A 115,343-nucleotide genomic window follows, 5' to 3' on the forward strand; every position below is an offset into this window, starting at 1 on the left:
TTGCTTACAGAACTCCATGATATTAACACCAGCAGCTCCCAGAGCAGGTCCAACCGGTGGCGATGGGTTCGCAGCACCTCCCTTAACTTGTAGTTTAACTACTTTACTAATCTCTTTAGCCATTGTTTAATAAAAAATTGCATCGGTCTGTGGAAGCAGACGTTTGCGGTTTATAATAGTGTAACAAATTATACTTTTTCAACTTGCATAAAAGCCAGTTCCAATGGTGTTTTTCTTCCGAAAATCTTAACCATTACTTCCAGCTTACGCTTATCCTCATTAATTTTTTCAATAGTTCCGTTAAAACCGTTGAAAGGACCATCTACCACCTTGATTGTTTCACCAATGGTATATGGTATGTTTTGATTGTCAGTATTCACAGCCAACTCGTCAACTTTTCCAAGCATTCTGTTAACTTCTGACATTCTCAATGGAACAGGATCACCACCTTTTACTTCACCTAAAAATCCTATTACACCAGTAATTGATTTGATAATGTGTGGTATCTCACCAATCAGATTAGCCTCTATCATTACATAACCGGGAAAATAAACTTTATCCTTAGCTATTTTTTTCCCATCTCTTACCTGAACCACTTTTTCAGTAGGCACAAGGACCTGGGAAATGTAATCAGCCATTCCTAATCTATTGATTTCAGTTTCGATGTAAGCTTTGACTTTGTTTTCCTGTCCGCTTACAGCTCTAACCACATACCATTTCTTTACATTATTATCAGCCATTTCAGAGAAATTATGATTTAATCAAATTAAAAATCCCTGCGATTGCTTTGGCACACATTTCGTCAACGCCCCATGTTGCTAAAGCGAAAACAATTGAAAATACAGCCACTACAATAGTTAAACGCTGAACTTCAGACCACTCTGGCCAAGTAACATTTGATTTTAATTCTTCAAATGCCTCTGATATATAATTAACAACTTTTGTCATTGTATTTTATTTTTGCACGGGCGGAGGGATTCGAACCCCCATCAACGGTTTTGGAGACCGCTATTCTACCCTTGAACTACGCCCGTTGATTATTATTAAAAAACAGCAGAGCACCAAATGGTTCTCTGCTGAATTTCTATTTTATTTAAATTATTCTACGATTTCAGTAACCTGACCCGCACCAACTGTTCTACCACCTTCACGGATAGCGAAACGCAAACCTACGTTCATTGCAATTGGGCTTAATAAAGCTACGTCAATAGTTAAGTTATCACCTGGCATTACCATCTCTACACCTGCTGGTAAAGAAATAACTCCTGTTACGTCAGTTGTACGTACGTAGAACTGTGGACGGTAGTTATTGTGGAATGGAGTGTGACGACCACCTTCTTCTTTTTTCAAGATATAAACCTCAGCTTTAAATTTAGCGTGTGGTTTTACTGAACCTGGCTTAATGATAACCATACCTCTTTTGATATCAGCTTTGTCGATACCTCTTAAAAGTAGACCTACGTTATCTCCAGCTTCACCTCTGTCAAGGATTTTACGGAACATCTCAACTCCAGTGATTGTAGAAGTTAATTTGTCAGCTCCCATACCGATGATTTCAACAGGATCTCCAGTGTTAGCAACTCCAGTTTCGATACGACCTGTAGCAACAGTTCCACGACCTGTAATTGTAAATACGTCCTCAACTGGCATCAAGAATGGTTTAGCAACGTCACGTACTGGCTCTTCGATCCAGTTGTCAACAGCTTCCATCAATTCGATGATTTTTGGTACCCAGTTTGGATCATTGTTCAATCCACCTAAAGCAGAACCTTGAACAACAGGACCATTATCTCCATCATAATCGTAGAAAGATAACAAGTCTCTGATTTCCATTTCAACCAGCTCTAAAAGCTCAGCATCATCAACCATATCCACTTTGTTCATGAATACAACGATTCTTGGAATACCTACCTGACGTCCTAAAAGGATGTGCTCACGTGTTTGTGGCATTGGTCCGTCAGTAGCAGCTACTACTAAGATAGCACCGTCCATTTGAGCAGCACCAGTAACCATGTTCTTAACGTAATCCGCGTGACCTGGACAGTCAACGTGTGCGTAGTGACGGTTAGCAGTTTCGTACTCAACGTGAGAAGTGTTGATAGTAATACCTCTTTCTTTTTCTTCCGGAGCATTATCAATTTGGTCAAATGATTTTGCTTGACAATATCCAGCATCAGACAATACTTTAGTGATTGCTGCAGTTAATGTAGTTTTTCCGTGGTCAACGTGCCCAATCGTTCCGATGTTTAAGTGGGGCTTGTTACGGTTAAAATTTTCTTTTGCCATTTTAATTAATTTTAAACTTAGTTATATATATTTATTAGTGTTCAATTTTCAATTTAATTTGAGCCAACTACGGGAATTGAACCCGTGACCTCTTCCTTACCAAGGAAGCACTCTACCCCTGAGCTAAGTCGGCAAGGAATCATAAACGTTTGCCTTTTAACCTTCGGGTTATGAGCCCGACGACAGGATTACCTCGCTTCACTCGGTGATCCGTAAAGGTGAACCTTTACTAAAGTTTTGCTTTTCACGCACTTTCAAAAGCGAGCTTTTGACGTGCGCTTAATCAAAACTTTTGTGGGGAGAGCAGGATTCGAACCTGCGAAGTTCTCACAGCAGATTTACAGTCTGCCCTCGTTGGCCGCTTGAGTATCTCCCCTAACCATATTTCAATAAAAAAAAGAGCCGGCGGAGGGACTCGAACCCACGACCTGCTGATTACAAATCAGCTGCTCTAGCCAACTGAGCTACGCTGGCAACTTCAATAAAAAAAGTCCGCTATTTCTAACGGACTGCAAATGTATATCTTTTTGTTCTTTATTCAAAACATTTTTAAAAAAAAATTATTTTAGATATGTGTTCTGATTTTTTCCTTCCTTTTAATCAATAATCTTTCTAATGATTCTGCCGAAACCTCTATTGCTTCCTCAAAAGTTTTGCATTGTTTTTTAACCATAAAATCATCTCCCGGAACATGGATTTTAACCTCTACAATTTTATTTTCTTTCTCGCTAGTCTTTTCAACCTTCAAAAAAACGTCAGAAGAGACTACTTTATCATAAAATTTTTCAAGTTTAGCTAATCTTTCATTAATGAAATCGACCAATTTTCTGTCAACAGTAAAGTTAACTGCATGAACATTTACCTTCATAATTAGTATTTTATTGATTAAACATTTGAATTACTTTTTATTCCTGGGATGGGCATTATTATACACTTTTTGGAGCTCTGCCAAACTGTTATGCGTATAAACCTGTGTTGATGCCAAACTGGAATGTCCTAATAATTCCTTCACCGAATTTATGTCTGCCCCATTGTTTAAAAGGTGTGTAGCAAAAGTATGCCTTAATATATGAGGACTTTTTTTTACCTTCTCAGAGACATTACTAAAGTAATAATTTATTAGCCGATAAACAAACGAATCGTTTAATTTAACTCCATTTAACAGTAGAAAAAAATATTCGCTATCCTTAACTTCTTGCAGCTGTGACCTTTCAGACAAATATTTTTTGATCTCATCTCCAATTATAGGTAAAATCGGAATAATTCTTTCCTTGTTCCTCTTTCCCAGCACTTTAATGGTTTGATTCGACAAATCAATGTTTTGGACTTTCAAATTAATCAGCTCGGTCCTTCTGATTCCCGTGGTATAAAACAGGTCCACAATCAGTTTGTCCCGTAATCCTTCATAGCCTTCCTTGTAGGCAATTTGGTTCAAAACCATATCGAGTTCCTTTTCTGAAAAAGGGATTTGGATTTTTTTGGGCGATTTCAATGCCTTGTGCTTTAAAAGTGGGCTCGAGTCGATTTGCTTTGTCTTGAGCAAAAATTTGTAAAATGATTTTAAGGAAGAGATTTTCCGGTTGATGGACGAGTTTGAAATTCCATCATCTGAAAGCGAAACAATCCACGAACGTATCTGATTGTAATTGACCGCAACCAAATCATTGTCGTCATATTCGTTTGATAAAAAAGCTTCAAAAAAGCCAATGTCATTCAGGTAAGCCGTAACGGTATGCTGGGAATAGTTTTTTTCCAGCAGCAAATAATCATGAAACTTGTCTTTAGAATTTCCCATAAAAAAACCGTTAGCATCAAAGTTATGAAACTTTAATTACTAACGGTTAGTATATTTTTAGAAAATTAACTACTAACTTTCTAATCCGTCTCTCAAGTTCTGTATGTAAGCAGCTTTTTGGATTTGTGCTCTTCTTACCACTGAAGGTTTGATGAAAGCCTGACGCGAACGCAACTGACGAACAGTTCCTGTTTTATCAAATTTTCTTTTATAGCGCTTTAATGCTCTATCGATATTTTCTCCGTCTTTAATTGGTATAATTAACATAATCTAGACACCTCCTCTCATTTAGTGGGCGCAAAGATATACTTTATTTTGAATTTTGACCCGAAAAAAATAAATATTTTTATTTTTTGAATTGGCGAAGCAATTATAAATTTTAAATTATTTTGGGCGTTGCCTTCGGCCGCGCTTTCCGCAGTACGCGGTACTTGCTGCAATCGCTAACGCATGCCCTGCTTTAATCAAAGAAAAACTGTGTGACCGTAGTACCACTGGTATCCAGTGTTAGTGTTTTCGATTGATAAAAATTATTTGGCAGTACCTGAAATGTTGCCAGGCTGGCGTTTTCCTGCAAAATATTTTTTGATATGCTAAGATTATCCATAAAGTAAGACGATGGACCCGCCCAATAACATTCTGCGGCAATAATCTTCCTTGTCTTTCCGCCAATGCTTTTATCCCATAAATATAAAGAACTGTCAATGATGTTAGAGTACTCATAATCCACGACTGTCCCGTTTGAAAACGCAATCCTGCTTATATTGTTATTGTTATATTGAAAGGTATTGGCGTTCTCCGCAACACCATCAAAATTGGCGTCTATGCCTGCCGAAACAACATCATCATTATTATTAAACTGAAGCACTATTCGTGAATAAGCCATTGCAGCCGGATTATCGTAAGCAGCATTTATCTTTTCAAAAAATACCGTGTTATTTAAATTATGCACAAATCGATAGTACAATTCTTCAGGTCCTCCCATTAGTGTGGTTTTAGCTCCAATCAGATTTTGATCCGCATCATAATATAAGTATACCATCCTGTCATAAGATGGATAGTGCTGCACGTAACGGTTTACCGTTCCGTCTGTATTATAAAAAAATATTTGTTGCGTAGTCGGTTCCTGGACTACACCACCTATAGTCTCCTGATGGGTTTCTGAATAAAGTTTGCCATTCAGTAAATTTCCAATAGTGACATTGTTATAGCCAGGACTAGTGGTTTTTTCAATTCGGTAACCTGTTATCGTTACATCTGTAATGTCGTCTACAGAATCTGTGGTGCAGGATGCACACAATCCAATAATAAATAAAACTGCTAATTTCTTCATATCGTAAGGTTTAGTTTATTCTATAACGTAAAAAACCTATACTTATTATGAAGAGGAATTTATTTAACAACTCCCAAATGAATCGCTATTTTTATCAATCCTGCAATATTCTTTACCTGAAGCTTAAAAAAGATGTTTTTGCGATGGGCTTCCACGGTATGTTTACTTATTATTAACTTCTCTGCCATTTCCTCGGTTGTGTATTCTTTGGCAATCAGCCTGATGATTTCCTTCTCTCTTTCACTCAGTATCGATTTTTTAAAATCAATCGAGTTTTCGTTATTCAGCTCTCCTACAAAATGCTTTTTATCATTCAGCACAATTTCCTTAATGACCTTTATCAATTTCTCCTTACCTGTTTCCTTCAGCAAAAAGCCATCAATGTTTTTAAACGGAAGGATATTTTCAAACATGCTTACGACCAGTATCTTTATTTCCGGGAATTCCTTTTTCAGGATTTTGACAAATTCAACTCCGTTCATTTCAGGCATTGAAATATCGGTTATCACAATATCGGGAATATCTTCCTTAATTTTTTTAAGGGCCTTTTTAGCACTGCTCTCCACAAAAACGATTTCAAAACCTTCATCAGCTGACAAAACTGAAATCATTCCGTCTAAAAACATTTGGTGGTCGTCAACAATTACAATCTTAATCATTTTTATAATTTTAAGTCTAGGATATCTATAATAACGCTGGTGCCACCTTTAGGCATCGATTCAATTGCCATCGTTCCATTAATGGCTGCCAACCTTTCCTGAATGTTTTTTAATCCGATTCCATTTTTATCAGTGACTTCAAAACCGCATCCGTCATCTTCAAGGATTATGTTTAGGTTATCCTCCATTTTGGTAAAACTCAACAAAACATTTTTTGCGTTGGCATGTTTGGAAACGTTGGCCAATAATTCCTGGATTATCCTATAGATATGGTGTTTTAAGATTGATGATAGTTTGTCCAACGCGCCATCAGGAAAAATGATGAGCTCTGTGGCAAATTCTTCCCTGTTTTCATATTCCTTTGTCAATTCAAACAATAGGGTTTCCAGGCTTTTGTCTGATATTTTAGTCAAACTCAAATCATGGGAAATATTCCTCAATTCAACAAAAACATTCCCTAAGTGGTTGATGATTTCATTTATGGGTTCGCTTTGTAATGAAGAATTGATTTGGTGCAGCTGGAGTTTAATCCCGGCCAAATCGCCTCCAACCCCATCGTGGATTTCCTTTGCAAACCTGTTGCGTTCCTGGTCCTGTCCTTCGACAATTCCGGTGATGCGTTCCAATTCCTGTTGTTGCTGCAATTCGGTTTTCTCTTTAAGGAATAATTCGTTTTCCTTTTCCTGTATCACTTTTTGCAGCTTAATCCGGTTTCGGTAAAAAAGCACTAAGGCCAAAAGCGGAATGACAAGTGCCAACCCAACGTAAATTACAATCCTTTTTTTGGTCTTTTCAATTATTTTTTCCCTTGAAAGCAAATCTATTTTTAAATTCTTTTTTTCGACTTCATATTTAGTCTGGATTTCATCGAATGCCTTTGTTTTCTTTACGCTAAAAACACTATCCTGCAATGCGTGGTATTTTTCGAGGAACACGACCGCTTTTTCAAAATTCCCTGATTTTTTGTAAACTTTGGAAATCGAATGGAACAAATTGATTTTTTGCTCGGTGGCGATGGCGCCCTTTGAAAGCTTTAAAGCTTCGAGGTACATGGTTACAGAATTGGAATAGTTTTTTGTTTTGGAATAATAGGCTCCCATATTAAAATAATAATAGAATAAATGGTCCTGACTATTAGTCCTGGTTTCAATTTCCTTGAGTTTATTCAAACAGGCAAATGCTTTTGCATAATTACTTTCTAAATCAGTCGACAAATATACTTCGCTGGTATTTACTAAAATTGAGGCCTTTTGGTAGTCGTCATTTAATTTGTCGGCAATGCCATAAGCAAGGTTGTAATATTTGACGGCATCATCCTTATTGGTTGCCCTATTAATGATTCCGAGGCTCATATAACTATACAGCAATACTTCGTCAAAATCATTCGCTTTGGCAATTTCCACATTATCGGTATAACACTTTAAAGCCTTAAGGGTATCTTTCTGCAGTTCGTACAACGTCCCCAAATTGTTTAAAGCGTTGCATTTGTTTTTTGCCAAATGATTTTTATCGGCAATATCCAATGATTTTAGTAAAAGCCTCAGGGAATAGGTATAATTCCCATTATCCATTTCGATTAACCCGAGCAGATTATAATTAAGCGCTAACGCTTTTTTGTTGTTTGTTTTAATGGCAAGGTTTAAGGATTTGGAAAACCACTGTTTTGCTTTAGCAGGATTCCCTTCATTATAAAAGTACCGACCCATATAAAACAAACAATTGGAAAGCTGCGGGCTGTTGCCTTTTTGAGCGATGCCTAAAGCTTTCCTTATATAATGGTACGACGAATCCGGAATGGTAAATTGGGTTCTTGTAAAATCTTCGATTAAGCCTTCAATGGCCTTTTCGTTGTTTTGGCTATAGGCCAATTGAAAGAAAAACAAAGTCGCTAAAAATACCTTTTTCATGTTTTGAAATTTACAAAAAATAACGTTTTTATGGTATTTTTATTATCGAACATAAAACTAATTTTGATTAACATTTAATTCTTAAAATCATGAAAAAAGGTCTCTTCGTTTTATTAATTATTTTGCTGGCAAAAAGCAATCTGTCTGCTCAGCATATTCCTCTTGCAGGGGATTTTGAACAATATCTTTATGTCTCTGATGAAGAGATAATTTTTACAATTGAAGTTCCATCAGCTACCATTTCGGGTGAAATACAAAGCGCAGTCTGTACGACTGTAACTCCATCTTCAACCAACGTCATCATTATATCAGATCCTGAAAACAACAAATTAGGAGGAAGTAAAGGAACAGTCATTAGGCCAAGACCCGGATTTGGAACTGGCGGAAAAGCCCTAAATACAAATCCCAAAACTGATATCCTCTTAAACCAGTCCTACAACGATATCCAAATAACTTCTAATAGTGAACGAATTATTGGTTTCTCACTTTATGATTTATCCGGAAGATTGGTAATCAAAGAAAAAACAATCCCCACAAACAATTATACCATACCGGCAACCGAACTCAAAAGGGCTATTTACATCGTAAAAATCGATCTCGAAAATCAACAATCAAAAACAATAAAATTTATTAAAAATTAAACAACGAAATATCAATTAAAAACTCTAAAATTATGAAAAAATTATTAGCAGCAGGTTTATTACTTGCAGGACTTTTTGGAGCTAACGCTCAAAATGTGGCTTCAACTACAACGTTGACAAGTGGTGGAAACTTAGCCGGATCATTAGGTGGCAACTCCTGTACATACTATGGTGCGAATGCAGGAAGGTTCTTTACAGGAACAACAGCAGCAACTGGCAGCAACACCTTCATTGGGCAAAATTCCGGAAACTCCATTACTTCAGGAAACTCTAACACTTACACAGGTTACAAAAGTGGTTATGGAAGTTCAAGTTCTACTCCAGCTCCGGGAACACCAGGATATACAGTAACCGGAAACAGCAATAGTTTTTATGGTGCTTCAAGCGGAATAGTTAACAATGGTGGTAATGAAAATGCCTTTTTTGGTGCATCAGCCGGATATAAAAACAACACCGGAAGCAACAATACTTACTTAGGATTTAGTTCTGGTTCCAATAATGCAGGTTCAGGAAATGTTTTTGTAGGTTCGAATGTAGGTCCAACCGCAAACCAACTTGGCAGTTCATTGAGCAACAACCTGTTTATAGACAACTCAACCAATAGCAATCCTTTGATTTGGGGGGATTTTGCTGCCGACCAATTGAAACTAAATGGTAAAGTAGCCATTGGTGGTAATAACACAACTCCTTTTGGTACGTTTCCAACATCTGTTGGTGGTGTAAGTATTCCTAATTATACTTTGTTTGTAAAAGGCGGACTTCTTACTGAGGAAATGAGAGTTGCTCTGGCAACTACATGGGCAGATTATGTTTTTGCGAAAGACTATAACTTAAAGCCATTATCAGAAGTTGAGGAGTTTATCAATGAAAATGGTCACTTGCCTAACGTTCCTTCTGCAGCACAGGTAAAAGACGAAGGTATTAACGTGGGTGAAATGGCAAGAATCCAACAAGAAAAAATTGAAGAATTAACGCTTTACATCATCGCTCAAAACAAAAGGATTGAGGCTTTAGAAGCTAAAATGGGCAATAAGTAATTTCATCGTTTAACATCTAAAACATGAAATTATGAAAAAAATACTAATCCTTTTTTGCTGCCTGTTCCTAACATACAGCTATGGGCAAAAAACCTATAAGTATTATATGTACTTATACAATTCGTCAAGCGCACCAACTTTTTCCAAACAAGGCAATTATTTGGTTTACAACGGAACGAATCCTGGCCTGCAGACTTTTTTTGGCAAATATAAAATCACGCGCTTTGACAAAGCTTTTCCGGCTGCACTTCCAACATGGGAAAGCTTCGCAAGGGTATTAATGGTAGAAACCGAAAGCAGTACCTTAGCAAATGATTTGATCACAACTTATCCATCGGTTTACAGGAAATACGATGATTTAACAAATGATGTGGCTGAGTTGATGACGTACCCTAACGATTATGGCTCGACAAATCCCAATGGGAATACAGGTGCCGATATCAACAGGGATGATTTGGATTATATGAATGCACAAAAAGCCTGGAACATCACAACCGGCAACGGAATGACCATTGGTATTTCGGACGCCCGTATCATGACAACTGATACAGATTATGCAGGAAAGGTAAGCTTCGTAAATCCCGGATCTTATCAAAACCTGCCTTATAATGTAAACGATATAACGACCTGGCACGGAACAGGTGTTGCCGGAATTGCTGCCGCTCAGGGAAACAACAATTATGGCTCAACGGGAGTTTGTTATGACTGCAAAATCAAAGGGACTGCTTATGGAGATTATAACAATCTGATAGCTTTGGCTCAAACTGGCGTAAGGGTTATCAATATGAGTTGGGCCTACATGTATTCCAGTTATGCGGCAGGGTATCACGAGGCGGACCAAATGGTTGTCGATTCGCTTAGAACTCATTATAAGGTTGTTCTTGTAGCCTCGGCCGGAAACAGGTCGTCCTATCAGACAACAACGGATTATCTGCCGGATGGAGGAACTCAGAGTGGTCCCTCATGGACAGGAACACAATTTGGATTTCCGGCAAGTTATGACGGAGTAATCTCTGTATCTTCTGTTGCGCATAAGTATCCCTTTACGCTGCCGTTACAGCCAACGCCTCCAACATATTGCTGTACATCGCCAACAGGAATTGAATGTTATGGTGGATTTCAAGGCCAGTTTGCCGGAACCATTAATGGTAATGATCCCTACAACCCTTTTGTCGTCTTGTACAACGGATGGCCTCAATGGCATGAAAATCCCAATTACATCACAAGTCCAAATGGTTTAACCCGCTCACACACCTCTAACCCTAATGTGGACATTTTAGCTCCTACCGGAAGTACCTTCAGATTCGATATTTATTCTGAACAAGCCGGGCATCCAATTGTATATACAGGTGGCGGAACATCGGGATCGGCTCCAAGAGTCTCAGGTACTGCTGCCCTGATGGTGAGTGTGAATGGTTGCATAACACCCGACGAGGTGGACTGCATTCTGAAATTGACGTCTAAAGATGTAGAATCGATAACGGCGTTGAATTCAATTTTCCAGGGACAGATTGGTGCTGGTGCTTTAGACACAGGAGATGCTGTAGAATTTGTCGACGAGATGAAAAAGGTTAACGGGAATGCGGTGATTGACAATCATATCTTTAACCGATTCAATTTCAAATTGGATAAAATCAACAACAATTTAAAAATTGAGAATGTTACATTTAGGGATAACTGTGTGGCCGACTTTACCGCAAAAAATCAAATACAGGTCAAAGGAAATTCGGCAACGGTTTTCAAGCCAAATGCAACCGGATTGGTTACTTTAAAAATCAACCCTAACCTTTCAATTGATTGTGCACCTATTGTATATCCAAAGAATGCTTCAGCTGCAAGTACTGAGAGCAGAAATGATTCGTCTATCGTTTTGTATCCAAACCCAAACAACGGGATTTTTGAAATCGCAATCAAGGATTTTCCAGCATTCCAAAATACAACAGTTGGTATCAATGTGATTGATATAAATGGCCGATTAGTATATCAAAATGAAATCAATACAGCTTCAGATGCTACAACCATACCTGTTAGCTTAGCCAACATTTCAAATGGTGTGTACTTTGTAAAAGTATCAAGTAAAGATTATGTAGAGACTTTAAAATTTATTAAAGACTAAATTGTGGTTAGTTTTTAAACGAAAAGTGGGTTGAAAAATTTCAACCCGCTTTTTTTATTTATACTTTTTAATGAATTAGTGAATCTTTTATTTCAAAGCCTTTGCTCCTCTTTATCATTTTTTACTGCAGGCTGATAGTTTTGTTTATCAATGATCATTTTAGATAAAATCTCCCGAAGGATTTCCGAAGTTCCTCCACCTATTGGCCCTAGACGACTGTCTCTTAACAAACGTGCCAAAGGATATTCCTCCATATAACCATATCCGCCAAGCATTTGAAGGCAGCTATAAATAGTTTCATCTGCCACTTTTGTAGATTTTAATTTAGCCATTGTGGCTTCCTTAACTACGTACTCTCCTTTATCCAATCGGGCTACAGCAGCATAATTAAATATTTTGCAGTGTTCCACTTCAGTGGCATGGTCAACCATAGTATGCCTTAATGCCTGAAACTTATTGATTGTAGTTCCAAATGCTTCGCGCTGCGCCATATAATCAATGGTGTAGTCAATTGCATATTCGGCTCTTGCATGTCCATTTATCGCCATAATCAATCGCTCCAATGCAAAATGCTGCATGATATAAGGAAAGCCTTTTCCTTCTTTTCCCATTAAGTTTTCTGCTGGAATTTCAACATTATCAAAAGCTATCTCAGCGGTATCGGAGGCTCTCCAACCCAATTTATCCAGCTTTGTAGCTGTAATTCCATTCAGGTTGGTGTCCACAAGGAACATGCTTATTCCTTTATTGCCTAAATCAGGGTTCGTTTTAGCAGCCACAACATAATAATCGGCATAAACTCCGTTTGTGATGAATGTTTTGGATCCGTTGATAACATATTTGTCTCCTTTTTTTGTTGCTGTTGTACGCATACCTGCAACATCGCTTCCACCAAAAGGTTCGGAAATACACAACGCTCCAATCTTATCTCCCGAAATGCTTGGAGCCAGATACTCCTGCTTGATTCGTTCGTCTCCTTCTGCATTTAAATGGGTCATCGCCAAATAGGCATGCGCCCACATTGCTGCAGCAAATCCGGAAGATTTTATTTTCTGAAGTTCTTCGAGTAATACAACGGTGTAAAATAAATCCAGGTTCAATCCGCCATAAGCTTCAGGGTAGGCCAATCCGAAAAAGCCCATATCTCCAAACTTCTTCCAGATAAAGCGCTCGATTGTACCGGTTTTTTCCCATTTTTCAATATGTGGCACGACTTCAATACGGAGAAAATCCTTTAGACTTTCCCTAAATAATTCGTGCTCTTCTGTAAAGTACATTGAATTCATATAACTACGCTATTTTATCTGGTTTTTTAGAATTCCAAATATAAGGCAATTATCTTTATTTTATCATCGGGAAATCCTTTAATTTTTGACAAATCCTCAAGCTTTAGGTCTCCATTCATCGTTCGGTAAACGACAATATCCTTTGCCAATTGGTATCTGAAAAAAGGAAACTGCGATAACTCCTTGACAGAAGCATTATTAATATTGATTTTTTTAGCACTTGCAATGGATTTAACCACAAAAGCTGCGTTTATTTTTTCGATAACTTCTGGTGACAAACCCCAGATATCATTCATCTGTTCCATAGAAACGAACGCTCCCAATTTTTGTTTTTGTTCCAAAATCCTGTCAGAGATTTTATCGCCAATTCCGTAAACTTTCATCAAATCCTCTTTCGTTGCCTGATTGATATCGAGGACAATTATTTTCTCCGATTTTGGAAAATCCTTTTTGGCAAATGACGGAGCGTTATATTTTTTGTTTCTTACCCAATCCGGGAATTTGAAATAAGGCGAAATAACATTCAATAAAGAATCGGAAACTTTGGTTACAGCCTGGAACTCTTCGGCGGAATTCACAAACCTGTTTTGTTTTCTGTACGCTAACAGCCGGTCAATCTCAGCAACAGACATTCCCAATTTATAGCCTTTAAAATCAGAAATGAAATTTGGATTAAAGGGATAAATGGTTGGTTTGAGATTTTTGTTTTCCAGCTTTAAGCTGTCAATGACATTTTGATTGGCAAGCCATTTAGTTTTTTCGTTGCCGAAATTCGTAGTACTATTAAAATCCCAGAAATAATATATTCCCTGAGCCAGAAGGATAATCAGGAAAAACAGTATGATGCCAATACGCTGGCTTTTGGAATAACCCAAAACCGAATTTAAAATTGAATCGTTTTTTACCATATTATAAATCAAAAACTGACGTTCTTTTGCCTCGGATCAAATCTTTGAGTTTAATCCAAAAAGCTAACGTCAAATAGACACTAAACCATAAACCAGCCGTCACAAAAGTGATGTAAATGAAAAACAGGCGCACATTGGAAGCCCTCATCCCTAGCTTGTCTGCCAAACGGGATGAAACATGAAAGCCATGCTTTTCGAAGAAGTATTTTAACTGGATTATCAGTGACATTTTTTGATTTAAAACGTTAAAATTACTCTTTTAAAAGCTGAATTCCAAGAGCGCATTGCAAACATTTATTCTTATCGCAATATTCATTTTTGAGCTGCAGCAGCGACTGTGTTTCAAAAGCATTTTTGGCTTTAATCCCAAAATCTGAAAATTTGCCAACAATGGTATTTTTCTCGGCAGTAACCTGTTTAAGCAAAGCCAATAGGAATTCCGAAATTTCCTTTCCCTGGCTTTTGGCATAAGCAAACTGTATCGGAATTATGGTATTGATGATCAGCAAATCGATGAACGATTTTGAAAGCTGTTTTTTCTTTTTGGGGCTTTCTTTATCGAATTGATAATGTGTCTGCCAATAATCCGCAGTGGAAACCTCAAACAATTGATACAATTCTTCCAGAGATCTTGCAGCAATCAGTTTCGAAAATAAGTTGGGCTCCTTCTGATAAACCATTGCCAATTGCGCCAATCTAATTGTGGGGAAATTATCGGGGCGGTGTTTGAAAAACTGAACGGGCTCAACAATTATCCGCTTCAGCTGGTATTTCTGGATGATATAATCGAATCGCTTTTTTAAATCTTTTGTATAATTATCCTGGATATCCATCGGAAATAAATCGGCTCTTCCCAAAAGCAGGCTTTCTAAATTAGCTGCCTCGAGGCTTTCCTTTCTTATGATTGAAAACGGAACCGATTTGGCTATTTTCAAAAAGGTTTCCCCATTGGTATTCAATCCGAAATTTTTGGCCAGCATGCAGAACAAAACTGCTTCCCAATCATTTTCTGTTACAGACAAAAGCTCTTGTACCGAAATGGATTTCCGCTCCAAGCGTTCCAAAAACAATCGCTCCAGCCAATTTTCCAAAACAAAAGAATCAATAGCCACAATTTGGTTTTCGCAGTAAATCCAATTTTTTGATGTAATCAGGGAATGGTAATTCTCCAAAATTTCATTTGGAATATACTGCCGAATTTCCAAAACAGGAATTTCTGAATTGTCTTTCCTAAAAACCGGCATATCGTATTTCCAAACCACATGCAGGATTACGTTCTCATAATTTGAATCATCCTCATGATGATGCAGGTACCAATCGGAAGACCTCACATGGATTTCAACATTCCCAGCCCATTTTTGACTGCCGATTATTATTTGGGCATTAAAAAAATCAGGACCACACTGTTGCAGGTAACTTCCACATTTTTGGATTGTGATTGATTCTCCAGCCACAGTTGCTAGGTTTGAAAAGTCAAACTTCTTATATTGCCATATATAATGAAGGAAATCTTCTTTCACAATCCTAATTTTTCATCTAAAGTAAGAATTTTACTTTAATAACCATTGTTTTTGTAATGAAAAAATTACTTTTCTTAGTTTTTATCGCGATTTATGGAAGCTCGTTTTCCCAAAATTACAGGATAACTTATCTCAAAAGCTCGAACGGGACTTTGATTGAAGGGCAGGATCCTATTGTCGTATATGCTTCGGGTGAAAACACTATGCTAACGAGTCAGGACAACGACAACTACAAATGGGATCATTTTCCAATGGAATATACGATAATAGCACGAAAAAGCAATTCAATCAATCAGTATGCAATATTAGCCACTGACAGGGCTATCCAAACGCGCGACAGCCTTTCGCTTGCGAAACAGAGTTTTGAACTGCTTCCCGAAACAAAAAAGATATTGGGTCATACATGCAAAAAAGCAAAAACGATTGTCAATTCAAATACAATCGAATTGTGGTATACCGATGGTTTAAAAATAAAAGGAGCGCCAACTACCTTAGGACAGAATTTGGGATTGGTTTTACAAGTGGTTCGTAATGGGAATTTTGAAATTACTGCAACTAAAATAGAAAAAAACAAATCCGCCTCTATCGAACCCATCACAATGAAGGAAGTCGACAATTTGACGTATAAAGATCTTCTTTGGAAAAGCCGCTTTACAACAATCAGCATTTTCAAAGATCAAATCATCAACTTTTCCGATTCATCGAAGTCGAATGACAGCATACTGAGATTTGCCAACGGAACCATTGCCGTAAGGAAAATTAAGATTCCGGAAATAAAGGTTGGAAGCCAGGTTTTTGCAGACATAACCGAACAATCCAACGGTGATGCTTACGACAGGACCGGTTCGTTTTTTATCATTCCGATAGATAAGGCCACTTCTTTTATGGATGGTTTGAAAAATGGGAAAAGTGCCCTTCCTGTTTATACCAATGGAAATGGCAAGGAATACCAAGGTGTAACAACAACTGAAAATTACAATCCTGTGGTGGAATTGATGCGTTTCTATACGCCTTTTGGAGTGAAGCAGTACAACACGCTTCAGTTAAAGGACAAAACCTGGGCTGAAAATGTGTTCTATCGTCAGGATATATCCGATTTAAGGGCAAGGCTGAGCAATCAGGAAGTTTGGGTTGGAATTTTCATCGGCAATTATGACAAAGGCGGACACAAGGTTACGGCAAATATTACCATTCACAATGAGGATGAAAACAAAGTTGCTCCGTTGCAGATAGTGCCGCTCTTCTGTACCAATAACATAATGGAAATGGCTGGGCAGGAATATGGAACGATGTTCAATAATGACAAAGGACTTGAAGTAAATTTTAAATTAGACAAAGCCTTGAAAAACTGTAGGCTGCGTTATATCACAACCGGTCATGGTGGCTGGGAAAATGGGGATGAATTTGTACCGAAGAAAAACAGTATTTACCTTGACGGAAAGGAAGCATTTGCTTTTACGCCATGGCGTCAGGATTGCGGTTCATATCGTTTGTCAAATCCTGCGTCAGGGAATTTCCCTAACGGTTTGTCTTCTTCTGATTACAGCCGTGCCAATTGGTGCCCGGGAACAGTCACCAATCCAATTTATATTGATTTAGGGAACCTTGAAGCCGGAAGCCATTCCATTCAAATAAAAATTCCGCAAGGACTGCCCGAAGGAAGCAGCTTCAGTTCGTGGAATGTTTCGGGTGTTTTGATTGGAGAATAAAAGAGAAAAGAAGAAAGAGCCAAGAAAAAAGACTTTAAAATCTTGCTTCTTGGCTATTGCTTCTTGCTTCTAATTAAGTTTACTTAATCGAGCTTATAATATCATGTTTCGTAATGATATGGTGTTTTCCGTCGCCTAAATCAACCAATACTGCTTGATTTTCCTTGTTGATTAACTTGGAGATTTCCTCAATTGGTGTATTCGCTTTTACAATCGGATACGGTTTTCCCATGATTTCACGGATTGGCTTTTCAGCGATGTTCTTGTCTTCTACATAGCTTCTGAACAAATCGGTTTCGTCCAAACTTCCAACAAAACCAGTAGTATCAATTACGGGAATTTGTGAGATATTGTATTTTTTCAAACGCTCAATCGCATGCGAAACCAATTCCTCTGTACGAACGACTACCAATGGTTTGTCTTTATGGTCTTTGATCACATCTTCGGCTTTGGTGATATCCTCATCCAAAAACCCTCTTTCGCGCATCCAGTCGTCGTTGAACATTTTTCCCACATAACGGCTTCCCGAATCATGGAACAAAACCACTACCACATCATCCTTTGTAAAATGTTCTTTTAGCTGATGCAATCCTTTGATGCATGAACCTGCAGAATTCCCAACAAAGATTCCTTCTTCCAAAGCGATTTTTCGGGTATACACCGCAGCATCCTTATCGGTTACTTTGGTAAATCCGTCGATGATTGAAAAGTCAACGTTTTTTGGCAAAATGTCTTCTCCGATTCCTTCTGTGATATAGGAATAGATTTCGTTTTCGTCAAAGATTCCGGTTTCGTGGTATTTTTTAAACACAGAACCATAGGTATCGATTCCCCAAACTTTGATGTTGGGATTTTTCTCTTTCAAATATTTTCCGATTCCGGAAATGGTTCCTCCTGTTCCAACTCCAACAACGAAATGAGTCACTTTCCCGTCAGTCTGTTCCCAGATTTCTGGTCCGGTTTGCTCATAATTCGCTTTTGCGTTTGAGGGATTATCGTATTGGTTTACGTACCAGGAATTTGGAATTTCAGTGCTCAGCCTTTTGGATACCGAATAGTATGAACGTGGATCTGTTGGCTCAACATCTGTTGGGCATACCACAACCTTAGCACCAACGGCGCGAAGGATATCCATTTTTTCCTTGGATTGTTTGTCGGTGATTACAAAAATACATTTGTAGCCTTTTACGATTGCGGCAAGCGCCAATCCCATACCGGTGTTTCCTGAAGTTCCTTCAATGATGGTTCCGCCTGGTTTTAACCTTCCGTCGGCTTCGGCATCTTCAACCATTTTAAGTGCCATACGGTCTTTTGTGGAATTCCCCGGATTGAAGGTTTCTACCTTGGCCAAAACCAAAGCGTCGATTCCTTCTACGACTTTGTTAAGTTTTACTAATGGCGTGTTGCCAATAGTCCCTAATATATTTTCTGCGTATTTCATTTTTTTAGAGAATAGAAAAAAGAAGAAAGAATAAAGACTTCTTTTATTTGTGACAAATGTAATGTCTATTTATATGGTTTCCAAAAATTAAAATGGTTTACTCAATAACCCTGATTGGAGCGATACCGAAGTATAGCGAAAAGCAGGAATTACGACTGCTGGCAATGCCCAAACCTTTCGTTCCTAATCTACAACAGATTGCTTCGTTCCTCGCAATGACATTATTGGAAGAAATTCCATACCAATCCGAATCGGATTATGAAATCGCGGTACGGATAATTAGGCGCGGTGTAGAAATCGTTGCCGGTTATCTTGGAGTTGAAATGTTCGAGTTTGAAGAAGATCCTGGTTTGACGGATTCGGGCGTTGACAAAGAAATCGAGCATTGGGAAATCGCCAACCTTATTTTCGTTTTGTACAAATGCCTCAACCGTTACCGGATTGTAATCGTTGATGTAATATTTGGTAAAATAATTAAAGGTAAATCCGGTTTGGAGGTACAATGCTTTTTTGAAGAAATAATCGGTAAAATAGAGCGAATTCCTTGTTGTAATTTGAGGAATATTGAGCACGTCCTCTTCCTGGTCAACCTTTTGGTACAATAGGGTGTTGTCTAATGCCAGTTTCCACCATTTGAATTCTCGGCTCACTTTTACGGACAAATAATTTATCGTTTTATCGTATTGTTTTGGGGAAATAAGCTGTTGGCGTTCTTCTGAAGGATCGGCGCTAAAATACAGATGGTCCTTTATGGAGCTTACCTGCACCGAAGCGTCAAACCATTGCGTTTTGGCTGTTGCCTCAAGATTATTGATTTTCTCGTTTTTGAAATCATTGTGCCAGTTGTAAGCTACATAACTGCTTTGATACAGGTTGTAAATATGGTCCGGGATTTTATTCAGCAATTGGTATTGGAAAACAAATTCGTTTTTGTCATTCAGCTTATATTTCAGTTTGGAATCAAAGTTAGACATCGGTTGGTTTGAAATGGAGTTGGCATAGCTAAAGGTTCCGTTCCATTTATTTTTCCTGTAATCGTATTGCCCGCCAAGAGTATAGATTTCGTCATTAATCCTGTTTGGGATTACGCCCGAATCCAGAATCAGCACTTTGTCATAGTAATAATTATATCGGAAAGCCTCGCCAAAAAACTGGAATTTTCCCAACAGGGAATTTTCATAAATTGCTCCGGCCTTATTGTACCATCGTGTATAACGCGTTTGGTCGTTGATGTCGCCCGGAACATAAGACTCGCCAAAACGTGCTACCTGAATCTCATTTTCATCAATGGTTACGGTAGAAAGCAGCGTTTTTTGATAGTAATTAAAAAACTTATGCTCGTAATTGAATTGGTGCGTCAGGTAGAGATTGTTGTCTCCCTTCTTGCCATTAATCCTGAAATTATGGTCAAAGAAAATCCTTTTGCCTTTCATAAAACTGGTAGCATCGGTCAAATACACTTCCAATCGGGCACGATTTGAAAAGGCTCCGTCTTCGCTTTCGAAATCATCAACGTTTGTGATTCCGCCATTTTCACCATTCAGGAAATCCTGTCCGGTAAAATGGAAGTTTAGGTAATATCTTTTGTTTAAGGTATTGTAGCTTGATGTAAATCTGAAATTTCCGGTACTTGAAAGCTGGTTGATGTATTTACCCAGAGAACGCAAACCCTTGAACGCTACTGACATATTGAAACGTTCGGAAGTATTTACCGTGATAAAGGCATCAACGGATTGTCCTTGCTCCATGGTTGTCTTGAAATACAGCTCGGTCACCGGTGTTGCAACTGAATAATATTTAATATCGTTAACACCCAGATAATTGAATTGTTTGCCTGAGAAACCTATTTCGGGAAAAGAGGTGAAATTTTTTAATCCGAAATCAAGAACCGCATATGTCTGTCCCTCATTTGCAAACGGCAAAAGCCCAAAAATATCTTTTCGCAAATAGTTGTATTCGTATTCCTTTTTTATTGTGAGCGACGTATCTACATAAGTGGTATCCTTTTGCAAAGTGATAATCCTGTATTGGTCAAAAGCCGCTTTCGGAGTCTTTTTGGGAACATCCTTTGCAGCATCAGTTGATTTCCCCATCTGGGAAAAACCAAACGAAAAGCACAATAAAAAGAGTACGGTTAAAAAGTATTTCATCTTAAAACATTTCGAAGCAAAAATACATAAAACTATTTGTAATAAAATCATAAAAAAACCACCATAAAGGTGGTTTTAATTATTATCGGATAAAAGTTTATTCTTTTATAAATTTCTTGGTAACCGAACTATTGTCTGTCTTAAAGGTTATAAAATAAACTCCGGACGCAAGGCTCGAAACATCAATTGAATTATTGGACAAATTTGCCAATTTATAAATCTGTTTTCCTGAAACGTCATTGATGGTAACTGCCGAAACATTCACGCCATTGCGGACACTGAAGTTCAGGGCATTGTTTGCCGGGTTTGGATAAATGCTCACCGTGTTTGCTGTAAATTCTTCATTGCTTAATGGTGCAGCCTCAATAACAAAGTTATCTATGAATGCTCCATCGTAATTGTCTGTAGCATCTGATTGGAATACAAACCTGAACAACATATTGGTTTGTGGGCTTGGAGAAGCCGAACCAAATGCAGCTAAATTGTAACTATACAATCTTTTTGCTCCATTAGGGAAACCGCTTCCGTTGATGCTTCCTGCATCACCAGTCCATTCTCCGCCAACGCATGTTGGGCATCCTGTATCCGCTGTATACCAGTTCGGATCAGACATTGAACCTAATCGACTCCATGTGCTTCCACCATTTGTTGAATACTGCATGTATAAAATATCACCACTATACTGTAAATCAAATGCCATGTGGAATTTCAAAAGTGGATTAGCTGTTTGCGATAAATCGTAACATCTTGAAGTCAGATATGCTTTTGTATCACTTGTGTAAGGATTTGTTAATCCGGTAGCGTATACATTTGAATTATCAGCAACTGCACTAGTTAGATTAGGTTTGTTGATAATTCCTCTCTGCCATAATGATGTTGCAGCAAATGGTTCATCTGAAGCAAGTAAATTATCGGCGGCAGATTCAAAAGTATTTACCTGGCCAATAACTCCGCTTTGGTTAACATAGATGTAACTTGACCTTGCATTGTTTGATACCACTCCGTCTCCGGTAGTAGTAGTTGTAACATTTAAAGTGTGTACTCCTGGTGTAAGGCTTCCTGTATTGATTGTCAATTGCTGAGTTCCAACTGAACAAGTAGAAAGGTTTCCTGTCCACGTTGCAGTTGAATTACTTCCGCCATCGATATTATAAGTAATGGTAACAGATGTAAGCGCGTTTGAGCCTAAGTTTCTAAAAGTAACTGTTTGAATTACATTTGGCGTACCACAATTTGCAGAATTGTTCCCTACAAGGCTTTCCTGGCTAACGTCATTCGCAGCATTTACAAAACTGGTTCCCACATTCACAGCAAACCAGGCATTGGTCACTGCTGCAACTTCAGGTGCACTTGTACAATATAAAGTTTTCACAAGCTCAATTGACATAACCCTTGCATCGAAGAATGTTGAATTTGGCGTTAAATAATCTCTTTCAAGATAATAAGCAATTTGTGATGATTTCTGCATTCCAACACCAACAACATTGTAAGTATCCCTGTCTGCAATTGGAGCATTGTTTGTCCCAGAACCTCCAGCCGTTAAAAGGTAGAACCATTTGTTCAGGACGCCACTATTGGTATGAACACCACAGTAATCATTAGTATTTGCATTTGGTGTACAAAATCCGTCATCACCTGTAACTACATAATTGGTTCCCTGAAAAGTGTCCGGATCACCTAATGATAATGGATTGCTCATCGATCTTAATCCTCCATTCGTAGAATCTTCTCCAATTTTCCAAACATTTGCAACAGGTGTTCCTGTGATAGCTCCGGTTCTTCCGAAGTGTTCGATACAGGCACCCCAAATATCTGAAAAGCCTTCATTCATAGCTCCTGACTGATTACGGTAAGCTAATGCTGCAGTATATGTATTAACAGCATGTCCAATTTCATGCCCGCAGATATCAATTGTGGTGTAAGGTTTTCCTGCAGTTCCGTCACCGTAAGTCATGAAAGATCCGTTCCAGAAAGCATTGTCAAAATTTGCATTTGTTTGTTTGTAATGCACATAACTTCTGATGTCTCCATTATTATCGTCATAACTATTCCTATTGAAAACTGTTTTCCAAAAATCAAAAGTCATTTCAGCTCCCCAATGTGCATCCAACGCAGCATTATCCCAAAACGTGTTGGCATGTTCAGCCGCAGTCCAATTGTTATCGTTGTCTTTGAAATGTACATTTTGGTAAGTGGCAACTATTCTCTCGCAATTGTAGGTAATAATTCCGTTGCCTCTGGTTTGGTCATCCAATACAAACATATTCAGCGGTGTGTCAAATCGGGTTTGGATGCTTCTTTGCCCACTATATTTGGTAAAGGCATTTCCAGTTACCAAAGCTTCAAAGTTTTCAACCTGTTGTTTATCATTAGTTTTAACTGTGGAATTGGTAAGATGTTTAATCACAGGATTTTTATATAAAACCTGTCCATTGTTTGCATCTATATAAATCTCCTGTCTTGAAACCGGTTCGATAGCATAAATGTCATATTTATAGGCCAATTTTACTTCGCCCGTATTAACAATAGGAAACAACAATAATTCTCCCTGAGGTTTTTGATAGCCTACAACTTCTGCCTGCTTTGGATCATCCCATAAGTATTTTGTGGCATTGACATTATTGATTGCTTTGTTTAAGCCTTGTTCCTGAGTCAAAGAAGGCACAAGGTTTGAAGATGGTGCTTTATAGACTTCTGCATTAATCAGAGTCACTTTCCCATTCTTACTGTGCGTGATTAAAGTTCCGAATTCAACTTTCAAGCCCTTGTAAAATTGTTGATGCCTTTGATGAACCATCCCAGTCTCATCAGAAGTACTTCTGGCAGCAACAAAAGAATTATCAGAATCCAATCCCTGTTGTTTCAAAAAATACTTAATGGCATTTTCTTTTGAGATAGCTTCATCAAAACGAACTACCTTTTGAAAAGGTGCGTTTTCTTTTATCCGATTTTGTGCATTTACACAAAAAGCTAAAAAAAGTGAAGCCAATAAAACAATGTTGTTTTTTTTCATGAATTTTTTTTTAAAATGGTTGTTGTAATAGTCCCTTTGAAAAAATGGCGGCAGGCAATCTATATCAATGGCTTTGAGCAAATTAAATCTGTTCCAAAAGGATAGCAAAGTTAAGTAAAAAAATATAAAATAAAATCATAAAAAAACATCCCATTTAATAAAAAATGGGATGTTTAGATTTATAAATAAAGCCTATCTTATTGGTCGTAACCAGGATTTTGCTCCATCTGTGGATTAGCGTTCATTTCTCTAATTGGAATTGGCGCTGTAAATCTAGTGTCAGTAGTTGGAATTGAACAAACATTTACCTGCTCGCAGTCTCTTGAATATCTGTCGATTCCAGCATTAGCAAGAGTACCTAACCTTTTCAAGTCGATATATCTGTGTCCTTCTAAGTACAACTCCAATCTTCTTTCCAAAAGAACATCAGCCCAAGCAGCAGTAGCATTAGCATAAACCGGCAATGCTGGTGGTGAATTTCTGAAAGTTCTTGCAATTCTAACAGCCTGAACAGCATTTGCAGCTCCTGTTAAATCACCTGCAGCAATTAAAGCCTCTGCACGGATGAAGTACATTTCAGACATTCTGAAGATTTTGTAGTCACTTTGCAACTCTCTGTTAGTTCCAACTTTACCAGGATATTTGTCTATACATAATACGTCTGTAAACTTGTAGTTACCATCTGTATCAAAATAAGGAGCAGTTGATCCTGTATAACCTGGCTGGTCAATTTTACTGGTTGGGTCAATGTAAACGTATCTTCTGATATCGTTAGATTGGTGGGCAGCATTAGTATTTTGCTCTAACAGATTAAATACGTTTCTGTCCATTTCATGGTATGGTCCTCCAGAAAATTGTGTTCTGTTAAAATAGAATAATCCTGCAACAGCACTTTTGCTGGTACCCATCTCAAAGGATAAGATAATCTCACCTTGGTAACCCGCACCTGTTGGGTCAGTAAACATTCTTTTGTAAGGATTGTTTGAAAAGGTAGTTTGGCTGTAGAATGCATTATTCCATGCAGTAGAACCTACAGTACCCGCTGGTAAACCAGTATTTGACACTGCCAAAGCAGGACCCGCAGCAATTACCTGATCAGCATATTGTAATGCTAATGCGTAATTTTTTCTGTAAAGGTACATTCTTGCTCTGAACGCATTAACTGCATTTTTGCTAAAGAAAGTCCAAGGGTGTGTATTAGGAGCTGTTGCAGTAGTGTAGTCAACAAGGTTAGCATAAGCATCGTTCAAATCTGATTCGATTAATGCAAAAACTTCTCCGTTGGTACTTCTAGGTAATTTCTCTGTAATTGAAGGAACATGATCTACCTTACAAACACCTAAAGCACTGTCGTTAGACAGGTCAGTTGAAAAATACGTAAGCAACTGGAAGTGACCATATGCTCTTAAGGCTTTTGCATGAGCCACAATTGAATTGTATTCAGCCTCTTCAGCAGGAGTTGGAGTAATCCTTGACGCACCTTCGATTAAACGGTTTGCTCTATTGATTAATGAGTATTCCGTAAGCCACATTTCCTCAACAAAAGCATCATTTGAAAGTAAAATGAACCCATACAAATCACGTTCCTGGCCAGCATTTTGACTACCTAGCGTAATTTCATCCGTCATATTGGCTGTCAAACCTACCTCTGCATGCGTATCGGCATAGTCATACGTACCAAGCAAGTAGAGCTTCATATCGTCCAGCGTCTTAAAAGTAGCAGCATCATTTAGCTCACCATCCTGAACTATATGATATGCATCTTCACATGAGTTGAATGTCAAACCGACAATTGCAACTAGTAATAAACTTAATTTTTTCATATCTATTTAATTTTTTTTAAAATTGAATATCAACACCAAATGTAATAGCTTTTGGCGCTGGGTAACCACCTTGGTTACTTGCTCCACTAGACTCAGGATCGAAACCTCTCCATTTAGTCCATGTTACATAGTTCTCCATGGCAGTATAGAATCTTAAACTACTGATTGAAGATTTGTCCAAGAATTTAGCTGGGACATTATAACCAAAAGTTAAAGTTTTCAACCTAACATAAGACGCATCTCTCAACCATCTGTCAGAGAATGTATCTCCCATAGTTAAGTTACCTTGATCTGCGAATAATGAAGGGAAGTTTGATGTTGGGTTATTTGTAGCATCCCAAGCATTTAAGAAATCTCTAGGCACTGCGAAAACTCCGATAGCAGTAGGATCTGACATATTAGTCAAGTCGAAATCAAATCGGTATGTTTTCAATGCATAAGTAAACTGAGTGTTTACGAAAAATCCTTTGTAAGAAGCATTGAATCCAAATCCTCCCTGATAAACTGGGTAAGGAGATTTACCAGACTTTCTTCTGTCAGCATCTGAAATCGTTTCAGTAACATTTCCATTGATATCAAGGAATAATAGGTTACCATCAGCTGGCTGAAGATCTCCATTTGCATCAACGAATCCGCTATTGTTAACTCCGATATAAGGTGCAACAAAATACTGGTCAATTAATTGTCCTGCAGATCTGATTGTATTCCCATTTGGCTCATCTTCACCAGAACCTGTTGTCATATAAACAGCTCTATTGTACGCTCCATTAGCATTTAATTCCAATTTGAAATCTCCTTTTTTGAATACATCGTATTTCAAGATTGCCTCAATACCTGTATTTCTAAGAGACCCACTATTTCCATCAATACTCCATAAAGAAGTTATAGCCGAAACATTGATTTCATCAAACAAATCATCAGTTTGTTTTCTGTAGACGTCAATAGATCCTGAGAATCTTTTTGAAATACTAAAGTCAATACCAAAGTCCAATTGAGTTGTAGTCTCCCATTTCACATCACCATTGGCAATAACACCAACTCCTAAAGCTGGAAGGTTAGAATAACCTCCACCTACTACTTGTCCGTTAGTATCCCTAACAAGGTTGTACCCTAGGTAATAAGGATTTTGACCTGCGGCAGCTGGACCAGGAATGTTTTGGTTACCATTGGTTCCATAAGAAGCTCTTACTTTCAACTCATCGAAAATGGTATTATCCAAAAATTTGAAGTTGTCTAAATTTACCCTACCTGCAACAGACCAGAAAGTTCCCCATTGGTTATCATCAACGAATTTATAAGAAGCATCTCTTCTTATCGTAGCATCTACACCAAATTTATTGTCATAGTCATAAGCAAAAGTTGAGAAATATGCGAACATACCTGCAGTGATTTTATCTAAACCACCAGCTAAGTGAGAAACTGTTGGAACATAGAAGTTAGGAGTAGCAGGGTTGAAAGGAATATATCCTGTACCTGCACCAAAAGCCCATGTTCTTGGATCTAAACCATTTTGAGTACGTCCAAAAAACTGTCTGTGTAATTTCAAATAGTCAGTAAAGAAGTTTACATCAATAGTATGTTTTTCTTTGAACGTATGGTTATAGTTCAACTTATTCGTAAGCGAAAAAGAAAAATCCCTGTTACTACTCATAATTTCAGTACCACCGAAATCTGCTCCTACCGGAGTAGCAATGATTGCTAAGTAAGACCATGGTGCTCTTGCAAAATTTCTAAATTCCTGAGCATAGTCAATACCAGCTGTTGTGGTAAACGTAAGGTCTTTTGTCAGTTTATAAGAACCTGAAGCATTTACAAGCAATTTAGTTTCTTCGAATTGACTTGGAATGTTACCAGGATTTAAGTAGTCCATTAACATGTAAGGAACGATTTGGAAACTTGGCGCTCCAAAATCATCAGATAATTGTTGACCGTTAACATAAACATTAGGATCAATATAAGGTAAAGACGTTAACAATCCCTGAAGTGGATTTTGCAATACGTTAGCATTGATATCCGTTCTTGTTTCCTGGTCTAACTGATGTCTTTTTGAGAAAGATCCAAAGATGTTTGTACTATAACTGAATTTCTCATTCGCAGACTTTCCGGTAAAGTTAGACCTAATACTGAATCTTTTGAAATCAGTAGTTGGTACAATACCTTCCTGCTCAAAATAACCTAACGATGTAAAGTTTGTCATTTTACCTGAACCTCCTGAAATACTAATATCATGGTTTGAACTTGTTCCTTTTCTAAAGAAATAATCTCTCCAATTAGTATTAATATTAAAGGCAGCAATCTCAGAATCAGTAAATGGAAGACCCGTTGCAGGATTAAGTGATCCTAAACCTGAACCAACAGCTCTTTCCAAAAACAAAGTTTCCTTAGAGTTTGCAATATCATACTTGTTTTGTTGCAATTCCTGAAGACCATAGCTTCCTGAATACTTAACCGTTAATTTAGAATCGTATTTTCCAGTTTTGGTTTTAACAACGATAATACCACCAGCACCTCTGGTACCATAGATAGAAGTTGCTGCAGCATCTTTCAACACCGTTACCGATTCAATGTCATTAGGATTGATAGCTCTGAAAACCCCTTGAGACGAAGGCACACCATCAATAACAACTAAAGGTTCAGTTGATCCATTGATACTGTTAACCCCTCTAATTAAAGATTCGATTTTAGCTGTACCAGGAGATCCAGAAGAAGTACTGATTTGTAAACCTGGAACCTGCCCTTGTAATGACTGAACGAAAGAAACGTTTGGTCTGTTCTCAATTGTTTTCGCAAGTATTGTCGTCTGAGCAACACTAGACTTGGCTTTAGCAGTAGAACGGTAACCGTCAATTACTACTTCTTCAAGTTTAACGCTCTGCTCTTTTAGCGACACGTTGTAGCTGCTAGCGGCTCCAACTGAAACTGTAGAATCATTGTAACCTGTAAAGGAAATTACAAGTACTTCACCTGCTTTTGCTTTAATGGAGTATTTACCATCAAAATCTGTTTGTGCACTTCTGGTTGTTCCTTTAACAACAACATTTGCACCTGGTAGTGGTCCAGACTTATCTGAAACTACACCCGTCACAGTTTTCTCTTGTGCAAACGAAAACTGTAATGATAACGCCAATAATAGCGTAAAAATCCATTTGAACTTCGATCTCATATTAATTTTATTTGAGTTAGTTATTCTGCAAACTTCTTAATAAATTATTAATTAACCAAATATTAACAATAAATAATAGTTCGATAACTGTGTTAAATGTTTTTAATCTTGCGCAATTACAACTTTGATGGTTTTATATGAAAATGGTTGCGTCAATAGTGTATTTTTGTGCAATATTTTTTTTAATGTTACACTTCAGGTTTTCAGATTTCGATATAGAATGCGGGACAGATGAAGCTGGACGAGGATGCCTCGCTGGTCCGGTTACAGCTGCCGCTATAATACTTCCGGAAGGTTTTGAATTGGGTTTGCTCAACGATTCAAAACAGCTTTCTGAAAAAATAAGGGAACAATTAAAACCTTTGATTGAAGAAAAAGCCATTTGTTTTTCGGTAACACATCTTGAACCCAAAATCATTGACGAAATAAACATACTCAATGCTTCGATAAAAGCAATGCAGGAATGCATTACCAAGTTAAATCCTATACCTAATTATATAATCGTTGACGGAAATCGTTTCAAACCCATAAACGATATTCCCTATTCTACCATAATAAAAGGCGACAGTAAATTTATGAGCATTGCTGCCGCTTCCATTTTGGCAAAGACTTACAGGGATGAATATATGAATACCATTCATGAAGAGTTTCCAATGTATAACTGGAAACAGAATAAAGGTTATCCAACTACGGAACACCGCGAAGCTATTAGAAAATATGGGACGACCAAATACCATCGTATGAGTTTTCGACTATTGCCCGACCAATTGGAGTTTGAATTTTAGATTGTGCTGTGCTGCTTAATTCGGGAAGTAAGCATTTTGGCTTCGAATAAAGCCACAAAGTGTTTAATGATTTTTGCCTTTACTTCCTCCTCATCAATATCCTTTCCTAATTCCACATGCATCGAAGTAACCGCTTTTCCTTTTATCCCACACGGAATTATATTGTCGAAATAACCTAAATTGGCATTTACGTTTAAGGCAAATCCGTGCATGGTTACCCAACGGCTCGCACGAACTCCCATAGCACAGATTTTTCGGGCAAAGGGTGTTCCAACGTCAAGCCAGACTCCGGTTTCTCCTTCGCTTCTTGTACCTATTATATTATACTCGGCTAAAGTCAGAATGATTACTTCTTCGAGGAAACGCAGATATTTATGAATATCTGTAAAGAAATTTTCCAAATCCAATATAGGATATCCTACGATTTGCCCTGGTCCGTGATACGTAATATCTCCACCTCTATTGATTTTATAAAAAGTCGCACCTTTAGCTTCAAGCTGTTTTTCTGAAAGTAGTAAATTGGACATATCACCACTTTTCCCAAGCGTATAAACATGTGGATGTTCTACAAAAAGAAAAAAGTTTGGCGTTACCAATTCAGGATTGGCCCGCTTTTCCAGTTTGATATCTACAATCTCCTTGAAAAGCTCTTCCTGATAATCCCAGGCTTCCTTATAATCTTTGTTTCCTAAATCTTGAAGTTGGATTTCTTTATTCATTTTGAAAAAGTAAAGCACAAAGTTACAAAGTTTATAAGTTAAACCGACGTTAATCTTTTAGCCCTGATGGAAGCGATGCCATGCAAAGCTGACAGCAGGAATAAGGACAACTGATAAAGCCCAAGCCTTTCGCTCCTAAAAGGCTTTGAAACTTTAACACTTATATATATCTTTGCACGCTTAAATACAATACTATGCAACTTTCGGAACAAGAAATCATCAGAAGAGAAAAACTGAACGCCTTGCGCGGACTCGGAATCAACCCTTATCCAGCGGATTTATATCCTGTGAAGAACACTTCTAAGGATATTAAGGAAAATTTCGAAGAAGGTAAGAAGGTTGTGGTTGCCGGTCGTTTGATGAGTGTGAGGGACCAGGGAAAAGCTTGCTTTGCCGAATTGCAGGATAGCGAAGGAAGGATTCAATTGTATTTGAACCGCGATGTCATTTGCCCTGAAGAAGACAAAACCTTATACAATCAGGTGTTTAAAAAACTGACCGATTTAGGTGATTTCATCGGAATTGAAGGCGAATTATTCACCACACAGGTTGGCGCAAAATGTATCAGGGTTTCGAATTTTACTTTTTTGAGTAAAACGCTTCGCCCGTTGCCTTTGCCAAAAACCGATGAAGATGGAAATGTACACGATGCTTTTAATGACGCCGAATTGCGTTACCGAATGCGTTATGTGGATTTAGTAGTAAATCCGCATGTGAAAGAAGTGTTCATGAAAAGGACAAAATTGTTCACAGCCATGAGAACCTTCTTCAACAATGCCGGTTATATGGAAGTGGAAACTCCGGTTTTACAATCCATTCCTGGTGGAGCAGCAGCGCGTCCTTTTATTACGCATCACAACAGTTTGGATATCCCTCTATACATGAGGATTGCAAACGAATTATATTTGAAAAGATTAATCGTTGGTGGTTTTGACGGTGTGTATGAATTCTCCAAAAACTTCCGAAACGAAGGAATGGACCGTACGCACAATCCGGAATTTACAGCGATGGAAATTTATGTAGCCTACAAAGACTACAACTGGATGATGGAAATGACCGAAAACCTTTTGGAATATTGCGCCAAAGAAGTAAACGGAACAACCGAAGCCACTTTTGGCGAACACAAAGTAGATTTCAAAGCTCCTTATGCCAGGGTAACTATGACCGATGCCATTAAACAATTTACAGGTTTTGATATTTCAGGCAAAAATGAGGCTGAACTTTTTGAAGCCGCAAGAGGAATGGGCATCGAAGTGGATGAAACGATGGGCAAAGGAAAATTGATTGACGAAATTTTCGGAGCTAAATGTGAAGGCAACTTTATACAACCAACATTCATTACCGATTATCCAAAGGAAATGTCTCCTTTGTGTAAATCACACAGAGATAACCCTGAACTTACAGAACGTTTTGAATTAATGGTTTGCGGAAAGGAAATTGCAAATGCCTATTCAGAGCTGAACGATCCAATTGACCAGAGAGAACGTTTTGAACACCAAATGGGATTGGCAGAAAAAGGTGATGATGAAGCAAACGGAATCATTGATGAAGATTTCTTAAGAGCTTTGGAATACGGAATGCCGCCTACATCGGGATTGGGAATAGGAATGGATAGATTGATTATGTTTTTGACCAATAATCCTTCGATTCAGGAAGTATTGTTCTTCCCACAGATGCGTCCGGAGAAAAAACAAGTGGAACTGACCGAAGACGAAAAGTTAATCGTCGGCTTATTAAAAGCTGAAAACAATCAACCTTTATCACAGCTCAAAGACAAATCGGCTTTAAGCGGTAAAAAATGGGATGCTGCGATGAAAGGTTTGTCCAAACACGGATTAGCCAAAGTCGCTGTAGATGGCGATAGCAAAACTGTCATTTTAAATTAATATATTTAGGAACTCGAAAAGGGTTCCTTTTTTATAATATTTTGTTAAAGATTAAACCTTTCAGAAAGCACCTTGTCCTATGGCAATAAATTTTAAAACGTATAAAATGAAAAAATTATTTGTAGCTGCATTATTAGTTGTTGGAATAACAGCATTTGCACAAGAAAAAGAAGGCAGAAGACCTGGAAAAGACCGATTGACAACAGAACAAAAAGTTGACCTTCAGGTAAAAAAAATGACCAAGGATTTAGAGTTGAATGAAAAACAGGCAAGCGAAATAAGAGTCCTGGCTACTAAACAGGTGGAAAAAAGAGAACAAAGAAGAGCAGAGCTGAAAGCAGACAAAGAAAAAGACAGAGCGGAAAGAATTGCGGCCATGCAAAAAGAGGAAGCTGCTGTTGGTGCAGAAATGAAAAAAATCCTGACTGCTGAACAATTTGCCAAATGGGAAAAAATCCGTGATGAAAGAAAGGAAAAAATGAAAGAGAAAATGCACGACCGAATGGAAAAAAAGGAAACAAAATAATTTTTCCTGAAAAGTTAACACAAATAAATTTTGAGTTTACATCAAAATAATTTAGTTTTGGAGTTATTATTCTAACTACTAATTATAAAAAAATGAAAAAAATAATTGCTGCTTTAACATTATTATTAGCATTTTCAATAAATGCCAATGCTCAGGACAATAAAAGTTTAAATGGCTTGAACCCTACTGAAAAAGGGGCTAAACAAGCAGCTGAATTAAGCGAGTTCCTTGGTTTAGACAAAACAATGCAGGCAAACTTTGCGTCGCTTTTTGAATATAAGTTTCAAGTAATTGACGATAAAAATGCTCAGCCTGAGAGAAAAACAGAAATGTTAAGAGCTATAGAAGCAAAAATTAGAGGTACATTAGATGGAACCCAAATCGAAAAATTAGAGAAAAACCAAGATTTATTTAAGCGATTGATCAACTAGGTTTTCCGATACAAATAAAAAGTCCCAATTTCTTGGGACTTTTTTTATTTATAAACTTTTTGAAACCTTATCAATTGCGTTGATGGTAAAATCCAAATCCTCATAGGTCAATGCATCGGCGATAAACCACGTTTCGTAAGCCGATGGTGCAATATAAACCCCTTCAGCCAATAACCCATGGAAGAATTTTTTAAAGCTTTCATTATCGCCATTTTTGGCGGTTTGAAAATCATAAACCGGATTGGCATCAAAATGAACCGAAATCATCGATCCTACCCTATTTATCGTAAAGACAATATTATTATCGGTCAATACTTTTTGGATTCCTTTATGTAGATAAGCTGTTTTTTCATCCAATCGCTTAAATATATCGGCATCGTTATTCAACGCTTGAAGCATTGCATATCCTGCTGCCATTGCCAATGGATTTCCGGACAAAGTTCCAGCCTGATAAACCGGACCAAGTGGCGAAAGGTAATTCATGATTTCGTTACGCGCAGCAAAAGCCCCAACAGGCAAACCCCCACCGATAACTTTTCCGAAGCAGACAATATCGGCCTTTATATTATACAATTGCTGAGCTCCACCTTTTGCAAGGCGAAATCCTGTCATTACCTCGTCAAAAATAAGCAATGTATTATTCTCGTCACAAACCTGCCTCAACGCTTGTAAAAAACCTTCTTTTGGAGGAACACAACCCATATTCCCAGCAACAGGTTCAATGATGATGGCAGCAATTTCATCCTTATTGGCATCAAATAATGCCTTCACATTTTCAATATCATTATAAGCAGCCAAAAGCGTATCCTTGGCTGTTCCTTGTGTAACTCCTGGTGAATTTGGCGTACCAAATGTACTGGCGCCACTTCCGGCCTGGATTAGAAAAGAGTCTGAATGACCGTGATAACAGCCTGCAAATTTTATGATTTTGTCTCTTTTGGTATAACCTCTTGCCAAACGAATGGCACTCATACAGGCTTCGGTTCCTGAATTCACAAAACGGATCTTATCAATATTCGGAACCATCGAAACTGCCAGTTCTGCGATTTTCGTTTCTAATTCGGTTGGCATTCCAAATGAAGTCCCTTTTTGCGCCTTTTCAATTATTGCATCAACAACAGGCTGAAATGCATGCCCCAGGATCATTGGTCCCCAGGAATTGATATAATCGATTAATCGGTTATCATCTTCATCGTAAAGATAAGCGCCCTTGGCACTTTTGGCAAAAATTGGAGTCCCACCAACGCCTTTGAAAGCACGAACCGGAGAGTTTACACCACCGGGAATTACTTTTTCGGCCTCAGCAAACAACTGACTGCTTCTTTGGTAAATCATGTAAATCTATTTTGGATTATTTGACAATGATGCTTTGACCAAGCGAAATTGTATTGTCTGTTAAGTTATTTTTCTTCTTCAGATCATCAACCGAAATATTGAATTTTTTGGAAATGGAATAAAGTGAATCGCCCTTAACTACAGTGTACTTCTGAACATCGTCATTGTATGTAATGGGTTTGCTTACAATAGTTGTGGTAGGCACATATTCCTTGCCCAAAACTTCTGCATCGTATTTGTTCAACTGGTATTTTTCAATTAGTCCGATAAGCTTGTCCGGGTATTTTGTATCGGTAGCATAGCCCGCAGCTTTCAATCCGTAAGCCCAACTCCTGTAATCATCTTTCTGGAACTCAAAAAGCTCCGCATATCTTGGCCTGCTTGTTAAGAAATACGAATGGTCCTTAAAAGACTGGCTTGGGTCATCATATTTCCTGAAACATTCATTTTCTTCATCATCAGTATATCGAATGCTTGGACCGGTCCATTCTTTGTGGCATTTGATTCCAAAATGATTATTCGCCTGAACACTTAGCGGTCCTGTTCCTGCACCAGACTCCAATAAAGCCTGGCCTAAAGTTATACTGGCAGGAATTCCTGTCCTAACCATATTATCCTTGGCAACTTCCTTGTATTTTGCGATATAAGCCAAGACCATTGGCGTCGTCACTTTTACCCTTGTCGTTGCTTCCAAAACTTCGGTAGCATTCGAATAAGAAGAAGTAGGAGCAGCGCCTACGGCTGGCGAATCGATTTTGGTAACCGCTATCGGATTGCTTTTTGTTGCAGGCCTGTAAATTGGTTTACGAACACGCTGAACAACTGGCGCTTCTGTCTTTCTTGGATCAGGTTTTGTGGTTCTTACCGTAGCATGATTTGCACTGCATGAAGCCACAAAAACCATAAGTAGTACTAAAAAAGATTTCTTAATCATTGACATTGATTTCTAATTGTTTTTTTTGTTTTAATACTTTATTCATTCCGGCTATTCCTTGTAATCCGCCTGTGTGGATCATTAGAATCTTTGAATTTTCAGGAAAATAATTTTTATTGATTAAATCCATAACGCCAAACGCCATTTTCCCGGTATAAATTGGGTCTAAAGGAATTTGATGCTGTTGGTAAAACCCATTAATGAACTGTATCAATCCTTCAGAAACTTTACCGTAACCATCGAAATGATACGCTGTAATTAATTCCCAATTTGACTTGTTGGCAAATCTACAAATATCTTCCCTTAAAAAGTCACCCTTTAACACCGGAAAACCCAAAACTTGTTGACCACTTTTTGAACAATTTATGACACCTGAAATAGTGCCTCCGGTTCCTACTGCGCAACAGATGTAATCAAATTTTTGATCATCAGTTGTTAGGATTTCCTCGCAGCCTTTCACTGCTAAATCATTTGTTCCTCCTTCCGGAATCAGGTAAAAATCGCCAAACTTTTGCTTTAGTTCTTTTAGGAATTCAGGATTGCTTTTGTCGCGATACATTTCGCGGCTCCAAAATTCAAAAACCATTCCGTAATCCTGTGCTTTCTGCAAAGTTGGATTGTCTGCAATTTTATCCTTCAGCTCATCGCCCCTTATAATCCCTATAGTCTTAAATCCAAATTTCTTTCCGGCTGCAGCCACTGCCAAAATATGATTGGAAAAAGCACCTCCAAAAGTCAGTACTATTTCTTTGTTTTCTTTTTTGGCCTGCGCCAGATTGTATTTCAGTTTTCTATACTTGTTCCCTGAAATGGCAGGATGCAGCAAATCTTCACGTTTTATATATAACGTAATATTGGGGTGGTTTATTATAATTTGTTGATTAAAACTTTCTGAAAAATCCATTTTTCAAAATTAGTTTATTAGAAAATAGCATCCATAAAAAAAGCGATTATAAAATCGCTTTTGAAGTTTTCCTTATTTGGAAGAAACTATGATTTTCTGGCCGAAGCTTTGTCCGTCACTGGTCTGAATCTTGACTAAATAAACTGCATCTGCATAAGAAGCTGTCGAATATTCATAGCTACCCTTTACAGCTAATTTTGTTTTGTTGAACAGCAGTTTGCCCGTAATATCGAATAATGTTACGGCTTTGATTTCCATCATATTCGGATTGGAAATAATCAATTGATGGCTGGTATTATTCTGTACAACCGTTATGTTTTCCTTTATTGGATTTGAAATGGATAGTGCAGCATCACGGAATGTAACTTCAAAGCGATTGGTATAATTTCCTGCAGGAAGTGTCGTTTCAAAATAGCCATTTTTTATATCGTGGTAAATACCCGTCAATCCATCATACAAATACACATTTTCAGCGTCATTGAAATTTATGATATCTCCAACAGCAACCTTAAAAGTAGCCTGTTCTCCAGCCTTAAATGTGAATGGAATCCTCTTGTTGATATCAAAAGGCAGTGTCGTTATAACAAAATTCTTAGTATTGTTTGGTATCGCAAAATAGGCATCATTCGTAAGATTGGCTTCGTAAGACCCTACGTCCATCGCGTTATCAAATCCGTCAGTTGTATTCGGATTAAAAGCCATGGTTACTTCCTTGGTGAATTGATTATTGAAAGTAGTATGGATTTTAATTTGTGGTGTTGGCGCATTTGAAAACTGAGTATAATCAACTCCTGCAACGTTTGGTATTTCGTCCCAATTTTGTATTCCTATAGTATTGGAAGTTGTGGTGTTTTTTTCAAATTGTGAATTCGAAGCAACGCCTTCCTTAACAAACACCCTGTAAAGATTTTTCATCTGGGCATTTCCATTCACCTTTCCTTCAATCATAAATCCCTGTCCAATAGGCGCAAACATTCTTTTGTATGTTGAACCTGTGCTGCTACCCGTCGTATTTGGCGAGCCGTCAATATTATATGTGTTCCAGCTTCCGGCATTATAGGTTCCCGGGCTGAATGCATTCGTATTATTTGGGGCATAGTATCCATAACCTCCAAGATATTGTAACAAGAGATGTGATGTTGCCGGTTTTTGATGTTCCCAATAATAAGCATTTCCATTAATTACATCTACAGGACCACCTGCACTTACTGCTCCAGTGGTGTAATTCACAGTATAACCACTGTTTTCCAATAAAAACAAATTCAGGTTGATGGCAGAGGAATACGGATTTCCGGTTAAAGTGCTGTTTGGATATTGGCCTGCCAGTCCAGCTACAGAAATATCAATAGTTCCTTCGTTTGGCTTTCCTCTAAAATCATATCTTTGATAATCATTCAATCCTCCTGCTCCGGTTGGATTATTGACAGTTGTTTCACCTATTGCTGTTGTGTCATCTCCCGAAACGCCTTTCATAGTATAACCCAATCCACTGGCAACAGTTCCTGATTGTCCGACGTAAGTCCAATTGGAATAATTATTGGCTGCCGTATATTTATAAATCCATCGATTTGAAATTGACAACGCAGAACTTGTAGAACTACCATCATAACTAGAAGTAAATGTTGGGGTTTGCATTGCAATGTTGCTGATTGGTCTTTTTACAACCTGGTCGAGCACAAAGGAATTATTTCCAGCTCCTGCTGAGGGCACGCCTACTGGAGCACACCAGTAATTATAGCCATAGTTGTTGGCAGTTCCTTCCTGAAAAACGGATAAAAAACCAACTCCACGGTTTAAGCCTCCAACGCTGCTGCTTCCCTGCAGTAACTGGCCTTCATTCCTTAAAAAAATATTACTGTTAATAGTATTCAATTCAACGTAATCCTTAACATAAATCATAGAGCCTTTGTTGAACACATAGGCATCTTTCACATACAATTGTGCAAAAAGTGAGTTTAAGGAAAACACGGTGCAGAAAATAAATAAAGTTGTTTTCATAAAATGCCGTTTAGAAATTCAAAAGTACATTATTTTTTTATATATGGCTCATTTTCAATACAAGAAAGCAATTTATTCGCTTCAACAAATACTAAATTTTTGAAAAAGTAAGACTATTTTTTCTTTAAAAGTTAATAATTCATAAAATAATGTTTCTCAACGTCAAGAAAGTGCATTTTGCCGATTATATGAGTATTACAACTATAATATTATGATTTTTTTTAAACATAAACTAGTTTTATTATTAAATAGCGCCGAAAAATTCAAATTTCTGACAAAAGAAAAGAATTTAATCGGCATTTTTTGACCCCAAAAAGAGGAGATATGAAAAAGAATTACATCGCAAAAAAACCTATACAGCTTATCGCCAATCCAGAAAAAACTGAAGTATTCTCAAGACTGATTTTTCTACTCTTGACGCTATTAAGCTTTAATGCTTTTGGACAGGGAACTACGTGCGCCACTGCAACTCCGGTTACAATCAACGGAACATGCATTACTGCTCAAACCATGACTGATTCCACTGCAGATTTACCTGCTTTGTCATCATGTGCAACCGGTACTTTTAGGGTTGAAGGATGGTATACATTCACAGTAACAGGCGGACCAATGCTGGTTACCATTTCTGCTGAAGGGAATGCCAAAAATATATTTTTACAATTAATATCGGAGACCAGTACTTGTACAGGCTTAACGCAAATCGCATGTGCCAATGCAACTACTACCAATGGCACACAAGTTGAAACAATTAGCGCCATCTCATTAAACAATGGGACTTATTACATCAAAGTTGTGAATGTTGGTTCTGGTGGAACCATGTTGATGAATTACCTGTGTGTGACTTCCTCGGTTGCAAATGACAACTGTTCCGGAGCTATTGGATTAACCGTAAATCCAAGTTCAACCTGTACCACGAGTACAAATGGAACTACTGTCGGAGCAACCCAATCCCAGGCAGGCTGTTCAGGTACTGCCGATGACGATGTTTGGTATAGTTTTGTTGCTACAGCCACTTCCCATGTAATAACGGTTACGCCGGGCACACTTAACAATGCTGTTTTTGAAGTTTTTCCAGGCAACACCTGTGGGGCTTTAGGAACTGGAGTCTGTGTTAATAATACAAACGGAGCTAACGTTGAAACTGCAAGCATAACAGGCTTTACCGCGGGACTTACCTATTATGTTAGGGTTTATAGCCAAGGTAATTCCACTAATGTTGGAACCTTCAGTATTTGTGTAACCTCACCACCAGCGAATAACCAATGTGCCAATGCCACTTCCTTACCATGTGGGACAACAAATTTAGCCGGATCTACAATTGGAACTTCAAGCTATACGCATGGATCGGGATGTACGATGAGTAATTATGGGGTTTGGTATACCTTTGTTGGCGACGGGAATCAAAATGTAATTTCTGCCACCACAACTGCTTTTGATATTGAAATGTCGATATCAAGAGGTTCATGTGGATCATTAATCAATGTTGCCTGCGTAGATTCAGCGCTTTCGAGTGGAACTGAAACCTATACATTCAACACTACCTTAGGAACAACTTATTATGTTTATATAGCGCACTGGGATTCAACGAGCACAACAATAGGAAACTTTACAATTTCAAGGGCTTGTGTAGCTCCGCTTACCAATGACGAATGTAGCGGTGCCATTGCGTTAACTGTTGGTTCAACTTGTAATTATACCACTTATACCAATTCCGGAGCAACAGGAAGTAGCGGAATGACCGCACCAGGTTGTGCCAACTTTTTAGGTTCCGATGTTTGGTTTTCTGTAGTAGTCCCTGCTACAGGTGAAATCGATGTAGATTTGCAGACAGGCGTTATGACAGATAGTGGTATTGCGCTATATTCAGGAACTTGTGGTGCATTGACATTATTGGATTGTGATGACGACAGCAGTGCTAATGGATTAATGTCTTTTCTTCAAAGAACCGGTTTAACTCCTGGGCAAACCATTTATATTAGGGTTTGGGAATATGGTAATGATAATAACGGAACCTTTGGAATTTGTGTGTCAACTCCTAGTTGTCCTTCGCCAGCCGATTTATTTGCAAACATATTGTCTAACACTAGTGTAACTGTCAACTGGACCGCTTCATCGCCTCCTGCTTCAGGTGGATATCAATATTATATAAATACGACAGGAGTTGCTCCAACTAATGCAACACCACCTACAGGGTCAACAGCTGCCGGGGTAATAGGTGTTACATTGACCGGATTAACACCAGGATTAAAATACTATTTTTGGGTACGTTCCTACTGTGGTGGCTCGGACACAAGTACATGGTTTGGACCAACAAACTATACGCCTTGTAATGTTGGAACAGGTTTAGGAACAACGTCACTAACCTGTCCTTCTATAGATGCTGGAGGATTAGGGTTAAGTGGTTCAAATCCTGCTCCCTTAAATTGTTCAGCATTAACCTGCGTTGATTTGGAAGCAACTTACCTTCAGCTTAACCAGCCAACAAGTTATAGTGTGGCTTCAATCCCTTATACTGAAAAGCCTTATCAATATACCTGTCTACAAAACCCTGTAAGTGTTAATGTAGATGATATTTGGTCACCTATGATTAACCTTCCTTTCAATTTCTGTTTTTATGGAAACAATTACAATAAATGTTTAATCGGGTCAAACGGAGTTATAACATTTGATACTACTACTTATTCACCTGGAGGATACAATGCCTGGTCATTTAGTAATAGTTTGCCAAATGCTTCGCTTTTCAGGAATACCATTTTTGGTGTTTACCATGATATTGATCCAAGCAAGGGAGGACAGGTTGGATATGAGTTAATTACACTCAACACAGGATGTAGGGCACTTGTAGCATCATGGAATGACATCCCCATGTATTCTTCATCCTGTAATTCCATTTTATATACCGGAATGATTGTCCTTTACGAAAACACCAATGTTATAGACGTTTTTATTAAAGAAAAAAATGTATGTTCAACATGGAATGGTGGAAATGCTATCGTCGGACTGCAAAACGCTGCTGGAAATGCTGCGGTGGTTGCCCCAAACAGAAATGGCTTGGATGCAGACTGGACCGTAACAAACGAAGGCTGGAGATTTACACCAACAGGTTCGTCATTAACAACCATAAAATGGTTTGAAGGAAACGGAACTACCGGTACGCAATTAGGAACTGCAGCTACACTAAATGTATGCCCAACCGTAACAACAACATACACAGCCGAAGTAACTTATGCCTTGTGTAGTGGAACTAATTTAAAGTACACCGATAATGTTGTCGTTACCGTAAACGGAAACAAAATATGGAACGGTTCACAAAATTCGGACTGGAATACAGCAAATAACTGGACACCAAGTGGGGTTCCCACAAACACGAACTGTGTTGTAGTTCCTATAACCGCAAATAATCCTGTAATCTCTGCCGCTCCAGATGGTGTTGGATACAATCTTGCAGTTTATAATGGCGCACAACTTACTGTTAACTCAAACAATAACTTAACAATTACAGATAAAGTAACTGTACAACCAACCGGAGTATTCACATTAAACAATAGTGCCAGTCTCATTCAGATAAACAATATTTTAAATTCAGGCAGTATCACTTACAAAAGAACTTCTCCAAGCGTAAGGACTTTAGATTACGTCTATTGGTCTTCTCCTGTATCTGGGTTTAATGTTAATAATATCGTTTCTCCGTACTCATTTGGAGCAGTATATCTATGGAATACAACTGTGGCAAATGCGAACGGAGGACAAGGCAACTGGCAAAGTGCCGCCGGTAATACAATGATTGCCGGTAAAGGTTATATCGCAAGGGCTCCGGGTACCTCTCCATTCAACAATTCAACAACAAATCCGTTAAATGGAACCTTTACAGGAGTTCCGAATAATGGAAACATAACAATTGCACTTGAAAGAGGTAGTGATCAAAATACTGCTCCACATACCGGAACAAACGGAACACAGTTAACCAATCTGAGTGACAACTGGAACTTATTGGGAAATCCTTATCCGTCAGCTATCCGTGGAAGTCAGTTTTTATTTGACAACAACACGAAAGTGGAAGGAAACATCAGGTTATGGACACATGGAACATTGCCTTCGGTGATTACTCCAAGTCCATTTTATGGATCTTATTTATCGAATTATACTCCGGGTGATTATCTAACCTATAATTTTACAGGTACGTCATGCTGTCCTACTGCTGGTTCCGATTTATTCATTGGCGCCGGACAAGGATTCTTTGTACAAATGGTTGATGGTCCGCCTGTAGCTGCTGCAGCGAATATTACAGTTGCCTTTAATAACAATTTAAGAAGTGCAACCTACAGCAACAGTACTTTTTACAAAACACAAAATATGACAACATCTTCAACAACAGATGTAAATAATATTGAGCGAAACAGGATTTGGCTTGACCTGATTAATTCAAACAGTCAAACAGACAGGATATTATTCGGATACATTGAAAATGCAACTATGGGACGAGATAGTTTTTACGATTGCATAACTCAAAACACAGGAGCATCGATGATTTATTCGATGGTTGACGACACTAAATTTGCGATTCAGGGAAGGGCGCTGCCTTTTGATGTAAATGATGAAGTGCCTATCGGATTTAACGCTCCGACGCAAGGAAATTATACGATTGGGATTGCTGCTGTTGACGGATTATTTGACTCTCAGAATATTTACCTAAAAGATAATTTGCTAAACATTACACACAACCTTAAAGCAGATCCGTATATTTTTACAACTCAATCGGGTGAAATTAATGACCGATTTAAAGTTGTATATATTGACAATGCTTTGGGAATTGACACACATCCATTCAATCAAAATGATATAAAAGTCATGGTCACTAATGAAGTGGCTGTCAGTTCAAGCAATTTGATAATGGAATCGATTGAGGTCTATAACGTATTGGGGCAAAAATTAGAAACATTTAATAATATAAGTTCTAATTATGTTATCCTTTCAAACCTCCGAAAAAACAACACAACCTTATTCCTAAAAATAAAATTACAGACGGGCGAAACCGTGACTAAGAAAATTATTTATTAGCGAATTGTAACTCTAAGAATACAAAAAATCCTTTGCTATTAAACGTAAAGGTTTTTTTGTGCTTTTATTTTAATTAATTGCCTAAAAATTAGGAAATTAAACAATAATGTCTTTATATTTATAGTCCTAAAAAATTCAATTTTATAACATGAAAAAACTTACTTTATTAGCCTTGCTTGTATGCTTTTATAGTCATTCACAAGTAGGGGTTGGAACAACTGCTCCAGATTCAACACTTGATATTGTTGCAGCAAATCCAACAGGAACGGCCACAACCGTAGACGGAATTTTGATTCCAAGGGTAGACAGACAAAGGGCTCAAAGTATGACAGGTATTATTACTTCTACGATGATTTATGTGAATAGCGTAGCAACTGGTACTGCTTCCGGGACAACAGTTAATATTACCTCGACAGGTTTTTATTTTTACGATGGTGCTGTTTGGCAAAAAATAACAGCAGGAGCCAATACAAACTGGACTCTTGCAGGTAATGGTTCAACGGTTCCGGGAACTAATTTTATTGGTACCACAGATGCTGTTGATTTTAGAATCAAAACTGGTGGGAATGACAAATGGAATATTTCAGATGCTAATAATGGTCAGCTACAACCCTATTCATTAGGTACTGCAGCACTGCCAATCTATTCTTTTCAAGGCGATCAAAATACCGGAATTTTCAGCCCGTCTGGAGGGGATATTCTAGGAGTCGCCACAAACGGTACAGAAAAATTAAGGGTTGAGGCCGATGGTGATGTCGGAATTGGCGTAACACCAGACGTGTCCGCTAAGCTTGATTTATCTGCTACAAACCGAGGGTTTTTAGCTCCAAGAGTAGCATTAACCGCTACTAATGCAGCAGGACCAATTACAGCTCCAGCTACCGGACTTTTTGTATACAACACGGCTACTGCCGGAACAGCACCTAATAATGTCGTTCCAGGTTATTACTATAACAGTGGTACAACTGCTGCTCCTGTTTGGAAAAGATTTTCTGCAGGAAATGGAGATGGATGGCAAACAACCGGAAATGCAGGAACTGGTGCTACGAATTATGTTGGAACATCAGATGCTGTTGATTTTAGGATAGCTACTACAGGTACCGAAAGGATGAGAGTATTATCTGGAGGACAGGTTGTAGTTAATAATACAGCTGCAGCTGCCGGAGACCGATTCAGCGTTTATAACACCGCTTCAGGAGAATATGCAGTAAATGGATATACGACTGGTACTGGTGCCGGCGTTTATGGTGCCAATACGGGCGGCTCAGGCTATGGTGTATGGGGAGCAAATAACAGCACCGGGATAGCTGTGAGAGGAATCAATACAAGTACAGGTACTGGTGTTTATGGAAGTACTGCTGGTGCTATATCAGCTGGTGTATTTGGTGTTGCCAATGTTGCCAGTGGTGCCGGAGTATACGGAACCTCAAATGGAAACCTTGGAACGGGTGTAGACAGTTATGCTTCAGGCACAAATGGAACAGGTGTTTCGGGATATGCAGACAATACTGGTGGTGATGGGGTTATTGGCGAAGCTACACAAGCAGCACGATACGGAGTATGGGGAATCAACAACAATAATACTGGTTTTGGTGTAAGAGGTACAACAACAGGTACTGGCGCAACAGGTGTATATGGTAGTTCCGCAGGAACCTATGGGGTTTATGGGACTTCAACCGGCGCAGCAGGATTTGGTGTTTACGGAATACATAACCAGCCAGGAAGGCCAGGTGTATATGGAATCAATGACAATGGAACCGGATTTGGTACTTACGGAACTTCATCGGGAGGAAATGGTACTGGTGTTGGAGGAAATGCTACAGGAACAAGCGGCATAGGAGTAGTTGGAACCGCAACAGGAACAAGCGGTATCGGAGTGTATGGAAGCGAAACACAGCCTGCAAGATATGGTGTATATGGTGTCAATAATAATCTAACGGGAATTGGAACAGTAGGTATAACCTCAGGTAATACAGGAACAGGTGTAAATGGAACAAGTACAGGTTCAGATTCTACTGGTACTGTGGGTATATCTAACGGTACAAATGCTGATGGAGTTTACGGACAGGCATCAGGTGCTACAGGATATGGTGTTTGGGGAGTTAATAATAATGCGACAGGTAACGGAGTTGTAGGTACAACCTCGGGCACAACAGCAATAGGTGTTGGCGGAAGTACAACAGGCTCAGATGCTACTGCAGTGATGGGAATTTCCTCAGGAACCAATGCCGATGGTGTATACGGCCAGGCAAGCGGAGCAACAGGCTACGGAGTTTGGGGTGTAAATAACAGCATAACAGGATATGGGACTGTAGGTAATTCAAGTGGGACCAATGGACGTGGAGTATACGGAATTGCCACCGGAACAAACGGAATCGGTGTTGCCGGAGACGCTACAACAGCGACAAATGCTGCAGTTTCAGGACGTAATCTAGATGCAGCCGGTACCGGGATAATAGGGTCAGGAAACAATCAAGGTGGTGTTTATTTAATTGGCGGAAGCGGTGGGGCATTTAACGGAAGTCCGTATGGTTCTGCCTCATGGGCGACAAATACCGCAAACGGAATTGGTGTTGTCGGTGCAGGTAACAATCAAGCCGTAACAACCATAGGAACTACGGGTGCAGGTGGAGCTTTTACAGGAAACCAATGGGCATTAACCGGAGTTGCAACCATCACAGGCGCCGGAAATGACGGCACAGATAGAGGTGTTCTTATCGGGAATTATGTTTCAAGCGGTTCAACCATTGACAATGTTTATGTTGGAGCCCAAATTGGCGGTGTTAACTATAAAATATTAGGAACCGGTGGTGGCTCTGTTTCCACAACCATGAAAACTTCTCAGGGTGAAAGAATCCTTTTTGCTCCAGAAGCTACCGAAAACTGGTTCTTTGACATGGGTGAAGTTGAGTTGACAAACGGAAAAGCTACTGTTAACCTCGACCCTGTTTTTGTTGAAACCTTATCCGATTTTAAACCATTTAAGGTTTTTGTACAAGGAGGGGAAAATACTTTAGGTTCGATCCGCATTACCCGGAATCAAGCCGACAAATCATTCATTGTTGAAGATTTAGGCGGAGCCAGTAATGGTGTTGTCCAATATTCTGTATACGGAATCTGGAAAGGGAAAGAAAACCTGAGAATGCCCGAATTAAAACCGGAACAACGTCCAAAACAAATGGCTGTTGCATCCAAAACATTCAATAACGATGCGGTTGCCAAGTCTTCAGCCGCTAAGAAAAACAGAACACTATCGGCTAAAACAAAAGAGGTACCAACCATTGAAAACAAATCGGCAGACACCGAAAAAAGAGCAACAGTTGAAGATAAAAAACTGCCAGTGCCTAACGCTGGAGAAACATCTAAACCAAGATCAAAAAGACCCGAATCAAAAGAGCCCGAAATTAAAATCGCAGCTAACGAAACAAAATAATTATCTCAAATAATTTAAAAACCTCCAAAAAGACCTTTGCTTTAAATAGTTTAGGTCTTTTTCATTTGCATATGCTTCACGCTCAAAAGAAATATTCCTGTAGGCAAAATTCCTGTCTTTGTGGATTATTAATTTAACCAAAAATTCTATTCCATACCAAATAAAAAAAGGCAGAATCAACAACTCCAGCTGCTGGCGTATATGGATTTTCTCATGGTTAATCATGACTTCGTCCAGCTTTAAATCACGCCCCGAAAGCAGGATAAACGGAAACAAAGTGATTCCCCGAAAACCTTTTGGAATTAAATATCTCGAAACGATTACAAACATTTATTATAAAGCTTTAAATTTGTGCCTATGAACGAGCAAAATAATGAAAATAAATTAATCGAGGGCGAAGATTTCTATTACACACCCGAAGGTTATAAATGTTTCACCGAAAAATACCACCTCAAACGCGGCTATTGCTGCAAAAGTGGTTGCCGTCATTGTCCTTACGGATACGATAAGAAAACAGGAACGAATAAGAAGTAGCAAAGTGGCAAAGTAGCTGAGTGGCTGAGTGGCAAAGTAAAAAAACAAAAACTCTGCAACTTTGAAACTCTGTAACTTTGTAACTCAAAAAATAAAAACTCTGCAACTTTGCAACTTTGCAACTTTGCAACTCAAAAGAATAAAAATGACTTTTCAAGAGCAAATACAACAAGGAATTCCATCCGTTTTACCCAATCCAAAACCTTATGAACTCGAGATAAACCACGCGCCAAAACGAAAGGAAATCCTATCGGATGACGAAAAAAAATTAGCCCTGAAAAATGCTTTGCGTTATTTCGAACCGCAACATCACGCGACTTTATTGCCGGAATTCAAGGAAGAATTGGAAAAATACGGCCGCATTTACATGTACCGCTTCCGCCCGGATTATAGAATGCATGCCCGACCAATTTCCGAGTATCCCGGAAAATCAGAACAGGCAAAAGCCATCATGCTGATGATTCAGAACAACCTGGATTACGCTGTAGCACAACATCCGCACGAACTCATCACTTATGGAGGAAATGGCGCCGTTTTTCAAAACTGGGCACAGTATCTTCTGACGATGAAATATTTATCTGAAATGACCGATGAGCAAACACTTACCATATATTCCGGTCATCCAATGGGATTGTATCCATCGCACAAAGATGCTCCTCGTTGCGTTGTGACCAACGGAATGGTAATCCCAAATTACTCCAAACCGGACGACTGGGAAAAAATGAACGCACTCGGAGTCTCGCAATATGGGCAAATGACCGCCGGAAGTTATATGTACATTGGCCCGCAGGGAATCGTTCACGGAACCACAATTACCGTTTTGAATGGTTTCAGAAAAATCAAAAAAGTGCCGAAAGGCGGTTTATTCGTAACTTCTGGATTAGGTGGAATGTCAGGCGCTCAGCCAAAAGCAGGAAATATTGCGGGCTGTGTTACCGTTTGTGCCGAAGTAAATCCGAAAATCACGCACATCCGTCATTCACAAGGCTGGATTAACGAAATTGTAGAAGACATCAACGAACTGGTTCCAAGAGTCAAAAAAGCACTGAGTAATCAGGAAACGGTTTCTATCGCTTACCTCGGGAATATAGTTGATGTTTGGGAACGTTTCGATCAGGAAAACCTGAAAATCGATTTGGGTTCCGACCAGACTTCGCTTCACAATCCTTGGGCTGGCGGTTATTATCCTGTTGGTATTTCCTTTGAGGATGCCAACGAGATGATGGCAAACAATCCGGCAAAATTCAAGGAAGAAGTTCAAAAAACATTACGCCGTCATGCAAAAGCAATCAACAAACACACTGAAAAAGGAACCTATTTCTTTGATTATGGAAATGCATTCCTACTCGAAGCTTCCCGCGCTGGTGCTGATGTTATGGCTCCAAATGGCATTGACTTCAAATACCCGAGTTATGTTCAGGACATTATGGGGCCAATGTGTTTCGACTATGGTTTCGGTCCTTTCCGTTGGGTTTGTACTTCAGGAAATCCGGAAGATTTGGCAAAAACCGATAAAATTGCCTGCGATGTTTTAGAAGAAATGATGAAAAATTCTCCTTCCGAAATCAAGCAGCAAATGGCCGATAACATTCAGTGGATCAAAGGTGCACAGGAAAATAAATTAGTCGTTGGCTCACAAGCCCGGATATTATACGCAGACGCTGAAGGGAGAATCAAAATCGCGCAGGCTTTCAACAAAGCCATAGCAAATGGCGAAATTGGTTATGTGGTTTTGGGCCGTGACCACCATGATGTTTCCGGAACGGATTCGCCTTACAGAGAGACTTCGAACATTTATGATGGTTCGCGTTTTACTGCCGATATGGCAATACAAAATGTGATTGGAGACAGTTTCCGTGGGGCAACCTGGGTTTCCATTCACAATGGTGGTGGCGTTGGCTGGGGAGAGGTCATCAACGGCGGATTTGGTATGGTTCTTGATGGGTCAAGCGACGCGTCAAGACGCTTAGAATCAATGCTTTTCTGGGATGTGAATAACGGAATTTCAAGAAGGAACTGGGCTCGGAATGAAGGAGCAATTTTTGCAATAAAAAGAGCCATGGAAACGCAACCTTTATTGAAAGTTACCATCCCTAACATAGTCGACGATTCGTTGTTTTAGTTTTGAATTAAGGTTTCTGATTCCGAACTAAAATCCTGATTTGGAAAACTTTAATACAAATAGCTATGAACACATTCAAAATTTTACCGGTACTCCTACTCTTTATCGCTTCTTCCTGCTGTTCGGTCAGCGTGAATTCTGATTATGATAAAAAAGTAGATTTTTCACCATACAAGACTTTTGCTTTTCATAAAGCCGGAGTTGACAAAGCGGAGATTTCTGATTTAGACAAGAAACGAATCCTTCGCTCGATAGACGAAGTAATGACTTCAAAAGGGTTTACCAAAAGCGACAATCCCGATTTGCTGATTGCCTTTTTTACCAAAGAAAGGGAACAGGTTAATGTAAGCCAGTACAATGCTGGCTGGGGTTATGGCTGGGGTTACGGCTGGAACCCTTATTTATGGGGAGGAAACACTTCAGTTTCACGATATACAGAAGGAACTTTATACATCGATATTATCGATGCCAAGAAAAAAGAACTCATCTGGCAGGGTGAAGGACAAGGCGCCTTAACCAAAGACACCGAGAAAAAAGACGAAAAGATTAAGGAGTTTGTTTCCAGGATTTTGGAACAATACCCTCCAAAAAAGAAATGATTAGGTTGTCCCGAACAAATCAAACCGTAACGAAAGTTGCGGTTTTTTTTAGCCCGGATTGTAGCGGCATCCTTTTTTAGGAATGACAATATTCCTAAAAAAGATACAGCGGAAAGCCGGATTGGCTCCTAAAAATTCATCAAGTTTTAGGTTATTTATAACAATTGTTATAGCTAAGATTTGTAAATTTACCCACAACAACAGCTAAAATATTATGGAACAGGCATTTGAAAGTAACCCATTGATTGACAGATTACCAAAGCATCTGAAGCAATTCATAAAGCCACAGGATTACGAGGATTACACTCCGATTAACCAGGCAGTTTGGCGATATGTGATGCGTAAAAATGTCGATTACCTTTCAAAAGTAGCACACAATTCTTACCTCGACGGTTTGAAAAAAACAGGTTTGGAAGTTGACAATATTCCGAATATGTATGGCATGAACCGAATCCTAAAGGAAATAGGCTGGGCTGCCGTTGCTGTTGACGGATTTATTCCGCCCAATGCCTTTATGGAATTCCAGGCCTACAATGTACTTGTAATTGCTTCCGATATCCGTCAGTTAGAACATATTGAATATACGCCCGCTCCGGACATTATCCACGAAGGTGCAGGCCACGCTCCTATCATTGCCAATCCGGAATATGCAGAATACCTGCGTCGTTTTGGTGAAATTGGCTGCAAGGCGATTTCGTCTTCTCGGGATTACGAAATGTATGAAGCAATCCGTTTGCTTTCTATTTTAAAGGAAGCTGAAGGAACGCCGCAAGCTGATATTGATGCAGCTGCTGCACAGGTTGACTTTTTGCAGAACAATATGGGCGAATTATCTGAAATGGCACGTATCCGAAACCTACATTGGTGGACTGTGGAATATGGCCTGATTGGAAGTGTGGACAACCCAAAAATATATGGTGCCGGATTGTTGTCGTCCATTGGCGAAAGTGCCTGGTGCATGACCGATGCCGTAAAGAAAATCCCTTATGATATTTCGGCTGCTGACCAAAGTTTTGACATTACAAAACCGCAACCCCAATTATACGTAACTCCCGATTTTGCTTATTTGAGCCAGGTTTTGGAAGAATACGCCAGTACCATGGCACTTAGAACTGGTGGATTATCAAGTTTAAAAAAACTGATTCAGTCCAATGCTTTAGGAACTATTGAACTAAGTACCGGTTTACAGATTTCGGGTGTGTTTACCAACGTGATTGAAGAAGAAGGAAAACCGGTATATGTCCAAACCACAGGAAAAACAGCGTTGTCTTACCGTGAAAAGGAATTGGTTGGCCACGGAACACAATACCATGCTGAAGGTTTTGGTTCACCTATTGGAAAATTAAAAGGAATCAACCTTGCGATTGAAGATATGAGTCCGCGTGATTTACGTGCTTACGATATTTACGAAGCCGAAAAAGTAACGCTTGAATTTGAAGGAAACATTACCGTTTCAGGAGAAATCATTACAGGTTCGCGTAATCTTCAGGGCGAAATCATCATCATTAGCTTTAAAAACTGTACCGTAACCCACAATGATACTGTTCTATTCCAGCCTGAATGGGGAATTTACGATATGGCTGTGGGTAAAAAAGTAATCTCTGCTTTTTCAGGTCCGGCCGATGTGAATAGTTTTGACATGATTAGTCACGTTCCTTCAAGCAAAACCATCAAAGCTAAAAAATCTCCGGAACGTGAAGAACTTGAAGGCTTATATTTGGCCGTAAGACAGTTAAGGCTTGGTCAAATAGCGCAGGTAACTTTAAAGGAAGCTTTTGCTTCTGTAACTGCACATCATCCAAATGACTGGCTTCTTAGTGTTGAAATTGCTGAATTGGCTCATGATAAAGATCCCGATTTATTGCAAAAGACCTTAAACCATTTGGAAAGTGTTAAACTCAGACGTCCTGAAATTGCGCATTTGATTTCTGGTGGATTGGAGTTAATCTTTAAAGGAGAATTGGTTTAATCCAAAAAGAAAACATCCCGTCAAGGACGAGATGATTCTCAAAAAAAAAAATAACAAACTACAAATTTATTATCGAAGGTTTAAAGGTTTTGAAAGCAAAACACTTTAAATCAGATTGTTGTTCCTGGCTTTTTCAATAGCTTCAAGCTTATTGTGAACCTGGAGTTTGTTGTAGATATTTTCGATATGCTTCCTAACTGTTGAAGGAGAAAGAAAGAGATTATCAGCAATGACATTGTAATTCAAACCTTTGCTCAGTTGCTCTAAGACCTCAACTTCGCGTGTAGTGAGTTTGATATCTTCATCCGTTTTCTGCTCAAAATTAACCGGATTCCGAAGGAGTTTGAGCGTTTTTAAAGCTATAGACGGATTCATCGCTGCACCGCCATTTAAGGTTTCCTGTATTCCCTGGTACAACTCGTTTGGGTTAACTTCTTTCAATAAATAACCATCAGCTCCTGCCTTTATCGCGTTGAAAATATTCTCGTCGTTATCAAACACCGTAAGCATTATGATTTTGATTTGAGGATATTTCGACTTGATGATTTTTGTGGCTTCAATTCCGTTGCAGACAGGCATTTCAATATCCATCAATATCAAATCGATGTTTTTGTTTTTTTCCACCTTTTGCTGTAAATCATTCCCGTCAATAGCAGTGAATTTTAATACCAGATCGTCAAAAAAGGAAAGCTTTTCCGCAACCGCTTTCTGCAGGAAAACATTATCATCCACTATGGCTATCCTTACTGACATATTCTAATTTTAAGTTAGGTGAAGTTATGCAATATTATCATTAAAAAAAAGCCCCTTCCAAACAGGCTGCCTGGAAAGGGCAACAATAAAAACAATTTAATTGTTTTATCATTTGATCAATACCACTTGACGTTACAAATATGAAGACATAAAAGCGTAAAAAAAATACGGCATCTGCCGTATTCTCCCTGCTGCTAAAAAACATATCAGCCTATTTTGTCCGGAAATTTTATGGTTATTTCGGTTCCTTCATCAGGTTTTGTCTTGAATTTTATGGTCGCATTGCAATCGGCGATTCGTTTTTTCATATTATTTATTCCGTTGCCCAATTCTATCTGGTTGTCATCAAATCCCTTTCCGTCATCGCTGATGACCATGATGATGTCCTTTTTCTGATGTTTGATATCAATGCTGATATGCTTAGCTTCGGCGTATTTGATGCTGTTATTGACCGCTTCCTGAATGGTCCTGTAAATATTCATTCCTTCAATCGAAGTGAATTTTGCCCCCATCAATTCGTCCTCAATCGTAAACTTAAATTCGATGTCCTGTTTGGCCTCTTTCGCTTTTTCAACAAAATTATGGATGCGGACCTGTAAATCCTCAAACGTAATCTCGCTGTTGTTCATCGCCCAAATGGTATCGCGAAGCTCTATTATAGTAGATTTGGCAAAATTGCTAATACTGGAAAGCTTATTATCTAATTTCGAATTCTGGATTTCAAAGGCATATTTGATATTGTCTACAGACGAAATGATAAACGTAAGCTGCGAACCAATATTGTCATGCAAATCCCTTGAAATCTGTAGGCGTTGTTCCTGCAGTTTATTTTGGGTTTCAATTTTCGAAATCGCCGATTTAAGTTGGAACTCCTGCGCCTGTTGCTTGTTCCTCAGTTTTTGTTGTTTGTAAATTAAAAAACCTAACGAAGCTATAAAAATCGATAACAACGAAACAAAAACCAGCCAGGCTGTTTTCCTCTTATTCTCGGTCTCTTTTTCAAGGATGATCTTCTCTTTTTTTGCCGTTTGGTATTTGGTTTCCAATTCGTTTAAATCCTTAACATTAGACACCTTTTGGATGCTGTCCTTTAAAGTGTAGAATTGCTTTATTTTTTTATTGGCTTCAGCCAGATTGCCGGTAGCTTCATAATAATTTTTATAGGTGTCAAGCAAATTTAAAATTGTAGATACCGTTTTTGCTTTGTTGGCGTAGAGATATCCTCGGTCGATAAACTCTTTAGCTTTGTCGTATTTTTTGTTTTCCAAATAAACAAGAGCGATATTATTGTAACCATCAGCTGCTCCCGAAAGATTGTTCATCTTTAAATCAATTGTTGCCGATTTTTCAAAATAATATAATGCCGAATCAATATCGGCCTTATAATAATGGATGGTGCCTACATTGTTGAGCGATTCCGAAATCCCCTTTTGGTCTTTTAATGATTCTTCTATAAGAAGTGATTTCCTGAAATAGTTCATCGCCTGATCAAGGCTGTCCTGAGTGGCCAAAGCAATGGCAAGATTATTCACAGCTTCGGAAATCCCTTTCTTATCGTTAAGGCTGGTAGACAATTGCAGTGCTTTTCTATGATAGGTTTTCGCCTTATCCAATTGTTCCATCGAACTGAAAACCATACCGATGTTATTGGTCACTATGGCCTGGTCCCTGACCTGTTTTTGGGATTCATATATCTTTAGGGCTTTCAGGTATGAAATAATCGATTCCTTATACTTGCCCAATGAACGGTCGCAAGCTCCAATGTTGTTATAGATGGACGCCGTCACTTTAGCACCTTTCGATGCAAGTTTCAATGCCTTTAAAGACATTTTTTTGGATTCAAGGAATTGGCCTTTCATCCTAACCAGTATGGCAAGGTTGTTTTGGGTCAATGCCTTCAGATTATTGTCATCAGAATCATTGGCTAATAATTCCGCCTTATTTAATAGTTTTGCCGCTTCATCCGGACTGGCATTATAAATATCCATTGCCCTATCGTTCAGTTTCCGGCATTCCGCGTCGGTATTTTGCTGTGCTGTTGCCGATAAAAAACTGAACAGCAATAAAATCAAAAATCCCCTCATATTATTTAATTACAATGGTTATCATAGTTCCTTTTTCCGAAGAGGCAATGGTAAATTTCCCTCCGATTTCTTCAATCCTCTTTTTCATATTGGCAATTCCATTCCCAAACTTAACCTTTTCAGCGTCAAATCCTTTCCCGTCGTCCTGGATTTTTATAACAATTTTTTCTTTCTGATGTTTAATGCCAATTTTAATATTTTGTGCTTCAGCGTATTTGATGCTGTTATTGACTCCTTCCTGAATACTCCTGTAAATATTCATGCCTTCAATCGAAGTGAATTTTGAGCTAAGCAGGCTTTCCTCAATCGTGAAATCGAAATTGATGGTGTGCTTCGCTTCTTTGGCTTTTTCAACAAAATTATGAATGCGGGTTTGTAAATCCTCAAACGTAATTTCGCTATTATTCATGGCCCAAATCGTATCGCGAAGTTCAATGATTGTTGATTTCGCAAAATTACTGATGCTCGAAAGTTTGTTGTCGAGTTTGGAATTTTGGATTTCAAAAGCGTATTTGATGTTGTCAACAGAGGAAATAATGAAGGTGAGCTGTGAACCAATATTATCATGCAAATCCCTTGAAATCTGTAGGCGTTGTTCCTGTAGTTTGTTCTGTGTTTCTATTTTGGCTATAGCCGATTTGAGTTCAAACTCCTGTTTCTGCTGGCTGTTTTGAAGTTTCTGCTGACGGTAAATCAAAAAGCAGATAATCAAAAGCCCAATAATCGTAATGGCAAGTATCAATGACTGCGTATCCTTCTTTTTGATTTCAAGTTCCTTATTCAAAAGTTCTTTTTCCTTTTTCTCATTTTGGTATTTTGCCTCAATTTCCAAAAAGGATTTATCGCGGTTCTTGTTAAAAACCGAATCGCGCAATTTTATATATTGTTCCTGCGATTCCACCGTTTTCTGCAGGTTGTTCCGCTCTTTGTTATACTCATATTCTGCCCTGTAATAATCGCGTAGTTTTTCGGCATTGTTGCTTTTTACACTATTAAATTTGGCTTTTTTAAGGAACAGTTCTGCCTTTTCAAATTCTTTGGTTTTGGTAGCGATTACTGCAAGATTGGTAAAATTGGTTGCCTTATTGTAAAAATCGACATCATATCTTCCGGCTTGCGCCTTTTCATTTGCCTCGGTAATGGCAACGGCAATCTTAATCCATTTTTCGGCTTCCTTGTATTTTTTTTGTTTCAATAAGGTGTTGCCGATGTTGTTATAGGTATGGCCAATAGCCAGCGTGTCTTTTCCTTTGATGTAGTTGAAAACCTGTTTGTGGTAATACAAAGCTTCGTTGGGACGACCCGAATCATCATAACTAATCGCAATGGCATTCAAAGCTCCGGCAATGTTGGCATTTCTATCCTTGGTTAATTTTTTGGCGAATGCCAATGCTTTTTTACCATAATAAATCCCTTTGTCGAAATTTTCAAAGTCGTGGTAAATCACCGAAAGGTTATCAGTGAAGTAAAAAATCCAAAAATCACTTTTACTCTTTTCGGCATTTTGAAGCCCAAGAATTGAAGCCTGGATGGATTTATCATATTCGCCCTGTTTCCTATAGGACTGACTGATATTGTTGTAAAGTGTGTTGAGTGTTTTGAGGTCTTTCATTTTTTCGAAGACCACAATTGCTTTTTTGGAGTAGTAGATTGCGCTGTCAAGTTGGTTGTAATCACCGTGCCTTGCGCCTTTGCAGAAATAGAACTGCGCTTCGTCCCTATCGGACTTTATCTGCCTTTTGGCAATCTTAAAATAGTAATCTGATGAATCTTTTGAGGTAAAAGCCTTTCCTAATGTTTTATCAATTTCCTGTGAAAACCCAAGCTGGAAACACAAGGTATAAATCAAAAAAGTTGCTAAAAGCTTTTTCATTTAGAGGAGATTACAGTATAAATATATTATTTTCTTGGATATAATTCCTCAACCAAATTGAAATTTACCTCATAAATATCTTTAGAAAGTGTTGCATTGATTTGGGTTAGTTTTTCCCTGAGTTCCTCTGATAATTGCAATTGACTGTTTTGAACTTTTTGCTCCTTACTGATCTCGACAATGAAATCCTCCAAAACCTTAATCCTGGAATGGAATTTTTGCCGGTCAAGCTGAATTTTGGAAACCAGATAAATAATCAGGGCCAAAAACAGGACAGTAATGAGTGCTAGGATATTTGTCATCTGTTAAAGTTCAAAACAATCAATTGATAGATAAGGTGATTAATTACCTTGGAAGTTTACATTAAATGCTCCGTTGGTAACATTTTTGTTATCCGAACCATTTTGGTTTTTTCCCGTAAACGTAAAGTTTCCTTTTACCGTTGTAGCCGTAATTTCACTGATGGTAATCGATCCTACATTTCCAGAACCTTCAAAAGGCGCTGCCCATGTTGTTGATGACATCGTGTTCAGGTTTACTTCAGTGTAGCTTCCGATTACTGAGATTCCTGCAGTATCGCTGATTTCATAAGTTCCTGCTGCAGTTACTCCTGTAAGCATTAATTGAATCGCTTTTCCGCTAGCATCGCTTCCCTGGATGATAAGCATTCCTCCTTGCTGCATCGCGAAAGTTGCTGCCGTCATTGAAGTGAAATTGGTTGAGCCTGCTTTAGCTTTAATAGTTCCTGCCGCAGCACTTCCTCCTCCGCCTCCATCTCCGTCGCTGCTGCTACACGATGATAAAATTGTTGATACCGCTAATACAAGTACTAATCCAAATTGTTTAATTGTTTTCATGATTTATTTGTTTTAAGTTATGTTACAAATTTGCCCTGAAAACCAAAGTCAAACAATACGGCAGTTGCCGTATATTGATGCTTACTGTGGGTTTGCAATTAAACCTTTGGCAAGAGCAACCGACTTCAGAACATTCACTCCGTCAACGGAAGTGATAAAATACAGGGTTTCACCGGTTTCATCATAAAATGGCAGGCCGTCAAATTCATTGGTATTTATTTTGCTTCCGAGATTGACCGGTTCTGACCAGTTTTTCCAGGTATCATCCAAACGATGGGATACATAGATATCAAAATCACCAAAACCACTAAACCCGTTACTGCTGAACAGCATTGTTTTTTGATCGGATAATAGTTGTACCATGCCTTCATCCGCTGCCGAATTAACGGCCTTCCCCATATTTTGAAGGAAGCCATAGGTTCCATCCTCTTTTTTTTGGGTAAAATACAAATCGGTGCCGCCTTGGGTAAAATCGGTTTCAATGCCAATGATGAAAATTTTGCCATCATCGGTTATCGTGGCATCCGAAGTGTCTTCATAATTATTGAATGCTGCAATTTTTATGGTACCAAGCGAATTGTTGTTTGAAAATAATTCATAGCCGCATTCGTTACTTCCTTTGGCATACGGATTTCCGCCTTTTAGTAAAAAATCCTTTCCGGAATATTCGATATAATTATAGTTCGCATTGGTATTGAACTGCGTTTCCGATTTCCTTCCTGTCCAGTTGTCTCCGTTTTTTGTAAAGGAAAAAATTTCGTCCTTTTCCTTACTCACATCAGTAATGAAAAGCGTTTTCCCGTCGGTTGAGATTGTTGGATTTGTTGGAATGATTCCATCCAATGCTATGGTTTTCGGAACCGGCAGTTTTTCAAAAGCAGCAATCGTATTTACAGTGGCCTGAATTGGAATTTCAGAATCCGAAATGCCAATGGCATCTATTTGCTTTTGCCCTGGAAGTAAGGCAAAATTGAATTCTATCTTTACCGAAACCACATCGGGAACGGCATTCTCCAGTAGGGCATTTTCAATTCCCGGATTCAGGACTTCAGGCGCTTCCTGGATTTTCCTTCTTTTGCGTTTGTAATAATACTTTCGGTCGGCAGGAATTGAACCACGGAAAGTTGGGGTTTTATAATTTGTATTACGCGACCAGACCATTTGGTATTTCCCCGAAGCATTCGCTACAGCAATCCTCGAAACACAGCCCGCATTGAGGTTTTCAAAAATCGCTACCTGCTTTACGGTTTGTGGCTTTTCAAAACTCACCTCGACAAATTCTACGTTCAGGGCATTTTTTGGCGTCCACGCATTGGGACTGCTTCCCGCCTGTGGAAATGCATCGGGTCTGCCTAAAATCCTTTTGATTCCAAATTGCTTTCCACCTAAATCGGAAGAATATTTTATCAATTTATTGGCCCACTGCACTTGTTGCGCCTGTACAGAAAATAAAAAAAGAAAGGAGGTTAAAAAAGTAACTATTGTTTTCATGCGATTCATAAGTTGAAAAAGGGCTGTAATTTTTAAGTTACAGCCCTTTTATTAGGTTTAATTATTAACTTTAATTTTCTCTACTTTTTTGCCTTTAAAGGCAAAGATGTATTCACCATCGGAAGTAATGTCGATTCCCGAGCCGTATTTTGGGCTTCCGCCTTTTCCTTTTGACTGAACCGAACCTTTGGTTTCACCATTGGTCATATCGATTCCGTAGATGATATTTTTGCTGTTGCGCTGATCCCTTAGGAAGTAATTATCGCCAATATGATAGAAGTAATCCACTCCTTTTATTTTGTCTGAAGCATAGGCACGTGAACCATCTTTTTTGTTGTAAGCTGCAAGTCCTTTCTCTGAAAGCACTACCACTTTATCTCCAAAATCAATAACATCAGAAGCTCTTCCTACTTTGGCATCATTGTGTTTTACATCAAACAATTGATTACCTGAAGCAATATCGTAACCATAAAATTCATCACCATCACCCACAAAAACAGTTTTGTTTTCGTCCAAAATCAAATCGGTGATGCGTTTGTCAAATTTTTCAGAACGCCATGCAGTATGACCCGTTTTGTCGTCGAGGCACAATACCGAATTTTTTTGGTTTTTATAATCCCAATAAATATAAGGAACCCATTGTTTTACGCTTCCTCCAAAACCTCCAAGCGTACTCAATCCGCCTGCAATTCCACCTGAAGTTTCCTCCAGCCTGTACTCCTGAACCTGTACTTTTCCTCCAACCTGTATCAAAATCTTATCATTGGCTTTGTAGATGTTCGGCATGCAGAATGCACCTGTAATTTTCTCTGAAGCCCAAATCAGTTTCCCTGAATTCAGGTCGTGTTTTTCAACATACTTGGTTTTGTCCCTTCCTCCAAATATCACAATGTAAACAGCATCATCAGTAAATAACGGATCGGCAATCGTTCTGTAAATCTGCGAGCGTTTTCCACCGCTGAATAATCCGCCTTTGGCTCCCTGCATATCATTTTCATAATTTACATTCCATACTTTCTGGCCCGTATTGTAATCATAAACATTGATTCCGTCCAGGTACATGAATATTTTGTCGCCTTTAATCCATAAATCAATGATTGCTCTTTTTGTAACCAATTCCTTTTCGATGCTTCCCATAAAAGTGGCATCCCAAAGCACGTCACCATTGGATGCATTGATTCGCACCAATTGGTTTTTATATCCCGAAAACAATGCTCCAAGAGCCGTTGGTTTGAAGTTCACCATGATGATTTCGTTTCTTTTGGAATCATAGATATACTTTCCGACACCACCTTTGAAACGGTTGGTTTCCCAAACTTTTTCTCCGGTGTTGGCTTTTACCAGGATTACTGAATTTCGTTGTGAAATTAAAAACGAATCGAGTTCGCCAATGTATTTTACCGTTTCCAGTTCGCCTTCATCGGTTCCTTCTGCAGCGTTGGTTCCTTTTGGGATCAAATCCTGGTACAATTCAGAATTCCACAATTCCTTCCCTGAAGCCAAATCGAGTACTGCAACCCTATCGGTTCCCAAACTTCTTTTATCAAATAGGAATAGGTAACCGCCCTTATCTTTCCAGATTGTATATTGGTACTCAGAGTTGTTGGTTTTGTTGGTCGTTAATTTTTTATAATCACCGTTCCAGATTGCCGTTCCTTCAGCATTGATTACCGATGCCGAATTATCGTCTGTTCCAATGATGTACTGTCCATCGCCATCACACAAAGCCAATCGAGATGCCTTGTTGTCAAATTCCGATTCCCAAACCGTAGCAAAACTGCCCGATTTTTTTCCGGCTCCTTTGCCTTTGCCTAATAATTTCCCAAATTGGGCTGTTGCGGGTAATGTGCCTGCGAAGGCAAGCGTTAACATTACTAATGTAATTTTTTTCATGGTTATTGTTTTTTATTGTTAGTTGTGGTTTTATTAAAATGTAGCCGTATAACGAATTTTGTATCGTTGCTGTTTTTGCAGTTTAAACTGGAATTTATGCTGCAGGATATAGTCTGACATGAAATTGATGAAGTCAATGTTCTTGATGTCGCTATCGACTTTGAAGAAAGAGGAGACTTTCCCGTTTTGGACAACGCCGATGTCTACAACCATCGTCCCTTTGATGTCAGCGAATTTTTTATTTTTCTTTTTGGTAAAATCCTCCGACTGGAATACTTCGTCAATTTCCTTGGTTACGGTTGCAGAAACCTCTTCCTCATCAGCAAGTACTGGTCTTTGGGCTAAGGCTGCATTGGTACACAACAGGAAAAAAGTAAATGCCAATGCTGTTTTAAAAATTTTCATGATTTTAGGTGTTAGTTACAAGGCAAACCTATAACTATAACCTAATGAAGTAAATACGGCAGTTGTCGTATTTTGCTAAAACCTAAAATGCGGGAATTGCTCCTGAAGCTTTGCAATCTTTTGATCAAGAGCGTTTAGGAACTTCTGATGGTTTTCAGAATCGGGGTTAAAAGGGGTGTGGGACAACCCTTTTTGGATGCTGTTTACTTCAACCATTGTTTCAAAGGAGGCTTCCGAAATATAGTTTTCCGAAAAACGCTTCCAGATATAATCAATGGCAAAAGGGCTTGGATGCAAAAAATCATCCGCATAAAAACGGTAATCCCGGAGTTCGTCCATCATGATTTCGTAGCTGGGAAAATACGGAAGCTGTAGGTTGTGGATTGCCGTTATCAAATGTGCCTTGCTGCGCTGGTTTTCGACAAAGCCATCCTTGATGTGGCGTACAGGCGAAACGGTAAAAATGAAAGTACAGTCTGGATTTACCTTCCGGATTAAGTCAATGGTGTTCTGGATGGATTTTTCAATCGTTTCAACAGACAGGATTTCCTTATCGAATTGACTTTGGGGAACCTTGTGGCAATTGGCTACAATGGCTGCAGAAGATTTATCGCGGTAAACCCAGGATGTTCCATAAGTAATTATAATATGGGTAACACCAGTGATGACTTCATAAGTGAGGTCGAGGATTTCATTTAGGATTTCAAGCTGGCCTTCTTTGTTTGGAGTGCTGAACTTGGAGTGGATTTCGAAAGAATGCCACAAATCATTATGAAGGAATAAATCCTGCTCAGTAAACTTTTGCTGGTTGACAATCCTTGAAACCAGCTTTTCAATTGAAACCGGATTGAAGATAATCCCAAACGGATTCACAACATCCTGAAATTTAAACTGACGGAACTTTTCACCCATATTTTCTGCAAAACAGGAACCCATAGACAGTATCATGGATTCATAACCTATCGGATTGTTGGATTTTGCTATTGGGACTTTGGTCGTAAAGTTCATTTCCCAAAAATACAAAATCATTTCAAACACCAATCTGTCTATAGCGTCATAAAGTAATATAATTCCGTTAACAGTTGCCTGGCTTTTTATTTTCTACTTTTGTTTCACAAAATTTTATACTTCTTATGAAACTATTATACGCTTATCTCAAAAAACATAAACTACTGCTCTTCTTTGCCTTACTGATGGCAGCCATCAATATCTGCTTTAGCTTGTCTGACTCGGTCATTACCGGGAAACTGATGCAGGACTGTGGTGTTGGAATCGCCAAATACAAAGGCAACGAAATCGGGTTTATCAAAGCCGTTGGTTTTTGGCTTGGGCTTTCATTGGGCGCAGCCATGATTTCGAGGATTACCAAAAACTTCCAGGATTATTTTACCAATATTGTCATCCAGAGAACCGGTGCCGAAATGTACACCGACGGAATTAAAAAATCGCTCGACCTGCCTTATGAGGAATTCGAGGACCAACGAAGCGGTGAGACTTTGAGCAAATTAACCAAAGTGCGTTCCGATTCCGAAAAGCTGATTACACTTTCGATTTCATTGATATTCCAAACGGTTATCGGATTTATTTTTGTGATTGTGTATGTTGGAAGAATCGATTACAGAATCTCTCTTATCTTTTTGATTACAGCTCCGATTATTGCCATCATAAGCTCTTATCTGGGTAAAAAAATAAAAATCGTTTCCCGAAAGATTGTCACCCAAACGAACGCTTTAGCTGGTTCTACGACCGAAAGTTTGCGGAATATCGAATTGGTAAAAAGTTTGGGGCTGACCTATCAGGAAGAAAAGCGTCTGAACCTAAACACCTTTAAAATCCTGCAGCTCGAATTACAGAAAATCCGTTTTATCCGAAGCCTGAGCTTTATTCAGGGAACTACGGTTCATTTCCTTAGGACTTGTGTGGTATTTACATTGTATTACTTTTTGTTTGGCAACAAAATCATTGTCGGCGATTTATTGACGATGGTATTCTTTACCTTCTTTATTTTTGGGCCATTGCAGGAATTGGGTGCTTTTATCATCGCACTGAATGAAACCAAGGTTTCGATGGAGAATTTCAAGGAATTACTAAATGCTCCTAAGGAATACCGCCCAAAAGACGCCAAACATGTGGGTGCAATTCAGGCACTGCATTTTTCTGATGTGAGTTTCAAACATAAAAGTGCCAAACATCCGGCCGTTGAAAACATAACATTTGATATCAAACAGGGCGAAACTGTCGCTTTTGTCGGTCCGTCCGGAGCAGGAAAAACGACATTGGTAAAGCTTTTAGTGGGATTATATCCTCCGGCAAAAGGGCATGTGCGATACAATAATATCGATTCGACTGAAATTGATTTATTGGATTTGAGGAAACAACTCGGATTTGTGACCCAGGACGCACAATTGTTTTCGGGAACCATACGCGAAAATTTATTGTTTGTAAAACCAACCGCAACTGACGAGGAATTGTTGGATGTTTTACACAGGGCAAGCTGCGATAAATTATTGGAACGCGCCGAAGACGGTTTGAATTCAACCATTGGCGAAGGCGGAATCAAGGTTTCCGGTGGAGAAAAGCAACGTTTGTCCATTGCCAGAGCCATCTTGAGAAATCCGCATTTATTGATTTTTGACGAAGCAACTTCGGCTTTGGATTCGATTACCGAAGAAGAAATCAATGCCACTATCCGAAACATCTCAGACAAAAACAGGATTACCGTTTTAATCGCACACCGATTGTCAACGGTAATGCACGCCGATAAGATTTTTGTCTTGGAACAAGGCCGGATCATTGAACAGGGAAGACACGAAGCCTTATTGGAAGAAAAAGGATTGTACTACGCGATGTGGCGCCAGCAGATTGGTGAACGTAAAAAAGAATAAAACAAAAAACCCTTCCGGATTGGAAGGGTTTTTATTTATAACTGAATTTTAAAGCCTGTGTAAATAATAAATATAAACATCTGAACCGCTTGTTTGTTTCATCTCCATTTGGCTGTCAGTAAGGTTTTGAACCTGGTAAACATCAGGCTGAGTGAAGCCATCGCTATAAATGATGCTAAACGTAGTATTGTCAAGCTCCCATTGGCTGTCCTGGGTATCATTTTGCTGGCAATCGCTTCCATATCCGGTGAAAATGATGTGGTGGTTGCTGAAAATCTCATTGAAATCTTTTGAAGTACTGCAAAGATGTTCGGCGTTTTCCATTGGCTCGTTATTATGCTTTACACCAATAAGGTACCATTTTCCCAACAAATGTGCTTCAGTGACTGCCAATGAGCCACCATCATCTGAACTGGAACTGCAACCCATAGAGAAGATTGCCAATAAGCCTAAAATTAAAAATCTTTTTTTCATATTTATCAATTAAATGTTAGTTAACAAATTCAACAGCTTTTTCCAAAGCTTCCTTAATTCCCGCAACATTCTTTCCTCCTGCAGTTGCGAAGAATGGCTGTCCGCCACCGCCACCTTGAATGTATTTTCCAAGTTCGCGTACCACAGTTCCGGCGTTTAGGTTTTTGGCAGCTACCAATTCCTTAGAAATATAGCAGCTCAACATCGGTTTGTCGTCTTCGGCTGTAGCCAAAACCAAAAATAAATCAGTTCCTAAAGTTCCCAGTTCATAAGCCAGGTCTTTTGCACCTTCGGCATTTAAATCGACTTGTTCTGCTAAGAATTTAATGCCGTTTATTTCCTGAATTTTAGAAGCTAATGCGCCTTTCAAGCCTTTTGCCTTTTCCTTTAATAACTGCTCAATCTGTTTTCTCAGTTTGGCATTGTCATCCTGCAACGAAACTACTGCTTTCAAGGTATCCTGTGGATTTTTCAAAGTCTCTTTTATCGCATCCAAATCGTTCTCCTGTTGTGCAAAATAATCCTTAACGGCATCGCCTGTAATCGCTTCAATACGACGGATTCCTGCAGCAACTGCACCTTCGGACACAATCTTGAAATGCCAGATTTCACCGGTATTCTTTACATGGATTCCACCACACAATTCGCGGCTGTCTCCAAATTCAATCATACGTACATTGTCGCCATACTTTTCACCAAACAAAGCCATAGCACCTTTTGCCATCGCTTCCTGGATTGGAAGGTTCCTGTATTCTACCAATTGTAACTGCTCTTCAATTCTAGCGTTTACAAAATCTTCCACTTTTTTGATTTCCTCGTCAGTAACCTTGCTGAAATGCGAAAAGTCGAAACGCAGGTGGTTCGGGTTTACCAAGGATCCTTTCTGCTCAACATGTGTTCCCAAAATCGTTCTTAAAGCCAAATGCATCAAGTGCGTAGCAGAGTGGTTTTTGGAAGTCGATGTCCTTAAACCGGTATTGACTTTTGCTGTGGCTAGAGTTAAAGAATTTTTAGGTAATGATTTAGTAATGTGAATTATTAAATTATTTTCCTTTTTGGTATCTATCACTTCAATAATATCGTTTTCTTTACTTTCGAGTGAGCCAAAATCTAACCATCCTTTATCACCTACTTGTCCACCTCCTTCTGGATAAAATGGAGTTTTATTTAAAACTAATTGATATAAAACACCATCTTTTTTAGATTCAATTTTTCTATATTGGAGTACTTGAATAGGGCCCGTTTGGGTTTCATCATAACCTACAAATTCTGTTGAAACAACATTATTCCCATAATCCATAAATTTAACCCAATCATCTGTTGAAACTTCAGAAGCATTACGTGAACGATTTTTTTGTTCTTTCATTGCCTCATTAAAACCAACTTCGTCAACAGTAAAGCCATTTTCTTTAGCAATTAACTGTGTTAAATCCAAAGGGAATCCATAAGTATCATATAATTCGAAAGCCATTGTTCCGGAAATTATTTTATTTAATGGATCAACTGAAATTTTATCAGCAGATTGCAAAAATTTGATTGAGCTTTCTAATTTTAGAATTCCTGTTGAAATTGTTCTCAAAAAAGAATCTTCCTCTTCACGGATTACATTGGTAACCAATTGTTGTTGCGATTTGATTTCCGGGAAAAATTCGCCCATTTGATTGGCAAGAACCTCAACCAGTTTGTTGATGAATGGCTCTTTGATGTCCAAAAAGGTAAACCCGTAACGGATTGCACGACGCAGGATTCTACGGATCACATAACCTGCACCTGTATTTGATGGCAATTGCCCGTCAGCTATGGCGAAAGCCACGGCACGGACGTGGTCTACAATTACGCGGATGGCAATATTGATTTTATTTTGTTCTTCTGATATATTTTTAACTTCGTTGGAAGTGTATTTCAATCCCGTGATTTGTTCCACTTTTTCAATAAGCGGTGTAAAAACATCGGTGTCATAGTTGGATGTTTTACCTTGTAACGCCATGCACAAACGCTCAAATCCCATTCCGGTGTCAACGTGTTGCGCTGGCAGTTTTTCCAAACTTCCATCAGCCTTACGGTTGAATTCCATGAAAACATTATTCCAGATTTCGACAACCTGCGGATGGTCGTTATTTACCAAACTCTTTCCTGAAACTTTTGCTTTTTCTTCTTCAGTCCTCAAATCAACATGGATTTCTGAACATGGTCCGCACGGTCCTTGATCACCCATTTCCCAGAAATTGTCTTTTTTGTTTCCAAGGATGATACGGTCTTCGTCGATTAGGGTTTTCCAGATATCCCAAGCTTCCTGGTCAAACGGAACATTTTCTTCAGGGTTTCCTTCAAATACGGAAACGTATAAATTCTCTTTTGGGATTTTGTAAACTTCAGTCAGTAATTCCCATGCCCAGTTAATAGCCTCTTTTTTGAAATAATCACCAAAAGACCAGTTACCCAACATTTCGAACATGGTGTGGTGGTAGGTATCAAAACCTACATCTTCCAAATCGTTATGCTTTCCTGAAACACGAAGGCATTTTTGCGTATCGGCTATCCTTGGGCATTTTGGGGTTCCATTGCCTAAGAAGAATTCCTTGAATTGTGCCATGCCCGAGTTGTTGAACATCAGGGTTGGATCGTCCTTAAGAACGATAGGCGCCGAAGGAACGATTAAGTGCCCTTTGGATTCGAAGAATTGTAAAAACTGTTTACGAATGTCTTGTGATTTCATTTTCTATGTTAATTCGGTTATTGGGTTATACGGTTATTTGGTTTTGTTTTTTGCTTGCTTTCGAATAACCGAATCCACAAATAACCAAATCCACTAAAAATTTAGGCATTGACTGAAACATTTGTTAAATTTGTTCGTATAACCATTGTTTTCTTAAAACAAGCACAAAAATAGCATAAATTAAAAGATGGCGAAAAAAGTAAAGTATTATTTCGATACCGAAAGTTTGGCTTACCGAAAAATTAAACCAAAACTCTCCAAAAAACTGGGTTACATTGGTTTGTTTTTACTTGCTTCCGCACTTTTTGGATTTTTATGTTTTGTGGCTTTGCTGAATACTTCCCTTTTAGATACGCCGAAAGACCGTTTGCAGGCTCGTGAAATTGAAACGATGAAACTGCGGTATTCCATTTTGAATAAAAAGATGGACGAGGTTGACGAAGTTTTGAATGATGTTGCCGAAAGGGATAACAATATTTACCGTGCCTATTTCAACACCTCACCTATTCCGACAGAACAGCGCAAGGCCGGTTTTGGCGGTGTGAACCGATACAAGGAATTGGAAGGATTTAACAATTCGGATTTGGTGGTGAACACTTCCAAACGTGTGGATATCATTTCGAAGGAATTGGCAATACAATCCAAATCCCTGGATGAGATATTGAAACTGGCCAAAGAAAAAAACAAATTACTGGCTGCAATCCCGGCAATCCAACCGGTAAAAAATGAGCAGATGAAACGCATTGCTTCCGGTTTTGGATACCGAAGCGATCCTTTTACGAAAGTTAGGAAAATGCACGAAGGCATGGATTTTACCGCTGCGACAGGAACACCAATATATGCCACAGGCGATGGTGTTGTGGCTGCTGCCGATAATTCGAAATCGGGTTATGGAAACCATATCGAAATCAGGCATGGTTACGGTTACCTGACTTTATATGGCCATTTGAGCAAATACAAATGCCGTGCAGGGCAAAAGGTAAAACGTGGCGATATTATTGGCTATGTTGGAAGTACTGGACGAAGCGAAGCACCACACCTGCATTACGAAGTACACAAGGATGGCAAAGTAGTCAATCCGATTAATTTTTATTACGGAAACATATCGGCTGCAGAATATGTAGCCATTTCAAAAGTAGCTAACCAGGAAAACCAATCACTTGACTGATGCTGAAAGTACAGTCAAACCAAACCAAATTACTATGCATATAGAACTAAAAGAAGGCAAAAGATATTATAGCATTGGAGAAGTCTCCAAGGCTTTTAATGTGAACACATCGTTAATCCGTTTTTGGGACAAGGAATTCGACATCCTGAAACCCAAGAAAAATGCCAAAGGAAACCGAATGTTCACTCCCGAAGATGTGAAGAACTTACAACTGATTTATCATTTGGTAAAAGAACGCGGATTTACGCTGGAAGGTGCAAAGACACACTTAAAAGAAGGCCAAAAGAAAACATTGGACAAGTTTGAAATCATCTCCAAACTCGAGGCAATTAAGGCTCAGCTCCTGGGCATTAAAGGCCAATTATAAAAACAAAAATTAAAAACAACTTTAAATTAAACACAAATGAACTTTAGAAAATTTTTACCTTGGATTATCGCATTAGTTGTAATTTTCATAATCTACAGCTGGGCATCAGGCATCTACAACAAAGCTGTAACCTTTGACCAAAACATCAAAGAAAGCTGGGGTAACGTTCAAACCGCTTACCAAAGAAGAACAGACCTTATTCCAAATTTGGTGGAAACCGTAAAAGGATACGCAAAACACGAGCAGACTACCTTAACCGCCGTTATTGAAGCAAGGGCTAAAGCCACTTCGGTGACTGTTGACCCAAGCAATATCACTCCGGAGCAAATGGCTGCGTTTTCACAGGCACAGTCTGGCGTTTCATCTGCCTTATCAAGATTATTGGTAAGCGTGGAGCAATATCCTGACCTTAAGGCAAATCAAAATTTCCTAAAACTACAGGACGAACTGGCAAGCACAGAAAACCAGATTTTAACTGCAAGGACCCGTTATAACGAAGCCATTAAGCCTTACAACAATAACATCAACACCTTCCCAAGAAATATCCTTGCCGGAATGTATGGCCTGAAGGAAAAACCATATTTCGAAGCTGCAGCTGGTGCTGATAAGGCTCCGAGTGTAAAATTCTAATCGGAATGTCTAAAGTAGAAAACTTCCTGACTTCTGAAGAAGAACAGGAAATCGTGGCTGCCATTGGCAAAGCCGAAAAAAATACTTCAGGCGAAATCAGGGTACACATAGAAAAAGAGACTTCCGCGTCAGCTATAGAAAGAGCGGTGGAAGTTTTCCAAATGCTCAATATGGAAAATACCCGTGAGCGCAATGGCGTTATCATTTATGTGGCTGTAAAAAGCAAACAGTTTGCCATTTATGGCGATAAGGGAATCAATGAAAAAGTCAGTGATGATTTTTGGAATTGTACCAAAGATGTGATGGCAGGCCATTTCCAAAACGGGGATTTCAAACAGGGATTGATCGATGGCATCCTGAATGCCGGCGAACAGCTTAAAAAGCATTTCCCTTATCTGGACAGCGACACCGACGAACTTTCAAACGAAATATCAAGAGGATAACTTATGGTTATTTTGAATTTTAAATGCTAAATTTTAAATTATGAACATTCCAAATTACAAGGGAATCCTTTATTTCGTTATCATCCTATTCACTTGTTTACCGGCCATTGCCCAATTTGACATTCCAAAGAAACCCGATTTCCAGACTTCGGTTTATGACTATGCGAACCTTTTGAGTGCCAGCGAAAAAACGCAGCTGGAAGAAAAACTGATTCGGTATTCCGACTCCACTTCCACACAGATTGTAGTCGTAACCATCGAAAGCCTGAAAGGCGAAGACATCGGAATCCTGGCTCCAAAATGGGGTCATGAATGGGGCGTTGGACAGGCAAAGGAAGACAATGGTGTTTTCATTTTGGTTGCCAATAAGGAACACAAAATCTGGATTGCTCCGGGTTACGGTTTGGAAGACAGGCTGACGGCTGGGCAGAATGGTGAAATCATCCGTAATGTCATCATTCCCGAATTCAAGGCCGGAAGTTATTATAACGGCCTGGATAAAGGTGCCGATGCGCTGTTTGATGTCTTTACCGGAAAATACAAAGGCGAACGGAAGGAAAACAAGAAAGGCGGAGGATTCCCTTTCATCCCTATCCTCGTAATCATCATTGTCATTATCATCATTGCGTCCAAGAATAAAAACAATCGCGGTGGCCGCGGCGGTGGAATGGACTTAGCCGACATCATCTTACTAAGCAGCCTTGGCAGAAGCAGTGGCGGTGGAGGATTTGGTGGCTTTGGCGGTGGAAGTTCAGGCGGTGGCGGATTCGGTGGCGGATTTGGCGGTGGCGGATTCTCTGGTGGTGGTGCCGGTGGAAGCTGGTAAGACTAAACAGCTGTTACAAAAAACAAAGCGTCACTTCGAGTGGTTTTGCGAAGCAAAATTTTATCGAGAAGCTTCATTTAACAACGGTTCTCGATACATTTTAATTCCACTACGTGGAATATAAAACACTCAAACTGACGGAACTAATTAATAAAAAAACCCTCGTCTTCCAAACGAGGGTTTTCTTTTTTACCAATGAAACCTGCTCCCTTCGGATTTCTTTTCCTTTCCGGCAAATTTCTCAATCTTATACGTTAATGAAAACATGGCGTAACGTTTCAAGACTATGTTTTCTTCATCCCTGATGCTCGTTGGCGTAATCGTCCGTGTTGCATTCTGGTTCTGGTTCAACAGATCGTATATCTTAACCTTGGCGGTGAATTTCTTGTTGTAGAAACTATAGGCAAGGCTGGTATTCCACAAATAGAAATCCTTCTTAAAGCCGTCAGCAATATTGGAGTTGTAGGTATACCCAAAATCATTTCCAAAAACCCAGTTCTTAGGCCAGTAATTGGTAACCTGCATATTGAACCTATGGATAAAACTCGAAGCCGAACCCACCACATAATTGCTATATTTAGTATCATTAAGAGTGTAACGATAGGTTGGATTTATCGAAAACAATTCGCCATAATCATAAGTGAAATTTACCCTTGGCGTAATGTCAAAAACATTGGCCTCATAGATTTTGCCATTGGTGTATCCTTTTGACAGATCATAGCCCGTATTGGCTCCAAAGCCAAATTTAAAACTGTGCACTCCTTTTTTTATGGTTTTGTTCCAATTGAAGCCCAGCCAGCTTTCATAAGTTCCCGAAATATTCTCAAAGGTTGTGGTTCGTTTCCTGTTGGCATCGTAAGTTGTAGAGGAAACAATCTGGTTGTCGTAATAACTGCCTCCGGTATAAATGCTGTAACCTGAACGCGTAGCATAATCAAAATCCCTAAAACTGAAATAAAACCGATGGTATTTATTCGGATTCAATTCGGCATTCCCTTTATAGGTATTTAGTGGGTTTGCCAAATTCTCAACCGGCAATACCTGATTGGCTTCCGGATAATCAACCTCATAATTATAATTTACCCAGATTCCTTTGGTCTTGGTAAAATTATAACCGCCCCAAACATCAAATACCGGCAGGATGTATTTCTTATTCAAATCAATGGTGTTTCCAAGATACAGCGAATGGTTGTCGAATTTAGTGATTGCCTGTCCTCCGGTGATGTAAAGATTGAGCTTGCTTTTTGAAATCTGGATTCCCGATTTGGCCCAAATGGTATTCCGGGTCGAAGTCATATAATTGGACAGCACATCATTTTCAAGGGTATAGGTTCCCAAAACCGAATCGAAATCAAATGCTTTCCTCTTATCCAGTTTCTTTTCCTGCTCCACATCCAGGCTGACAAAAACACTCAGTGAGTCAATGACGGGCTCGGTGTATTGCACACCAAACGAATACTTATCGCCTGTAGTCCGGGTATTCTTAATTTGGTTCCGGATGTCGTCGGGATCCGTTCCCTGGTAAAAAATGGTGCTCGAATTGGTCAGGTTGTCCTGCTGGCTCCTGATGTTTTCATTTTGTACCGAACCGCTGATATTCCTGCCTTTTCTACGGAACGCCTTGTTGAAATCAATCGTATTGCTAAAGCTGAGTTTATCATAATCATTGGTTACAAACGAACTGCTTTCATTCAGTAGCTGGTTGGCATCATCCAGCGATTCCTCAAAGGAACTAGTGGTGGATTTGTTGTTGGATTTGGCAAATTTTGGCGACATCACAAAGGAAAACGTCGAATCGATTTTATATTCGAGTTCCATGTTTAGGTTGTGGCTGTATTTGTCTTCCTTGGAATCGGAATTGGAATTGGTCGTAAAATTACCATCGGGCAGGAAGTTGATTTGATTGGTCTTTCTTTTATTATTGCTATCTGCTCCGGCAAAGAAGTAACTTGCCGTGGCATCAAAATCCTTTGCAAATTCATCCGAATAATTAATTCCTACAAGGTTGGAATGCGTGATTCCCTTATTGCCGCCAAAAGTCATCCCGTTCAACCCAAACGAACCATCCGAACTGGTATAAAAGGAATTGTTCCGGCTGCCGCTCATATTGTCAAAAATCTCATCCATCGAAAAACCCGTCGAGTTGATATTATTGGAGGAAGCCAAAGCACTGATTTTCCGCTTCCCCTTAAAATAATTGACCAGCGCACTGCTTTCGTAGCGCTTATCGGTTCCTCCGCCAGCCATGAATTTCCCAAACAATCCTTTGTTCTTATCCTCGTCAATGGTCAAATTAATGCTGGCATTATTGGAACTTGCCGCCTGTCCGGTGATTTCTTCCTTTTTGGTTTTGGTATCCGTAACCTGGACCTTATTGATGATATCGGAAGGCAGGTTCTGCAACGCAATTTTTCCGTCTTTGTCAAAGAACGGTTTGCCATTCACCAAAATCTGGTTGACTTCCTTTCCGTTGACGGTTATCTTTCCATCGGCATCGATTTCAACACCGGGTAATTGTTTGAGCAGTGTTTCTACATTCGCATCGGGACGCAGTTTGAATGAGGAGGCATTGAACTCGAGTGTATCCTTTTTGATCCTTATCGGTGGTGTTTCATTTTTGATGACAACCTCATCGAGTTTGTTTACCACTTCCTTCAGGGCAATGGTTCCAAAATCCCGGTCTTCGGTTATGGATTCCAACGCTATTTTGCTTTCGCGATAGCTTACAAACGAAACCTTCAGGAACACAGCCTGGTTGATTTTTTTGATTTTGAATTCAAAATTCCCAAGCTTGTTGGTAATGGTATAATCTACTACAGCCGAATCTTTAACGGCTGAAAGATAAACAGTGGCGGATTCAATAGGTAATTTGGTAGTCTCATCAACAACCTTTCCTTTCAGGGAAATGCTTTTCTGGGAAAAGGCAAAAGTGGAAACAAGCAGCAGGCAGGTAATCAGTAACGATTTTGGCATAAAAAAAATTAGCGGTTGGTTAGATTTACTAATAACGGCTAATTTCTTATTTTATTGTTAAATGTTAAAAATTCTTACGAAATAATTAACAATTCTAGATATCACCTTTGATTCGTTATATAAAACCTTTTTCAAATGATTATGCGTACTTTAATAATTTTATGTTCATTTTAGCTTCGCTCAGTTCGGCATTTTGCCTCGGGTCTTTGCTTGTCCAAAGAAAACATTTGATATTAAGAGGAGACTCGAGACCAAAGGTCGACTGTATGGAGCGATAGCGTAATAAATGTCCTGTGGACATTCGGTTTCTAATTATCCTGATTTATTACTTTTTTCCTTGATGAAAAAAGTAATCAAAAAAATGCTGCGCCAGTTCGCTTCGCTCGTGTCAAGCCTGCATATAAAAATCTCAAAAACTACTTCGAAGTTCCGTTCCGCGTCCCAAGCCGTTCGCCTTTGGCTCAACTCGTGCAACGCTGCCACTTCACTTCTCATTGTTTTATTACGATTTTTATATGAGGGCGGATTTGACTCCGCTGTTCTAAGATTCTGAGCCTTGAATTTTTGCTTCTTTTGCTTCAAGGCAAAAGAAGAAAGACATTGTATTAATTCGGATTATTTACAATGGTGTAAAAAATTCCCAATTGTCAAATCCAATTACTTCTCCCTAATATAAATATCAATCGGAACACCTGAAAAATCCCAGTTTTCACGGATTTTATTTTCAAGGAAACGTTTGTAGGCTTCCTGAACATACTGTGGTAGGTTGGCGAAGAACACAAACTGTGGCGTTGGTGTTGGCAGCTGCATGCAGTATTTGATTTTCACGTATTTTCCTTTTACTGCCGGTGGCGGATACGCCTCAATCAGTTTCAGCATGAAGTCGTTGAACTTGGAAGTCTGGATACGCTGTTTCCTGTTTTCAAAAACCTGAACCGTGGTTTCCAATGCTTTCAGCAAACGCTGTTTGGTCAGTGCCGACACAAATAAAATAGGCACATCGGTAAATGGTTTTAATTCCTCCTTGATTTTGTTTTCGTAATCTCGGGTCGACATGGTATCTTTTTCAACCAAATCCCATTTGTTTACCAAAACCACTACTCCTTTTCGGTTCTTTTCGGCAAGCCAGAAAATACTCTGGTCCTGTCCTTCAAAGCCGCGGGTAGCATCTATCAAAAGTATAATTACATCCGAATGCTCAATGGCACGTACCGAACGCATCACCGAATAAAACTCCAAATCTTCCTTTACTTTCGCTTTTCTTCTAATTCCGGCGGTATCCACTAAGTTGAATTCGAAACCGAAACGGTTGTATTTGGTATCGATGGCATCACGCGTAGTTCCGGCAATGTCGGTAACCACGAATCGGTCTTCCCCAATCAACGCATTGATGAAAGATGACTTTCCTGCATTAGGACGTCCTACCACACAAAACCTTGGCAGGGCTTCCTCTTCTTCTGTTGTTTCAGGCAATTCAGGTAAAACCTCAACCAGCTTGTCCAACAATTCCCCGGTTCCACTTCCGCTGATGCTGGCAATGGTAAAATATTCGCCCAAACCTAAATTATAAAACTCCACAGCGTCTTTTTCACGCATGGCGTTGTCTACTTTATTAACGGCCAATAAAATTGGTTTGGTAACTTTTCTAAGCAGTTTGGCAACCTCAGCATCCATTGGCGTAATGCCTTCCTCAACATCTACCACAAAAATAATGGCATCTGCCTCATCAATGGCAAGTTCTACCTGACGGCGGATTTCACCTTCAAAAATATCGTCTGAACCTTTGATGTAACCACCCGTATCAATTACGGAGAATTCCTTTCCATTCCACTCACTTTTCCCATAATTACGGTCACGGGTAACACCGCTCACCGAGTCAACGATGGCTTCCCTTCTTTTGATTAACCGATTGAAAAAAGTAGATTTCCCTACGTTTGGCCTTCCTACTATGGCGACAATATTGTTCATGCGTTTTTTTAATTTTGTGCAAAGGTAGTGTAAAGTTGCAGAGTGGCAAAGTCGCAGAGTGGCAAAGTGTTAAATATATAACCTTGGAAAACTTTGCGACTCTGCGACTTTGTAACTTTGCTACTCTTTTTTTACTTCTGATTATAGCCGAAACGTCGTAGCTGGTAACTATTACTCCTCCAATCCTTATTAACCTTAACATACAGTTCAATATGAATCTGCTTGCCAAAGAATTTCTCCAATTCCTCGCGCGACTGCATTCCGACTTTCTTTAGTGCGGCGCCTTTGTGCCCAATGATGATTCCTTTCTGCGTATCGCGTTCCACCATGATTACCGAACGGATGCGGATGATTTTTTCGTCTTCCAGGAATTCCTCGGTTTCGATTTCTACCGCATAAGGAATTTCCTTGTCGTAGTTTTTTAGGATCTGTTCACGGATGGTTTCGTTTACAAAGAAACGTTCGGGTTTATCGGTTAGCGCGTCTTTCGGATAATAAGGTGGTGACACCGGAAGCAGTTCCAATATCCTGGCAAAGACTTCCTTTACATTGAAATTCTCTAGAGCTGAAATTGGATAAATCTCTGCATTCGGAACCTTTTCCTTCCAAAGGGCAATTTGCTCTTCGAGCTGCTGCTGATCGGATTTGTCAATTTTGTTCAATAATAATAATACGGGTATCGTAGAGTGGATGATTTTATTGAAAAATGCTTCGTCCTTTAATTCCTTTTCTCCTATTTCGACCATGTATATCAACACATCGGCATCTTCAAAGGCAGACTTTACAAAGTCCATCATCGATTTCTGCATTTCGTAAGCGGGTTTAATGATTCCCGGTGTATCGGATAAAACCACCTGGAAATCCTCTCCATTCACGATTCCCAATATCCTGTGGCGCGTAGTCTGTGCCTTCGAGGTGATAATGGATAGGCGTTCCCCAACGAAAGCATTCATTAAGGTTGATTTTCCAACGTTTGGATTGCCGATTATATTTACGAATCCTGCTTTGTGTTCCATGATGCTACAAATAAGGGTGCAAAGATAAGGATTTCTTGTTCATTTTAGCTCGCTCAGTTCGGCTTTCAGCCTCGATTCTTTGTTTGCCCAAAGAAAGAATTTGATATTAAGAGGACTTGTCGGCAATAGTCAGATATAAGCTCTTTCTTTTGTCTTGAAACAAAAGAAACAAAAATTCAAGGCTATGCATCTTCGGCGGTCAAATCTATTCTCAAATCCTAAATGAAAAGAACTCGCTTCGCTCAAACAACTTTTCATTTTACGGATTCTTCGAATATTTGACACTCGCCTGCCAGATGCTAATGCCAAAAAATCTACTTCTTAGAACAGTGAGGTGAAATCCGCCCTCATATAAAAATCGTAAAAAACAATGCAGAAGCGCAGTGGCAGTGCTCCACGAGTTGAGCCAAAGGCGAACGGCTTGGGGCGCGGAACGTAGCTTCAAAGTAGTTTTTACGATTTTTATATGCAGGCTTGACACGAGCGAAGCGAACTGGCGCAGCATTTTTTTGTTACTTTTTTCATCAAGGAAAAAAGTAATAGAAAAACCTCCGTATGGTTATTATATAACCGAACCCTGTGATATTGTAATTAAACAAAACCACTACACCACTAACTTTGATATTACAAAAACACTATTATGAAAACCGCCAGTAAACAACTCAAATCCAAAAACGATATCCCTGTCAATGCGGAAGCAGGCAATACCTCGGTATCCCAACCCGGGCCTGAAGACGGACGCGACCAAAACATAACGCCCAACTCAGCGAGCTATGACCCTGACAACGGAAAATCAAAACAGGCGAAAGACCATAATGTGGAAGTTCATCGTACCGATGAAGACGACTCTATGAAATCAGCAAGGCTATAATTAATTCACTTACTTTTATATTGAAGATAAACCCATAATAACTCTATGGGTTTATTTTTTTTATAACCCCGTCACAAACTTGCATTTCAACGATAATTATGTAACGCTACTGCAGATTTTTATAACACCATTGAGGGTAAAAACCCAGAAATTTGCTTAGATAAAAAACTAAATAAATTGATTATGGAACCGTTACACCCCCTTAGAATAATGGTTGCCGACGACGACGATGACGATCGCGAATTATTTCGGGAGATTTTTGAGCGCGACGAACGGTTTACGCTTATGGGCTGCCTGGAATCGGGCATGGAAGTGCTGAATGAAATCAGCCGTAAAAAGAACATACCCGATGTATTGCTGGTAGACATGTACATGCCTTTCTTTACCGGTGTCGACCTGGTAAAGGCACTCGCGGAACTGGACGCCGCTCCTACGCTTTACAAATTTGTGATCTCGACTACCACCAACATCGCCGAAAACGAATCCCAACTGGACTCCCCATATATAGTATTCCTTAAAAAACCGGTTACGATGCAGGAAATCAATGCGCTCCCGGGTGTTATCCTGGGGTATATGCAGCATAGGTTGGAAAAAGTTGGTTAGATTGTTGTAATAAAGGGTAAAGCTGCAGACGTTAATTGTTCTTTACTATCGCAACTGTTTCCACGAGACGAGAACCTATAATTATTTTAGTCTATTTTCTTTTGCCTTGATGCAAAAGAAACAAAAAATCAAGGCTATGAATCTTCGACGGTCAATTACAATTTCGAATCCTAAAAGAAAAGAACTCGCTTCGCTCAAACAGCTTTTCTTTTTACGGATTCTTCAATTGATTGACACTCGCCTGCCAGATTCTAATGCCAGAGAACTGCCTCTCAGAACAGCGGGAGAAAACCGCCCTCATATAAAAATCGTAATAAAACAATGCAGAAGCGCAGTGGCAGCGTTCCACGAGTTGAGCGAAGCGAACGGCTTGGGGCGCGGAGCGAAGCTTCAAAGTAGTTTTTAAGATTTTTATATGCAGGCTTGATTTTTTTGATTACTTTTTTCATCAAGGAAAAAAGTAATAGAGAAAAAACAATTAAAAATCGAATGTCCACAGGACATTTATTACGCTATCGCTCCATACAGTCGACCTTTGGTCTCGAGTCTCCTATTAATATCAAATGTTTTCTTTGGGCAAGCAAAGACCCGAGGCAAAAGCCGAACGGAGCGAAGCTAAAATGAACAACATACGGTTATACCGCGCTTCCCGGTCCGCTTGGGTCATTACTGTCTGGGAAAGGGCTGTTGCCTTCGGCAGGGTCTACGTGTCCCCAGTCGCCTTCCTCTTCCTCTTCTTCCTTATCCTTGTCATCATTATCCGGATCCGGGTTTTGGGAAGCATAGTAGCGTTCGATTACTTCAGTATCGGCGCCATAGTAAATGGGCTCCTCATTTTGTGCTGTGTTTCTGTGTGTGTTTTCCATGACTTTAGTTTTAGAAAGCTAAAGTTACTCACATCCCAATCGGTATGTGTTATGGAATTTTGGAGAAATGTTATGGGATTCCTGCCATTGGTTCTCGATACATTTTTATTCCACTTCGTTCCATAAAAACACTCGAACTGACGACGCGTATTGTCGGTAGAAAATTAAGGCACCACAATCTTCCTGCTATAACGCTTACCCTCGTTCGCAATATGCAACAGATAGATGCCGTGCGGAAGGGCATGCGATATTGTATGTTCAGTAGCGTCATTTGGGAACTCATCCGAAAGGACCGCTTTCCCATCTAGGGCATAAACGGCGGCACTATAACCTGCAGGCTGGGCTGAACTGATTACAATACTACCCTGCGCGGAAACCACAGTGAAGGGGTCTGCGTTATATTCGGGTAAAGCCAGTGTGGGTTCCCATGAATAAAAGGTCGTGAGCGTGAGGCTGTTGGAATTCCTTCCATTACCCACATATACTTTACTGCCTAAGGTGAACGTGGAAGTCCAAAAGCGGTTGCCACCGGTAAAATCACCCACCTGCGTCCAGGAATCGGCTGCCTCATTATACTGCCAGAGATCTATAGGGAACTGGCCTGTATAGCCAAGCCCCATATAGGCCTTTCCATTTACGGTAAATGCGGTGGTGTATCGCCTTGCACCTCCTGTAAAGTTGTTTTTTTGTGTCCAGGTTTCCGTAGCGGGGTCAAACATAAAAACGTGGTCGGAAGTATAATCGTTAAATGTGGTCCCGTTGTATGCCGAGCCCGTGGCAAAATAGCCTTTACCATTCAGTACAAAAACAGCACTCTCGTAATGATGCCAATAGTAATTGATATCGGCCAGCCGTGTCCAGGTGTCGGTAGACGGATCGTATTTGTAAAAGTCGAGTTTGCGGCTGCCTGCGAGTCCAAATCCCGCGTACCCATAATTGCCAATCCCGAAAGCAATAAGGTCTTCACGATTCCCTCCGGGGTAATTGGCTTTTTGTGTCCAGGTATCGGTGGCGGGGTCAAACTCCCACATATCGTTGTGTATATTACCATTAGGAAGGGTATCATCCCGCCCTGTAAGCACATAGGCTTTATTCCCTACCGTAAAACCCCGCGAACCTCTGCGTTTACCTGCAGGAAAATTGCTCTTTTGCGTCCACGTATTAGCATCTGGATTGTATTCAAAGGTAGTTTCGCGGGTTGCGGTTGTGGTCTGTCCTGTGCAGACGTAGCCTTTATTGCCTATCGCGAATGAAACGGCATTATAGCGTTCGCTGCCCAAAGCCATTGGAGCTACAGCAACCCAGGGCTGTGCCGTGGCGGTAAGCCCTGCCAAAAGCAAAAATAATAGGATCTTTTTCATCGCAACTGTTTTGTAATGGATTGGGGGTAAAGGTAGTGAAAAAGAAATGGGTTTTTGTTTTAGATAGTCTGTTTCAGTCTGCTTATCAAACTTAATCATTGCTATGCATGCTCAATATAATCCGGGTATTTCGCAACAAAACTTTCGATGGACTTCATTAATAAATTATTGGAATTACTTAATTCGAGGTAGCAGGTATCAATTGCTCTTGTAAGGGCCATTATTACCCATGTTGCTGCATATTTATCTTTTCTGAATTCAGGATCCATAATTTCGTTGAGAAGAAAATTATCCGCTTCATCCTCATTCCTTTTAGAATCAAAAAAACCATTGACGTCAAAACACATTGTAGCCCATGCTTCCAAACCGCGGCTTGATTCATAATAAATTGCCCTGATGCTTAACGACCCCGGGACACTCTGCCTTTTTTTATCTACATTTCCTGTAGCATTCCAAAACCGGGATTCATTAATTATTTTATCAGCTATTGCTACTAATCCCCATTCCGACTTATTTTTACTACCGTCAAGCTTTATGACATCATATTCGTTAATCTTAAAATTTTTTATGGTTTCCGAATTTTCAATATTCCCTGACCCCGATTCTTTTGCGTTTTTCAGCATTAAAATAGAATCATACGAAGTGCATCCCTGACGAGCCCCTTTTTTCAAGAGTGTATTAATCAATTTTGCCTTTTTTTCTAAATCAGCGTTATAGTTTTTATCAATAATTATGGTGCCATGGTCATCGCTTTCCATGGGTTCCACATTTAAGTCAATTCCAAAAGATTCGGCGATATGGTTGGCTAATGCAGCTATTGCCGGCTTCATTCTATATGATTTTCGCCTTTTAATGTATTGGTAACTTTCTATTTTTAATCCTTTTGAAACACTCCAGTCACAAACCTGGGAATACCTGATTAATTGTTCCTTTCCACCACTTGCAATAACTATATTTTTCGGATTAAATAGCGAGAAAAAAATATCTCTTTCATAGGGATGGCAATCCTGCGCTTCGTCAATATATAATGTTCTTCCTGCATGAAAACCTTTGATACTTTTGCCATATCTCTTTTTTAATTCTTCCAAATCTATTTTGCCGCTACCATCTTTCAATGAAGATTTAAGATTCATGCTGTTTTCCAATAATTCGAATTTGTTTTCAATTTGAAAATCCCTGAAAAACAAATCCAGGTTTTGGACTGCCTTTAAAGTATTTTTTAGTACCTCGTGGTAGTCTGATAAAAAAATGCTGGAATGAATGTTTTCCTCAAGCTGAGCAATTTTGTGCTTTTTAAACAACTCTATGTAGTGCAGCGTTTTGGCTTCATCATAAAAATCCTTGAACATTTCGCTGTGATTTATAAAATCAATTGCCTCTCTTTTTAAGCCTTCATCCAAAATAGGCAGGTTTTGGAAATAGTTTTTAAGCTCATTCCTGTTACTGATTTTCTTTGCCGCCCTTATATCCCTAAATATATTTTTTATCCTGTCGAAACGCTCATCCAATTTTGTTTTCAATTCGGTTATCCTGGCCTCAGACATCAATAATACAACGCCCAGTTTTTTTGAAATGTTATACATGAATGAATGAATCGTATTGGCGGTAGTCGATGCTTTCGAAGCTCTTTGTCCATCCGATAATGCCGTATCAAACCCTATGATCTGCCTGGATATCTCAAATACCAGTAAATGATTATAGGTTAAGAAAGTCGCTTTCCTACCAGTAAGGCTGTTTTGCAGCATCCATTTTAATAAATCTGAAGATTTGCCCGAACCAGGTTTCCCTCTGACTTCGACTAACTGCGTTCCAATTTCATCAAAGGCCTTTTGGGATGCCAGTTCAAATTTGTTCTGGAACCGTTCAATCTTTTGTTTTGTTAAATATCCCAGCTGGCTATCTAAAGATGCTGTTTCAAAAATACCGTGAATGGAAAATTCATAATAGTCGTCGTAGTTCCAATCAACATAGCCCGGGAACTTCAGGTAACTGTTTAGGCTGATGCATTTTTTTATTAAATCAAATGTCAGCGATGGTGCAATAATTGTGTGTTCAGCGACCTTTTTCTCATCATTCAGCACCCAAAAAATAGGATGGACTGTAATATTTTCACGTAGCCCACAAGCTTCATGCAGGTAATTGGTAAGTCCCCATTTTAGTTTGGACGCATTGTCCTGTAAATCCAAATAACTACCATCTGCCTCTATTTGGTCTTCATAAATATCAATTTTGGTGTCTTTATATTCCTTTACTACCGATACTGCAATAATCAGATTACTTATATACACGAAACCTTCGCTCGTATCTATTCTTGGCTTTCGCGCTCCATTGGGAACTTTTACAAAAATCACTAGGTCAAGCGTAGCGGGATTAAGTACTGGAACAGGAAAATGATTTAAGATTAAAACTTCTGCCCTTTCACAATCGTTTCCCAATTCATTATGGATGGATCTTTTTAAATCTTCATAATTTAAAAAAGGATTTGTTCCATTAATCTTTGAGAATAAAAGTTCCATGATTATCTTTTCTCGATTATGTTGTTGGCAATTTTGATGATGGTTCCTGCTATCTCAGCTTTATCTCCTATAGCGGAATGGACTAAAGCCTTTATGCCCTCTTCATTCAATTTGAACTCCTTTAATTCATGGGTTTCGATAACAATCATTGCGGGATTGAGTGCCGGCAGGCCTTTAACAAAAAGTTGGTATTGATACCCTATTTCAACTTTTTCAATGCTGCCAAATGCAATGATTCCGTCTTTCTTTTCTTTGTAGTATCGTTTATAAGGGAAAACCTGAACAACGAAATCATTCATAAATTTCTCTTCGGCATCTTTCCTTCCTTTTTCATAACTGTCCTTTTCGACATCTATAACCTGCTTTCGCAGTTCGAAAATCTGATTTTTGAGTTCCTCTTCCCTCTTGGCGATTTCGTTTTTATCTTCATACTCATTTCTAATGTTCTGGGTATTCAAATCAAATGAAAGGTTATTTATCTCTTTGGATTGTTTTTGTAGGGAATACTGATGGTAGAAATACCAAACTGCTGACACTACAAATATTGTTATGATGATTTCCATTAGGCTGTGGGATAAACAACTAAAGTATTAAATTATTTTTTATGAGGAGCATAAATAATTCGCATCAAACGATTATGAATATCGAAACTATTAAAACTGATTGAAGGAAGACAATAAAATAAGGTTGGAGAATCACGATAGTCTGGGTTTTGCGATTATAGGCTACCATATTATTGTACTTTTATTGAAACCTTATAATTTATTGGTTGTAAGTTAACTTTATTGTTTTCCGGATTAAACGGATTTCCAATTATCCAGATTTTTGGTTCTTTTGAAAGAATATCATAGACCAGATAAATAAAATAATTTTCTTTTTCTTTGGCGGTTTTCAATTCATTAATTGTTAAAAAGAAATTAGCATTCCCAACCTTCGCACGGGTTGCTTTAACCTCAATGTACCTTTTTATCTCCTCATCATTATCTTCAAATGATAAAATATCATAGCCATAGGTGTCAGATTCCAGCGAAACACGTTTTATCTTATTGCAGAATTCCCTTTTTGCTAATCTTCTTTTTTCAAAATCCATTACCACCTTTTCTCCTCTGTCACCCAACTTTTTATTCAAACGTGCTAGTTTTTCATAATCGGGTTTCGTATTTCCTCTTGGATTTCTTGATCCTGAATCAACAATTTCAAAAGGCAGAATATTTAACTCAACTTCACTTGCTATTGGATTGGTAGGAAAGTTTGGTTCATAATAATCTTCAAGGATATCCGGAATAGGCTTTGGATTTTTTATTGGCCTTTTAGGATAAAAGTCGTATAGGAATACCATGAACAAGTCAATGCTCCAGTTTTTCATAACAGGGTCATTATTCTTCATTTCTAAAAGTAATTCCCTCTTTACGACTGGATTTGCTTTTAGCGTTTGTGCGGTATCTAGGTCAAAGGATTTCAAAAAGTACTTGAGATGGTCATCCGAGAAAACGTTTAAATACCTTTCAGGATAATACGTCGACAAAATCTTCCCCTTGAACATCGGGGATAATTTGCTATTGATGATTTCCTTAATATTTTCGTCAGCACCATCTTTAATCAACTTAACAATAGCCGGAGCAATGTTCGCAAAAGATTCATCTTCATTTTGACCCCAGATTTTTGTATTTCTATAAATATGCTCAGGATCTGTTTTTGTCCTTCCAAAGTATACACCAAATTTAAATGCTGTTGAACCTATTATCATTCCAAGCTCGTTTAAATCACGTTCTATCTTTCGGCAAAATGTATGTTCCCCTTTTCCTATGACAAATTCATCAATATCCATTTCAGCAATTTTCCTGGAAGTAAAATACCTCGTAAAGGCAATTCTCTTATTGTGGAACCCTTTTCTATTCTCAAAAATTTCATCAAGTCTTATTACAAAAGCAGCTTGTGCTTCTCTTAGGTCGTGTAGATTCATAAATTATAAATGATTGTGTGGAAACCATCAATATTGTTAATTCACTTCAGATTGCATTCTGTTTTTTATATCTCCCCATTCGAACATTACCCTCCCATATTGGTTTTCATCGCCTAATAATTCACGTGGCATTGTATAGAAGTTTGCAAGTGGTAACGGACAGCTTTTAACAACGCAGTACGTTTTTAAATAATTATTGTCAATCCAAGGTTTGCCTAAAACAGAAACTGCATTATAAAATAATAATAGTTGTTCATGAGCTGATAACTGTGAGCGAATTGAAGCGATATAATCGTACTTTTGATCATAAGAAAAAATATTATCTTCTGCGTCATCAACAAATTTAACCAATTGAAATAGATGACGGACGTAATGGCTTAATTTTGACATCTGACCATTACAGGGTTTATATCGTAAGTCTAGGGTAAAAATCTCTTCTTGGTCTGTCGTTATTTCTAAATCTCTCTTACAATCCCTTTCAATTTCCCAAAAAAGCTGATAAATGCTTATTTGTCTTTCTACAGCCCCAAAATACTCATCATAATCCTCCCCTAATAAATCTTTTACTATCATAGAAGAGTTTTTACCAATACCAAAAAAGAATATTAAATAAGAAACATTGTATGCTATATCATCGTTTATTGGATGTTGACGATTTAGGCTATTGTAAAAATGGGTAAATTTATTAACGACATAATAGGTGAACTTCAATTCATTAAACATAGAGATAAAGGCTTTTCTTCCTGTTAAAGTTTGTCCTATGGCAACTTCATTAACATTATCCCTATGTATTTTGAGTAATTCATAGAATTTGTTTTCAAATCTTTCTATTCGTAAATCCTTTTTCTGTTGTTCATTGGCCTTATATTGAATCCAAAAAGCTAAAAAAGTCAGCAAGGCGGCTGCTATGGCAATAAATGGATTCATTACACCGCCCATTGTATCACCTATAAGACCAGTAGCATCTCCAGTTATAATGGATTTTCCAATTGAAGTATTAGTAAAGAAGTAAGGCGCAAAAAAAGAAAACAATAATAGTACAATACTTAAAGTCAACAGAACATTTATAATAATACTTCTTTCACTTTTTTTACTTTTTAAACTGTCAAGAGTTTCTTTAATCATCAAACCAATTATTCCTATAATAAGAAGTATAAGGATGAAACAAAAAATTAAAACATTGGTTGCCATGTATGTATTAGAATGAGTGTTATGACTAGGTATAAATACTTAGTCATTCTACAGTCATCGTGACTCTAGAATATTAATTTCAATAAAACTTTGTGGTATTTGTTTTCGGTACTAATGCTAATGTATAAAACTATTTTAACATTTGCTTTAGTTCTTAAAAGTTTTTAGGCACAGGTCATTTTACACAGGTTAATTCTGTGCAATATTGCATATATCTATATACCTTTAAGATGCATTTTAAAGTGGTGGCAACCCCAATTCCTTCAAAAATTCATTATGCTTATCAGTAGCGTTTTTAATAGCTATGTTAATATCAATCATTTTCTTATGCACATCTTCTAAAATTATTTTTTCTTCATCAACAGAAGTATTGACATAACGAGAAATGTTCAGATTATATCCTTGTTTCTCAATTTCATCCATTGATACTCTTTTCGAATATCGAGTTATCTCGTTACGATATTTATATGTTTCAATAATTTTTTCTATGTCATTTGGTTCGTCACCATCTCCTTCTCTTAAAGTGTTTTGACGTTTCCCTTTTGCATAATGCTCACTGGCATTGATAAATAATACATCATCTTGTTTTTTACATTTTTTCAATACTAAAATGCAAACCGGGATTCCAGTTGAATAGAAAAGGTTGGATGGCAAACCAATAACGGTGTCAATATTATTATCCTTCAATAATTTAGTTCTGATTTTTTCTTCGGCGCCACCTCGGAATAATACACCATGAGGCAAGATAATTGCCATTGTACCCTCATTACTCAGGAAATGAAATCCATGCAACAGAAAGGCAAAATCTGCTGCCGATTTAGGTGCTAGCCCATAACTTTTGAAACGGAAATCATCGCCCATTGTTTCATTGGGTTCCCAGCGTAAGCTAAAAGGTGGGTTGGCTACTATTGCGTCAAATTCCACTTTCTTTGCCGGATTCATTTCGTTCAATTCATCCCATTGATTCAATAAGGTATCGCCATGAAAGATTTCAAATTCGGTATCTTTAACCCCATGTAACAACATATTCATACGGGCTAAGTTGTAGGTAGTGATATTTTTTTCCTGACCATATATTTTACCAATACTACCCTTATTGTCTACTATACGTTTTCTCACATTCAATAACAACGAGCCCGAACCACAGGCAAAATCTAATACTTTTTCTAGTTTGTTTTTTAGCCCTGTTGTAGGGTCCTGGCTGTCCAAGGTAACTATTTCAGACAGGATAGAGGAAATTTGCTGAGGTGTGTAAAACTCTCCGGCTTTTTTTCCTGAACCAGCCGCAAATTGTCCAATAAGGTACTCATAGGCATCCCCCAGAGTATCTGAATCAGTGGAGAAGTCTTTAATGCCATCTGCAATTTGTTGGATAATAACACAAAGCTTGTCGTTTCTGTCTGTATGTGTTTTACCTAATTTTTCTGAGTTTAGATTTATTTCAGAAAATAGCCCCTGAAACGCATTTTCAAACGATTCATTCTCTATATAGCCAAACCCTTTATCTAAGATTTGCAGTAATTCCTTATTTTGGGTACGCGCCATCTCGGCTACACTATTCCATAAATATTGTGGTTCTATGACATAATGCACTTTGCGGCGCATTTGTTTTTCAAACTCAGGTACATCGGCTTTGTTAGCATCATACCAAACGCTCAAGGCATTGCGTTTATCGTTCTCGGGAAGTTGTGGATAATCCCTGCCCAGTTCCTTTTTGGCAGATTCTTCGTAATTGGCTGATAAATACCTAAGGAAAAGAAACGACAGCATATAATCCCTAAAATCATCAGCATTCATTGCTCCTCTTAGCGTGTCTGCAACTTTCCAAAGAACGTCACCTAAATCTTTTTCTTCTTTTTTTGTCATTATAGTGCAGTTGCTTCTGGTTCATTAAAAAGTTCTTTATTGAACTTATAATTTCTTTTAAAATTCTCAAATATTTCTGAGAATACTATTTTATTTTGTTCAACCATTTCAGTTGGTTCAAACAATGAATAACCCCCATGATTCATCACATTTATCATTCGACTTCTGAGTGTACCTTCGTCATCATCGTCATTGACAATTATACAATCTTTCCAAGAGGCAAAACCATGAAAATTTGCGGCTTTTTCGAGTATATTTCGAAGTACATTAAAATGATAGGTATACAGTAAATCTTCCTTTATTGCCATATCTAGTTGTTGTATAATCGAAATGTGGTAGATAAATGGTGTATCACTTGTCCATTTATAGTTATACCCATCGGTGTTTTGCCTTAATAACAATTTTCGAGCGCCAGTTCCTAATTCGTTACATAGGACATTAAAAAATAAGGAATGATGTGTTGAAATTACAGTCTTAATTTGATTGTTTTCAGATTTTAATATACGACCAAGATGATGTGCTACTGCTATAGCGTTGATATCATCTAATGAGGAAATTGGATCGTCAATGTATAAATAATCTACCCAGTCGTAGGGCTCTTGTTTTTCTATGGCAATTTGAGCTATTGCCAAAAAGAAACACCAAATGAAAATGCGTTCTTCACCCCTTGAAATTTTTATATTGTTTAAAGTAATAGAACTCCCTTCTTCAACAATTTCTTTACTGAAAACAACCTTACTTTCTTCAATGATGATTCGAAAATTAAAATCAAAATATTCCCTTAAAAGAGGTCTGATCCTATCATCAATTGATGAACCTTCTATATCATCAAAAAAATGTGAAGCGGTGTTAATGTTTAGGAATCTATCGTTATCATCATCCAAATCATTATTCCACCAAAATAAATCCTCAGTGAAAGCATTAAAATATAGAGTATCTCTTTCCTTTCCTTCTAAAAGTTTACCTATTTCTTTAAATTCGCTTGATAAACGAGTTTTACCTGTTCCATTGTATGCATATACTAAGGTAAATTTTTTATTGCTTTCGCGGATGTTAGTTGCAAATTCATTTAAATTTTCAACTGTATGTACTTCTGTAGCCATATATCAATTTATTATTTTAGGAAACAACCCCTGCATCAACCCTTTTTTATATTGCTTCAACTGCTCAATCTCTTCTGTTTGTTCTTTGATTAAATTATCTAAAGATGAGAGTGTATCAACTATTTTTTGTTGTTCTTTCGGTTTAGGAACAAAAACTTCAATTTCATATATATTAGCTTTAGACAAACTAGGAACTCCACCAGCTTCATTATGTTTTTTCCAATCTATATTTTGAAAAATATAGAAAATAAATTTTGGTAGGCACACTTTAAATGAGTGTGTATAAAATAATGTGTCAACTGTCCAAAATTTTCCTTCTAAAAACATTGGTTTATCAATTGTTCCTTTTCTACCAATGCAAGCACTTTCTCCATCATATAAATAATCATCAACCGATAGCATATAACCCCCAGTTCCATATACCGGAATTTCTCCTTTATTTAAGTGTTTATAATCTCTCCCATTACCAATTTCAAACAATTTGTCAAAGCTGTTCTTTTTCCACACCCCATTCTTTTCAAACTCCTTAAACCGCAACTTTGGCACCGACTGTCCTTCTTGCGGAAAAAGATTTTGCATCAAACCCTTTTTGTGATCTTTTAATGTATCTAATTTATCTGTATTAGCCACTATTAATTCATCTATCGAGGAAAGGAAGGAAGCGATTTTTTTTTGTTCGGTTGGTTTTTTGGGTTTTAGAATTGTAAATTTTTCAAAAACACCTTTACTAATAATTGGAACAGCGGTCTGACCCGCTAAATTTTTTAGTCTTTCTATATTTTTTGATATGGAATAGTATACAAACTCAAAGTAATTTTCTGAATTGCAGACAATTGAATTAATTTGTTGGTTAGTTGCGCATTCTACTTTATTAATTCCATTTAAACCAATGGAAGCGATACAAGTAACTAAAACAGAGTTTTTTGGTACCACTCTAGATTTTCCTTTCCCTTTTTGAGTTAATCTCAAAACTGAAGTAGAAATATATTTTTTTTTGAAGTCTTGGGCAGTAATCCAAACAAAATCGCCACCCCAGTATTCGTTTTCTTCTTTACTAGGCGTCCCTCCTGTTATAATTTCACCTAATAATTTGATAGTACTTTCCTGCCATTCCCCTTCTTTAACAAACTCAGGGAAACGCAATTCAGGAATCAATTTGTTGTCTGTATTATTCATAAGCCGAGAGTCCTGAGATTTCGCGCCCTTGGGCTTGTTTATTCAATAGTGGTATCAATTGTTTCATTAGTGCCTCTTCTTTTATGCTGCGCGTTTTCCAGTTCAGTTCTAAAGGTTCTAAGAGATCTGTTAGCTTTTCGCCATCAAAAATCAAACGGTCTGCTATGTCTTCTGCGAATGCTTTTAATGCTTCGGTACTTAAGCCATAATCCTGAGCAATTTTGGCGAGTTCGGCATCGTATTTTTCAAGCTTAAATGTTTGGTAACCTTGGCGTAACCCCTCTACGTCCTGTCCAGCGTTCCAATCCAGGCTGTTGATATAATCCGTCAAATCTTCCTGCTCATCAATCAAATTGGCGGTCGAACTCAACAAGAGGATAATTTCCGTTTTCGTCATTTTTTGTTTAGACGGTTTTAACTGCAGGTTATCGGCTACCAGATTCATGATATAATCGTAATCAATCATTGTGGAAGCAAACAGTACAAACTCAAAATCCAGTTGTTGGATATCTGCAGGGGCATTTTCGCCTTCTTTTTCCAATTTGGCTTTGAATTGTTTAGCAGTTTCCAGATACGAGCTCCTGAATGATTGTAGTTTATCGCTTGGCAACAGAGTTTCTATCACCGCTTTTTGCATATCATCCAAGTCGGTATACTGGTCTAACTGCGTTTTGAGGCGCTGTACTTCCTTAAAGCTCTTGACAAACGCTATTTTGGCACTATCTCCCTTCAGAGTATATACTTCCTGCGGTTCGTTTACCAAATTGTGTTCTAGCATAAAAGCTCCTAAAGCCTCCACTGCTTTTTTGTATTCCTCAATAACTATCGGAGCAGGGTCGACCATCCATATTTTGAAGGCCTTATCGGAGCTTTCACCCGAGAAGAGCGCTATAGCCTGGTTGACCTGTTCCTGTTGCGACCGGAAATCCAAAATATTCCCATACGGTTTGGTATCGTTTAGCACACGATTTGTACGAGAAAATGCCTGTATCAATCCGTGGTATTTAAGGTTCTTATCTACATACAATGTATTTAAAAACTTGGAATCGAATCCGGTAAGTAACATATCAACAACAATTGTAATATCGATTTTGTTTTTAGGATGATAGTCTTTGTTGGAGAACTTATGCAATTTGATGCGCTGTTGCACATCCTGATAATATCCATCAAACTCGTTTATATTATGGTTGGTTCCGTATTGGGTATTGTAATCTGTAATAATTTCTATCAATGCCTTTTTCTTTTCTTCGGGGTTGATTTGGTTATCCAACTTTTCCTGTTGCAAATCTTCCTGTAATTGCTTAATGTCTTCGGCATTTTTAGCATCTCCTTCTTTAGCAATCAATTGAGCAGGTGGCGAAAAAACACAGGCTATATTTAGTGGCACATAACTTTCATCCAACTCTTTTTTTAACTTCTGAACCGTTTTGAATAAACGATAATACTCTATGGCATTGTTAATAGATGCCGTTGCCAAAACCGCATTGAATTTTTTGTGATTAGTAGCCGCGCCGTGTTTCTCGATGATTGCATCCACTATAGCCTGTTGTGCAATGGCTTCACCGGGTTTTGGATTAGCCTCACCTTTTCCTTTGAAATAATCAACATGGAAACGCAATACATTTTTATCTTCTATGGCATGTGTAATAGTATAGGCATGCAAGCACTTTTCAAAAATGGATTCGGTAGTCTTGTAGGTTGCCTCTTCATTCTCCCGAACTATATAATTGGAATTGTCATGAAAGATAGGTGTTCCAGTAAAGCCAAATAGTTGCGCTTTAGGGAAGAAAGTGGTTATGGCTTTGTGATTTTCTCCAAACTGCGAACGATGGCATTCGTCAAAAATAAAAACTATGCGACTCTCTCTAAGGGATTCCAATCGGTCCCGATAGTTATTTTTGTTTGTAACATCCAGCGCCAATCCTAATTTCTGGATGGTGGTCACTATAACCTTATCCGCATGTGCAGATGATACTAAACGGCGCACCAAGGTTTCGGTATTCGTGTTTTCTTCTACACTGCCTTCCTGGAATTTGTTGAATTCCTCTCGGGTTTGCCTGTCCAAATCCTTACGATCAACCACAAAAAGACATTTTTCAATATCTTCGTTTTCTTTCAACAAAGTTGAAGCCTTAAATGACGTTAAAGTTTTACCGCTGCCAGTAGTATGCCAGATATAGCCATTACCACGATTTTGGTTAATACAATCCACTATCGCTTTAACTGCATAGATTTGATACGGACGCATCACCAAAAGCTTTTGCTCGCTTTCAACCAACACCATGTATTTGCTAATCATTTCGCCAAGTGTACATTTGCCGAGGAATTTTTCAGTAAAATCGAATAAACCGGCAATTGGTTTATTATTGCTATCAGCTAACCTGTATACCGGTAAAAACTGCTCATCAGCATTAAACTGGAAGTGTTGGTTTTTGTTATTGGAAAAATAATACGTGTTGGATTGGTTGCTAACAATGAACAATTGCATAAAACACATTAGTGAATTGGTATAACCATTGCCTGCATCATTTTTGTAGTCCACAATTTGTTGCATGGCAAGACGTGGTGAAAGACCTATACCTTTTAACTCTACCTGAACAACCGGTAAGCCATTAATCAAAATAATAACATCATAACGATGATTGCTATTTTCGGTATTCATCCGTAATTGATTGATAACCTCAAAATCATTTCTACACCAATCTTTAATATTTACTAGTGTATAATGTAATGGTGTTCCATCTTCCCGTTGAAAATAATTACGTTCACGTAACATTTTGGAAGCAGTGAATACGTCAGAAGTAATAATTTCGTCGCGCAATCTTGCAAATTCCGAATTGGTTAAACGCACTCTATTTAGAGTTTCAAATTTTTCACGGAAGTTTTGTTCAAGCGAATACCTGTCGCGAATATCACGGCGATATATATACTTTAAATCTGTGAGCTTTTTTACAAAGCTATCTTCTATTAATGACTCCTTTGACATACTTGGTTAATGTGCCGAAATATATGTATTATTTGTTATTTACCCAAGTTTATTATTGTCTATTTAAGCTATTTATAAGCAATAAAATAGCAGAAATTTATAGTAAAAATTTGAAGAAATACAGAAAAAATGTACATCCATTTCAATAAAATTTCCAATAGATTTAAAATTCACAAAAGAATATAACCTTAAGGCCTGGACATCTTCTCGACGCTGCCTGAACATCTTCTCGATAAGGCGTCGACATGTTCTCGACGCATGCTTCCAGTTTTTGTCGACGTATGCTTCGAGTTTTTCTCCACCGTATTGGAAACAAAAAAAGCCCGAACGTTTTTGTTCGGGCTTATCCCTAAAAAGGGAGGAAGAAAAAGGGAACCTAATTCACATGAAGCGTGTCCTGCAGGGCACCGGAGCGTACTACGATGTTCGTGGTACCATAGCCTTTGCGCACTTCGAGTGTATAATCGCCTGCAGGCAGTACAGGGATGCTGAACACAAGCTTGCCTTCGGTACGGCTTGCAACAATCGGTGCGGGAGTGACCGTGCCGTCGGTTGCAATGAAGAAAATCCCTTCTAAAGGATTTGCCGGATTGAATTTCAATTCCTCACCCACAAGCTGTCCGATGCCTCCCGGTGTCAGGATGCTGTTGTTGGTTTGTGAATTCACATCGGTAAACGCAATCAATGCCGGTGCAGCGGTTGGCACATTGATCTTCTCCACTTTCGCCTCGTTCATTTTACGGACGAGGTCAATACCCGGAGTCAGCTTGGCTTTCTTGATGTGCCGTGACGCATCAAAGCTGTCGGTGATGTTGGTGAAAACACCCGTTACCCCGGCGCGGATGTTCACGAGCGGCAGGTTTACACTATTGCCGTCGGCCACTTCATCGCATACGACAGTAAAGAATACGTTGAGCACCGCACGGATGTCGGCTTCGGTGATGGTGCTGCCCCGTTTGAGCATTTCCCTGGCAATGCTGTCGGTGTCGTGCACCTTGTTACTCAATACTCGGGCGGATTGGTCGTTGGGATCCGGTGTAATCGGATTGGGCTGTAAATAATACTTGATAGCCATAATAAAATATTTTTTGAATTAATAATAACCCAAAGTAAAAGAGTTCCGAAATCGGTTCGACAAACCCCCTGTCGGGACTGCAGGTTTCCGCAGGTTTTTGCAGGAAATCGTCACTTTTTGCAGGTTTTCGTTTTCTTAAGATTCGGTTAAAATCCGCAAAATGCGAATCGCATTCATAAGGAAATTACCACGTTTGGCACAGAAGTTGTTTTAAGGGTTGCCATGTTTTTCACAACGACTACCAATTGAATTTGAATTGCGTTGTGAGTGCCATCAGGATGCAGCCTATTGCACAACGATGCCACGAAGTGCCATAACATTTGCCAGCCACGAGACAACTGTACGAATCAGGAATCATCAAATCAGTAAAAATGAACACCAAAAACAGACCGTATGAACCGCATTTGCATTTATGCCAAGGATGTACAGGTAATCACCGGAAAAAGCGAACGGCAGGCCCGTGAAATCATGAAGCAGATCCGCCAGCTTACCCGAAAGGAAAAGCACCAGCCGATAACCGTACACGACCTCTGCGACTACCTCGGATTCGAAGTGAGGAATGTTGCTCCACTAATCAAATAAACTAAATGAATGACAAAAAGTTACTTTTAAAGGACTATCAAACCCAGGCAGGTAAAACAAAAGACCCCTCTTTCAGAAGGAGGGGTCTTTTATTTTTATTGATTAGGGTTCCTAGTTTACCTATGACTCCACTTACACCGCGAAAAACCGACAGTAATCCCACCCCAATAATGGAAATCCTTCCCTCCTTCATATTCCCGCCCCCGCCCAACGAGCGAATACCTTAGATAAAGCCAGTCGTTATAGGTAAGGTTAAAACCCGAATTGAATTCAAAGACCACCCGCTCTATATCGGAATGGGCAATTTTATGGGCACTGTGGTCGTTGAACATCAACCCTTCGAGTGTGGCATTATAGCCCACAATTCTTAAAGTCGGTTCGACAAACACATTAAACCGCCAGTGTTTGCGTGGGTTACCAGTTGCTGTGTAATCCTTCACTTCGGCAGCTGCAACGGTGGCTATGTTGGGATAGTATTCCTGTAAAATGTCACTGTTAATATTGAAGAGGTTAAACTTAAATCCTCCCTGCAGGTTCATCATATAGTTTCCTACATCAACCTTTCCCACTACACTTGGCTGAAACCATTTCCGTTTTACAGGAAGTCCCCATTGTCCGCGGGTATTGTAATTCAGGATAAAGGCACCGCCATCGCCAATCTGGTTGTGCCAGCCCTCGGGGATGTCGCGGTCGGTCCACATCAGGTGGTTCCTATGGATGAACGCCTGGACTTTTCCCGGTCCCTGCCAGCCCATCGCACCAATGACAAACTCGCTTTGGTACATCGCCGAATGTTTGGTGTCGAACCAGGTGTTCCCAATATTTACGAACGTAAGCGAGGAATACGGACGGTCATCCAAAATAACCTCTGATAATTTCAGCACCTGAGGCGTATAGGCAATTCCTCCAATCCCGAACCGATGGATGTTAATGCCCTCGCCTTTTTTGCGTATAAAGGGAATGAATTTCAGGTGCTGGTCGGGAATCTGCCCCTCTATCTTAAGGCTTCCGGTATAATTCTCATCCTTGTTATTGGGTCCCAGGAAGTCATTTTCGGTAGTCACCATAACCTGCCAGCCTTCCTTGCCTTGTGCGTAGGTTAGCGATTGGAATAGAATTAGTAGCACTATTAGCTTCTTCATAACACTATTTTTTGGTTTTATTATAAATCGTAAACAACGGAATATCTATCAGCACCGAAAAGCTCAAACGCCAGACACTTTTTCCTTTCTCGGGAATCTGTGCACTGCCTTCCTCATAGGTAATGTCGCGCAGGTTGCTGATATGGTTGCAACGGGCACCTATCGTTAAAGGAGTATTTTTGAAATTATAAAACAAGCCTCCGCCCAGACTCAGGAAATGCTCAAAGCGAAGTTCGCCATAAGTGGCATTGTCGTTTTTAAATCGGGTATTGACGAGAGAACCTATATCAAGGAACTCCATGAACAATGATAGCGAACCAATGTTTCCCGGCCAGAAGGAGAACGACAATCCTATCGGAGCCGTAACGCCTGCATACCAGGAATCCTCATCATTTTTACTTTTTACCCATTCAAAACCACCATTGACTCCCGCATAACTGTTGAGCGAAATATTAAACGGCGAAATCCTCTTCTGGCTTGATGTTCCAATTGGGGCGATGTAGTTTTTCAGTATTTTTTTCAATTGCACATCGTCTTTATCAGAGGCAATCTGTGCCGCAACAACAAGCAGCTTGTATTCGGTCTGATGGTTTTTCATCAGATGCCCAAATTCGTTCACAATCTGGAGCATTGCATTCGGGTATTCCTTTTTTACCAAGGCCTCGGTGATGGATATCAGCGCTCCGCTGGTTTTGATGATTTTCTCATTGAACCCGAATACGTCATTCAATTCAGTTATCTGGTATACGGTATTCAGGAATTCATACACACTATCATTAATCATTTTGAGATAGGCTATTTGGTCCTCAAGAGTATCCAATCTATCTGATTTATTCTTAAGGAAGGTATAGGTGTCATTGAGCTTATTTACAAAAAGCAGGAGTTTTTTTATCCGCTGGGCCTGTTCCACTTCATCCTTTCCTTGGTTGATATAGTTACGGATTGCCGGATGCCAGCACAATCGCGATTTCAGATAAAAATAGGTTTTGTTGATGAATTCATCATCTTTAACCTTAAGCGGATCAAGCTCTAAAAGCGGGTCGTACCAAAACGTCCCCGGTCGCTGCTCTGCAATTAATCCGTTTGAAATAATTGCCAGTACGCTCGTTAATTCATACAGTTGTGTAGATGAATACGAAAGTGCCGAAACCTTATTGATAATATCCGGCAATTTAGTGCCCAGCTTACTATTTTTGATAATCTCATTGCCTATCTTGAGCATATCCTTTACCATAGGGTGGCTGTTGAGCTGAGGCAGCAATAGTTCGGGCTTTTCCATAAATAGTTTTGGAATGTTCTTTATGTCGTTCCTCAGATTGATTTGGAGTGCCGTAATGTCCAATCCGGTATAAGGGTTTCCGGCATTGTAAACCTTCCTGATATGTTCCGAGGTAAGTGGAAGCAAGGCAAAGAAACTGCTCGACTGGCTGATTTTGTCTGCGTCATCCTTATCCGGCTCAATGATATCCCTAAAGAAACGATGCACCGCCATGTTTAGCAGTTCCTTCTCAAACTGATCTGCTATAAGGGTTGACGCTTCGTTGAGGATTGAAGCTTCGAGGTTGAAAGGTGAAACACCAGCCGCATCATTAAGCATATTTGTTTTATAGGCAAAAAAGGTTGAAGGCTTGTGTTTGATAAGTTCAATATCCTTAATCCCCATGATAAACGCAAAGGGATTGACACAAGGGGAATACTTGCCTGAAATATCACTGATTTCCGAATCAATTTTCCTGACGTCTATTGTATTGTCCCGTGCATCCTGAAGATAAACCATCTTCGCTGCATCAAAACTGGTAGGATTCTTTAAGTATTCCAATTCATCGATGCTTTTCGGTTCTCCTGCAATTGGCATGTATTGTAGAATGAACTGGCGCATCTCCTTTTTTTGCCCTTCGGTAAAAAAATCGCGGTTATCAGCATATCCCATGAAATTGGTAATCATGGTCTTATCATTACAGCTTTTGTAAAGGTATTTTTTGTTCCCGAAGAATTTTTTTTGTGCATAGGTATCCTCAATTCCGTCACCATCACTGCAGCCTCCTTCAAAAATGTGCCATAATCCCAACCAATGCCCTGCTTCATGCGTTAGCGTATTCTTGTTTTCAATAACGTTCTCATAATCTATGACAATTCCATGATTGGTAGTTTCAGTCGGTGTATAAGCGCCTGTATTGGTATCACAGATATATACATTCAGGTAACGATAAGGGTCGTACATCGGGCTTTCTGCAAATGCCTTTCTTTGCTTGTATTTAAAGACTGAAGTACTGGTCTTATGCCTGATAATTCCTCTGGTGCCTGTTCCATCCGGTAATTTTTCGGCCAAAAAAAACCGTATGTTAGTATCTATTTGGGCATATTTTGCATCTGCCGGCCTGTTAGCATTAACTAATGGATTCAGAGGTGTCAGCCCGGCAAAATCAAATTTTAAGGTGTTCAGGACCTTAATGATATCAGCATCTTTAACATTTTCATCCTCATTCTTATACAATACATGGAAAACAACCGGAATGTAAAGTGTCTGTCCAGTATCGTTAATGTCTGTCTGAGGAGCTGGCAGTTGTACTCCGTTGTAAACCGACCTGCAGCTGGTTGCTAAAACGGCGTAGAGGAATAGTAAAAGTAATCTTGTTTTCATATTCTGATTTTATGTTTTTGTGGATTGGATAAATTCTATCTCATTTAATATACAAATCCCGCTGCCTACTCTTCAAATCATTAGGATTGAACCAGCTTTTGTACCATATCTTGGCACTGGTCTGCATATCGTCGAGGACCATAGGCTTGGTTGGGTCTACCTCAAAGTTGCGCCAGTGGAAATGGTCTACCAGCCTCAAAGCTTCCACCGCAAAGGCTGTCACCACATCATCATCGTGGATTTCAATCAGGTTGTCCCCATTCTTCTGTTCCGGGCTAAAAGCAAGGTTGCTGCTGCCACAATACACCACTGGGTCGGTACCCCTGAAATTCACCACTATGAATTTATGGTGTATCGCATAGCCGTCGATTTTGGCTACCGTTCCAAAAGGAGGAGGCAGCACATTGGCTGTTCCCCTTCCCGCCACACGGATTCCGTTATAGTTGTTCGGTTTGTATAAAAATACTTCGTAATCTACCGCGTCTTTGCTGATGGTATCGGTGATGCCATACGTAAAAATGTTAGGGTTTTTCAGCTGGGTCTTTACCGCGTCGAGAATGGCGCTGGCACTTCGGTCTTTCATGATGGCGAACAGCAGGTCGGTATTCCCCGCTTTGGTAATGCGGTCCTTGATGCGGTCAAAGATGCGCTGTGCATCGGGTTTGGAATGCGGTGCAAAGGTAACCGTCATCTTAGGCATGCCTGGTTCGTTGAAATCATAATCGAGGACCGTCGGCTCCTTGCCTTTCAGCCCATCGATTTTTGCTTCCGAAAAGGAGTTTTCAAACAGCGTATTGTAGATTCCCGCAATGTTGGTGTTGTCAAAAATCACCACATGGTTGGAATTGACATAAAGCCCGTTGGTTGAAAAATTGGTCGAACCGGTCAAAACCCGCAATGGCACTCCTGCCGCATCGAGCATGATGAAAACCTTGCAGTGTGCCAGTCCTTTATAATGCCCTCTGACAATTGCAGAGTTTCCTGTTTTTACGGCATTGAATTCGGTTTCAAAATTGCCTTCAAACGAATTGGGGTTTCCGTGGTCGCCCACAGCAGTACCATCATTATCCAATATGATTTTGAGCCTTCCTTCCTGCGCCAGTGTCAAAAACCTTTTGCATATTTCGGGCTCATCCAAATCATAGGCAAGCACTTTTAAACTCAGATTTGGATCATTGATGATGGCATCCAGGAAGTCAAGTATGCGCTGCCTTGCCTGCCAGCCAAGCCATTTGTGCTGCTCTTCAAAAGTATAATCGACATCCTCATAATGCCTGGTGGTATCATTCCATCGCGAAGCGGTATCGGCTTTTTCGGTAATGTCAAAAAGCAGCGTTGTTTCATCGGGACGGACTTTATTATTATTGACATTGAACCGTTTGGCGTAAGCCACAGAAGAAACAAACCCTCGGGTAAAACCCACCTTGGTCTGCTTCATATCAAAAGGGCTGACATTGATTTCGATGGTAACCGTTAATGTGGCATCCAAAGGAAGTAAAGTAGTTCCCTGCAGGTAACGCGGGGTGATTTCATAAACATAGTTACCAAAAACCGCCTGTTGGGTATTGACATTGGTATTCGGCACATGTACCCAGTTGAACTTCTGGATGGGTGCATACAAAGTCGAATTCTTCTCATTCGCAGGCGCATTGGTTGTGATGGTTGCCGGAAACGTCAGCCGGTTGTAGATGTAATACCTTTCGATGCTTCCCTTCAATCCGTAGCGGATCGTAAAGCCCGCAATATTATCCCTAAGGCTGGGAATTAGGTCAAACGCCAATAGTGTCATTGCATCTCCTTTATAGGCGCGGACACTTACTCCATTAATTTTATTGAATGTGTTCATCCTGTAACTGATTAAGGTTAAACGTTGGGTTATAGTGCCGAAAATGATTCAGCAGTATTTTGCAATAAATAATGTGGTATTAATAATCGTAAATGCTGTGGTATTGAGTGATTTACGATACCCTAATGTAGAAATTAAATTTTAACATTCGGTGAAGTGCATTCTTTAATCGTCAAACGACAATTTTAACAGGATGAAATGCAGCCTCTACTAATCACAAAAGGCTGCCTAAAAGCAGCCTTTTATATGGAACAGGCAATGCTAGTTGGTAATGGCATTGTTGGTGGTGATACCCCATTTGATTCCGATGATGGAAACCAAATTATCCGAGCCTTCAAAATTTTTGCCAAAACCTCCATTAAGGACCAACTGATCGGTAAGCTTGTATTTGATATTACCTACAGAGCGGTAATTATCCTCCTGTTTGGTCCTTTTAATGTATTCATATCCAAAAGAAAGCCTATTAAACTGAAGCTCCACTTTGGCTCCGATATCGGTATCTTCAGTTCGTGTGTAACTCATCGAAGCTGCATCGTAGGTCATTTTGTCTACTAAAAACCTTGCGTACTGGTACAAACAAATATAGTTTTTCTCACCGCCGAGGGTAATGTTTTCATTTAGGGTCGCCCAGGCACCAAACCTTCCAAAGTTTGCTTTACCTGAAAACTCATTCATAAAAAAAGTATCGTAGGCAGCTGCCACATCCAAAGACAGGAAAGGTTTTAAATTCTCCAGCTCTTCATTGGCATCATAAACGGCTGAGCTTTCCTTGATGTAAGCAGGGTCTTTTGACATTTCGTCTATTTTGGCCTTATTCCATTTATTGTATTCGGCACTTCCGGCAGCAAAAGGATTCGCGGCAATGTTTAAATCTGTATTCAACTTTTCGGTAAACGCTTTCAGTTTGGCCTTTAAGGAAGTAATGGCTGCCAGTTTTTCTTTTGAATTAATGGTAATCAGATTGGTCCGGATTCCTGCAGAAACATTTTGGACGCTGTCTTTTTTAATGGTCGCTATCGAAAGGGACAGGTTTTTCCAAGGTTTGGAATAGGCTTTCTTTTCCTCTTTGTCAAAATAGTTATTGATGGTTTTGTATTTGCCACTAACCAGCCAATAAGGGCTGAATTCCAATGCAACGTCATTCGAACCCAGCGCATTGAGCAAGCCAAGGGTAACCGCCTGTGGCGTACTTGGATTTTCAATCGAGGTCGGGGTAAAATCCATCAGCGTAAATGCCGGTGAAGTCGGCACTTCCAAATCACTAATTTTAATTTCCTGTGCATATCCAATGCTACAGGCTATAATGCTGAGTACTGTAAATAACTTTTTCATTGTATTTCTATGACTTTAGTTAGTAATGCTATTTTTTTGTTTGCGGATAAAACGATTTCCGTTTTCACACCTTTGTAATGTTTGGATTTGTAAAATTCACCCGGCACATCATCATCTTCAACTAAGTGGTAGTTGATTTCAAAAGTCTTTAAGAAGGCGTCAGGGTCGGCTTTCTTTTGAAGGTCTAAATAGGTTACGATAACCAATCGGTTGGTTGACTGGAAAAAACTGGTTGCACCCACTTTTGCAAAGGGTATCAAACCGCTACCCGGCTGTGAGTCGAGTATGATTGTTTTTGCATTGGTAGCGATTAATTCGCTCATTACCCAGGTTCTGGCAAGTTCTGTAAAATTGAAGCCTACTTCAATGAAAAGGTCAGAATTTGCGGGGCTTACTGCTTTAAAGATTTCCATAAAAATATAGTTTTGCTGCCTACTCTATAAAACCCTTTTCGGCGTACGGGCATATCGTTTGATTTGGATTTGGCCGGCTTAAAGGCGGCTTAAAAAAGTAAATTGGTCACCCTTATTTTTTAACAGCCCCGTCTTTTTCAAGCGGAACTACCGCAGGAGGGGTTTGGGAAGCATTGAGTTTATTTTTCAGGGTATTGAAGATGCCTTCAATGAAATCGGCACCGGCATAGCCTGCAGCAACAATGGTGAACCATAGTTCCCTGTTTGCGATTGTCATTTCTTCCGCCTTCGGTGCTTTGATAAGCATCGCTAGTGCACCGGCAATGAACCCTATAACCAATCCCTGGGAAAGCTTGCCTGCCATCACAGGCTTGTTTGGGTCTTCTTTCCCCATTCCGATAATAAAACGGATTCCCTGGCCCATCATGCCCAGAACCCCACCAGTGACAATTGCCACTAATAATTGAGTTGTTTCCATACATTTTGTTTTAAAGTTGATATCCAAAAGTACAGTGGGCATTCCAAGGTTTTATTAGGTAAATGCCTCAACCTTAGAGGTATTTTACCTAATTGTGCAGCTGTAGGAATTAGGGAAAATACTAATGGGAATTAGGGTTTTACCCAATGGAGTTGCGTAGTTTTATAAGGAACTTTGGAAATATAAACGAACCGTGGCTTTAACAGGAATCGGTTTATTTAAATGTTTTCATTGGAATTAGAATATTTTACATTATTTTAGTAAAATCTTTGCCAATATTGTACCCAAATCTAATCTTAACCTATCCATAATCTGGATTATATGTTAATGTATTAAATTTTTACAATTTTATTATGATTAGAAAAATACAAAAGGCAAGAAGTACATTATTGATGTCCTGCAGAGGAAAGTGCGTATGCATCATCGTATTGCTGTTGAGTTTAACCAATGGCTATGCACAGGATTTGATTTATGCCCAGAATGGCGAAACCATTAAATGCAAAATCCAGAAAGTAGATGTGGGTTACGTTTCCTATAAGGATTTTGGCCTTCCCGATTCCCAAAAAAAATTCCTGCTCAAGGATCAAATCATCAGGATAAAATATTCTGATGGGCATGAAGAAAACTTCAAGGCAGAAAAGGAGACCATCACAGAAGAAACACCCGTAAAACCAAAGGAAAATGTAGTCCTGGACTATGATGTCATTTATACCACAGAAAAGGAACAGTTAAAAGTCATAGTAAAGGAAGTTGATGAAAAAAGCATCAATTACTCTAAGGTAGGCGAAACCGGTGTTGATAAAATCGACATCTCGAAAGTACTGGCTATACGTTACAGCAATGGTTTTGAAGAATATTATGCCCTGCCGGAAACACTCAAGGAAACACTTATTGCAGAAAAGAAGGCCGACACCACAACTGTGGCGCTGGTCCGTAGAAGTGATTTGATAAAACTGCGCAACGGAAACGAACTCAATGTAAGGGTTGTTGAGGTTGACGAAAACAATGTTAAATATGCCGATGTAGGCCAGTCGAATGCACAGGGCACTTCCATAGCCATAAATGACATCCTCAAGATCACCTATGCCAACGGTTATGAGGAAGTTTATACGCAGTTTACCAAACCGAGCCTGACCGCTGAAGCACCTAAGGCAAAACCTGTTGCCGAAGCCAAAGTAAAAAAGGAAGCGAAAGAGAAAAAGAAACGTAAGGAAAAGGAAAAATCGAAACCGGAAATACAACCGGAAGCTGTAGCAGCCACTGAAGCCCGGGATGTATATACAATGCCGTATGACGAAGCCAGCAAAAAGCATCATTATACCGTAATGGAGGAAGCCTTAAAGGCACCTTCTGAAGTGCAATATTTGGAATTAACGAGAATGCAGTTCAAGAATTATCCGCAGGATATTTCCAATTTTAAAAATGTAATCGTTGTCGATTTAAGTCAAAATAAAATAAAAAGCTTCCCATTGGAGTTATTCGACCTGCAGGAACTCCGTTATGTATGGATGGACAACAACGAACTCCAGAATATTAAGGTTAAGGATATCGATAAGGTCAAACAATCCAATATCCGCCTCATTTCGATGGAACACAACCGCCTTTCCAAATTCCCTTCTTTTGTCTTTGGATTAAACAACCTGGAAGAATTAAAGCTCAATGAAAATAAGATCAGCGAAGTTACTTTGGATAAAAACACAGACGTTACCAAGTCTAAAATAGAATTCATCGAACTCAAGAAAAATAAATTAGGGCAGCTGCCATGGGCATTTGAAGAAATGCCTAAACTAATCAACCTGGATTTGTCGGGCAATAATATTAAAACCATTGAAAGCGACATCACAGGCTTTCAAGCATTGCAAAGCCTGAACCTGAGCAGTAATCCGTTAAAATCGATAGGGAAAAGCTTTTATAATCTGACCTCATTGGAGGAATTGAACCTCAATCAGACTTTGCTGACCACCTTACCCGATTCCATTGGTAAACTTTCCAAATTAAAATCACTGGTATTGCCGGGTTCGTTTTACAGGTTCCCTTCTGAATTTGGAAAGCTAAAAAGGCTGAATGAGCTTTACATTAATAACGGCAGTCCCTTAAATGCATCAAACTATACCGGATTTCCTGCAGCCGTTTACGACTGTACCGGGCTTAAGACTTTGAGCATTTCGGGAGTGAATCTTTATTCGGTTGGCCCGGACATCAGCAAGCTTAAAAGAATGGAAAGCCTCTACCTCAACGATTGCAAAATCAGCGAATGCAGTGGCCAAATTTTCTCGTTGCCCAATTTAAAGGTGCTGGATTTGAGCAACAACAAAATCAGCAAAATCGATTTCTCTTCCATGTCCAATTGGAGCCCGATTAAAACCCTCAACCTCGAAAATTCTTCCATTGATGTTGCGACAATACTGCTATTGAGGCGCAACCTGCCTTATGCAAAAATCAACTATTTTGATTCGGATTTTGGTTTGAATTTTTCCAGCCAGCCTTTGCCTGAGAAACTGCTTCCGGGCTTTAGGAAATTATTTGCCGCCTGCGACAAAAATGATCCTTCCGCCTATTATGAATTGGGTTCCTTCTTTAAGGACAACAAGGATTACGGATTGGCAGTTAAGGCATTCCGGGCTGTTGCCGAAAACCCTAAACTCGAAGGAACCGGTAAATCGATGGTATGTAAGTTAACCATAGCCGAAATATATGATGATGTAGACAATGTCAAACCCTACTCGTCACCTTACAAACGAAAAAAATATTCCGACTACACCGATTACCTCAATACCTCTTCCAACAACAAGGCGTATAAAATGTATTTGGAAATGAGTGACGTGTATCCGAAAGATGAGGTGGCGCGCAATGTAAAAAAGAAAGCCTGCGCAAGGGCCGCAATCATATCTAATGAAATTGCCGATAACCTGGTAAAAATATACGACTACAACAAAAGCGAGGTGGTCAGGCTGATAGGCGGTTCCGGAGACATGAAGAATGTAGCGGCTACCGGTGAGAAATTCATGAATGACAGTGCAGTGTATCAGGACCAGACCGGGATATTGATTGGTGGACTCGCAAATATCTTCGGAAAAGTTTCCTCATCCGTAAAGGACGACAAGGCGGAACGAATCAAAAAGGAAAATGAGCGCATCAAAGCCGAAATAGCAAGTTTAAGGAATACAGCGGATGTACTGCTGGCAAAATAGAATCGTATGAAATTGAATTTACCTATAAAGCTGATTATAATAGTGGCATTGATGTCATTGTCAAAAGGATATTCCCAGAAAGATTGTTATCCTGACTGTAATATAAAAATGGAAGAAGTTAAAAGCATGAGGAATCCAACCATAACAGGAGTGTTACCCGAGTGCAAACAAGAAATCCAGGACAGACTAAACCAGTACGCACAAGAAGATGCAAACAGTGCTAAACAGTTACGAAATGTTGCGTGTTCGTATGCCAGCGGATGGGTGGAAAAAAGTCCTGGCGCATGTAATGCCGGAGGACCTCCTCCCTGCTGTCCGATTGATCATTGGTATAAATCAGGAAATGCCTGGGATGCTTATGTGGCGCAAAACAAGGAAGTTTATGACAGGAGGAAAAAACAATGTGATGACATTAACAACGCTTGCATAAAAGACCGTGATGATCAAATAAAAGCTGAAAATGAAAAAAGGGAACAATTAGCACAACAACAGCAACAGGAAGCGCAGGCTAGAGCCGATGCGCAGGCAGAGGCCTGGAAGCAACAACAGGAAGCAGAGCGATTGAGATTGGAAGAGGCGGCACGACAGGCTGAACTTGCAAGGCTTGAGTTTATAGCTGAACAGCAAAGGATACAGGATCAGTTGAATACCAATGATTCCGTATTCAAAGATGCAATGAATCAAAACAATGCAGAGACACAGGCTAAGTTGGATGAATTTGACAAAAACAGTGGTTTAGGTGATATTGAGAATGATGATAGCAAAGGGTTTGCGGAAAACCTCTTAAATTCGGTGAATACGGAAAATGAAGGAGACAGTGCTTTTGGGACAGACAGTATTTTGAATAGCAAATATGCATTGGAAACCAGTGGTACATCTATTGGCAATGCAATCGAAGAATATACCACCAAAGTAGTTGATTATGCTAAAGAGAAAATTTCTGAAGTCAGTCCTCTTTTTGACAACGTCAATAAGGTTTATGATGCTATAGAAAGTTATCAATCAAATCTAAATGTTTTCAATAGATCAAATGGTGGAATAAAAAAAGAAGATGTTGATTTAATTTTTTCCTTTTATCCGAATTCACTAGCTAACGAACATCGCCAACAAAAACAACACGAAGCCATAGATTTGGGGGATGGCATTTCAAATGTTACAACTGCTATAGGGAGTGGCAGTGATGAAGATATACAAAATGAAGCCAATAAGTTCACTTCATATTTTACCGACACACCAAAAGTAGAAAGCAAGCCCTTAACTGCAAATGATTATAAGGTTGCAGCGAGAGCGTTTGTAGGCGGCGCATTGTTTATTGCTGCCGGAGGACCAGCCTGGGTGGCTATTGGAGGAGCAGCGTGGTATGTTTTTAAAAACTAATATTCTAAAGATGGATAAATCTAAAATACATATTTATTTACTGATTGTATTGGTATCTTTTGTCACTATCTCTTTTAAAAATGTTGATGGTTATAAATATAAAGCCTATAAAATCCCTGCCTCAAAAATTAGGTTGACTTCATTTTATGTAAACGATTTTGATCAGGTATTGGCGCCCATCGGCGGTGGAATCTATCTGATTAAAGAGAAAAACTGGTTTCTGCCTCCTTCGAAGGATTATTATTTCACATCCTTTGCTACCAACTTATCGGATTCTTCCTTTTTTGTATTTGGAAATACTCCTGACGCGTCAAAACTTTACTATATAAAAATTGAGGAAAAACAACCGATTCAACGATATGCTTTAGCCGAATTGGATTTGGGCAAATACAACATCATTTATAAAAGCAATATTGGTTATGTATGGGGCGTCGGAAAGAAAAAAAGCAAAATTGGAATGGTCACCGATAAAGGAATAAAATGGATTTTTGAAATAGAAGGTGTTATAAACCAGGTTCAGGTGAATGACAAATCAGAAGTTTTTTTTAGTATGGGAAATACTATCTATAACATAGCCAAGCAAAAAAAGGTGTTAGCTCTTGCCAGTAAAATATACGGTTTCGATTTTAATGACGAAGGTAAATTAGTGGTCAGTTACAACGAAGGCATAGGCATTAAAGATGGTGATTACATTGATATCGTTGCAACCGGTGCAGAAGGCCTGGTACAGTTTAAAAATAAAAAAATATATGTGTTGCCCCAAAATGGCCAATTCCTTTATGAGTTTTACCAAAGCATTTAAAAAATCAGTTTAAAACAAGAAAAATAACACCTAACAATATGAAAACTTTTTACACCCTAACGATCCTGTTTTTCAGTTTTACAAAACTAGCCGCGCAAGACGTGATTTATTTTACCGGAGGAACCAAAATTCCCGGCAAAATCACCGAAATCCTGCCCGATAAAGTAAAATTTAAAAATCTTGCCAACCCAAACGGGCCCATTTACAGCCGTAATACCAGCAGTGTGCAGGTAGCTTTCAATTCAACTGGTGATTATTTGGTTTTTTCACAAGCCAAACCTTCTTCAGATAAAGAAAAGGAGGATTTTATGAATGGCGGTTCCAAAGCGCGGAATTACGACATCATCATCGATAAGAATGGCGCTATCTTACCGGTCAGCATCAACGATGAAAGCGAAGGCGAATTGGTAGCCAACAACAACGGAAAAGATGTGATCTTCCCCAAAAAGGATTTGGTTTTCCTAATCAGGAAAAATGGAAACCATCAGATTTTTTCGGGTACTGATGAAGCATTGCCTTATCTGTCGATTGACAAACCCAAAATCAACATGATCCTGACACAGGGTTCACCAAAAGAGACAGCCAGTGAAACTCCGTCTGCAGCTCCACAAAGACAGGCTGAAACTGAAGAGCGAAAAGTGGAAGAGGTAAAACCGGCCGTTGCCCATGATGACAATGATTATGTTGTTCCCGACATGGCGCTTTATGGGTCAAAAGCTTTGCAGAAAACCAATGAGTTTGCAGGCTATTTACAAACAATAACATCCATAAATACCAAACGTGAAGCCGCTACCAAAAGCATCAATATGGCTTGCGGATTGTTTTTGACAGAAGATGCCAGGGTCGAAGTTTCCAATATCAGGACTGATACCAAAAACAAATACAAGATACGCGACTATCTGAACCGCTTGTTGATAAAAAGTGGCCAGTATGACAAGCTAATCATCGAGTACGCCAACATCAGCTATGCTTCCAAATTCAAAAAAGGACCAGACGGCAATTATTATGGTTCGGTGACTTTCGTGCAAAAATTCCAAGGGTTTGTTGATGGCAATCTTGTTTACGGAGACCAGACCAAACGAAACATGACCGTGGTCTTAAAGCATTACGAAAAGGCAGTCAACGGCGAAAATGTTTCGGGTTGGGATGTGTTTTTGGACGACATAGGAGTGGTTGAAACAAAAAAACTATAATAACAGCAACGATGCTCAAGAAACATTTTCAAATCCTTTTGATGCTGATTCCATTATGTGGTTTTGCGCAGGCATTTGAAACGGAATTTGAAACCAATTTTGCCTGGGAAGTCAAACAGGTCGACGAATTCATCGAGCGGTTCAATGATGCCGACCATACGCTGATTAAGGATTATAATAAAAAGTTCACCAAGTCGCCCTTAACAAGGGAAGCATTGATCAAAAGCCTTTTTGACAGCAAACGAAGTGACTGGAATTATGAGGAGGTGATGACGTTCATTACCCAGGTCACCAACGAAGAAGATCCCGAATACCTGGATTTTAACAATGAAAATTGGTATGCCAAAGTATCCTGCAACCTGAAATGGAAAGGAAAACTGCAAAAAGCCGTTTTGAAACTCAACATCCGGAACCTGGCAAATGGTGGCTGTAAATGGGTGCTGACGGACATTGAGGCTGATTTTTTAAAATTAAAGAATCCTGACGGAACAAAAGTAGTTGTTGTGCAGCCTCAAATTGCCACACCTACAGATTTTAGGAAATTCCTGAACCCGATAAGCCATACCAATGATTTTCTTGAAATAGACAAGATATCAGAAGATGCCGCAGATTTGGGGTATTATGTTGACAAATCTGAAAAATACAGCGACAGCATGTGTTTGTTCATAGCGGAATGCAGGCAGAACAACATCAAAATATTACATGCAAATTCTATTGTCTATACTTTTTCCCAGATTAAAGGCTGGCAGATCGAAATCAGGCAGTTCAACAGGCAGTCGAGAAATTCAGGCTGGCTGATTAGTAAATTAATAAAAACCCCTATATAAAAAACCTATGTTTCCAAGAATACCACTTAGCAAAACCATTAGTAACACAATCCTTGTATGTTGTGTTCTCTTACTTTCAATTGATAAGGGTTATGCCCAAAGCACCACTGTTGATAGCAGCGCAACTGCTACGGCCTCAATGGATATGGACAACATAGTGACCTTAAAGGATGGTAAGGAAATAAGTTACCAGGCTCAGGCCACGATTGAGAGCTTACAGAACTTATTGAATTATGTTACCTTTTCGGATAATGCGCCGAGTGAACTGGCTGAAGTATTGGCCAATAGTTATAAACCCTCGCGTAATCGTGTTTTCTACGATAGTAAAATCATCATTGAAGACGATTTGAATCCGGCTTCGGGATTGGGCAATACCAAAGACAGCTTTGCCGAAAACTACCTGAATGACCTTGATTTACAGTACGAAAAAACCACCGATGCAACCATCACGTTTTCAAACATTACCGTTTCGAATGTTAAAAAGAAGGATTATATTTTTGTAAAAGTGCGGTTTGATTCCAATTTCGGAAGCAAATACAAGCCGAATGACACTCCGTATGCAACAAGGCAGCGTGAAGCATTGATAAGGATGGATAAAACGGGAGCTACAAAATGGGAAGCGCTGATCATGGCGATTAGTTTTTATAATCCACAAAACCCTATTGAAGGCACAGACAATAACATGCAGATTGCAACCGATGCAACTTTGACCGCAAGCGTTGTATCGCAGGAGGATTTTGAAAAGGAAAAACTGGACTTCATAAGATTGCGCCAGGAAGAAGAAAAAAGGCGCATCGCGATATTCAATGAATATATGAATTTGGGTAGTGCCTATTCCAACAACAAGCAATATAAGGAAGCCCTGGGGTTGTATGAAAAAGCCAAAGAACTGCAGCCACTCGTTCCTTCACTCGACAAGCGCATCATCGACACCAAAAAACTGATGGAGGAAAATACCTTTGAGAATTTTAAAATCAAGGGAGATAAGGCAAAAAGCGAAAGAAGGTTTAATGACGCCATACTTTTTTACAATCAGGCAATACTTCTGAAACCCGACCAGGCAAATGCCATGCAGGCCGATTTGAGCCTGTTGACGCAAAAGCTGGCGATAATAGCTTTGCCCAATAACAAACTGCAGTCTGGTGATTTTGAAGGTGCAATTGAGGAATGCGACAGGGTTTTAAAAGAACACAAAAAAGAGAAAAACGAATTCCCGGAGCTTTTCTTCATCAAGGGAAATGCTTATATCAAATTGGGCGAAAAGACCAATGACAAGGATAATTTTGAGAAGGCATTAGAAAACTATAATGTGGCATTAACCTATTTCCCCAATTATAAGGATGCACGTTTGGCAAGGGTTGATTATTTTGTCAACAGGAACAACAATATCGTAAGTGCCATTACCGATTATGATGTTTTGGCGACCAATGAACTGGATGACTCTCCAGACAAACCGATGTTTTTTGTCAAGAAAGCCAAGCTCAAAGATCGCATATCCAATTCGAGCGGAGCTCTTGGTGATTATGACAAGGCTATTGCATTGAGCCCCAACAACGCAAGCATTTATTTTGATAAAGCGGAATACCAATACCGCCTGCAGCTTTATCCTTCGGCTCAGGGTAATTTTGACATGGCAATCAAACTCAAACCCGACTACGCCCTTGCCTATTATTACAGAGGACTGAATAACTTTAATTTAAAAAATATCCCGGCTGCGGGTAAGGATTTTGCAACGGCTGAATCGATAAGCTTATCGAAAGATCAGATTGCAGCAATCGAGTCGATAAGCAATGACTTCTTTTTGAAGGCAGAAGAATTCCTGCATTCACATGACTTTATTAAAGCAGACAATTTATACAATGAAGCTTTGGAAATCAGAAAGTGCAATGCAAAAGCGCTGCATGGCAAAGCCGAAATATTACTCATCAGAGGCACTGAATTGAGGAATAAAAATTCGGAATCGGGAACCGATGATTTTAAACAATCCATTGCATTGAATAAAAGGGCAATTGAATGTGACCCTAAGTTTTCCGATGCTTTTTTCAAGGAAGGACTGGCTCATAACAAACTTCTTGAACATGATCTTGCCGTAATTTCCTTTTCAAATGCCATTAAATCGGACAACGACAACACAGAAGCTTATTTTGAAAGAGGCAATACATACCAGATACAAAAAGACTATGCCAATGCAAATCAGAATTACAATCAGTTACTACAGCTGCTCCAATCAAGGCTCGAATTGGATGCTTATAAAAATGACAAATTATTGATGAGGAAGCTCAACGCCGACTTATCGCGGTCTTTTGAAATGAAGGGACAGTCGCAATACTTCCTGAAGGAATATCCTAGTGCGATTCTAACGCTGGACAAGGCAGTCGATCTTAACAAAAACAACCACAATGCCATATATTATCGAGGTTTAGCTTATTATGAATCCAACGAAATCACTAAAGCCATAAAAAATTTCCAGGAAGCCTATGGTTTCAGCCCACAGTTAAAATATTATTACAATTCCGCTAAAGCGAATTTTAAAAATGCCAACTACAAACTTTCCATAGCCGATTTTTCTACAGTAATCCGAGCTGATAGTACAGATGTTTTTTCGGATAAATATTATCTGAGAGGATTGAGCCTTTATAAAAACAAACAGTACAAAGAAGCTGTAAACGATTTTGAAAAATACAGCAAAACAGAATCTTCGAAAACCAATTCATCGTTTTATGTGTTTTATGGTTTATGCCAATTATTCATTGGCCAGGATTCGCCTGCAGAAGACAACTTCAACAGGGCTTTGACTTTAGATGCCAAAAATGGTTGGGCATTATTTGGGTTGGGTTGCTCAAATGCTAAGGCAGGGCAATATGATATGGCAATCGATCTGATTGAAAAAGCCTTTGCTACCAAATCCTTCAAAAAAAATGACATTGAGGAAGAAGAGGATTCTTTTTTGGCACAATTAAATAAGGTAAACGCCAACAAAATTAAATACAACGAGCTCAAGGAAAAATACCTGCCCAAAAAATAAAACCGGTGCGCATAAAAAAACTCCAACATTGCTGTTGGAGTTTTTCTTTAGTAGCGGGAACAGGACTCGAACCTGTGACCTTCGGGTTATGAGCCCGACGAGCTGCCTACTGCTCTATCCCGCGCTGTTCGGGTGCAAATATACAACGAAAATCTTATAAGTCAAGGAAAAAATTGAAAAAACTAATTTTATTATATTTTGTACCTTAGTAAAAAAAGGAAAATGAAGCTCGCGACCTATAACGTAAATGGTGTAAACGGAAGGCTCTCAGTATTATTGCGATGGCTTGAAGAAGCAAAGCCCGATATTGTCTGCCTACAAGAACTGAAGGCACCGCAGGATAAATTTCCGTTAAAAGCCATTAATGATGCCGGTTATAATGCCATTTGGCATGGACAGAAACAGTGGAATGGCGTTGCCATACTTTCCAAAGAGGAAATAAAGGAAATCGGGAAAACACTTCCGGGAGACGATAAAGATTTACAAAGCCGTTATATGGAAGTGCTTTGGAAAGATAAATTGGTAATTGCCTGTTTGTACCTTCCCAATGGAAATCCTGCACCCGGTCCAAAATTCGATTACAAACTCGAGTGGTTTAAACGGTTGCATCAGCGTGCAAAAGTCCTTCTCACATTTAATGTTCCTGTTGCTCTTGTAGGAGATTTTAATGTAATGCCCACAGAACTTGATGTCTACAAGCCCGAACGTTGGGTGGATGACGCGCTTTTCAGGCCAGAAGTACGCAATGCATTTAAAAAATTGGTTAATCAAGGCTGGACCGATGCCATTCGTGAACTCTACCCAAATGAAATCATTTATACCTTCTGGGATTATTTTAGGAATGCCTATGGACGCAATGCCGGATTGCGCATAGATCATTTTCTTTTGAATCCTGTCCTGAAACCAAAACTGCTTTCCGGTGGTGTGGATAAGAAAGTGCGGGGTTGGGAGAAAACCAGCGACCATGCCCCGGTGTGGATTGAAATAGCTATGTAAAGCATGCTCGTGGTCATGAAAATTATATAATCAGCTGTTCCTAATGATATAACATAGTCGGTTGTGCAAGTTATAACTTTGACTTATAACATTAAAACATTACTATTTTGAAAACAACAGCCACCACCGGAAACGATAAAACAACTACTGTCAAAAAAACGACCGTAAAAACTTCAACTGCCAAAGATACTTCGCATGGCAAAAGTTCCATCACTGACAAAAGTACTCCAAAGGTAAAAACAACAGTGCGCAGTACAACCATCAAACATCCTGCAACTGAGAAACTCACTGCTAAAAACACTACGGTTCATGCTGCAAATGCCTCAGCTAAAACAACTGCCGCTAAAGCTCCAATCCGCCGTAAAAGAAGTCCGCGAAAAGCATATGACTTCAATTCAAAAATTGTTCTTTACGAACATACTGGCATGCTGCTGAACGGCTTTATCATATTGGTAGGTTTGTTTATGGTTTTTGAAGGAATCCTTGGATTCCAAAGTGAAACTGTACTTACTATATTTACAACCAACACAACCCATGCTACAATCCATCTGATTCTTGGACTAATTACCATTGCAGTCGGAATGAAGGAAAGTGCTTTTGGATACTCGGTTTTCCTTGGATTGCTTTTGGCTACCGTAGGAGTGTTGCGTTTTATTCCATCGACTGCTCCTCTTGTGATTAACTACCTAAATGTAAACGAAGCCGTTGCCGTTATGAATATTTCTATTGGTGTAATTGCATTATTGCTTTCGTTTACAGATACCAAAACGTACCATGCGGTACATCAATAACATTAAATTGTTCTTAATTTTAGGTTTATGTATTTGATAACGATTATTTATGTTTACTTTTGCACCCAATTTAAAAAAGCGCTAATAGCTTATATTCCAGCAAAATGAACACAAAAAAGATCATTGAGTACCGCGCCTTATTGGGTGTTACCAAAACGGCAACCTTAAAAGAGTTGAAAACGATTTACAGAAACTGCATGAAGGACATCCATCCGGATACCATCCAGGATGAAGCGGAACGTTTGGCAGCAGAAGAAAAAAGCACTGAGATTATTGCTGCTTATCATT

89 protein-coding genes and 5 tRNA genes (2 of these 94 only partly in view) are annotated in these 115,343 nt (G+C 39.1%); 33 read left to right on the plus strand and 61 right to left on the minus strand.

What is annotated here, in order from left to right; genetic code table 11:
- From rplK to L1S31_RS00935, 14 genes are all read right to left on the minus strand, one after another.
- Window positions 1-123: the 5' end (the start) of a 50S ribosomal protein L11 gene (gene rplK / locus L1S31_RS00870; protein ID WP_236460692.1), read on the minus strand. 324 nt of this gene lie to the left of the window's left edge; 123 of the gene's 447 nt are visible here — the first part of the coding sequence; its start codon is at window positions 121-123; its stop codon lies beyond the left edge, outside the window.
- A 65-nt stretch (window positions 124-188) separates the two neighbouring features.
- Entirely contained in the window at window positions 189-740 is a 552-nt protein-coding gene (nusG, locus tag L1S31_RS00875) for a transcription termination/antitermination protein NusG (RefSeq protein WP_236460710.1), read from the minus strand.
- A gap of 10 nt (window positions 741-750) precedes the next feature.
- The gene (gene secE, locus L1S31_RS00880; RefSeq protein WP_236460720.1) at window positions 751-948 is read right to left on the minus strand and encodes a preprotein translocase subunit SecE; all 198 of its coding nucleotides are present in this window, start codon (window positions 946-948) and stop codon (window positions 751-753) included.
- A 15-nt stretch (window positions 949-963) separates the two neighbouring features.
- Window positions 964-1,034 (minus strand) — tRNA-Trp (locus L1S31_RS00885).
- A 64-nt stretch (window positions 1,035-1,098) separates the two neighbouring features.
- Window positions 1,099-2,286 (minus strand): elongation factor Tu, encoded by a 1,188-nt coding sequence (gene tuf, locus L1S31_RS00890; protein WP_236460722.1) that lies wholly within the window; start codon window positions 2,284-2,286, stop codon window positions 1,099-1,101.
- Between the two features lie 61 nt (window positions 2,287-2,347).
- A tRNA-Thr gene (locus L1S31_RS00895) sits at window positions 2,348-2,419 on the minus strand.
- A gap of 162 nt (window positions 2,420-2,581) precedes the next feature.
- Window positions 2,582-2,662 (minus strand) — tRNA-Tyr (locus tag L1S31_RS00900).
- 24 nt (window positions 2,663-2,686) lie between these two features.
- Window positions 2,687-2,760, minus strand: a tRNA-Thr gene (locus tag L1S31_RS00905).
- A 91-nt stretch (window positions 2,761-2,851) separates the two neighbouring features.
- The gene (gene hpf / locus L1S31_RS00910) at window positions 2,852-3,154 is read right to left on the minus strand and encodes a ribosome hibernation-promoting factor, HPF/YfiA family (RefSeq protein ID WP_236460723.1); all 303 of its coding nucleotides are present in this window, start codon (window positions 3,152-3,154) and stop codon (window positions 2,852-2,854) included.
- Between the two features lie 30 nt (window positions 3,155-3,184).
- Entirely contained in the window at window positions 3,185-4,081 is an 897-nt protein-coding gene (locus L1S31_RS00915) for a tyrosine-type recombinase/integrase (protein ID WP_236460726.1), read from the minus strand.
- 72 nt (window positions 4,082-4,153) lie between these two features.
- A complete protein-coding gene (gene rpsU, locus L1S31_RS00920; protein ID WP_236460728.1) occupies window positions 4,154-4,348 on the minus strand; it encodes a 30S ribosomal protein S21 in 195 nt (64 codons plus the stop codon).
- 193 nt (window positions 4,349-4,541) lie between these two features.
- Window positions 4,542-5,414 (minus strand): hypothetical protein, encoded by an 873-nt coding sequence (locus tag L1S31_RS00925; RefSeq protein ID WP_236460730.1) that lies wholly within the window; start codon window positions 5,412-5,414, stop codon window positions 4,542-4,544.
- Window positions 5,415-5,473: 59 nt separating this feature from the next.
- Window positions 5,474-6,073 carry a response regulator transcription factor gene (locus tag L1S31_RS00930; protein WP_236460733.1) on the minus strand — a complete coding sequence of 200 codons (600 nt, stop codon included), beginning with the start codon at window positions 6,071-6,073 and terminating at the stop codon, window positions 5,474-5,476.
- 2 nt (window positions 6,074-6,075) lie between these two features.
- Entirely contained in the window at window positions 6,076-7,980 is a 1,905-nt protein-coding gene (locus L1S31_RS00935; RefSeq protein ID WP_236460742.1) for a tetratricopeptide repeat-containing sensor histidine kinase, read from the minus strand.
- An 89-nt stretch (window positions 7,981-8,069) separates the two neighbouring features.
- Here L1S31_RS00935 and L1S31_RS00940 point away from each other — a divergent pair, with 89 nt between their 5' ends.
- From L1S31_RS00940 to L1S31_RS00950, 3 genes are read left to right on the plus strand one after another with little or no spacing between them, the layout of a single operon-like run.
- Window positions 8,070-8,621 (plus strand): T9SS type A sorting domain-containing protein, encoded by a 552-nt coding sequence (locus tag L1S31_RS00940; RefSeq protein WP_236460744.1) that lies wholly within the window; start codon window positions 8,070-8,072, stop codon window positions 8,619-8,621.
- 32 nt (window positions 8,622-8,653) lie between these two features.
- Window positions 8,654-9,658 carry an autotransporter outer membrane beta-barrel domain-containing protein gene (locus L1S31_RS00945; protein ID WP_236460745.1) on the plus strand — a complete coding sequence of 335 codons (1,005 nt, stop codon included), beginning with the start codon at window positions 8,654-8,656 and terminating at the stop codon, window positions 9,656-9,658.
- A gap of 31 nt (window positions 9,659-9,689) precedes the next feature.
- The gene (locus L1S31_RS00950) at window positions 9,690-11,774 is read left to right on the plus strand and encodes a S8 family peptidase (protein ID WP_236460747.1); all 2,085 of its coding nucleotides are present in this window, start codon (window positions 9,690-9,692) and stop codon (window positions 11,772-11,774) included.
- Window positions 11,775-11,866: 92 nt separating this feature from the next.
- Here the strand turns inward: L1S31_RS00950 and L1S31_RS00955 are convergent, their stop codons facing one another.
- From L1S31_RS00955 to L1S31_RS00970, 4 genes are read right to left on the minus strand one after another with little or no spacing between them, the layout of a single operon-like run.
- On the minus strand, window positions 11,867-13,060 hold the full coding sequence (locus L1S31_RS00955) for an acyl-CoA dehydrogenase family protein (RefSeq protein ID WP_236460757.1): 1,194 nt from the start codon (window positions 13,058-13,060) through the stop codon (window positions 11,867-11,869).
- A 26-nt stretch (window positions 13,061-13,086) separates the two neighbouring features.
- Window positions 13,087-13,968 (minus strand): ComEA family DNA-binding protein, encoded by an 882-nt coding sequence (locus L1S31_RS00960; protein ID WP_236460758.1) that lies wholly within the window; start codon window positions 13,966-13,968, stop codon window positions 13,087-13,089.
- A 1-nt stretch (window position 13,969) separates the two neighbouring features.
- Complete coding sequence (locus tag L1S31_RS00965) at window positions 13,970-14,197, minus strand: PspC domain-containing protein (protein ID WP_236460760.1); 228 nt, start codon at window positions 14,195-14,197, stop codon at window positions 13,970-13,972.
- 22 nt (window positions 14,198-14,219) lie between these two features.
- Window positions 14,220-15,488, minus strand: a complete 1,269-nt coding sequence (locus L1S31_RS00970) for a DUF2851 family protein (protein WP_236460762.1) — start codon at window positions 15,486-15,488, stop codon at window positions 14,220-14,222.
- A 56-nt stretch (window positions 15,489-15,544) separates the two neighbouring features.
- Between L1S31_RS00970 and L1S31_RS00975 the strand changes: the two genes are divergently transcribed.
- The gene (locus tag L1S31_RS00975) at window positions 15,545-17,197 is read left to right on the plus strand and encodes a GLPGLI family protein (protein ID WP_236460770.1); all 1,653 of its coding nucleotides are present in this window, start codon (window positions 15,545-15,547) and stop codon (window positions 17,195-17,197) included.
- A 79-nt stretch (window positions 17,198-17,276) separates the two neighbouring features.
- Here L1S31_RS00975 and L1S31_RS00980 read toward each other — a convergent pair whose 3' ends face one another.
- The 5 genes from L1S31_RS00980 to L1S31_RS01000 form a co-directional block, all read right to left on the minus strand.
- Window positions 17,277-18,638: a pyridoxal-phosphate dependent enzyme gene (locus L1S31_RS00980; RefSeq protein ID WP_236460773.1), complete on the minus strand. Its 1,362-nt coding sequence runs from the start codon at window positions 18,636-18,638 to the stop codon at window positions 17,277-17,279.
- Window positions 18,639-18,859: 221 nt separating this feature from the next.
- Window positions 18,860-20,788, minus strand: coding sequence for a putative porin (locus tag L1S31_RS00985; protein WP_236460782.1), 1,929 nt, complete (start codon window positions 20,786-20,788; stop codon window positions 18,860-18,862).
- 97 nt (window positions 20,789-20,885) lie between these two features.
- The gene (locus L1S31_RS00990; RefSeq protein ID WP_236460790.1) at window positions 20,886-23,801 is read right to left on the minus strand and encodes a M4 family metallopeptidase; all 2,916 of its coding nucleotides are present in this window, start codon (window positions 23,799-23,801) and stop codon (window positions 20,886-20,888) included.
- A gap of 197 nt (window positions 23,802-23,998) precedes the next feature.
- Window positions 23,999-25,498, minus strand: a complete 1,500-nt coding sequence (locus L1S31_RS00995) for a RagB/SusD family nutrient uptake outer membrane protein (protein WP_236460799.1) — start codon at window positions 25,496-25,498, stop codon at window positions 23,999-24,001.
- Window positions 25,499-25,640: 142 nt separating this feature from the next.
- Window positions 25,641-28,787: a SusC/RagA family TonB-linked outer membrane protein gene (locus L1S31_RS01000; RefSeq protein ID WP_236460832.1), complete on the minus strand. Its 3,147-nt coding sequence runs from the start codon at window positions 28,785-28,787 to the stop codon at window positions 25,641-25,643.
- A 185-nt stretch (window positions 28,788-28,972) separates the two neighbouring features.
- Here L1S31_RS01000 and rnhB point away from each other — a divergent pair, with 185 nt between their 5' ends.
- Window positions 28,973-29,572, plus strand: a complete 600-nt coding sequence (gene rnhB, locus L1S31_RS01005; RefSeq protein WP_236460834.1) for a ribonuclease HII — start codon at window positions 28,973-28,975, stop codon at window positions 29,570-29,572.
- Here rnhB and lipB read toward each other — a convergent pair.
- Window positions 29,569-30,291: a lipoyl(octanoyl) transferase LipB gene (gene lipB / locus L1S31_RS01010; RefSeq protein WP_236460836.1), complete on the minus strand. Its 723-nt coding sequence runs from the start codon at window positions 30,289-30,291 to the stop codon at window positions 29,569-29,571. The two genes, rnhB and lipB, sit on opposite strands and share 4 nt — an antisense overlap.
- Window positions 30,292-30,485: 194 nt before the next feature.
- On the opposite strand from lipB, the gene lysS reads away from it, so the two are divergent.
- The 3 genes from lysS (at window position 30,486) to L1S31_RS01025 (ending at window position 33,134) form a co-directional block, all read left to right on the plus strand.
- Window positions 30,486-32,177: a lysine--tRNA ligase gene (lysS, locus tag L1S31_RS01015; protein ID WP_236460839.1), complete on the plus strand. Its 1,692-nt coding sequence runs from the start codon at window positions 30,486-30,488 to the stop codon at window positions 32,175-32,177.
- 106 nt (window positions 32,178-32,283) lie between these two features.
- Window positions 32,284-32,703 (plus strand): DUF4890 domain-containing protein, encoded by a 420-nt coding sequence (locus L1S31_RS01020; protein ID WP_236460841.1) that lies wholly within the window; start codon window positions 32,284-32,286, stop codon window positions 32,701-32,703.
- Window positions 32,704-32,795: 92 nt separating this feature from the next.
- Window positions 32,796-33,134: a hypothetical protein gene (locus tag L1S31_RS01025; protein ID WP_236460843.1), complete on the plus strand. Its 339-nt coding sequence runs from the start codon at window positions 32,796-32,798 to the stop codon at window positions 33,132-33,134.
- Between the two features lie 48 nt (window positions 33,135-33,182).
- Here the strand turns inward: L1S31_RS01025 and hemL are convergent, their stop codons facing one another.
- The 4 genes from hemL to L1S31_RS01045 form a co-directional block, all read right to left on the minus strand.
- The gene (gene hemL, locus L1S31_RS01030; RefSeq protein ID WP_236460852.1) at window positions 33,183-34,469 is read right to left on the minus strand and encodes a glutamate-1-semialdehyde 2,1-aminomutase; all 1,287 of its coding nucleotides are present in this window, start codon (window positions 34,467-34,469) and stop codon (window positions 33,183-33,185) included.
- A 16-nt stretch (window positions 34,470-34,485) separates the two neighbouring features.
- Complete coding sequence (locus L1S31_RS01035) at window positions 34,486-35,403, minus strand: glucosaminidase domain-containing protein (RefSeq protein ID WP_236460869.1); 918 nt, start codon at window positions 35,401-35,403, stop codon at window positions 34,486-34,488.
- Window positions 35,396-36,307 (minus strand): 1-aminocyclopropane-1-carboxylate deaminase/D-cysteine desulfhydrase, encoded by a 912-nt coding sequence (locus tag L1S31_RS01040; RefSeq protein ID WP_236460879.1) that lies wholly within the window; start codon window positions 36,305-36,307, stop codon window positions 35,396-35,398. Before L1S31_RS01040 ends, L1S31_RS01035 begins: the two co-directional genes overlap by 8 nt.
- 72 nt (window positions 36,308-36,379) lie before the next feature.
- A complete protein-coding gene (locus L1S31_RS01045; protein WP_236460904.1) occupies window positions 36,380-38,305 on the minus strand; it encodes a DUF8693 domain-containing protein in 1,926 nt (641 codons plus the stop codon).
- Window positions 38,306-38,629: 324 nt separating this feature from the next.
- On the opposite strand from L1S31_RS01045, the gene L1S31_RS01050 reads away from it, so the two are divergent.
- Entirely contained in the window at window positions 38,630-43,363 is a 4,734-nt protein-coding gene (locus L1S31_RS01050; protein WP_236460916.1) for a RemA C-terminal-like gliding motility protein, read from the plus strand.
- 148 nt (window positions 43,364-43,511) lie between these two features.
- Window positions 43,512-46,796: a beta strand repeat-containing protein gene (locus L1S31_RS01055; RefSeq protein WP_236460920.1), complete on the plus strand. Its 3,285-nt coding sequence runs from the start codon at window positions 43,512-43,514 to the stop codon at window positions 46,794-46,796.
- Here L1S31_RS01055 and L1S31_RS01060 read toward each other — a convergent pair whose 3' ends face one another.
- Window positions 46,797-47,126, minus strand: a complete 330-nt coding sequence (locus tag L1S31_RS01060) for a hypothetical protein (protein ID WP_236460941.1) — start codon at window positions 47,124-47,126, stop codon at window positions 46,797-46,799.
- 27 nt (window positions 47,127-47,153) lie between these two features.
- Here L1S31_RS01060 and L1S31_RS01065 point away from each other — a divergent pair, with 27 nt between their 5' ends.
- The 4 genes from L1S31_RS01065 (at window position 47,154) to L1S31_RS01080 (ending at window position 52,020) form a co-directional block, all read left to right on the plus strand.
- Window positions 47,154-47,330: a C1orf53 family protein gene (locus L1S31_RS01065; protein ID WP_236460952.1), complete on the plus strand. Its 177-nt coding sequence runs from the start codon at window positions 47,154-47,156 to the stop codon at window positions 47,328-47,330.
- Between the two features lie 145 nt (window positions 47,331-47,475).
- A complete protein-coding gene (hutU, locus tag L1S31_RS01070) occupies window positions 47,476-49,452 on the plus strand; it encodes a urocanate hydratase (protein WP_236460963.1) in 1,977 nt (658 codons plus the stop codon).
- 65 nt (window positions 49,453-49,517) lie between these two features.
- Window positions 49,518-50,051, plus strand: coding sequence for a DUF4136 domain-containing protein (locus tag L1S31_RS01075; protein ID WP_236460974.1), 534 nt, complete (start codon window positions 49,518-49,520; stop codon window positions 50,049-50,051).
- A gap of 214 nt (window positions 50,052-50,265) precedes the next feature.
- Entirely contained in the window at window positions 50,266-52,020 is a 1,755-nt protein-coding gene (locus tag L1S31_RS01080) for an aromatic amino acid hydroxylase (RefSeq protein ID WP_236460984.1), read from the plus strand.
- 105 nt (window positions 52,021-52,125) lie between these two features.
- Here L1S31_RS01080 and L1S31_RS01085 read toward each other — a convergent pair whose 3' ends face one another.
- The 9 genes from L1S31_RS01085 to L1S31_RS01125 form a co-directional block, all read right to left on the minus strand.
- Window positions 52,126-52,773, minus strand: coding sequence for a response regulator (locus tag L1S31_RS01085; protein WP_236460985.1), 648 nt, complete (start codon window positions 52,771-52,773; stop codon window positions 52,126-52,128).
- A gap of 206 nt (window positions 52,774-52,979) precedes the next feature.
- Window positions 52,980-54,857, minus strand: a complete 1,878-nt coding sequence (locus L1S31_RS01090; protein ID WP_236460996.1) for a tetratricopeptide repeat-containing sensor histidine kinase — start codon at window positions 54,855-54,857, stop codon at window positions 52,980-52,982.
- A 1-nt stretch (window position 54,858) separates the two neighbouring features.
- Window positions 54,859-56,730: a tetratricopeptide repeat-containing sensor histidine kinase gene (locus L1S31_RS01095; RefSeq protein ID WP_236460998.1), complete on the minus strand. Its 1,872-nt coding sequence runs from the start codon at window positions 56,728-56,730 to the stop codon at window positions 54,859-54,861.
- Window positions 56,731-56,756: 26 nt separating this feature from the next.
- The gene (locus L1S31_RS01100; protein WP_236461007.1) at window positions 56,757-57,032 is read right to left on the minus strand and encodes a hypothetical protein; all 276 of its coding nucleotides are present in this window, start codon (window positions 57,030-57,032) and stop codon (window positions 56,757-56,759) included.
- Window positions 57,033-57,071: 39 nt separating this feature from the next.
- A complete protein-coding gene (locus tag L1S31_RS01105) occupies window positions 57,072-57,587 on the minus strand; it encodes a DUF6252 domain-containing protein (protein WP_236461010.1) in 516 nt (171 codons plus the stop codon).
- 81 nt (window positions 57,588-57,668) lie between these two features.
- Window positions 57,669-59,078 carry a hypothetical protein gene (locus L1S31_RS01110; protein ID WP_236461023.1) on the minus strand — a complete coding sequence of 470 codons (1,410 nt, stop codon included), beginning with the start codon at window positions 59,076-59,078 and terminating at the stop codon, window positions 57,669-57,671.
- A gap of 57 nt (window positions 59,079-59,135) precedes the next feature.
- Entirely contained in the window at window positions 59,136-60,971 is a 1,836-nt protein-coding gene (locus L1S31_RS01115) for an outer membrane protein assembly factor BamB family protein (RefSeq protein ID WP_236461025.1), read from the minus strand.
- 33 nt (window positions 60,972-61,004) lie between these two features.
- On the minus strand, window positions 61,005-61,376 hold the full coding sequence (locus L1S31_RS01120) for a hypothetical protein (protein ID WP_236461032.1): 372 nt from the start codon (window positions 61,374-61,376) through the stop codon (window positions 61,005-61,007).
- Between the two features lie 75 nt (window positions 61,377-61,451).
- Window positions 61,452-62,384, minus strand: coding sequence for a GSCFA domain-containing protein (locus L1S31_RS01125; protein ID WP_236461034.1), 933 nt, complete (start codon window positions 62,382-62,384; stop codon window positions 61,452-61,454).
- Window positions 62,385-62,509: 125 nt separating this feature from the next.
- Here L1S31_RS01125 and L1S31_RS01130 point away from each other — a divergent pair, with 125 nt between their 5' ends.
- On the plus strand, window positions 62,510-64,261 hold the full coding sequence (locus tag L1S31_RS01130) for an ABC transporter ATP-binding protein (protein ID WP_236461037.1): 1,752 nt from the start codon (window positions 62,510-62,512) through the stop codon (window positions 64,259-64,261).
- A 48-nt stretch (window positions 64,262-64,309) separates the two neighbouring features.
- On the opposite strand, the gene L1S31_RS01135 is transcribed toward L1S31_RS01130, so the two are convergent.
- Both L1S31_RS01135 and alaS read right to left on the minus strand, forming a co-directional pair.
- A complete protein-coding gene (locus tag L1S31_RS01135) occupies window positions 64,310-64,735 on the minus strand; it encodes a lipocalin-like domain-containing protein (protein WP_236461040.1) in 426 nt (141 codons plus the stop codon).
- A gap of 16 nt (window positions 64,736-64,751) precedes the next feature.
- Window positions 64,752-67,451: an alanine--tRNA ligase gene (gene alaS, locus L1S31_RS01140; protein WP_236461042.1), complete on the minus strand. Its 2,700-nt coding sequence runs from the start codon at window positions 67,449-67,451 to the stop codon at window positions 64,752-64,754.
- A gap of 187 nt (window positions 67,452-67,638) precedes the next feature.
- Here alaS and L1S31_RS01145 point away from each other — a divergent pair, with 187 nt between their 5' ends.
- From L1S31_RS01145 to L1S31_RS01165, 5 genes are read left to right on the plus strand one after another with little or no spacing between them, the layout of a single operon-like run.
- A complete protein-coding gene (locus L1S31_RS01145) occupies window positions 67,639-68,619 on the plus strand; it encodes a peptidoglycan DD-metalloendopeptidase family protein (RefSeq protein WP_236461044.1) in 981 nt (326 codons plus the stop codon).
- 34 nt (window positions 68,620-68,653) lie between these two features.
- On the plus strand, window positions 68,654-68,986 hold the full coding sequence (locus L1S31_RS01150; protein WP_236461046.1) for a MerR family transcriptional regulator: 333 nt from the start codon (window positions 68,654-68,656) through the stop codon (window positions 68,984-68,986).
- 36 nt (window positions 68,987-69,022) lie between these two features.
- Window positions 69,023-69,616 carry a LemA family protein gene (locus L1S31_RS01155; protein ID WP_236461048.1) on the plus strand — a complete coding sequence of 198 codons (594 nt, stop codon included), beginning with the start codon at window positions 69,023-69,025 and terminating at the stop codon, window positions 69,614-69,616.
- Window positions 69,617-69,621: 5 nt separating this feature from the next.
- Entirely contained in the window at window positions 69,622-70,059 is a 438-nt protein-coding gene (locus L1S31_RS01160; protein WP_236461051.1) for a TPM domain-containing protein, read from the plus strand.
- Between the two features lie 40 nt (window positions 70,060-70,099).
- A complete protein-coding gene (locus tag L1S31_RS01165) occupies window positions 70,100-70,885 on the plus strand; it encodes a TPM domain-containing protein (RefSeq protein WP_236461053.1) in 786 nt (261 codons plus the stop codon).
- A 189-nt stretch (window positions 70,886-71,074) separates the two neighbouring features.
- Here L1S31_RS01165 and L1S31_RS01170 read toward each other — a convergent pair whose 3' ends face one another.
- The 3 genes from L1S31_RS01170 to era all read right to left on the minus strand — a co-directional run bounded on the left by L1S31_RS01170 (window position 71,075) and on the right by era (window position 76,842).
- Window positions 71,075-73,858 (minus strand): outer membrane beta-barrel protein, encoded by a 2,784-nt coding sequence (locus L1S31_RS01170; RefSeq protein WP_236461055.1) that lies wholly within the window; start codon window positions 73,856-73,858, stop codon window positions 71,075-71,077.
- Window positions 73,859-74,515: 657 nt separating this feature from the next.
- Window positions 74,516-75,826, minus strand: coding sequence for a ribosome biogenesis GTPase Der (gene der / locus L1S31_RS01175; protein ID WP_236461058.1), 1,311 nt, complete (start codon window positions 75,824-75,826; stop codon window positions 74,516-74,518).
- Between the two features lie 131 nt (window positions 75,827-75,957).
- A complete protein-coding gene (era, locus tag L1S31_RS01180) occupies window positions 75,958-76,842 on the minus strand; it encodes a GTPase Era (protein ID WP_236461061.1) in 885 nt (294 codons plus the stop codon).
- A gap of 640 nt (window positions 76,843-77,482) precedes the next feature.
- On the opposite strand from era, the gene L1S31_RS01185 reads away from it, so the two are divergent.
- The 3 genes from L1S31_RS01185 (at window position 77,483) to L1S31_RS01195 (ending at window position 78,722) form a co-directional block, all read left to right on the plus strand.
- Window positions 77,483-77,713, plus strand: coding sequence for a hypothetical protein (locus L1S31_RS01185; protein ID WP_236461063.1), 231 nt, complete (start codon window positions 77,483-77,485; stop codon window positions 77,711-77,713).
- Between the two features lie 183 nt (window positions 77,714-77,896).
- Window positions 77,897-78,316 carry a response regulator gene (locus tag L1S31_RS01190; protein WP_236461065.1) on the plus strand — a complete coding sequence of 140 codons (420 nt, stop codon included), beginning with the start codon at window positions 77,897-77,899 and terminating at the stop codon, window positions 78,314-78,316.
- A 106-nt stretch (window positions 78,317-78,422) separates the two neighbouring features.
- Window positions 78,423-78,722 (plus strand): hypothetical protein, encoded by a 300-nt coding sequence (locus L1S31_RS01195; protein WP_236461067.1) that lies wholly within the window; start codon window positions 78,423-78,425, stop codon window positions 78,720-78,722.
- Between the two features lie 229 nt (window positions 78,723-78,951).
- Here L1S31_RS01195 and L1S31_RS01200 read toward each other — a convergent pair whose 3' ends face one another.
- From L1S31_RS01200 to L1S31_RS01250, 11 genes are all read right to left on the minus strand, one after another.
- Window positions 78,952-79,182: a hypothetical protein gene (locus L1S31_RS01200; protein WP_236461068.1), complete on the minus strand. Its 231-nt coding sequence runs from the start codon at window positions 79,180-79,182 to the stop codon at window positions 78,952-78,954.
- A 164-nt stretch (window positions 79,183-79,346) separates the two neighbouring features.
- Entirely contained in the window at window positions 79,347-80,543 is a 1,197-nt protein-coding gene (locus L1S31_RS01205; protein WP_236461070.1) for a T9SS type A sorting domain-containing protein, read from the minus strand.
- Between the two features lie 101 nt (window positions 80,544-80,644).
- Window positions 80,645-83,059: a hypothetical protein gene (locus L1S31_RS01210; RefSeq protein ID WP_236461072.1), complete on the minus strand. Its 2,415-nt coding sequence runs from the start codon at window positions 83,057-83,059 to the stop codon at window positions 80,645-80,647.
- A gap of 2 nt (window positions 83,060-83,061) precedes the next feature.
- Entirely contained in the window at window positions 83,062-83,622 is a 561-nt protein-coding gene (locus L1S31_RS01215) for a hypothetical protein (protein WP_236461073.1), read from the minus strand.
- Window positions 83,623-83,792: 170 nt separating this feature from the next.
- On the minus strand, window positions 83,793-85,022 hold the full coding sequence (locus L1S31_RS01220; RefSeq protein ID WP_236461075.1) for a protein NO VEIN domain-containing protein: 1,230 nt from the start codon (window positions 85,020-85,022) through the stop codon (window positions 83,793-83,795).
- Window positions 85,023-85,058: 36 nt separating this feature from the next.
- Window positions 85,059-86,213 (minus strand): putative phage abortive infection protein, encoded by a 1,155-nt coding sequence (locus L1S31_RS01225; protein ID WP_236461077.1) that lies wholly within the window; start codon window positions 86,211-86,213, stop codon window positions 85,059-85,061.
- Window positions 86,214-86,450: 237 nt separating this feature from the next.
- Complete coding sequence (locus tag L1S31_RS01230) at window positions 86,451-88,079, minus strand: type I restriction-modification system subunit M (RefSeq protein ID WP_236461079.1); 1,629 nt, start codon at window positions 88,077-88,079, stop codon at window positions 86,451-86,453.
- On the minus strand, window positions 88,079-89,182 hold the full coding sequence (locus tag L1S31_RS01235) for an AAA family ATPase (protein WP_236461081.1): 1,104 nt from the start codon (window positions 89,180-89,182) through the stop codon (window positions 88,079-88,081). Before L1S31_RS01235 ends, L1S31_RS01230 begins: the two co-directional genes overlap by 1 nt.
- Before the next feature lie 3 nt (window positions 89,183-89,185).
- The gene (locus tag L1S31_RS01240; RefSeq protein WP_236461083.1) at window positions 89,186-90,358 is read right to left on the minus strand and encodes a restriction endonuclease subunit S; all 1,173 of its coding nucleotides are present in this window, start codon (window positions 90,356-90,358) and stop codon (window positions 89,186-89,188) included.
- Complete coding sequence (locus L1S31_RS01245) at window positions 90,351-93,344, minus strand: type I restriction endonuclease subunit R (RefSeq protein WP_236461085.1); 2,994 nt, start codon at window positions 93,342-93,344, stop codon at window positions 90,351-90,353. Before L1S31_RS01245 ends, L1S31_RS01240 begins: the two co-directional genes overlap by 8 nt.
- 376 nt (window positions 93,345-93,720) lie before the next feature.
- The gene (locus L1S31_RS01250; protein ID WP_236461086.1) at window positions 93,721-94,419 is read right to left on the minus strand and encodes an HU family DNA-binding protein; all 699 of its coding nucleotides are present in this window, start codon (window positions 94,417-94,419) and stop codon (window positions 93,721-93,723) included.
- A 393-nt stretch (window positions 94,420-94,812) separates the two neighbouring features.
- On the opposite strand from L1S31_RS01250, the gene L1S31_RS01255 reads away from it, so the two are divergent.
- The gene (locus L1S31_RS01255; protein ID WP_236461087.1) at window positions 94,813-95,001 is read left to right on the plus strand and encodes a hypothetical protein; all 189 of its coding nucleotides are present in this window, start codon (window positions 94,813-94,815) and stop codon (window positions 94,999-95,001) included.
- Between the two features lie 116 nt (window positions 95,002-95,117).
- On the opposite strand, the gene L1S31_RS01260 is transcribed toward L1S31_RS01255, so the two are convergent.
- From L1S31_RS01260 to L1S31_RS01285, 6 genes are all read right to left on the minus strand, one after another.
- Window positions 95,118-96,143: a lipid A-modifier LpxR family protein gene (locus tag L1S31_RS01260; RefSeq protein WP_236461090.1), complete on the minus strand. Its 1,026-nt coding sequence runs from the start codon at window positions 96,141-96,143 to the stop codon at window positions 95,118-95,120.
- 4 nt (window positions 96,144-96,147) lie between these two features.
- The gene (locus L1S31_RS01265; protein ID WP_236461092.1) at window positions 96,148-98,784 is read right to left on the minus strand and encodes a M43 family zinc metalloprotease; all 2,637 of its coding nucleotides are present in this window, start codon (window positions 98,782-98,784) and stop codon (window positions 96,148-96,150) included.
- A 40-nt stretch (window positions 98,785-98,824) separates the two neighbouring features.
- Entirely contained in the window at window positions 98,825-100,630 is a 1,806-nt protein-coding gene (locus L1S31_RS01270) for a phospholipase D-like domain-containing protein (RefSeq protein ID WP_236461094.1), read from the minus strand.
- A 261-nt stretch (window positions 100,631-100,891) separates the two neighbouring features.
- The gene (locus tag L1S31_RS01275; protein WP_236461096.1) at window positions 100,892-101,962 is read right to left on the minus strand and encodes a hypothetical protein; all 1,071 of its coding nucleotides are present in this window, start codon (window positions 101,960-101,962) and stop codon (window positions 100,892-100,894) included.
- Window positions 101,959-102,375 (minus strand): hypothetical protein, encoded by a 417-nt coding sequence (locus L1S31_RS01280; protein ID WP_236461098.1) that lies wholly within the window; start codon window positions 102,373-102,375, stop codon window positions 101,959-101,961. Before L1S31_RS01280 ends, L1S31_RS01275 begins: the two co-directional genes overlap by 4 nt.
- Before the next feature lie 112 nt (window positions 102,376-102,487).
- Entirely contained in the window at window positions 102,488-102,853 is a 366-nt protein-coding gene (locus L1S31_RS01285; RefSeq protein WP_236461100.1) for a hypothetical protein, read from the minus strand.
- Window positions 102,854-103,206: 353 nt separating this feature from the next.
- On the opposite strand from L1S31_RS01285, the gene L1S31_RS01290 reads away from it, so the two are divergent.
- From L1S31_RS01290 to L1S31_RS01315, 6 genes are read left to right on the plus strand one after another with little or no spacing between them, the layout of a single operon-like run.
- Entirely contained in the window at window positions 103,207-106,044 is a 2,838-nt protein-coding gene (locus L1S31_RS01290) for a leucine-rich repeat domain-containing protein (protein ID WP_236461102.1), read from the plus strand.
- Between the two features lie 6 nt (window positions 106,045-106,050).
- Window positions 106,051-107,421, plus strand: a complete 1,371-nt coding sequence (locus tag L1S31_RS01295; protein WP_236461104.1) for a hypothetical protein — start codon at window positions 106,051-106,053, stop codon at window positions 107,419-107,421.
- 10 nt (window positions 107,422-107,431) lie between these two features.
- On the plus strand, window positions 107,432-108,223 hold the full coding sequence (locus L1S31_RS01300; protein ID WP_236461106.1) for a hypothetical protein: 792 nt from the start codon (window positions 107,432-107,434) through the stop codon (window positions 108,221-108,223).
- A gap of 38 nt (window positions 108,224-108,261) precedes the next feature.
- Window positions 108,262-109,416, plus strand: coding sequence for a hypothetical protein (locus L1S31_RS01305; RefSeq protein WP_236461108.1), 1,155 nt, complete (start codon window positions 108,262-108,264; stop codon window positions 109,414-109,416).
- Between the two features lie 11 nt (window positions 109,417-109,427).
- Window positions 109,428-110,243 (plus strand): hypothetical protein, encoded by an 816-nt coding sequence (locus L1S31_RS01310; protein ID WP_236461110.1) that lies wholly within the window; start codon window positions 109,428-109,430, stop codon window positions 110,241-110,243.
- 7 nt (window positions 110,244-110,250) lie between these two features.
- Window positions 110,251-113,268, plus strand: a complete 3,018-nt coding sequence (locus L1S31_RS01315; protein WP_236461112.1) for a tetratricopeptide repeat protein — start codon at window positions 110,251-110,253, stop codon at window positions 113,266-113,268.
- Between the two features lie 51 nt (window positions 113,269-113,319).
- On the opposite strand, the gene L1S31_RS01320 is transcribed toward L1S31_RS01315, so the two are convergent.
- A tRNA-Met gene (locus L1S31_RS01320) sits at window positions 113,320-113,392 on the minus strand.
- 98 nt (window positions 113,393-113,490) lie between these two features.
- On the opposite strand from L1S31_RS01320, the gene xth reads away from it, so the two are divergent.
- The 3 genes from xth to L1S31_RS01335 form a co-directional block, all read left to right on the plus strand.
- On the plus strand, window positions 113,491-114,264 hold the full coding sequence (xth, locus tag L1S31_RS01325; protein WP_236461113.1) for an exodeoxyribonuclease III: 774 nt from the start codon (window positions 113,491-113,493) through the stop codon (window positions 114,262-114,264).
- Window positions 114,265-114,371: 107 nt separating this feature from the next.
- Window positions 114,372-115,055 carry a DUF4383 domain-containing protein gene (locus L1S31_RS01330; protein WP_236461115.1) on the plus strand — a complete coding sequence of 228 codons (684 nt, stop codon included), beginning with the start codon at window positions 114,372-114,374 and terminating at the stop codon, window positions 115,053-115,055.
- A gap of 104 nt (window positions 115,056-115,159) precedes the next feature.
- On the plus strand, window positions 115,160-115,343 hold the start of the coding sequence (locus L1S31_RS01335; protein WP_236461117.1) for a KTSC domain-containing protein. 269 nt of this gene lie beyond the right edge of the window; 184 of the gene's 453 nt are visible here — the first part of the coding sequence; its start codon is at window positions 115,160-115,162; the stop codon falls past the right edge of the window.

It is taken from the genome of Flavobacterium wongokense, assembly GCF_021608265.1.
In the GTDB taxonomy this organism is placed as follows: Bacteria; Bacteroidota; Bacteroidia; order Flavobacteriales; family Flavobacteriaceae; genus Flavobacterium; species Flavobacterium wongokense.

What these genes read in the sequence shown, in the direction of transcription:
- nusG (WP_236460710.1), bottom strand. Translation starts at nt 740, where the DNA reads ATGGCTGATAATAATGTAAAGAAATGGTATGTGGTTAGAGCTGTAAGC.
- secE (WP_236460720.1), bottom strand. Translation starts at nt 948, where the DNA reads ATGACAAAAGTTGTTAATTATATATCAGAGGCATTTGAAGAATTAAAA.
- tuf (WP_236460722.1), bottom strand. Translation starts at nt 2,286, where the DNA reads ATGGCAAAAGAAAATTTTAACCGTAACAAGCCCCACTTAAACATCGGA.
- hpf (WP_236460723.1), bottom strand. Translation starts at nt 3,154, where the DNA reads ATGAAGGTAAATGTTCATGCAGTTAACTTTACTGTTGACAGAAAATTG.
- L1S31_RS00915 (WP_236460726.1), bottom strand. Translation starts at nt 4,081, where the DNA reads ATGGGAAATTCTAAAGACAAGTTTCATGATTATTTGCTGCTGGAAAAA.
- rpsU (WP_236460728.1), bottom strand. Translation starts at nt 4,348, where the DNA reads ATGTTAATTATACCAATTAAAGACGGAGAAAATATCGATAGAGCATTA.
- L1S31_RS00925 (WP_236460730.1), bottom strand. Translation starts at nt 5,414, where the DNA reads ATGAAGAAATTAGCAGTTTTATTTATTATTGGATTGTGTGCATCCTGC.
- L1S31_RS00930 (WP_236460733.1), bottom strand. Translation starts at nt 6,073, where the DNA reads ATGATTAAGATTGTAATTGTTGACGACCACCAAATGTTTTTAGACGGA.
- L1S31_RS00935 (WP_236460742.1), bottom strand. Translation starts at nt 7,980, where the DNA reads ATGAAAAAGGTATTTTTAGCGACTTTGTTTTTCTTTCAATTGGCCTAT.
- L1S31_RS00940 (WP_236460744.1), top strand. Translation starts at nt 8,070, where the DNA reads ATGAAAAAAGGTCTCTTCGTTTTATTAATTATTTTGCTGGCAAAAAGC.
- L1S31_RS00945 (WP_236460745.1), top strand. Translation starts at nt 8,654, where the DNA reads ATGAAAAAATTATTAGCAGCAGGTTTATTACTTGCAGGACTTTTTGGA.
- L1S31_RS00950 (WP_236460747.1), top strand. Translation starts at nt 9,690, where the DNA reads ATGAAAAAAATACTAATCCTTTTTTGCTGCCTGTTCCTAACATACAGC.
- L1S31_RS00955 (WP_236460757.1), bottom strand. Translation starts at nt 13,060, where the DNA reads ATGAATTCAATGTACTTTACAGAAGAGCACGAATTATTTAGGGAAAGT.
- L1S31_RS00960 (WP_236460758.1), bottom strand. Translation starts at nt 13,968, where the DNA reads ATGGTAAAAAACGATTCAATTTTAAATTCGGTTTTGGGTTATTCCAAA.
- L1S31_RS00965 (WP_236460760.1), bottom strand. Translation starts at nt 14,197, where the DNA reads ATGTCACTGATAATCCAGTTAAAATACTTCTTCGAAAAGCATGGCTTT.
- L1S31_RS00975 (WP_236460770.1), top strand. Translation starts at nt 15,545, where the DNA reads ATGAAAAAATTACTTTTCTTAGTTTTTATCGCGATTTATGGAAGCTCG.
- L1S31_RS00980 (WP_236460773.1), bottom strand. Translation starts at nt 18,638, where the DNA reads ATGAAATACGCAGAAAATATATTAGGGACTATTGGCAACACGCCATTA.
- L1S31_RS00985 (WP_236460782.1), bottom strand. Translation starts at nt 20,788, where the DNA reads ATGAAATACTTTTTAACCGTACTCTTTTTATTGTGCTTTTCGTTTGGT.
- L1S31_RS00990 (WP_236460790.1), bottom strand. Translation starts at nt 23,801, where the DNA reads ATGAAAAAAAACAACATTGTTTTATTGGCTTCACTTTTTTTAGCTTTT.
- L1S31_RS00995 (WP_236460799.1), bottom strand. Translation starts at nt 25,498, where the DNA reads ATGAAGCTCTACTTGCTTGGTACGTATGACTATGCCGATACGCATGCA.
- L1S31_RS01000 (WP_236460832.1), bottom strand. Translation starts at nt 28,787, where the DNA reads ATGAGATCGAAGTTCAAATGGATTTTTACGCTATTATTGGCGTTATCA.
- rnhB (WP_236460834.1), top strand. Translation starts at nt 28,973, where the DNA reads ATGTTACACTTCAGGTTTTCAGATTTCGATATAGAATGCGGGACAGAT.
- lipB (WP_236460836.1), bottom strand. Translation starts at nt 30,291, where the DNA reads ATGAATAAAGAAATCCAACTTCAAGATTTAGGAAACAAAGATTATAAG.
- lysS (WP_236460839.1), top strand. Translation starts at nt 30,486, where the DNA reads ATGCAACTTTCGGAACAAGAAATCATCAGAAGAGAAAAACTGAACGCC.
- L1S31_RS01020 (WP_236460841.1), top strand. Translation starts at nt 32,284, where the DNA reads ATGAAAAAATTATTTGTAGCTGCATTATTAGTTGTTGGAATAACAGCA.
- L1S31_RS01025 (WP_236460843.1), top strand. Translation starts at nt 32,796, where the DNA reads ATGAAAAAAATAATTGCTGCTTTAACATTATTATTAGCATTTTCAATA.
- hemL (WP_236460852.1), bottom strand. Translation starts at nt 34,469, where the DNA reads ATGATTTACCAAAGAAGCAGTCAGTTGTTTGCTGAGGCCGAAAAAGTA.
- L1S31_RS01035 (WP_236460869.1), bottom strand. Translation starts at nt 35,403, where the DNA reads ATGATTAAGAAATCTTTTTTAGTACTACTTATGGTTTTTGTGGCTTCA.
- L1S31_RS01040 (WP_236460879.1), bottom strand. Translation starts at nt 36,307, where the DNA reads ATGGATTTTTCAGAAAGTTTTAATCAACAAATTATAATAAACCACCCC.
- L1S31_RS01045 (WP_236460904.1), bottom strand. Translation starts at nt 38,305, where the DNA reads ATGAAAACAACTTTATTTATTTTCTGCACCGTGTTTTCCTTAAACTCA.
- L1S31_RS01050 (WP_236460916.1), top strand. Translation starts at nt 38,630, where the DNA reads ATGAAAAAGAATTACATCGCAAAAAAACCTATACAGCTTATCGCCAAT.
- L1S31_RS01055 (WP_236460920.1), top strand. Translation starts at nt 43,512, where the DNA reads ATGAAAAAACTTACTTTATTAGCCTTGCTTGTATGCTTTTATAGTCAT.
- L1S31_RS01060 (WP_236460941.1), bottom strand. Translation starts at nt 47,126, where the DNA reads ATGTTTGTAATCGTTTCGAGATATTTAATTCCAAAAGGTTTTCGGGGA.
- L1S31_RS01065 (WP_236460952.1), top strand. Translation starts at nt 47,154, where the DNA reads ATGAACGAGCAAAATAATGAAAATAAATTAATCGAGGGCGAAGATTTC.
- hutU (WP_236460963.1), top strand. Translation starts at nt 47,476, where the DNA reads ATGACTTTTCAAGAGCAAATACAACAAGGAATTCCATCCGTTTTACCC.
- L1S31_RS01075 (WP_236460974.1), top strand. Translation starts at nt 49,518, where the DNA reads ATGAACACATTCAAAATTTTACCGGTACTCCTACTCTTTATCGCTTCT.
- L1S31_RS01080 (WP_236460984.1), top strand. Translation starts at nt 50,266, where the DNA reads ATGGAACAGGCATTTGAAAGTAACCCATTGATTGACAGATTACCAAAG.
- L1S31_RS01085 (WP_236460985.1), bottom strand. Translation starts at nt 52,773, where the DNA reads ATGTCAGTAAGGATAGCCATAGTGGATGATAATGTTTTCCTGCAGAAA.
- L1S31_RS01090 (WP_236460996.1), bottom strand. Translation starts at nt 54,857, where the DNA reads ATGAGGGGATTTTTGATTTTATTGCTGTTCAGTTTTTTATCGGCAACA.
- L1S31_RS01095 (WP_236460998.1), bottom strand. Translation starts at nt 56,730, where the DNA reads ATGAAAAAGCTTTTAGCAACTTTTTTGATTTATACCTTGTGTTTCCAG.
- L1S31_RS01100 (WP_236461007.1), bottom strand. Translation starts at nt 57,032, where the DNA reads ATGACAAATATCCTAGCACTCATTACTGTCCTGTTTTTGGCCCTGATT.
- L1S31_RS01105 (WP_236461010.1), bottom strand. Translation starts at nt 57,587, where the DNA reads ATGAAAACAATTAAACAATTTGGATTAGTACTTGTATTAGCGGTATCA.
- L1S31_RS01110 (WP_236461023.1), bottom strand. Translation starts at nt 59,078, where the DNA reads ATGAAAACAATAGTTACTTTTTTAACCTCCTTTCTTTTTTTATTTTCT.
- L1S31_RS01115 (WP_236461025.1), bottom strand. Translation starts at nt 60,971, where the DNA reads ATGAAAAAAATTACATTAGTAATGTTAACGCTTGCCTTCGCAGGCACA.
- L1S31_RS01120 (WP_236461032.1), bottom strand. Translation starts at nt 61,376, where the DNA reads ATGAAAATTTTTAAAACAGCATTGGCATTTACTTTTTTCCTGTTGTGT.
- L1S31_RS01125 (WP_236461034.1), bottom strand. Translation starts at nt 62,384, where the DNA reads ATGAACTTTACGACCAAAGTCCCAATAGCAAAATCCAACAATCCGATA.
- L1S31_RS01130 (WP_236461037.1), top strand. Translation starts at nt 62,510, where the DNA reads ATGAAACTATTATACGCTTATCTCAAAAAACATAAACTACTGCTCTTC.
- L1S31_RS01135 (WP_236461040.1), bottom strand. Translation starts at nt 64,735, where the DNA reads ATGAAAAAAAGATTTTTAATTTTAGGCTTATTGGCAATCTTCTCTATG.
- alaS (WP_236461042.1), bottom strand. Translation starts at nt 67,451, where the DNA reads ATGAAATCACAAGACATTCGTAAACAGTTTTTACAATTCTTCGAATCC.
- L1S31_RS01145 (WP_236461044.1), top strand. Translation starts at nt 67,639, where the DNA reads ATGGCGAAAAAAGTAAAGTATTATTTCGATACCGAAAGTTTGGCTTAC.
- L1S31_RS01150 (WP_236461046.1), top strand. Translation starts at nt 68,654, where the DNA reads ATGCATATAGAACTAAAAGAAGGCAAAAGATATTATAGCATTGGAGAA.
- L1S31_RS01155 (WP_236461048.1), top strand. Translation starts at nt 69,023, where the DNA reads ATGAACTTTAGAAAATTTTTACCTTGGATTATCGCATTAGTTGTAATT.
- L1S31_RS01160 (WP_236461051.1), top strand. Translation starts at nt 69,622, where the DNA reads ATGTCTAAAGTAGAAAACTTCCTGACTTCTGAAGAAGAACAGGAAATC.
- L1S31_RS01165 (WP_236461053.1), top strand. Translation starts at nt 70,100, where the DNA reads ATGAACATTCCAAATTACAAGGGAATCCTTTATTTCGTTATCATCCTA.
- L1S31_RS01170 (WP_236461055.1), bottom strand. Translation starts at nt 73,858, where the DNA reads ATGCCAAAATCGTTACTGATTACCTGCCTGCTGCTTGTTTCCACTTTT.
- der (WP_236461058.1), bottom strand. Translation starts at nt 75,826, where the DNA reads ATGAACAATATTGTCGCCATAGTAGGAAGGCCAAACGTAGGGAAATCT.
- era (WP_236461061.1), bottom strand. Translation starts at nt 76,842, where the DNA reads ATGGAACACAAAGCAGGATTCGTAAATATAATCGGCAATCCAAACGTT.
- L1S31_RS01185 (WP_236461063.1), top strand. Translation starts at nt 77,483, where the DNA reads ATGAAAACCGCCAGTAAACAACTCAAATCCAAAAACGATATCCCTGTC.
- L1S31_RS01190 (WP_236461065.1), top strand. Translation starts at nt 77,897, where the DNA reads ATGGAACCGTTACACCCCCTTAGAATAATGGTTGCCGACGACGACGAT.
- L1S31_RS01200 (WP_236461068.1), bottom strand. Translation starts at nt 79,182, where the DNA reads ATGGAAAACACACACAGAAACACAGCACAAAATGAGGAGCCCATTTAC.
- L1S31_RS01205 (WP_236461070.1), bottom strand. Translation starts at nt 80,543, where the DNA reads ATGAAAAAGATCCTATTATTTTTGCTTTTGGCAGGGCTTACCGCCACG.
- L1S31_RS01210 (WP_236461072.1), bottom strand. Translation starts at nt 83,059, where the DNA reads ATGGAACTTTTATTCTCAAAGATTAATGGAACAAATCCTTTTTTAAAT.
- L1S31_RS01215 (WP_236461073.1), bottom strand. Translation starts at nt 83,622, where the DNA reads ATGGAAATCATCATAACAATATTTGTAGTGTCAGCAGTTTGGTATTTC.
- L1S31_RS01220 (WP_236461075.1), bottom strand. Translation starts at nt 85,022, where the DNA reads ATGAATCTACACGACCTAAGAGAAGCACAAGCTGCTTTTGTAATAAGA.
- L1S31_RS01225 (WP_236461077.1), bottom strand. Translation starts at nt 86,213, where the DNA reads ATGGCAACCAATGTTTTAATTTTTTGTTTCATCCTTATACTTCTTATT.
- L1S31_RS01230 (WP_236461079.1), bottom strand. Translation starts at nt 88,079, where the DNA reads ATGACAAAAAAAGAAGAAAAAGATTTAGGTGACGTTCTTTGGAAAGTT.
- L1S31_RS01235 (WP_236461081.1), bottom strand. Translation starts at nt 89,182, where the DNA reads ATGGCTACAGAAGTACATACAGTTGAAAATTTAAATGAATTTGCAACT.
- L1S31_RS01240 (WP_236461083.1), bottom strand. Translation starts at nt 90,358, where the DNA reads ATGAATAATACAGACAACAAATTGATTCCTGAATTGCGTTTCCCTGAG.
- L1S31_RS01245 (WP_236461085.1), bottom strand. Translation starts at nt 93,344, where the DNA reads ATGTCAAAGGAGTCATTAATAGAAGATAGCTTTGTAAAAAAGCTCACA.
- L1S31_RS01250 (WP_236461086.1), bottom strand. Translation starts at nt 94,419, where the DNA reads ATGGCTATCAAGTATTATTTACAGCCCAATCCGATTACACCGGATCCC.
- L1S31_RS01255 (WP_236461087.1), top strand. Translation starts at nt 94,813, where the DNA reads ATGAACCGCATTTGCATTTATGCCAAGGATGTACAGGTAATCACCGGA.
- L1S31_RS01260 (WP_236461090.1), bottom strand. Translation starts at nt 96,143, where the DNA reads ATGAAGAAGCTAATAGTGCTACTAATTCTATTCCAATCGCTAACCTAC.
- L1S31_RS01265 (WP_236461092.1), bottom strand. Translation starts at nt 98,784, where the DNA reads ATGAAAACAAGATTACTTTTACTATTCCTCTACGCCGTTTTAGCAACC.
- L1S31_RS01270 (WP_236461094.1), bottom strand. Translation starts at nt 100,630, where the DNA reads ATGAACACATTCAATAAAATTAATGGAGTAAGTGTCCGCGCCTATAAA.
- L1S31_RS01275 (WP_236461096.1), bottom strand. Translation starts at nt 101,962, where the DNA reads ATGAAAAAGTTATTTACAGTACTCAGCATTATAGCCTGTAGCATTGGA.
- L1S31_RS01280 (WP_236461098.1), bottom strand. Translation starts at nt 102,375, where the DNA reads ATGGAAATCTTTAAAGCAGTAAGCCCCGCAAATTCTGACCTTTTCATT.
- L1S31_RS01285 (WP_236461100.1), bottom strand. Translation starts at nt 102,853, where the DNA reads ATGGAAACAACTCAATTATTAGTGGCAATTGTCACTGGTGGGGTTCTG.
- L1S31_RS01290 (WP_236461102.1), top strand. Translation starts at nt 103,207, where the DNA reads ATGATTAGAAAAATACAAAAGGCAAGAAGTACATTATTGATGTCCTGC.
- L1S31_RS01295 (WP_236461104.1), top strand. Translation starts at nt 106,051, where the DNA reads ATGAAATTGAATTTACCTATAAAGCTGATTATAATAGTGGCATTGATG.
- L1S31_RS01300 (WP_236461106.1), top strand. Translation starts at nt 107,432, where the DNA reads ATGGATAAATCTAAAATACATATTTATTTACTGATTGTATTGGTATCT.
- L1S31_RS01305 (WP_236461108.1), top strand. Translation starts at nt 108,262, where the DNA reads ATGAAAACTTTTTACACCCTAACGATCCTGTTTTTCAGTTTTACAAAA.
- L1S31_RS01310 (WP_236461110.1), top strand. Translation starts at nt 109,428, where the DNA reads ATGCTCAAGAAACATTTTCAAATCCTTTTGATGCTGATTCCATTATGT.
- L1S31_RS01315 (WP_236461112.1), top strand. Translation starts at nt 110,251, where the DNA reads ATGTTTCCAAGAATACCACTTAGCAAAACCATTAGTAACACAATCCTT.
- xth (WP_236461113.1), top strand. Translation starts at nt 113,491, where the DNA reads ATGAAGCTCGCGACCTATAACGTAAATGGTGTAAACGGAAGGCTCTCA.